General features: G+C 36.3%; 125 protein-coding genes and 1 other annotated feature (2 of these 126 running past the window's edge). Of the genes, 111 read left to right on the top strand and 14 right to left on the bottom strand.

All coding sequences use genetic code 11. The annotated features are described in order from the left end of the window. A protein-coding gene (locus FYJ79_RS01850; protein ID WP_154514268.1) for an ECF transporter S component crosses the window boundary here: on the bottom strand, window positions 1–517 show its 5' portion. The gene continues 95 nt to the left of window position 1, outside the view; the window shows 517 of its 612 coding nt (coding positions 1–517); its start codon is at window positions 515–517; its stop codon lies beyond the left edge, outside the window. 391 nt (window positions 518–908) lie between these two features. Between FYJ79_RS01850 and FYJ79_RS01855 the strand changes: the two genes are divergently transcribed. Both FYJ79_RS01855 and FYJ79_RS01860 read left to right on the top strand, forming a co-directional pair. Then, window positions 909–1,487 carry a CPBP family intramembrane glutamic endopeptidase gene (locus FYJ79_RS01855; RefSeq protein WP_154514269.1) on the top strand — a complete coding sequence of 193 codons (579 nt, stop codon included), beginning with the start codon at window positions 909–911 and terminating at the stop codon, window positions 1,485–1,487. 90 nt (window positions 1,488–1,577) lie between these two features. After that, window positions 1,578–2,984 carry an alanine/glycine:cation symporter family protein gene (locus FYJ79_RS01860; RefSeq protein ID WP_154514270.1) on the top strand — a complete coding sequence of 469 codons (1,407 nt, stop codon included), beginning with the start codon at window positions 1,578–1,580 and terminating at the stop codon, window positions 2,982–2,984. 21 nt (window positions 2,985–3,005) lie between these two features. On the opposite strand, the gene FYJ79_RS01865 is transcribed toward FYJ79_RS01860, so the two are convergent. Next, window positions 3,006–3,884, bottom strand: coding sequence for a MurR/RpiR family transcriptional regulator (locus FYJ79_RS01865; protein ID WP_154514271.1), 879 nt, complete (start codon window positions 3,882–3,884; stop codon window positions 3,006–3,008). A 154-nt stretch (window positions 3,885–4,038) separates the two neighbouring features. Between FYJ79_RS01865 and FYJ79_RS01870 the strand changes: the two genes are divergently transcribed. Next, a complete protein-coding gene (locus FYJ79_RS01870) occupies window positions 4,039–5,421 on the top strand; it encodes a glycoside hydrolase family 1 protein (protein WP_154514272.1) in 1,383 nt (460 codons plus the stop codon). Between the two features lie 29 nt (window positions 5,422–5,450). Here the strand turns inward: FYJ79_RS01870 and FYJ79_RS01875 are convergent, their stop codons facing one another. Beyond that, window positions 5,451–6,023 carry a ferritin family protein gene (locus FYJ79_RS01875; protein WP_154514273.1) on the bottom strand — a complete coding sequence of 191 codons (573 nt, stop codon included), beginning with the start codon at window positions 6,021–6,023 and terminating at the stop codon, window positions 5,451–5,453. A gap of 177 nt (window positions 6,024–6,200) precedes the next feature. Here FYJ79_RS01875 and FYJ79_RS01880 point away from each other — a divergent pair, with 177 nt between their 5' ends. After that, window positions 6,201–7,505, top strand: coding sequence for an alpha-amylase family glycosyl hydrolase (locus FYJ79_RS01880; protein ID WP_154514274.1), 1,305 nt, complete (start codon window positions 6,201–6,203; stop codon window positions 7,503–7,505). Window positions 7,506–7,529: 24 nt separating this feature from the next. On the opposite strand, the gene FYJ79_RS01885 is transcribed toward FYJ79_RS01880, so the two are convergent. Continuing rightward, on the bottom strand, window positions 7,530–9,113 hold the full coding sequence (locus FYJ79_RS01885) for an ABC1 kinase family protein (RefSeq protein ID WP_154514275.1): 1,584 nt from the start codon (window positions 9,111–9,113) through the stop codon (window positions 7,530–7,532). Window positions 9,114–9,116: 3 nt separating this feature from the next. After that, a complete protein-coding gene (locus FYJ79_RS01890) occupies window positions 9,117–9,413 on the bottom strand; it encodes a phasin family protein (protein WP_154514276.1) in 297 nt (98 codons plus the stop codon). Between the two features lie 248 nt (window positions 9,414–9,661). Between FYJ79_RS01890 and FYJ79_RS01895 the strand changes: the two genes are divergently transcribed. The 14 genes from FYJ79_RS01895 (at window position 9,662) to FYJ79_RS01960 (ending at window position 21,623) form a co-directional block, all read left to right on the top strand. Beyond that, window positions 9,662–10,303 carry a Crp/Fnr family transcriptional regulator gene (locus FYJ79_RS01895; RefSeq protein ID WP_154514277.1) on the top strand — a complete coding sequence of 214 codons (642 nt, stop codon included), beginning with the start codon at window positions 9,662–9,664 and terminating at the stop codon, window positions 10,301–10,303. A gap of 46 nt (window positions 10,304–10,349) precedes the next feature. After that, the gene (gene murI, locus FYJ79_RS01900; protein WP_154514278.1) at window positions 10,350–11,126 is read left to right on the top strand and encodes a glutamate racemase; all 777 of its coding nucleotides are present in this window, start codon (window positions 10,350–10,352) and stop codon (window positions 11,124–11,126) included. 83 nt (window positions 11,127–11,209) lie between these two features. Continuing rightward, window positions 11,210–12,115, top strand: coding sequence for a S1C family serine protease (locus FYJ79_RS01905; RefSeq protein WP_154514279.1), 906 nt, complete (start codon window positions 11,210–11,212; stop codon window positions 12,113–12,115). 88 nt (window positions 12,116–12,203) lie between these two features. Then, window positions 12,204–12,596: a hypothetical protein gene (locus FYJ79_RS01910; RefSeq protein ID WP_154514280.1), complete on the top strand. Its 393-nt coding sequence runs from the start codon at window positions 12,204–12,206 to the stop codon at window positions 12,594–12,596. 2 nt (window positions 12,597–12,598) lie between these two features. After that, window positions 12,599–13,432 carry a DUF5685 family protein gene (locus FYJ79_RS01915; protein ID WP_154514281.1) on the top strand — a complete coding sequence of 278 codons (834 nt, stop codon included), beginning with the start codon at window positions 12,599–12,601 and terminating at the stop codon, window positions 13,430–13,432. Next, window positions 13,419–14,024 carry a J domain-containing protein gene (locus FYJ79_RS01920; protein ID WP_154514282.1) on the top strand — a complete coding sequence of 202 codons (606 nt, stop codon included), beginning with the start codon at window positions 13,419–13,421 and terminating at the stop codon, window positions 14,022–14,024. Before FYJ79_RS01915 ends, FYJ79_RS01920 begins: the two co-directional genes overlap by 14 nt. Window positions 14,025–14,188: 164 nt before the next feature. After that, window positions 14,189–14,953 (top strand): prepilin peptidase, encoded by a 765-nt coding sequence (locus FYJ79_RS01925; RefSeq protein WP_154514283.1) that lies wholly within the window; start codon window positions 14,189–14,191, stop codon window positions 14,951–14,953. Between the two features lie 22 nt (window positions 14,954–14,975). After that, window positions 14,976–16,163 (top strand): type II secretion system F family protein, encoded by a 1,188-nt coding sequence (locus tag FYJ79_RS01930; RefSeq protein ID WP_154514284.1) that lies wholly within the window; start codon window positions 14,976–14,978, stop codon window positions 16,161–16,163. 10 nt (window positions 16,164–16,173) lie between these two features. Next, the gene (gene pilM / locus FYJ79_RS01935) at window positions 16,174–17,073 is read left to right on the top strand and encodes a type IV pilus biogenesis protein PilM (protein ID WP_154514285.1); all 900 of its coding nucleotides are present in this window, start codon (window positions 16,174–16,176) and stop codon (window positions 17,071–17,073) included. Between the two features lie 4 nt (window positions 17,074–17,077). Beyond that, on the top strand, window positions 17,078–17,719 hold the full coding sequence (locus tag FYJ79_RS01940; RefSeq protein ID WP_154514286.1) for a hypothetical protein: 642 nt from the start codon (window positions 17,078–17,080) through the stop codon (window positions 17,717–17,719). A 2-nt stretch (window positions 17,720–17,721) separates the two neighbouring features. Then, a complete protein-coding gene (gene gspM, locus FYJ79_RS01945) occupies window positions 17,722–18,345 on the top strand; it encodes a type II secretion system protein GspM (protein WP_154514287.1) in 624 nt (207 codons plus the stop codon). A 13-nt stretch (window positions 18,346–18,358) separates the two neighbouring features. Beyond that, a complete protein-coding gene (locus tag FYJ79_RS01950) occupies window positions 18,359–18,877 on the top strand; it encodes a hypothetical protein (RefSeq protein WP_154514288.1) in 519 nt (172 codons plus the stop codon). Window positions 18,878–18,888: 11 nt separating this feature from the next. Further along, window positions 18,889–20,568, top strand: a complete 1,680-nt coding sequence (locus FYJ79_RS01955; RefSeq protein ID WP_154514289.1) for a GspE/PulE family protein — start codon at window positions 18,889–18,891, stop codon at window positions 20,566–20,568. Window positions 20,569–20,576: 8 nt separating this feature from the next. Beyond that, window positions 20,577–21,623: a type IV pilus twitching motility protein PilT gene (locus tag FYJ79_RS01960; protein WP_154514290.1), complete on the top strand. Its 1,047-nt coding sequence runs from the start codon at window positions 20,577–20,579 to the stop codon at window positions 21,621–21,623. Window positions 21,624–21,682: 59 nt separating this feature from the next. On the opposite strand, the gene FYJ79_RS01965 is transcribed toward FYJ79_RS01960, so the two are convergent. Then, a complete protein-coding gene (locus FYJ79_RS01965; RefSeq protein WP_195836987.1) occupies window positions 21,683–21,970 on the bottom strand; it encodes an inositol-3-phosphate synthase in 288 nt (95 codons plus the stop codon). Window positions 21,971–22,066: 96 nt separating this feature from the next. Between FYJ79_RS01965 and FYJ79_RS01970 the strand changes: the two genes are divergently transcribed. Beyond that, window positions 22,067–22,870, top strand: a complete 804-nt coding sequence (locus FYJ79_RS01970) for a hypothetical protein (protein ID WP_154514292.1) — start codon at window positions 22,067–22,069, stop codon at window positions 22,868–22,870. Window positions 22,871–22,886: 16 nt separating this feature from the next. Then, complete coding sequence (locus tag FYJ79_RS01975) at window positions 22,887–24,362, top strand: NAD(P)H-hydrate dehydratase (protein WP_154514293.1); 1,476 nt, start codon at window positions 22,887–22,889, stop codon at window positions 24,360–24,362. 25 nt (window positions 24,363–24,387) lie between these two features. Here FYJ79_RS01975 and FYJ79_RS01980 read toward each other — a convergent pair whose 3' ends face one another. Then, a complete protein-coding gene (locus FYJ79_RS01980) occupies window positions 24,388–24,705 on the bottom strand; it encodes a hypothetical protein (protein WP_154514294.1) in 318 nt (105 codons plus the stop codon). A gap of 140 nt (window positions 24,706–24,845) precedes the next feature. Here FYJ79_RS01980 and FYJ79_RS01985 point away from each other — a divergent pair, with 140 nt between their 5' ends. Continuing rightward, complete coding sequence (locus tag FYJ79_RS01985) at window positions 24,846–25,766, top strand: GTP-binding protein (protein ID WP_154514295.1); 921 nt, start codon at window positions 24,846–24,848, stop codon at window positions 25,764–25,766. Window positions 25,767–25,815: 49 nt separating this feature from the next. Here FYJ79_RS01985 and pgeF read toward each other — a convergent pair whose 3' ends face one another. Both pgeF and FYJ79_RS01995 read right to left on the bottom strand, forming a co-directional pair. Beyond that, window positions 25,816–26,580, bottom strand: a complete 765-nt coding sequence (pgeF, locus tag FYJ79_RS01990) for a peptidoglycan editing factor PgeF (RefSeq protein WP_154514296.1) — start codon at window positions 26,578–26,580, stop codon at window positions 25,816–25,818. Between the two features lies 1 nt (window position 26,581). Continuing rightward, window positions 26,582–28,219, bottom strand: coding sequence for an Rqc2 family fibronectin-binding protein (locus FYJ79_RS01995; protein WP_154514297.1), 1,638 nt, complete (start codon window positions 28,217–28,219; stop codon window positions 26,582–26,584). A 142-nt stretch (window positions 28,220–28,361) separates the two neighbouring features. On the opposite strand from FYJ79_RS01995, the gene gmk reads away from it, so the two are divergent. From gmk to FYJ79_RS02440, 89 genes are all read left to right on the top strand, one after another. Further along, window positions 28,362–28,925: a guanylate kinase gene (gene gmk / locus FYJ79_RS02000; protein WP_154514298.1), complete on the top strand. Its 564-nt coding sequence runs from the start codon at window positions 28,362–28,364 to the stop codon at window positions 28,923–28,925. 83 nt (window positions 28,926–29,008) lie between these two features. Next, window positions 29,009–31,192 (top strand): replication restart helicase PriA, encoded by a 2,184-nt coding sequence (gene priA / locus FYJ79_RS02005; protein WP_154514299.1) that lies wholly within the window; start codon window positions 29,009–29,011, stop codon window positions 31,190–31,192. A 2-nt stretch (window positions 31,193–31,194) separates the two neighbouring features. Beyond that, the gene (gene rsmB, locus FYJ79_RS02010) at window positions 31,195–32,433 is read left to right on the top strand and encodes a 16S rRNA (cytosine(967)-C(5))-methyltransferase RsmB (RefSeq protein WP_154514300.1); all 1,239 of its coding nucleotides are present in this window, start codon (window positions 31,195–31,197) and stop codon (window positions 32,431–32,433) included. Beyond that, window positions 32,433–33,476: a 23S rRNA (adenine(2503)-C(2))-methyltransferase RlmN gene (gene rlmN / locus FYJ79_RS02015; RefSeq protein ID WP_154514301.1), complete on the top strand. Its 1,044-nt coding sequence runs from the start codon at window positions 32,433–32,435 to the stop codon at window positions 33,474–33,476. The genes rsmB and rlmN overlap by 1 nt, the downstream gene beginning before the upstream one ends. Further along, window positions 33,466–34,206, top strand: coding sequence for a Stp1/IreP family PP2C-type Ser/Thr phosphatase (locus FYJ79_RS02020; RefSeq protein WP_154514302.1), 741 nt, complete (start codon window positions 33,466–33,468; stop codon window positions 34,204–34,206). The genes rlmN and FYJ79_RS02020 overlap by 11 nt, the downstream gene beginning before the upstream one ends. Next, entirely contained in the window at window positions 34,199–36,142 is a 1,944-nt protein-coding gene (pknB, locus tag FYJ79_RS02025; protein WP_154514303.1) for a Stk1 family PASTA domain-containing Ser/Thr kinase, read from the top strand. The genes FYJ79_RS02020 and pknB overlap by 8 nt, the downstream gene beginning before the upstream one ends. Window positions 36,143–36,156: 14 nt before the next feature. Further along, the gene (gene rsgA, locus FYJ79_RS02030) at window positions 36,157–37,023 is read left to right on the top strand and encodes a ribosome small subunit-dependent GTPase A (RefSeq protein ID WP_154514304.1); all 867 of its coding nucleotides are present in this window, start codon (window positions 36,157–36,159) and stop codon (window positions 37,021–37,023) included. Continuing rightward, on the top strand, window positions 37,016–37,660 hold the full coding sequence (rpe, locus tag FYJ79_RS02035; protein ID WP_154514305.1) for a ribulose-phosphate 3-epimerase: 645 nt from the start codon (window positions 37,016–37,018) through the stop codon (window positions 37,658–37,660). Before rsgA ends, rpe begins: the two co-directional genes overlap by 8 nt. Beyond that, window positions 37,657–38,244: a thiamine diphosphokinase gene (locus FYJ79_RS02040; protein ID WP_154514306.1), complete on the top strand. Its 588-nt coding sequence runs from the start codon at window positions 37,657–37,659 to the stop codon at window positions 38,242–38,244. Before rpe ends, FYJ79_RS02040 begins: the two co-directional genes overlap by 4 nt. Before the next feature lie 77 nt (window positions 38,245–38,321). Beyond that, a complete protein-coding gene (locus tag FYJ79_RS02045; RefSeq protein ID WP_154514307.1) occupies window positions 38,322–39,089 on the top strand; it encodes a tRNA threonylcarbamoyladenosine dehydratase in 768 nt (255 codons plus the stop codon). 122 nt (window positions 39,090–39,211) lie between these two features. Further along, window positions 39,212–40,330, top strand: coding sequence for a 6-phosphofructokinase (locus tag FYJ79_RS02050; protein WP_154514308.1), 1,119 nt, complete (start codon window positions 39,212–39,214; stop codon window positions 40,328–40,330). A gap of 94 nt (window positions 40,331–40,424) precedes the next feature. Further along, entirely contained in the window at window positions 40,425–41,342 is a 918-nt protein-coding gene (locus FYJ79_RS02055; RefSeq protein WP_154514309.1) for a hypothetical protein, read from the top strand. A gap of 72 nt (window positions 41,343–41,414) precedes the next feature. Further along, window positions 41,415–42,704, top strand: coding sequence for a trigger factor (gene tig, locus FYJ79_RS02060; protein ID WP_154514310.1), 1,290 nt, complete (start codon window positions 41,415–41,417; stop codon window positions 42,702–42,704). Between the two features lie 57 nt (window positions 42,705–42,761). Further along, entirely contained in the window at window positions 42,762–45,083 is a 2,322-nt protein-coding gene (gene lon / locus FYJ79_RS02065) for an endopeptidase La (protein ID WP_154514311.1), read from the top strand. Further along, on the top strand, window positions 45,084–45,686 hold the full coding sequence (gene yihA, locus FYJ79_RS02070; RefSeq protein ID WP_154514312.1) for a ribosome biogenesis GTP-binding protein YihA/YsxC: 603 nt from the start codon (window positions 45,084–45,086) through the stop codon (window positions 45,684–45,686). It begins immediately after the preceding gene. 111 nt (window positions 45,687–45,797) lie between these two features. After that, a complete protein-coding gene (locus FYJ79_RS02075) occupies window positions 45,798–46,109 on the top strand; it encodes a PTS sugar transporter subunit IIB (protein ID WP_154514313.1) in 312 nt (103 codons plus the stop codon). A 39-nt stretch (window positions 46,110–46,148) separates the two neighbouring features. Then, window positions 46,149–46,351 (top strand) — a binding site (T-box leader). A 31-nt stretch (window positions 46,352–46,382) separates the two neighbouring features. Next, on the top strand, window positions 46,383–47,036 hold the full coding sequence (locus FYJ79_RS02080) for a DMP19 family protein (protein ID WP_195836988.1): 654 nt from the start codon (window positions 46,383–46,385) through the stop codon (window positions 47,034–47,036). Continuing rightward, window positions 47,017–49,638 carry a valine--tRNA ligase gene (locus FYJ79_RS02085; protein WP_154514315.1) on the top strand — a complete coding sequence of 874 codons (2,622 nt, stop codon included), beginning with the start codon at window positions 47,017–47,019 and terminating at the stop codon, window positions 49,636–49,638. The genes FYJ79_RS02080 and FYJ79_RS02085 overlap by 20 nt, the downstream gene beginning before the upstream one ends. A 134-nt stretch (window positions 49,639–49,772) precedes the next feature. Next, window positions 49,773–50,735 (top strand): hypothetical protein, encoded by a 963-nt coding sequence (locus FYJ79_RS02090; protein WP_154514316.1) that lies wholly within the window; start codon window positions 49,773–49,775, stop codon window positions 50,733–50,735. Window positions 50,736–50,826: 91 nt separating this feature from the next. Further along, on the top strand, window positions 50,827–50,985 hold the full coding sequence (locus tag FYJ79_RS02095; protein ID WP_154514317.1) for a class IIb bacteriocin, lactobin A/cerein 7B family: 159 nt from the start codon (window positions 50,827–50,829) through the stop codon (window positions 50,983–50,985). Window positions 50,986–51,035: 50 nt separating this feature from the next. After that, window positions 51,036–51,719: a RadC family protein gene (gene radC, locus FYJ79_RS02100; RefSeq protein ID WP_154514318.1), complete on the top strand. Its 684-nt coding sequence runs from the start codon at window positions 51,036–51,038 to the stop codon at window positions 51,717–51,719. 65 nt (window positions 51,720–51,784) lie between these two features. Then, the gene (gene mreC, locus FYJ79_RS02105) at window positions 51,785–52,630 is read left to right on the top strand and encodes a rod shape-determining protein MreC (RefSeq protein WP_154514319.1); all 846 of its coding nucleotides are present in this window, start codon (window positions 51,785–51,787) and stop codon (window positions 52,628–52,630) included. Then, window positions 52,627–53,172, top strand: a complete 546-nt coding sequence (locus FYJ79_RS02110) for a hypothetical protein (RefSeq protein WP_154514320.1) — start codon at window positions 52,627–52,629, stop codon at window positions 53,170–53,172. The genes mreC and FYJ79_RS02110 overlap by 4 nt, the downstream gene beginning before the upstream one ends. 211 nt (window positions 53,173–53,383) lie before the next feature. After that, on the top strand, window positions 53,384–54,235 hold the full coding sequence (gene rpsB, locus FYJ79_RS02115; RefSeq protein WP_154514321.1) for a 30S ribosomal protein S2: 852 nt from the start codon (window positions 53,384–53,386) through the stop codon (window positions 54,233–54,235). 57 nt (window positions 54,236–54,292) lie between these two features. Next, on the top strand, window positions 54,293–55,180 hold the full coding sequence (gene tsf, locus FYJ79_RS02120; RefSeq protein ID WP_154514322.1) for a translation elongation factor Ts: 888 nt from the start codon (window positions 54,293–54,295) through the stop codon (window positions 55,178–55,180). 46 nt (window positions 55,181–55,226) lie between these two features. Continuing rightward, window positions 55,227–55,760: an ECF transporter S component gene (locus tag FYJ79_RS02125; protein WP_229771287.1), complete on the top strand. Its 534-nt coding sequence runs from the start codon at window positions 55,227–55,229 to the stop codon at window positions 55,758–55,760. A 62-nt stretch (window positions 55,761–55,822) separates the two neighbouring features. After that, window positions 55,823–56,407: a hypothetical protein gene (locus FYJ79_RS02130; protein WP_154514323.1), complete on the top strand. Its 585-nt coding sequence runs from the start codon at window positions 55,823–55,825 to the stop codon at window positions 56,405–56,407. Window positions 56,408–56,524: 117 nt separating this feature from the next. Then, window positions 56,525–58,429, top strand: a complete 1,905-nt coding sequence (gene htpG / locus FYJ79_RS02135) for a molecular chaperone HtpG (RefSeq protein WP_154514324.1) — start codon at window positions 56,525–56,527, stop codon at window positions 58,427–58,429. A 93-nt stretch (window positions 58,430–58,522) separates the two neighbouring features. Beyond that, window positions 58,523–58,927: a hypothetical protein gene (locus FYJ79_RS02140; RefSeq protein ID WP_154514325.1), complete on the top strand. Its 405-nt coding sequence runs from the start codon at window positions 58,523–58,525 to the stop codon at window positions 58,925–58,927. A gap of 52 nt (window positions 58,928–58,979) precedes the next feature. Continuing rightward, on the top strand, window positions 58,980–59,513 hold the full coding sequence (locus FYJ79_RS02145; RefSeq protein WP_154514326.1) for a nitroreductase family protein: 534 nt from the start codon (window positions 58,980–58,982) through the stop codon (window positions 59,511–59,513). 15 nt (window positions 59,514–59,528) lie between these two features. Next, the gene (locus FYJ79_RS02150) at window positions 59,529–59,933 is read left to right on the top strand and encodes a hypothetical protein (protein WP_033161843.1); all 405 of its coding nucleotides are present in this window, start codon (window positions 59,529–59,531) and stop codon (window positions 59,931–59,933) included. A gap of 94 nt (window positions 59,934–60,027) precedes the next feature. Next, window positions 60,028–60,738: a UMP kinase gene (pyrH, locus tag FYJ79_RS02155; protein WP_033161842.1), complete on the top strand. Its 711-nt coding sequence runs from the start codon at window positions 60,028–60,030 to the stop codon at window positions 60,736–60,738. Window positions 60,739–60,749: 11 nt separating this feature from the next. Then, window positions 60,750–61,295, top strand: coding sequence for a ribosome recycling factor (gene frr / locus FYJ79_RS02160; RefSeq protein ID WP_074781486.1), 546 nt, complete (start codon window positions 60,750–60,752; stop codon window positions 61,293–61,295). Window positions 61,296–61,433: 138 nt separating this feature from the next. After that, window positions 61,434–61,751: a hypothetical protein gene (locus FYJ79_RS02165; protein WP_033161840.1), complete on the top strand. Its 318-nt coding sequence runs from the start codon at window positions 61,434–61,436 to the stop codon at window positions 61,749–61,751. 864 nt (window positions 61,752–62,615) lie between these two features. Next, window positions 62,616–62,786, top strand: coding sequence for a hypothetical protein (locus FYJ79_RS02170; protein ID WP_154514327.1), 171 nt, complete (start codon window positions 62,616–62,618; stop codon window positions 62,784–62,786). Window positions 62,787–63,391: 605 nt separating this feature from the next. Then, window positions 63,392–63,808: a hypothetical protein gene (locus FYJ79_RS02175; protein WP_154514328.1), complete on the top strand. Its 417-nt coding sequence runs from the start codon at window positions 63,392–63,394 to the stop codon at window positions 63,806–63,808. Between the two features lie 70 nt (window positions 63,809–63,878). After that, entirely contained in the window at window positions 63,879–64,745 is an 867-nt protein-coding gene (locus FYJ79_RS02180) for a hypothetical protein (protein WP_033161837.1), read from the top strand. Next, window positions 64,729–65,229 (top strand): hypothetical protein, encoded by a 501-nt coding sequence (locus FYJ79_RS02185; RefSeq protein WP_154514329.1) that lies wholly within the window; start codon window positions 64,729–64,731, stop codon window positions 65,227–65,229. Before FYJ79_RS02180 ends, FYJ79_RS02185 begins: the two co-directional genes overlap by 17 nt. 12 nt (window positions 65,230–65,241) lie before the next feature. Beyond that, entirely contained in the window at window positions 65,242–65,847 is a 606-nt protein-coding gene (locus tag FYJ79_RS02190; protein ID WP_033161835.1) for an ATP-binding cassette domain-containing protein, read from the top strand. Beyond that, the gene (locus FYJ79_RS02195; RefSeq protein ID WP_154514330.1) at window positions 65,844–66,335 is read left to right on the top strand and encodes a hypothetical protein; all 492 of its coding nucleotides are present in this window, start codon (window positions 65,844–65,846) and stop codon (window positions 66,333–66,335) included. The genes FYJ79_RS02190 and FYJ79_RS02195 overlap by 4 nt, the downstream gene beginning before the upstream one ends. A gap of 100 nt (window positions 66,336–66,435) precedes the next feature. After that, window positions 66,436–67,173 (top strand): isoprenyl transferase, encoded by a 738-nt coding sequence (locus FYJ79_RS02200; RefSeq protein ID WP_154514331.1) that lies wholly within the window; start codon window positions 66,436–66,438, stop codon window positions 67,171–67,173. Next, window positions 67,173–67,964, top strand: a complete 792-nt coding sequence (locus FYJ79_RS02205; protein ID WP_154514332.1) for a phosphatidate cytidylyltransferase — start codon at window positions 67,173–67,175, stop codon at window positions 67,962–67,964. The genes FYJ79_RS02200 and FYJ79_RS02205 overlap by 1 nt, the downstream gene beginning before the upstream one ends. 24 nt (window positions 67,965–67,988) lie before the next feature. Continuing rightward, the gene (dxr, locus tag FYJ79_RS02210; protein ID WP_154514333.1) at window positions 67,989–69,131 is read left to right on the top strand and encodes a 1-deoxy-D-xylulose-5-phosphate reductoisomerase; all 1,143 of its coding nucleotides are present in this window, start codon (window positions 67,989–67,991) and stop codon (window positions 69,129–69,131) included. An 8-nt stretch (window positions 69,132–69,139) separates the two neighbouring features. Further along, window positions 69,140–70,231 (top strand): M50 family metallopeptidase, encoded by a 1,092-nt coding sequence (locus FYJ79_RS02215; RefSeq protein ID WP_154514334.1) that lies wholly within the window; start codon window positions 69,140–69,142, stop codon window positions 70,229–70,231. 46 nt (window positions 70,232–70,277) lie between these two features. After that, window positions 70,278–74,600 carry a PolC-type DNA polymerase III gene (locus FYJ79_RS02220; RefSeq protein ID WP_154514335.1) on the top strand — a complete coding sequence of 1,441 codons (4,323 nt, stop codon included), beginning with the start codon at window positions 70,278–70,280 and terminating at the stop codon, window positions 74,598–74,600. An 86-nt stretch (window positions 74,601–74,686) separates the two neighbouring features. Further along, window positions 74,687–75,148 (top strand): ribosome maturation factor RimP, encoded by a 462-nt coding sequence (locus FYJ79_RS02225; RefSeq protein ID WP_154514336.1) that lies wholly within the window; start codon window positions 74,687–74,689, stop codon window positions 75,146–75,148. 11 nt (window positions 75,149–75,159) lie between these two features. Beyond that, window positions 75,160–76,581 (top strand): transcription termination factor NusA, encoded by a 1,422-nt coding sequence (gene nusA / locus FYJ79_RS02230; protein WP_154514337.1) that lies wholly within the window; start codon window positions 75,160–75,162, stop codon window positions 76,579–76,581. Between the two features lie 11 nt (window positions 76,582–76,592). Beyond that, window positions 76,593–76,850 (top strand): RNase P modulator RnpM, encoded by a 258-nt coding sequence (gene rnpM / locus FYJ79_RS02235; RefSeq protein WP_154514338.1) that lies wholly within the window; start codon window positions 76,593–76,595, stop codon window positions 76,848–76,850. After that, window positions 76,843–77,151, top strand: coding sequence for a L7Ae/L30e/S12e/Gadd45 family ribosomal protein (locus tag FYJ79_RS02240; RefSeq protein ID WP_154514339.1), 309 nt, complete (start codon window positions 76,843–76,845; stop codon window positions 77,149–77,151). Before rnpM ends, FYJ79_RS02240 begins: the two co-directional genes overlap by 8 nt. Further along, the gene (gene infB, locus FYJ79_RS02245) at window positions 77,144–79,021 is read left to right on the top strand and encodes a translation initiation factor IF-2 (RefSeq protein ID WP_154514340.1); all 1,878 of its coding nucleotides are present in this window, start codon (window positions 77,144–77,146) and stop codon (window positions 79,019–79,021) included. Before FYJ79_RS02240 ends, infB begins: the two co-directional genes overlap by 8 nt. Before the next feature lies 1 nt (window position 79,022). Then, entirely contained in the window at window positions 79,023–79,373 is a 351-nt protein-coding gene (gene rbfA / locus FYJ79_RS02250) for a 30S ribosome-binding factor RbfA (RefSeq protein WP_154514341.1), read from the top strand. A 71-nt stretch (window positions 79,374–79,444) separates the two neighbouring features. Continuing rightward, window positions 79,445–80,323, top strand: a complete 879-nt coding sequence (locus tag FYJ79_RS02255) for an aldose 1-epimerase family protein (RefSeq protein WP_154514342.1) — start codon at window positions 79,445–79,447, stop codon at window positions 80,321–80,323. Between the two features lie 61 nt (window positions 80,324–80,384). Beyond that, entirely contained in the window at window positions 80,385–80,858 is a 474-nt protein-coding gene (locus FYJ79_RS02260; RefSeq protein ID WP_154514343.1) for a hypothetical protein, read from the top strand. Beyond that, window positions 80,848–81,561 (top strand): pseudouridine synthase, encoded by a 714-nt coding sequence (locus tag FYJ79_RS02265; RefSeq protein WP_154514344.1) that lies wholly within the window; start codon window positions 80,848–80,850, stop codon window positions 81,559–81,561. Before FYJ79_RS02260 ends, FYJ79_RS02265 begins: the two co-directional genes overlap by 11 nt. A 25-nt stretch (window positions 81,562–81,586) precedes the next feature. Continuing rightward, window positions 81,587–82,246, top strand: coding sequence for a tRNA (guanosine(46)-N7)-methyltransferase TrmB (gene trmB, locus FYJ79_RS02270; protein WP_154514345.1), 660 nt, complete (start codon window positions 81,587–81,589; stop codon window positions 82,244–82,246). Beyond that, window positions 82,239–82,562: a thioredoxin family protein gene (locus tag FYJ79_RS02275; RefSeq protein ID WP_154514346.1), complete on the top strand. Its 324-nt coding sequence runs from the start codon at window positions 82,239–82,241 to the stop codon at window positions 82,560–82,562. The genes trmB and FYJ79_RS02275 overlap by 8 nt, the downstream gene beginning before the upstream one ends. A 3-nt stretch (window positions 82,563–82,565) precedes the next feature. Beyond that, window positions 82,566–83,342 (top strand): hypothetical protein, encoded by a 777-nt coding sequence (locus FYJ79_RS02280; RefSeq protein WP_154514347.1) that lies wholly within the window; start codon window positions 82,566–82,568, stop codon window positions 83,340–83,342. Continuing rightward, window positions 83,342–83,665 carry a holo-ACP synthase gene (gene acpS / locus FYJ79_RS02285; RefSeq protein ID WP_154514348.1) on the top strand — a complete coding sequence of 108 codons (324 nt, stop codon included), beginning with the start codon at window positions 83,342–83,344 and terminating at the stop codon, window positions 83,663–83,665. The genes FYJ79_RS02280 and acpS overlap by 1 nt, the downstream gene beginning before the upstream one ends. Before the next feature lie 108 nt (window positions 83,666–83,773). Then, the gene (locus FYJ79_RS02290) at window positions 83,774–84,085 is read left to right on the top strand and encodes a single stranded DNA-binding domain-containing protein (RefSeq protein WP_154514349.1); all 312 of its coding nucleotides are present in this window, start codon (window positions 83,774–83,776) and stop codon (window positions 84,083–84,085) included. A gap of 22 nt (window positions 84,086–84,107) precedes the next feature. Further along, complete coding sequence (gene lepA / locus FYJ79_RS02295) at window positions 84,108–85,907, top strand: translation elongation factor 4 (RefSeq protein ID WP_326803124.1); 1,800 nt, start codon at window positions 84,108–84,110, stop codon at window positions 85,905–85,907. Window positions 85,908–86,011: 104 nt separating this feature from the next. After that, window positions 86,012–88,081, top strand: coding sequence for a peptidoglycan D,D-transpeptidase FtsI family protein (locus tag FYJ79_RS02300; protein ID WP_154514351.1), 2,070 nt, complete (start codon window positions 86,012–86,014; stop codon window positions 88,079–88,081). A gap of 171 nt (window positions 88,082–88,252) precedes the next feature. Next, the gene (gene rpmG / locus FYJ79_RS02305) at window positions 88,253–88,402 is read left to right on the top strand and encodes a 50S ribosomal protein L33 (RefSeq protein ID WP_033161813.1); all 150 of its coding nucleotides are present in this window, start codon (window positions 88,253–88,255) and stop codon (window positions 88,400–88,402) included. Window positions 88,403–88,430: 28 nt separating this feature from the next. Continuing rightward, window positions 88,431–89,033 (top strand): MBL fold metallo-hydrolase, encoded by a 603-nt coding sequence (locus FYJ79_RS02310; RefSeq protein ID WP_154514352.1) that lies wholly within the window; start codon window positions 88,431–88,433, stop codon window positions 89,031–89,033. Between the two features lie 74 nt (window positions 89,034–89,107). Next, a complete protein-coding gene (gene rfbD / locus FYJ79_RS02315; RefSeq protein WP_154514353.1) occupies window positions 89,108–89,959 on the top strand; it encodes a dTDP-4-dehydrorhamnose reductase in 852 nt (283 codons plus the stop codon). Beyond that, window positions 89,956–91,251, top strand: coding sequence for a dicarboxylate/amino acid:cation symporter (locus FYJ79_RS02320; RefSeq protein WP_154514354.1), 1,296 nt, complete (start codon window positions 89,956–89,958; stop codon window positions 91,249–91,251). The genes rfbD and FYJ79_RS02320 overlap by 4 nt, the downstream gene beginning before the upstream one ends. Window positions 91,252–91,387: 136 nt before the next feature. Then, the gene (locus FYJ79_RS02325) at window positions 91,388–91,846 is read left to right on the top strand and encodes a hypothetical protein (RefSeq protein ID WP_154514355.1); all 459 of its coding nucleotides are present in this window, start codon (window positions 91,388–91,390) and stop codon (window positions 91,844–91,846) included. Beyond that, window positions 91,839–92,825: an ATPase, T2SS/T4P/T4SS family gene (locus FYJ79_RS02330; protein WP_154514356.1), complete on the top strand. Its 987-nt coding sequence runs from the start codon at window positions 91,839–91,841 to the stop codon at window positions 92,823–92,825. The genes FYJ79_RS02325 and FYJ79_RS02330 overlap by 8 nt, the downstream gene beginning before the upstream one ends. Next, window positions 92,818–93,816 carry a type II secretion system F family protein gene (locus tag FYJ79_RS02335; protein WP_154514357.1) on the top strand — a complete coding sequence of 333 codons (999 nt, stop codon included), beginning with the start codon at window positions 92,818–92,820 and terminating at the stop codon, window positions 93,814–93,816. The genes FYJ79_RS02330 and FYJ79_RS02335 overlap by 8 nt, the downstream gene beginning before the upstream one ends. A 1-nt stretch (window position 93,817) precedes the next feature. Further along, window positions 93,818–94,261, top strand: coding sequence for a hypothetical protein (locus FYJ79_RS02340; RefSeq protein WP_154514358.1), 444 nt, complete (start codon window positions 93,818–93,820; stop codon window positions 94,259–94,261). Further along, window positions 94,239–94,703, top strand: a complete 465-nt coding sequence (locus FYJ79_RS02345; RefSeq protein WP_154514359.1) for a hypothetical protein — start codon at window positions 94,239–94,241, stop codon at window positions 94,701–94,703. The genes FYJ79_RS02340 and FYJ79_RS02345 overlap by 23 nt, the downstream gene beginning before the upstream one ends. Further along, entirely contained in the window at window positions 94,675–94,980 is a 306-nt protein-coding gene (gene comGC, locus FYJ79_RS02350; RefSeq protein ID WP_154514360.1) for a competence type IV pilus major pilin ComGC, read from the top strand. Before FYJ79_RS02345 ends, comGC begins: the two co-directional genes overlap by 29 nt. Beyond that, on the top strand, window positions 94,967–95,368 hold the full coding sequence (comGD, locus tag FYJ79_RS02355; protein WP_195836989.1) for a competence type IV pilus minor pilin ComGD: 402 nt from the start codon (window positions 94,967–94,969) through the stop codon (window positions 95,366–95,368). Before comGC ends, comGD begins: the two co-directional genes overlap by 14 nt. Further along, window positions 95,358–95,567: a type IV pilus modification PilV family protein gene (locus FYJ79_RS02360; RefSeq protein WP_154514362.1), complete on the top strand. Its 210-nt coding sequence runs from the start codon at window positions 95,358–95,360 to the stop codon at window positions 95,565–95,567. The genes comGD and FYJ79_RS02360 overlap by 11 nt, the downstream gene beginning before the upstream one ends. 65 nt (window positions 95,568–95,632) lie before the next feature. Further along, window positions 95,633–95,977 carry a ComGF family competence protein gene (locus FYJ79_RS02365; RefSeq protein ID WP_229771288.1) on the top strand — a complete coding sequence of 115 codons (345 nt, stop codon included), beginning with the start codon at window positions 95,633–95,635 and terminating at the stop codon, window positions 95,975–95,977. Next, a complete protein-coding gene (locus tag FYJ79_RS02370) occupies window positions 95,925–96,341 on the top strand; it encodes a hypothetical protein (protein WP_154514363.1) in 417 nt (138 codons plus the stop codon). Before FYJ79_RS02365 ends, FYJ79_RS02370 begins: the two co-directional genes overlap by 53 nt. 86 nt (window positions 96,342–96,427) lie before the next feature. After that, window positions 96,428–96,985 (top strand): elongation factor P, encoded by a 558-nt coding sequence (gene efp, locus FYJ79_RS02375; protein ID WP_154514364.1) that lies wholly within the window; start codon window positions 96,428–96,430, stop codon window positions 96,983–96,985. Between the two features lie 92 nt (window positions 96,986–97,077). Beyond that, the gene (locus tag FYJ79_RS02380; protein ID WP_154514365.1) at window positions 97,078–97,422 is read left to right on the top strand and encodes an Asp23/Gls24 family envelope stress response protein; all 345 of its coding nucleotides are present in this window, start codon (window positions 97,078–97,080) and stop codon (window positions 97,420–97,422) included. 99 nt (window positions 97,423–97,521) lie between these two features. Next, on the top strand, window positions 97,522–97,926 hold the full coding sequence (gene nusB / locus FYJ79_RS02385) for a transcription antitermination factor NusB (protein ID WP_154514366.1): 405 nt from the start codon (window positions 97,522–97,524) through the stop codon (window positions 97,924–97,926). After that, entirely contained in the window at window positions 97,926–99,302 is a 1,377-nt protein-coding gene (xseA, locus tag FYJ79_RS02390; RefSeq protein WP_154514367.1) for an exodeoxyribonuclease VII large subunit, read from the top strand. Before nusB ends, xseA begins: the two co-directional genes overlap by 1 nt. An 8-nt stretch (window positions 99,303–99,310) precedes the next feature. Then, on the top strand, window positions 99,311–99,556 hold the full coding sequence (xseB, locus tag FYJ79_RS02395; protein WP_154514368.1) for an exodeoxyribonuclease VII small subunit: 246 nt from the start codon (window positions 99,311–99,313) through the stop codon (window positions 99,554–99,556). Then, window positions 99,528–100,373, top strand: coding sequence for a polyprenyl synthetase family protein (locus FYJ79_RS02400; protein ID WP_154514369.1), 846 nt, complete (start codon window positions 99,528–99,530; stop codon window positions 100,371–100,373). The genes xseB and FYJ79_RS02400 overlap by 29 nt, the downstream gene beginning before the upstream one ends. A gap of 1 nt (window position 100,374) precedes the next feature. Next, entirely contained in the window at window positions 100,375–102,234 is a 1,860-nt protein-coding gene (gene dxs, locus FYJ79_RS02405; protein ID WP_154514370.1) for a 1-deoxy-D-xylulose-5-phosphate synthase, read from the top strand. Further along, the gene (locus FYJ79_RS02410) at window positions 102,227–103,036 is read left to right on the top strand and encodes a TlyA family RNA methyltransferase (RefSeq protein ID WP_154514371.1); all 810 of its coding nucleotides are present in this window, start codon (window positions 102,227–102,229) and stop codon (window positions 103,034–103,036) included. The genes dxs and FYJ79_RS02410 overlap by 8 nt, the downstream gene beginning before the upstream one ends. A 3-nt stretch (window positions 103,037–103,039) precedes the next feature. Then, complete coding sequence (gene recN / locus FYJ79_RS02415) at window positions 103,040–104,683, top strand: DNA repair protein RecN (RefSeq protein ID WP_154514372.1); 1,644 nt, start codon at window positions 103,040–103,042, stop codon at window positions 104,681–104,683. A gap of 42 nt (window positions 104,684–104,725) precedes the next feature. Continuing rightward, complete coding sequence (gene dinB, locus FYJ79_RS02420; RefSeq protein ID WP_154514373.1) at window positions 104,726–105,898, top strand: DNA polymerase IV; 1,173 nt, start codon at window positions 104,726–104,728, stop codon at window positions 105,896–105,898. Window positions 105,899–105,954: 56 nt separating this feature from the next. Next, entirely contained in the window at window positions 105,955–106,842 is an 888-nt protein-coding gene (locus FYJ79_RS02425; protein WP_154514374.1) for a tyrosine recombinase, read from the top strand. A gap of 4 nt (window positions 106,843–106,846) precedes the next feature. Further along, window positions 106,847–108,046 (top strand): phosphopentomutase, encoded by a 1,200-nt coding sequence (locus FYJ79_RS02430; protein WP_154514375.1) that lies wholly within the window; start codon window positions 106,847–106,849, stop codon window positions 108,044–108,046. After that, the gene (locus tag FYJ79_RS02435) at window positions 108,046–108,324 is read left to right on the top strand and encodes a hypothetical protein (protein WP_154514376.1); all 279 of its coding nucleotides are present in this window, start codon (window positions 108,046–108,048) and stop codon (window positions 108,322–108,324) included. Before FYJ79_RS02430 ends, FYJ79_RS02435 begins: the two co-directional genes overlap by 1 nt. Before the next feature lie 223 nt (window positions 108,325–108,547). Next, on the top strand, window positions 108,548–109,282 hold the full coding sequence (locus FYJ79_RS02440) for a DUF3800 domain-containing protein (protein WP_195836990.1): 735 nt from the start codon (window positions 108,548–108,550) through the stop codon (window positions 109,280–109,282). A 94-nt stretch (window positions 109,283–109,376) separates the two neighbouring features. On the opposite strand, the gene purF is transcribed toward FYJ79_RS02440, so the two are convergent. The 5 genes from purF to FYJ79_RS02465 form a co-directional block, all read right to left on the bottom strand. Continuing rightward, window positions 109,377–110,789: an amidophosphoribosyltransferase gene (gene purF, locus FYJ79_RS02445; RefSeq protein WP_154514377.1), complete on the bottom strand. Its 1,413-nt coding sequence runs from the start codon at window positions 110,787–110,789 to the stop codon at window positions 109,377–109,379. A gap of 54 nt (window positions 110,790–110,843) precedes the next feature. Then, window positions 110,844–112,550: a GNAT family N-acetyltransferase gene (locus FYJ79_RS02450; RefSeq protein ID WP_154514378.1), complete on the bottom strand. Its 1,707-nt coding sequence runs from the start codon at window positions 112,548–112,550 to the stop codon at window positions 110,844–110,846. Window positions 112,551–112,663: 113 nt separating this feature from the next. Then, window positions 112,664–114,028: a PFL family protein gene (locus tag FYJ79_RS02455; RefSeq protein WP_154514379.1), complete on the bottom strand. Its 1,365-nt coding sequence runs from the start codon at window positions 114,026–114,028 to the stop codon at window positions 112,664–112,666. An 11-nt stretch (window positions 114,029–114,039) separates the two neighbouring features. Next, a complete protein-coding gene (locus tag FYJ79_RS02460; protein WP_154514380.1) occupies window positions 114,040–114,312 on the bottom strand; it encodes an ACT domain-containing protein in 273 nt (90 codons plus the stop codon). Between the two features lie 80 nt (window positions 114,313–114,392). After that, window positions 114,393–114,713, bottom strand: coding sequence for a PTS sugar transporter subunit IIB (locus FYJ79_RS02465; RefSeq protein ID WP_033161776.1), 321 nt, complete (start codon window positions 114,711–114,713; stop codon window positions 114,393–114,395). 149 nt (window positions 114,714–114,862) lie between these two features. On the opposite strand from FYJ79_RS02465, the gene FYJ79_RS02470 reads away from it, so the two are divergent. Next, window positions 114,863–115,343 carry the 5' portion of a metallophosphoesterase family protein gene (locus FYJ79_RS02470; RefSeq protein ID WP_154514381.1) on the top strand. It continues 65 nt past the right edge of the window, so only the first 481 of its 546 coding nucleotides appear in the window; its start codon is at window positions 114,863–114,865; the stop codon falls past the right edge of the window.

Below are 115,343 nucleotides of genomic sequence, written 5' to 3' on the forward strand. Positions count from 1 at the left end.
TTGTTGCAATAATGCCAAGTAAATAAGGCAATAATTCGCTAAAACTCTTACCTAAAGCTTTTGCATAGCTGGCGCCAAAAAGGACATAGATGCCTCCTAATACAAGGACGGTATTGGTTAAGGCACCAAGAAATGCACTTACAATCATGGCAATAAACTGATTCTTGTTTTTTAATGCCTGATAAATTGTACCAGCAACATAGCCAATAGCCATTCTTGGAAGAATAGCTTCAAAGAGTGATAGGATATTACCTGAGATAAATGGTGAGAAAATAAAAGATGTTGCTGTAGGCTGGATGGTATTAATGACTAACGAAAGTAAGCCAAAGACAAATCCAACAATAACACCTTGTTTTCTACCAAGAACAATGGCTGCAACGATAACTGGAATATGCATTGTTGTAGCACGTAATGGCCCGATGGGAATAAATCCTAAAAATGGCACAATAAAGAGCATGATTTCAATTGCAATAAACATTGCAAGCAGGACAAGATCCTTAGTTTTTGATTGATTCAATTGTAGTTCCTCCACTGTCGCTCATCAGATGCGACGCTTTCTTATAATTTATCGGCTAGAGAAGCTGTAGGTGCCATAGGGGTCACCACAAAAATGTTCTTTTACCGACAGAACTATTATATCAAACACAAGAGAAGATGTTAAGAATTGTGTTTTTTAGAAAATAGTGACCTGAATTGGAAAATTACATGCCAGTTTTGGATGGGGTGTTAGAAATTGAGTCTTACACTAAAAGTATGATAACGACTGGTAATTGAATGATAATCACTAAACAATAAAGCGTGATTATTTGAAAGAGCTTTCGTATAATGAAATTATGAATATATGAGCTTTGTTAGGGAAATTAAACATTACATATATATAATTCCTAACAGGTAGAAATGAGGAAATCATGGCTTTAAGTGAAAAGAAAAAGAAAATATGTACGTATCTATTTGTTGTTGTTCTATGGCAGTTTATAGCGCCAGTCTTCTTGTATTTGCTTTTTAGGGATATCCATATATCTGTTTTTGGTGATATTATTGTTGCACCTATTATTCTTTATATCTTTAGAAAGAATTACCAGAAGCTCTCATTAAAAGAAATATTAGAAGCTATTGTTATGGCGATAGGAGGATTTGTCATTGTTGCTGTCATTCTTTACTTCTTTCCGATGAAATCATTGAATCAACAAATGATTGAAGAAATCTTACAGACTTATCCTATTTTATCCTGTCTTTCAGCAATTCTATTTGCACCCATTGTGGAAGAGGCTATCTTTCGTATGATGATATTCACACTGATTAAGAATAGATGGGTTGCTTTAGCTACATCAACAATCTTATTTGCCTTTGCACATACAATTAATCTTGTGACAATCATTCCTTATCTTGTTGTAGGTTTCATCATGGGTATTGCATATATGCGCCATGGCCTAACAAGTGCGACACTTACTCATATGATCTATAATGCTTTAGGCATCTTTATTTAGCTTTTTTTCAAATCATGTAAACATCAGAAAAAGTTGGTATTCCTTTTGTCTTTTCGCTATACTGTTGAAATAGATGAAAGGAAGTGTTTTATGTTAGGAATACTTAAAGATATTGATAGTATTATGTATTATCCCATATTATTGGTGATATTAGGCTTTGCCGCATTATATTTTACAATGCGTACACGTTTTGTGCAGGTTCGACATTTCAAAGAATCATTACGTATTATTTTTGAAAAGCCAAGTGATGATCGTGCTGTTTCTTCATTCCAGGCTTTGATGGTTTCTACAGCATCACGAGTTGGAACAGGAAATATTGTCGGGGTGTCAACAGCCATCTGTTTAGGGGGACCTGGGGCAGTATTTTGGATGTGGCTTTTAGCTTTCTTTGGTGCTTCTTCTGCCTTTATGGAAAGTACGTTAGCTCAGATATATAAAAAGAAAAACAAAGAAACAGGGGAATACTTTGGTGGCCCTGCTTATTATATTGAACAAGCTCTTCATTCAAAGTTCTTCGCGGGAGCTTTTGTTGTCTTTTTGATATTAACTTATGGTGTTGGTTTCAATATGCTTTGTAGCTATAACTTGCAATCAACCTTTATCGAATATTCTTTTTACAATGTTAAAACAACACCTTATATTATTGGTGCTATTTTAGCACTTCTTGTAGCCGTTGTTCTATTTGGCGGTGGTAAACGTATTGTTCATATTACGGAAATTGTTGTTCCGGTGATGGGGATACTCTATGTGCTTGCTTCACTTATTGTTTTAATAGCCCATGCCTCAATTATTCCAGCAGTTGTTAAAATGGTCATTCATGATGCCTTTAATTTCAAGGCGATTTTTTCAGGGATGGCAGGCAGCTGTATGATCTATGGTATTAAACGCGGCCTTTATTCCAATGAAGCAGGTGTCGGATCTGCGCCAAATGCGAGTGCTTCAGCCGATGTTACACATCCTGTTAAGCAGGGTTTAGTACAGATGCTTTCTGTCTATATCGATACACTTTTACTTTGTTCAGCAACAGCTATCATGTGCTTATCATCAGGTATATTACCTTCAGTAAAGCTTTCTGGAGCACCTTATGTCCAAAATGCATTGGCAACAGTTTTTGGTGAATTTGGACCTATCTTTATTACGGTTGCCATGATTCTCTTTGCCTTTACAACATTAATTGGTAATCTTTATTATGTTGATAATGCTGTTGCTTACTTGAATAAGAAAAAAGTCCCAGGTAAAAGAACGATGAAGTTCATTCATGTCATTTGTGTATTTGTGATTTTTGCCGGTGCTATTATACCAATGGATGCAGCATGGGCCTTAGCTGACATTTCTATGGGGCTTATGACGCTCATTAATTTACCAGCATGTTTCTTATTAAGTTCAACAGTTATTAATGCACTTAAAGACTATGAAGAACAACGACAATATAGAGAACATCCGATCTTTAAAGCACAGGATATGGGCTTAGAAGGACTGGATTGTTGGAATGAATAAAACGAGGCATAAAGCCTCGTTTTATTCATTGTCATCTTTTAATAAATGGGCTGGACGCTTATCACTCATTTGGTCAAAACTAATCTTGCGTTCTAAATGCCCTTCATAGTCTTCCTGGAAATAACAGCTATAGATAACCGAAAGAATATATTCAAAAGAGAGAATACTTGAGAAAGGAGCAATTTTATTGAAAAGTTTTTCTCTTGTATCAATACGAATGATAATATCAGCATAACGAGAGAGATGGTTATCGCCTAAGCTTGTGATAGCTACTACAGGTGTATGTTTGCTTTTGAGAATTTGCACCCAACGAATCACTGTTTCTGTTTCCCCGCTATATGAAATAACAATAGCCAGATGATCAGGCGCGGATGCTGAAGCAAGAAAGGTCTGTGAGCCATCAAGTGAACGCATATCTACATTTTTGCCAATTCTTGTCATTTTGTTTTGAAAAAGTCCTGCCGCAAGCAAAGAATTCTCCGTTCCATATAAATCAATAGCTCTCGCTTTTTTCATGAGGGCGACTACTTTTCTTAAATCCTTTTCATCAAGAAGGGCCTGCGTATGTTCAATCGTCTGATTTGCAAGGACGGCGAGATTGTTCATGATATTCTCATAGCTATCTTCCTTTGTGAAGGGAAAATTGACATCAATCTCATTCTCTTGAACAGCTAATTTTTCAAGCTCTGCTGAATAACGGATACGGAAGTCATTATAGCCTTCTAAACCTATTTTCTTAGTCAGGCGGACAATGGTAGCAGGAGACGTATAAGTTTTTTCTGCTAGTATGGATATGGAGTCTTTGACTACTTCCTTACCATGAGCAAGAATGTAGCGTGCAATGCCTTTTTCGCTGTCAGTAAAATGTTCTTCTAATTCTAACTTTGTTCGTATGTTCATATTAAATCACCGTTCTTATTATAACATGAAAATCTTTTTCAAAAAATAGGATATGTATTGAAAAAGACTGAAACAAAATTGAAAGCCCTTTGTGTTATCTTTACTTCTTCTTTTAGATAAGCGTAAAATAGATTTATCTAAGGAGGATTTTAAAATGTCACAATTACCAAAACAATTTTATTGGGGAGGATCGGTCTCTTCATTTCAGACGGAAGGAGCTTGGAATGAAGGTGGAAAGGGGTTATCCATCTATGATGTTCGACCTACTCCTGAAGGTCATGCTGATTGGAAAGTAGCCATTGATGAATACCACCGTTATAAAGAAGATATTGCTTTAATGAAGCAAATGCATTTTAACTTTTATCGCTTTTCCATTGCCTGGAGTCGTATTATTCCTAATGGTGATGATGAAATTAATGAAGAAGGTGTTGATTTTTATAATCGGCTGATTGATGAACTTATTGCCAATGGCATTACACCTATGATTACACTTGTTCATTTTGATATGCCTTATAAGCTTGTCAAAGAATATAATGGCTTTGCTTCACGTCATGTTGTGGATTTATTTGAACGTTATGCAAGAGTATGCATGGAGCGATTTGGTGATCGTGTTAAGCATTGGATGAGTTTTAATGAACAGAATTTACATTCTATACGTCTTATTTATTCTAATGCAGAAGTTGTGCCTGAAGGAGTGAGTGAGCCAGCATTTCTCTATCAGGTTGCGCATAATGTCATGATTGCTCATTGTAAAGCTGTCAAGGCCTTAAGAGAACTTGTGCCAGATGCTAAATTTGGTGGCATGACAACAATTACAAGTTATTATCCTGCAACAACAACACCACAAAACAATCTCTTTGTCCAAAAAGCAAATAATCTTATGAATATGTGGGTAACACATGTGCATGCGAAAGGGAGCTATCCAAGTTACTATATGCAATATCTTAAAGAACGTGGATGGTTTCCACACTTTGAAGAAGGCGATGAAGAGCTTCTGAAGAATACATGTGATTATTTATGTTTCTCTTATTATCGCAGTAATACACTTACTGAAGGTGAGTTTGACATGACAACACCATTTGCTGAGATTGTAGAAAAGCATGTTGTGAAAAATCCTCATCTTGAAGCCACAGAATGGGGTTGGGAGAAAGATGCCAAAGGATTGCGTTATGTCATGAATGATCTCTATGAACGCTATGATATACCAATCTTCATTCTTGAAAATGGTATGGGTGCAAGAGAATCACTTGATAAAAATGGTGAAATAAATGATGATTATCGCATCAAGTATCATCGTGAACATATTGAAGAAATGAAAAAGGCCATCCTGGAAGATGGTGTGGAATGTCTTGGCTATATTACCTGGGGACCTATTGATATTCCATCAAGTAGCTGTGAGGTGGCTAAAAGATATGGCTTTGTCTATGTCAATCGTACGGATAGTGAACTGTTAGATTTAAGAAGAATTCCTAAGAAATCCTTCTACTGGATTGCTCAGGTATTTGGCAGTAATGGAGAAAATCTTAATAATAATTAAAAAGGTACCGGAATTCCGGTACCTGTCTTTTACTTACCAAAGTATCTCTTTAATAAACCTTCGAATGCTTTACCATGACGAGCTTCATCACGACCGATTTCATGAACAGTATCATGAATAGCATCTAAGTTTAATTGTTTAGCTTTGCTTGCTATATCCTGTCTTGCCTGAGTAGCACCATATTCAGCTTCAGCACGCATCTTTAAGTTTTCTTCAGTAGAATTAGTTAAAACTTCACCTAATAATTCTGCAAACTTAGCAGCATGTTCAGCTTCTTCCCAAGCAGCTTTTTCATAGAAAGCACCAATTTCAGGATAGCCTTCACGAATAGCTACACGGCTCATAGCTAAATACATACCAACTTCTGAGCATTCACCTTCGAAGCAAGCTCTTAAGTCATTTTTTAATTCTTCAGGAGCATCTTTTGCAACACCTAATACATGTTCACAAGCCCAAGTCTTATTTTCTTCATCTAGAGGAACAAATTTTGATTTTGGCTGATGACATGTTGGACAAGTCCAAGTATCAGGTAAATCAGCAAACTTTACGCCTTCTTTTTCTTCGTCATAGATATGACCGCAAACTGTACATCTGTATTTCATTTTTCTTCATCCTTTCTTAGAGGGGTTACCTCTCACACACTACCCACATTATTAACTAAATCATTTTTAATTGCAATTAATTTGCTTAAAAATAAATTTTTGATATTTTTAGAATATATTTCTCAAGCGTTTTTGAACAGTGTATAATAGTACACAAGATTAAAGGAGGAATGTGAGATGTGGTTCAATAAGAGTGTTTTCTATCAGATCTATACATTAAACTTTTGTGATGCACCTAGCTTCAATGATGGTGTAGTTGAAGAACATCGTATCTTGAGAGTGTTATCATTTAGTGATTATTTAAAAGAATTAGGAATTAAGGCTGTCTATTTCAATCCGATCTTTTCGAGTGATCACCATGGCTATGATACTCGTGATTATCGTCGCTTAGATGAACGCTTAGGCCATAATGAGGATTTTAAGAAGGTTGTGGATGATCTTCATAAGAAAGGTATGAAGGTTGTTCTTGATGGTGTTTTCAACCATGTGGGAAGAGGCTTCTTTGCTTTTGAAGATGTCAAAAGTCATCGTGAAAATAGTCGCTATAAAGACTGGTTCCATATAGATTTTCATGGTAATTCTGATTATGATGATGGCTTCTGGTATGAAGGATGGGAAGGACATTATGAATTAGTCAAACTTAATCTAGATAATCCGGAAGTTCAGAATTATCTTAAGGATTCAGTAAAATTCTGGATTGAATATTTCGATATTGATGGTATTCGTCTTGATGTTGCCTATTCATTACCACGTTGGTTCATGGCTATGCTTTCTGACTTTGGGCGTAGCTTCAAGCCTGATTTCTTCATGCTTGGAGAAGTACTTGGTGATAATGCGGGTTATATGTTTGATGAAGGACACCTGGATGCCATCACAGATTATCCTGGTTACAAAGGTATGTGGAGTAGTTTTAATTCATTAAATATGTTTGAAATTGCCCATACGTTAAAACGTAATATGTTTGATATGTATCGTGGTAAAAGCTTACTCACTTTCTTGGATAACCATGATGTTGATCGTATTGCAAGCAAGCTAACAGATAAAAAGAAATTGCCATTACTCTTTGCCTTGCAGCTGACATTGCCAGGTATTCCATGTATTTATTATGGATCAGAATGGGGAACTGAAGGCAAAAAAATTCCTGGGCAGAGCGATGATAGCTTGCGTCCAGCCTTCGAGAAACCAGAGCCAAATGAATTAACAGAATATATTGCCAAGCTGATTCATTTAAGAAATGAGCATCAAGCCCTTAATAGTGGACAGTTTAAAGAACTTCTTTTGACAAATAAACAATATGTGTTTGAAAGAGAAGCGGAAGGAGAAAGAATTATCGTTGCTTTAAATATTGATGATGCGCCATTTGTTGCACATTTCAATGCCAATAGTGGGACAGGTGAAGACTTACTGACACATGAAATGCATGACTTTGGAGCTGGCAGTACTTTAGCACCACTTTCTATTTCTATTTGGAAAACAGAATAAATGAAAAAGGCCCTTAGGGGCCTTTTAATCTTGATCATGTTCTAATCGCCAAAGCAGCATGACAACGAGAATTGTTCCTACAACATAACCAATAAAAGAAAGTAGGGGCATGCCAAAGACATTATGCTCTAATGGTGATAAAGTCAGTATACTTGCTGAAAGATAGAAAAAACCAGAAACAATAGCAATGACAATATGATTCCAGTTATGCTTTTCTAAACGCAAATCACGATCACTTTTATTTTCTTTAATATTCAATGTGATATGTCCATTCTTCGCAAGCTTAAGAAGATCATAAACGATTGATGGTGTGGCTATGCCTTTTTTGCTTGATGTATAGAGAGATTGGATAATATGCATTATCTGGGTTTTTAAATCAAGCTCTTTCTGCCATTTGATACGCATATGATTAGCGAGAATTTCAATGAGATTGCATGTCGGTGAGATTTCTCCCAAAGTCCCGTTAATAGTCAGCATTGCTCTTAAAAGCAATGTCAGATCAGCTGGTACAGCTATCTTGTTTGTTTTAACGATTTCAATACATCCTTCAATAAGTGGACCAAAGTCAAAATCCCCAAAATTACGTTGCTTATATTTCTCAACAATCATATTCAGCTGATAAATCAGTTGACCTTCATTTATTTTCTGTTCTGGCTTTGTCAGCATTAAGAAAGCTTCTTCTAAATCATAAATATCATCATCTAAAACGGCTTTGATACCTTTTGTGAGAATCTGTTGAGTTGATGGTGTTACAGTACCCATCATGCCAAAATCAATCCAGGCAATCTTGCTATCAGTAACATGAATGTTACCAGGGTGTGGATCTGCATGAAAAAAGCCATCATCAAGAATTTGTTTGACAAAGTTCTCGGCTGTCTTTTTCGCAATATCATCAATATCATAACCTAAATTCTTTAATTCATTAACATGGTCGATTTGTAGATTACCAACATCATTCATGACAATAAGGTGTCTTGTTGTATACTCATGATAGACATGAGGAACAAGAATGTAGTTGATATCCTGATTACATAGGGCAAAATGATCAATATTATCTGCTTCCTTGAAGAAGTCCATTTCTATCTGACTTGTTCGCCATAATTCCTCAATAACAGCTCGAAAATCAAGTAAATCACCTGTTCCTGTCGCTAATTTCAAAATCTTGCAGGCTTGTCTTAACAACTTTATATCTGCTTCCATTGTCTCATAGATATAAGGCCGTTGTACTTTGACAACGACCTTTTCACCACTTAGTAGAAAGGCTTCATGTACTTGAGCAATGGAGGCGGATCCTAAGGGTTCTTTATTAATTGAGGAAAAGACTTCTTGAATGGGCTGCTTTAACTCCTCTTCAATAATATGTTTGACTTCATCATAGGCCAAAGGAGTGACGTCTGTCCTCAGCTTTTCGAGTTCTTTACAGTATTCATGGGGAATCATATCGGAACGCATACTCATGATTTGCCCGAATTTGACATATGTTGGCCCAAGATCTTCAAGAATCTCTCTTAGCTTGACGGGTGTCAGACCAGTCAGAATATGATGTTTATTTAAGACAGAAATGATTTCACTTAATCTTCGAGAAGCATGTTTGTCTTCTCTTACCATAAACTAGTCTTCCTGTTTTTTTTCTTCTTCTTCTTCTTCGCTGTCCATTTCAGCAAGCTTTGCCTTTAAAGCTTCTCTTTCTTCTTTAGAAAGTTTTTCAACACGATTCAACATCGCATCACTTACCTTATTGCTTGCTTTGCGCTTAAGCTCTTCATTGAGGACTTTTCCCTGATCAACAGTGATTTCACCTTTCTTAACAAGATCATCAATAATATCTTTTGATTTTTCTGCAGTTGTAGCAGCTGCACCAATACCCAATAATAACAACTTCTTTACATTTTCAGTTAAATGATCCATAAAATTCACGCTCCTTTTAATATCTATATTGTATCACACAACAACACTTATCAAAAGGATTCTGATTTGTTTAGTATAAGAAAAAGTTTTTAACTAGCCAAAGCAATGTGATGAGGTTAGCTTTAATGAATCATAGACTTTATATAATCAATCAAATCAATCCTATTCTATCAATTGAAAAATACTCATAAAGGATATGATTTGAAATAGAAATGAAACTCATATAAAATAAGGCTAAGGAGAGTTGTATGAATATTGAATTACTTACAAAATTGCCTGTTTTTAAGGATATAGAAGCAAGAGAATTAGAAGACTTGCTAAAAAAAATAAGAAGTCGTGAAGCTTTCTTTGAAAGAGGGGAGCAGGTCTTTTCCCAAGGAGATATCATTCATGAGATTGGTGTTGTTTTAGCAGGGGAATTGAATGGAATTGGCGTAGATTTAGTTGGCCATGCGAATATTGTTGCTCATTTGAGTGCTCCGGATATTTTTGGTGAGGCTTATGCCAATATGCGTGAACCAATGCTTATTAGTATCGTAGCACAGACACCGGCTCATATTCTTTTTATCGATGTTGATGCGATGCGTAAAGTTAATCATGCTAAGCTAAATGAGAATATATTGATGCTTATTGCAATGAAAAACTTACAACTTTCACGTAAGATTTTAATGATAACTCCCAAAAGCATTAGCGAACGTATTCTTTCCTATCTCTCAACACAAGCGGCTTTGTGGCACAGTGATGAATTTGATATCCCTTTTGACAGACAACAGCTTGCTGATTATCTATTAGTTGATCGCTCGGCTTTATCTCACAGCTTATCCGTATTAAAAAGGGATGGTATTATTGATTATCACAAGAATCACTTTAAGGTGTTTGTGAGAGATTGATTTTATTGTTTAGTAAGACTAAGATGTGTTTGGAGGATTTGAAAAGATGAAAAAAGATTTAAAAGGATATATAGGTGTATTTGATTCAGGACTTGGAGGTATTTCTGTTTTAAAGGAAATGGTTAAGCTCCTGCCTCATGAAAAGTTCTATTTCTATGGTGATAGCGCCCGTGCTCCTTATGGTGAAAGAACACTTAAGGAAGTTCAGGATTATACTATGGAAACAATGAATAATATGGTTAATCATGGTGTCAAGGCTGTTGTTGTAGCTTGTAATACAGCAACAAGTGCAGCTATTGAAATGGTCAGAGATGTTTTTACTGATATTATCGTAATTGGGGTGGAACCAGCATTGAAGCCTGCTGCAGAAGCTCATGATGGTGAAATCTTAGTGATGGCTACTGAAAACACATTAAGACTTGATAAATATCATGAACTAGCGAAAACATATGGCAATCATGTCAATGTCAAAGAAGTTGCATGCAATGGGCTTGCTCAGGCAATTGAAAAGGGCGATGTTGATGGTGAAGAAGTACGTGTTGTTCTTCATAAACTTTTAGCGCCTTATAAAGGTGAAGTGAAGAGCGTTGTGCTTGGCTGTACGCATTATCCTTTTGTCAAGAAAGCTATTCGTGAGGTGCTAGGTGATGATATTAAGTTCTATGATGGAGCAGCAGGAACAGCACGCCAGTTAGCGAATAAATTAGAAGAAGCGGGAAAACTTAATACTGAAGGTGAAGGAGAAGTGATTTTTGAATCAAGTAAGAATGATCCAGAAGAAATTGCTCTTTATCAATCCTTCCTTAATAAATCCACTGATTAATTCCCATAGTTTCACAAAATATGTACATAGAATTCATGCAATACATGGATATACTAAAAGCATATTCGAAAGGAATGATAAATATGAATGAAAATGAAATGAATAATCAGGCAAAGAAAAGAAGTATTGGTTCAGCCTTTATCATTATTTTGCTTGTACTTGTTTTATGCTTTGGAGCAGGGGCTGGAGGCGCATATCTTGTCTTAAAGATAAATGGTGCTTCAGTCATCACAACAACAACTTCAACAGCAACGCAAACAACAACATCCAGCAAGAAAGATGCATCAGCCATTGCGAAAAAAATGACAGATTCTGTTGTAGCTATTACAACAGAAGCCATGACAACAAGTAATTTCTGGTTTGGTAGTCAGGTTGTCTCAGGAGCAGGTTCTGGTGTCATTATGAGCAGTGATGGCTATATCATCACAAATGCCCATGTTGTTAATGGGGCCAGCACTATTAAGGTCACAACAAGTGATGAAAAGACTTATACTGCAAAATTAGTGGGTAAATATACACAGGGTGATATTGCTGTTATCAAGATTAATGCCACGGGCTTAAGCGCTGCAACATTTGGCGATAGTGATAAGATTACACAGGGCCAAACTGCTTATGCCGTAGGTAATCCTGAAGGTACATTCTCTGGTTCTATTACTTCAGGTATAGTTTCAGCATTAAATCGAACAATCACTGTTTCCATTGATGACGATTCATCATCATCTAATAATGACAACAACCAATACTCTCAATATTTTGGCCGCACACAGAGTGCTTCAACAGCTGTCAAACTTAATGTCATTCAGACAGATGCAGCAGTTTCTCCTGGTAATTCAGGCGGTGGTTTATTTGACAGTAATGGTACATTAATTGGTATTGTTAATGCCAAGAGCTCTGATTCTAATTCTGAAGGCTTAGGGTTCGCAATTCCTGTCAATACAGCCTTAAAAATTGCTAAGAGCTTGATTTCAAAAGGAACTTATACAGCTTAAAAGAAGGACTTGTCCTTCTTTTTTGTGACGTAGTTCATGAAATGTTCATAGGAAAGCTTTAATCTTGTCAATATTTTAGGAGGAGAATATGCGAAATTTCTTATATCGATTGATGATGGGCCGTTATGGCAGTGATCGTCTGAATAAACATCTCTTAGTACTGTCCGTTGTTTTGACTTTATGTAATATCTTTGTACAAAGTGTTGTCATTTATATACTTGTCTATATACTTTTATTGTATGTCCTTTTCAGAATGCTTTCTAAGAATATCAATAAACGCTATCAGGAGAACCAAAAATATGAGCAGTTGATTGCACCTCTTTTAAAGCGTATAACACTTTTCAAGAAATCATCACAGGATAAGGATCACAAATATTTTATTTGTCCAAACTGTAAACAAATTGTAAGAGTACCAAAAGGCAAAGGACGTATTGATATTCGTTGTCCTCGCTGTGCTACTGTTTTTGAAAAGAGAACTTAGTTATGTTTGGTTATATCCAGTACAATAAAGAAGCGTTGAGTGAAGAGGAATATGCCATTTATCGTTCTTATTATTGCGGTTTATGCAAGTCCATCAAACAATTATATGGTATTAAGATGACACGTATCTTATCCAATGATTTAACCTTCATTCAAATTCTTTTAAGTGCTCTCAATGAACCCGATGAAGTTATTCATGAAGAAAAGTGTGCTGTTCATTATATGCGTAAGATTACAAGTCGGACGAATTGTTATGATGACTATGTCGCAAAGATGAATGTTGTTCTCGCTTATTTTAAGGCAGTTGATGATGTTCGTGATGAGGGTAGGAATAAGGGAATGTTAAAGACACTTAAGCAGCCTTTCTTAAATATTAAAGAAGAATATCCTCATAAAATTGCTTCTATTGAAAAAGCCCTGGATGCTATTCATCAATTGGAAGATGAAAAATGTGAGAATTTAGATCTTTTATGTAATACATTTGGCCAGGTGATGGGGGAGATTGTTTCTTTTGATGCCATTTTTGGTGAAGAACTCTATCAGCTTGGTTATCATTTAGGAAAATTTATATATTTGATGGATGCTTATGATGATATTGAAGAAGATATAAAGAAAGCAACTTTTAATCCGTTGAAAGAGAGATATCATGATGCACATTTTGATGATGATATGAAAATGATGCTTGAAGTCTTTATGGGTGATGCGTCGCTTGCTTTTGAGAGATTACCCATAATTACGCATGGCCAGATTTTAAGAAATATTCTCTATTCTGGTGTATGGGCAAAGTATAATCAAGTAAGAGAAAAAAGGGGAGAAAAGAAGAATGAATCCTTATGATATATTAGGTATTTCAAGTGATGCAAGTGATGAAGAAGTCAAGAAGGCCTATCGCAAGCTTTCTAAGAAATATCATCCAGATGCCAATATAGGTTCACCACATCAGGCTGAATATACAGAAAAATTCAAGGAAGTCCAAAATGCCTATAAAACCATTATGGATGCAAGAAAAAATGGTACACAGCCTCACTTTAATGGACAGTATGAGAATCAGACGGGGCAAGAAGCTTATGCTTATAATCAAGCAGCAATGTATATGCAGGCAAACCAGTTTGATGAAGCCTGGAAGATTCTTGATACAATTCGTGTACGCAATGATGTCTGGTTCTATTATTCTGCCATTTGTCAGAATGCCTTAGGCAATCGTTTACAGGCTATTGAATTTGCGAAAACAGCCTACAGCATGAATCCTAATAATCTAGAATACATCATTCTTTTACAATCATTACAATCCGGATCATCACAATATCAACAGACCTCTTCACAATATGGACGGGCGATGTCGCCAAGCCAATGTTGTTATGCCTATTTATTACTGCAATGTCTTTGCGGGGCATGCTTTGGTGGACGTTATGGTATCATTTGTTGTTAGACGCTTAGGCGTCTTTTTTGTATTTTCGAGCTTTTTTTAGAAAAATAGGGATGAAATCCATGGATATCGTCTATTTATCATTCAAATGCATGAATGGGTGTGGTATCATGACGTTAATATGTTGGTAATCATTATTTGCTTATGTGATAGAAGTGAGGTGTGCAATGGATTCAGTTCTTATATTTTGTTATCTCTATTGTTTTGTGTTTGGATGTTGTATTGCATCCTTTATGAATGTTGTGGTTTATCGTTTACCACGAGGTATTTCAATTGCTAAGGGGCGTAGTTTTTGTGGTTCTTGCCATCATATGCTTCATGCCATTGATCTTATTCCAATCTTGAGCTATGTCTTTTTAAAGGGACGTTGTCGTTATTGTCATGCTAAGATTTCTATACGTCATCCCCTTATTGAGTTGGTGGGTGGTCTGCTGGCGATGCTATCTTTTGCACATTATGGCTTTAGCCTTATGACCCCTCTTGTCTTTAGCTTGGCAATGGTATTGATGGCTATTACATTGATTGATATTGATACAATGACGATACCTGATCAGTTAAATATTGCGGTTGGGGTGATAGCAATTATTTCGCTTTTTGTCTATTCCATGCCTTTAGCTTCACGAATACTAGGAGCTGTTGTCTATAGTGGGGGAATGATTGCCATCAATTTCCTCAAAGAAGAGAGCTTTGGTGGGGGCGATATCAAGTTATGTATCCCCCTAGGCTTTATGCTTGGTATTGTGAATATGACAGTGGGAATGTTTTTGGCTATCTTAGTTGCTGGTATATATGCAATCATCTTGCTTTTAACACATAATACAAAACTCCAATCACATATGGCATTTGGTCCTTTTATTTGTGGAGGATGTTTGATTGGCTTGCTGTATGGTGGCCAGCTCGCTACTTCATATTTGCGTTTATTTGGGTTATAATAACTATAAGGATGTGAACAACATGGCAGTATATCGTTATCGTGCAATGGATATTTATTCCAAGAAATCTTCAGGAAAAATGGAAGCTGAAGATGAAAGTGCACTTAGAAAACAATTAAAAGAACAAGAACTTTTCCTGCTTGATGCAAAAGAAGTACAGGATAACAATATGCAGAAACGTATGTCGGACAAAGACTGTGCTGATTTATGCCGTCAGCTTGGTACAATGTTGAATTCAGGTATTTCCCTGATTTCCGCGATGTCGATCGTGACAAGACGTGAAAGCAATAAGCGTATACGCAAGATTTATCGTAATGTCTATATTAAGCTCCAGCAAGGTTATCCTATGAGCAGAGCATTAAGCGCACAAAAGGGTGTCTTCTCACCGTTGATGATTAATATGGTGCGTGCTGCTGAATCATCGGGTTCACTTGACAAGACTTTTCTCAAGCTATCAGATCAGTTTTCAAGAGATAATAAACTAAGCCAAAAGGTAAAAAGTGCAATGCTTTATCCTATTATTCTACTGATTGTCACGATTATTGTTATGCTTGTTGTCTTTACCGTAATCTTACCTAACTTCTTTAATGTCTTTAATGGTTATCATATTCCAACAATCACAAAAGTAATGTTTGGTATTTCTAAATTCTTTAAAAATTACTGGTATTGGGTTGTTGTCTTGATTCTATCGATTATTGCTGCAATAAGTTATTCATTACGTATTTCTAAGATACGTCTTGCCTGGGATCACTTTAAAGTCACTTGTCCAAAAGTGAAAGATCTCATCAGAGTAATCTATACAGCGCGTTTTGCTCGTTCCCTCTCTTCGCTCTATTCAGCAGGTATTTCAATGATTTCTGCTTTAACACTGGCAAGAAAAACTGTCAATAATACCTATATTGATGGTCAATTTGACAATGCAATTAAAGATATTCGTGATGGTTCATCACTTTCTCATGCGATGGATCAAATTGATGGTTTTGACCCCAAACTTTCAAGTTCCATCTATATTGGTGAGGAAACAGGGCGTCTTGATGATATGTTGGATAGCATTGCCCGTGATTTTGATTTTGATGCGGAAATAGCAACAGAAAAACTCATCACAGTCTTACAGCCATTGATGATTATTCTTCTTGGCTTTTTGATTGGACTTGTTATTTTATCAGTAATGTTGCCTCTTTATTCATTATATGGCAGCATTGGCGGTTAGGAGGAGCATAATGGCAAATATCATTTATCTTTCAGCAACAAATATAGAGGTTGTCTGTGGTACACGTAAGCGTGATGCCATCTCAGTAGATTTTCATAGACATATTCCATTAGAAGAGGGAGCACTGATCAACGGTGTCATTATTGATGAAGCACCTATTAAACAGCATCTCCTCACACTTAAGGGAGAGGGCATCAATGAAGCTGTTCTCATTATTGACAGCAATAAGATTCTTGCCAAGAGCTTATCAATTCCCAAAATGAACCATAAACAAATTCTTGCTTATGTGCAGGATGAATTATCATCTCTCTATGATGGTGATGATAAACTTATCTATGATTATGCTTATCTTGGTGATAATAGTGAAGTGAAAGGCTCATCACGTATCTTTGCGGTGGGCATTGAAAAGAGCTTTTTAGAGAATTATCTGCATTTATTTGAAGATGTGGGAATCACACTTACAGCTGTTGATTTCTCCATCAATGCTCTTATCAACCTTACTGATTGTTTGCCAGGATTAATGGATGAATCTTATGCCATTACATCCATCGATGGCAATAATCTCACAAGTGTTGTCTTTACCCATGGGGATTATGCATTAACAAGCAGAAATAGAATATTTACAACCGAAGAAGATCCAACAAGCTTTGTCACACAGGTCACTAATGTTATGAGTAATTTAACTCAGTTTGCTTCTTCAGCCCAAAACAATGCTTCATTTAAAGAAGTCTATTTTACAGGAATCAGTAAACCAACAAGTAAGATTCTTTTTGCAGCAATTGCGAATCAGTTGAATTTAAGAGCACGTTTCTTGCCTGATCTTAGAAATGTCTATGCTTCAAAGCCGGGACGTGATGAATTATCTCTTAATACATATTTATATACTTTAGGATATCTCATAGGGGAGTAGGACAATGAATAAATTAATGAATAAAAAACTAAATCTACTTGAAGCCTATGAGCAATCTTTCCTTGATCCTCATCGCTATGATCGTATCAAGAGACTTATTCCACTCATGGTCATTGCTTTAGTGCTTCTCGCTTTCTTTATTTCCATGACGTTATTAACAAGAAAGGTTGATAATGAATCAGAAGCAATCAATAGCCAGATTAAAACAGTTCAAAGAGCAATTAATCAAACAGATAAAGGTCCATATCAAAAGCTTGATAAAATGCAAAAGGCACTAAGTGCTATAAAGAGTGTTGATGATTCTATTAACAGCCTTATCAAGTTTGACAAAGCAACACTTACTGACCTCATCTCAACAGCAAGTCAACAAGGTGTGACTATTACGAGTATTACCTTTAACCAACAAGAAAATAAATTGACGATTGGCTGTTCAACAGCGACAGCGACAAAGGTCACAAGCTTTGTTAAATCATTACGTGAAGACACAAAGCACTATGACAATATTTCATATACAGGTTACTCTGAACAGGTGACACAAACAACATCAGCAGATCAAATCAATCAGAATGCACCAACACAACCAGTCACTCAGACAACAACAACCTATAATTTCCAAGTTTCTATGAAGCTTGTAAAGGAGGCTTAGGTATGAAGGAATTACTCACAACATTAACAGAAAGAGAAAAAAAGCTGATCTATATTCTTGTGCTCTTTCTTTTGGTTATTGGGGGCTGGTTTCTTGTCATTAAGCCTTCACTAAAAAATTATAACCAGGCAAAACTTAATAAAGCCAATCGTGCTGCTGAACTTACTAAGCTAAAAGATGAGCTGAAAGACTATCAGCAGGCTGATGGCCAGCTGGCTATTTTAGATCAGAATTATCAGGTGATTATTGATAAATATAATGGTGTTTATACAAATGATGAGATCGATGATCTCATCACCAAGCAAATCATGGCTTCTGGCTTAACACCTGCATCGCTTAATATAAGTGAGGGCAATACTGTTGAACAGAATTCTTCTAACAGCACGACAAATAAACAAAAAGAAGTATCAACAAAGACAACATCATCCAATATTATTACGAAAACAGTGACCACAACAGTACAAGGAAATCTGAATGGTGTTGGGAATTTATTGGATAAAGTGAAAACAATGAAAGGTGTTTCAGTGGCATCCATGAACTATAGTGATAAACAAGATTCATCTTCACAAAGCACAAATATCAATAGTTATGATATAACATTCTTAGTTTATATGATTGATAAATAATGGGAGGGATATGATGGAAAGGCAGCTCACTTTAGGAGATCTTTTTAAACAGCTTGCGTCTATCATTCTTATTATTGTCAGTGTGATTGCGATTGTGTTAGGCGTCAGGCAAACACTTCAGTATTCTAGAGACATGCGTGCTAAAAATGTTTTGATGAATAGTGTGAAAACATATGTTGAAGAAGAGCTGAAATATGCCTCTGATATACGTATAGCGCCAACACGACCTGGTGAGGATTATCATACGTTAAAGATAAAAAAAGGTTATCTTTATAAAGATAACAAAAGAGTACTCAAAAAGATAATGAATCATGACAATAAGCTATCAATTACTATTATGGCTTTTGATTTAACGCATTCACGCATTGATATTAACTATACACTTTATTTTCACAATGAGACCTACAAAGAGCGTGATACTTTAAAATTGCTTAATTTAAATGTTCCCCATGACTATGCCAATAAGCCAACGGATCGCTTTGTGCGTCTGTCGCTCGATGATCATGAACGAACACTATATTATAAAGAATAAGAGGGACGAATATGGCAAAGAATCTGAGAATAGGTGAAGTATTGCTTGAATCGGGAGCAATTACACAAGAACAACTTGATGAAGCCTTAAAAGCGCAAAAAGCTGACCGTAGTAAGAAGTTAGGACAGCATTTGATTGATTTAGGCTTTGTCAGTGAAGAAACAATGTTGATTGCATTATCCGAGAAGCTTGGATATCCTGTTATTTCTATTGAAACTTATCAGGTCAATGTAGATGCGGTTGCCAAGATACCGGTTGAACTGGCTAAAAAATACAGCATGATTGCGATTGATTTCAAGGATGATGGCAATACGCTTGTTGTTGCGACAAATGACCCATTGAATTTTTATGGCTTAGAAGATATCCGTTTAGTGACAAATCTTCATATTGAAATCAATCTGGCTCTTAAGAAAGACATTAGTCAGGCCATAGACTATTATTATTCACAGGTTTCAAGTAAAGAAGCAGCAGAAAATATTAATGAGAATGCGGATGATTTTGTCATCAATGATGAAGATATGTTCAATTCAGAAGATGATGATACACCGGTCGTTAAATTACTGAATTCATTGTTGCTTAGAGGTTATAATGAAGGGGCATCCGATATTCATATCGAACCCTTTGAAGATGAAATCTTTATTCGTATGCGTATTGATGGCATGCTTATTGATATGATGAAATTATCTATTAAGGTTCGTGATCCATTAACTGTGCGTGCAAAGATACTTGCAGGTATGGATATCACTGAAAAGCGTTTGCCTCAGGATGGTCATATTATTGTAACAATCAACAATATCAAAATGAATTTACGTGTCTCTGTTGTGCCAACAGTGCATGGCGAGAAGATTGTTATGCGTTATTTAAATACCAATACACCTATTGATAATGGTAATACTTTTGGGATGGATGATAAGGATTATAAGAAGGTTGTTGAGATGATGAACCAACCTAATGGTATCATCTATGTCACTGGACCAACTGGTTCAGGTAAAACAACAACGCTTTATTTAGTTATGCAGTCTCTTGCGAAAAGACGTATTAATATTGAAACAATTGAGGATCCAGTTGAACAACAATTGGATCGTATTAACCAGGTGCAGGTTAATAATCAGGCTGGGATGACTTTTGAAAGCGGACTAAGAGCTCTCTTGCGTCAGGATCCAGATATCATTATGGTTGGTGAAACCAGAGATGCACAGACGGCTTCTATCTCAGTAAGAGCGGCGATCACGGGTCACCTTGTTGTTTCTACATTACATACAAATGATGCCATTTCAACAGTTGTGCGTCTAGAAGATATGGGTATCGAGCCTTATCTTGTTGCCAATTCATTAGTGGGTGTTATTGCCCAGCGTCTTGTCCGTAAAGTCTGTCCATATTGTGGTGAACTCGTGGCAGCAAGCCCTGAAGATCAACGTATCGCAAAGAAAAAGATTGACTATGTAGTTAAGGCTAAGGGTTGTCATATGTGTAATAATACTGGCTATAAAGGACGTGTGGCGGTTCATGAAATTATTATGTTTGATCACCATTTGCGTAAAATGATTAATGATCGTGCTGATAATGGGGCAATGTTGTCCTATATTCAACAAAATCAGGACTTCCGTACACTCTTTGATGAAGCATTGGAACTTGTGGAAAATAAATTGACAACGATTGAAGAATTAAAACGCATTGTAACAACGGATTAGGTGATAATATGAGTAGATTAGATGAAGTCTTAGAAAATGCAAGAGCCATGCGCTATTCGGATGTTCATATTGACAGTAAAGGTCAGGTTCTCGTGCGCAACAATGGTATATTAGAGCACTATCCAGTGCAGTTTTCAGGCCAAGAGACAAATGCAATGCTTCAGGATTTGTGTGCTAATAGAGATCTCTCTTTGCTTGAACAGCGTCGTGATCTTGATTTTGTATATGTGGAAAATGGCAATCGTTATCGTGTGAATGTTTTTCGCCAGCAAGGTACACTTAGTGCAGCTTTACGTATTATCTTTGAACAAATTCGTTCACTTGATGAACTTGGCTTACCAACATCACTCTATAAACTCACTAAGGAGCCTAGAGGCTTAGTTCTTGTGACAGGTCCAACAGGTAGTGGTAAATCAACAACATTGGCTGCCATGATTGATGAGATCAATAAAGAGAGACATTGTCATATACTGACTATTGAAGATCCCGTTGAATATTTGTATCAGGAGAAACAAGCGCTCATTCATCAACGTGAGCTTGGTCAGGATGTTGATTCTTTTGATACAGCCTTACGTTCTGCTTTACGTGAAGACCCTGATGTCATTCTTGTCGGAGAAATGCGTGATTATGAAACTATTTCATCAGTTATTACATTAGCGGAAACTGGACATCTCGTATTCTCAACATTACATACTATAGGTGCTGCCAAAACCATTGACCGTATTGTGGATGTATTTCCATCCCATCGCCAAGACCAGGTTAGAACGCAGCTTGCAGGTGTACTAAAGGCTGTTGTCACACAGACATTGTTGCCAAGAAGCGATCAAACAGGCCGAGTGCCTGCTTTTGAAATCATGCTTGTAAATGATGCTATTGCGAATTTGATTCGTGAGGATAAAGTGCATCAAATTGGGACAATGATTCAGACAGGTACACATGAAGGCATGCAGACATTGAACTTCTCGCTGATGAAATTAGTTAGAGAAGGGAAAATATCGATGGATATCGCAAAAAGTTATTCGGATAATCCAAAAGAACTTATGCAGTATCTCTAATTGAAAAGACTTCCCATTGAATTGGGAAGTCTTTTCAATGATCATCCAAGAAGACATTATTATTGTGTTTTCAGTAAGCCATTCTGTCTTTTAAAGCTACGTAAGTCTTCACAAAGCTGTTGTAATTCTTCATAGCTATTTGTGTTCTTGACAATATGATCAATTGTTTGACGATTTTTATCCAATATTGCTATACCTTTTTCAATGATGGACTGATCATCAGTCAAAGACTCTATGATAGCTTTAAGCTGTTCATATAAATCATCATTATTAAGCTTGGCATAATTATAGAAATGTGTCACATCTAGTACATTCATTAAAGCTCTTGAAGTTAAATCTCTTTCCATTTTCATCACCCCATCCATTCTAACAAATTCTAAAAAAAGAAGAAAATCTTTTTTCGCTTTTCATCGTGGATTATAATAGATGGAGAAGGTGAAAACATGGAACTAGAATATATACTTCTGGCCTTAGCAGGAGGTGGCTTGGGTAGTCTTATTGGTGGTATACAGATTTTTATTATTACAGGATTTGTTGGCTTGGTGAGTATTTTTGCACATAATCAGTTCTTCTCTCAGCCACTACTTATTCCTGCTATTGTCTTTAATGGAGCTGTTGTTGCGACTGCTTATGCCTCAAAAAAATATCAAATCAATGGCTTTGATATCAGTCAGCCGCTTGTCACAACGGAAGATCCGCTTGTCTTTATCTTTGGAGCATTAGGTGGCTTTATTGGCTATTGTTTATTTCATCTCGCTTCCTTCTTCCAATTTCCTTTTGATCCTGGAGCTTTCAGTATTGTTGTTGTGGGTACATGTACAAGATGTATTTTAGGAAGCAAGCAGCTCTATAATCATCGTGGTCTTGTTTTCTTAGAAGAAGGTGACAAAAGATATTGGATATATCTTGTATTATTCGCCCTATCCATCTCCTATTTAACAGGCTATTTAACCCTAAAGACAAAAGATTATGCGCTTGGCTTTAGCCTTTCTGCTTTTTCTCTTGTTTTTTCCCTTCATGATGCCCATTTTCCAACAACACATCATATTACTTTGATTGCCGGCTATACTATGATATATACGCATGATATGTTATTGACTTTATTATTTGGAGTACTTGCCGAAACAATCTGTGATTTGTTTGCGAGAGTATTTAATACGGACTGTGGCACACATATTGATCCTCCTGCTGTTTCTATCTTGCTATGTTCATTCTTGTTGTTGATACTTTTTAAAGGATTGTATTAGATTGGAGTTGTTCGTTATGTATATTGGTAGTCAAAATCAGTTAAAAGCCTATGATCAATATTTAATGGATCATGGTTATTCTATTTATGAACTCATTGATAAGGCAAGTGATTGCCTGAAATCACATTTTAAGGTCTATGACCATATTGGCTTACTTGTGGGACCAGGCAATAATGGGGCTGATGCACTTTCTCTAGGCATCAAGCTGAGTAATATGGGAAAAGATGTCAAACTTTATTATGTTGGTGATCATCATAAGTTTTCACCAGGGAATCAGTTCTATTTTGATATGTGTGAGAATAATAATATTTCTCTTATACAGCTCAATGAAGGTTCGTTGGCTTCTTTTCAGGAAAGTCTTCAAGATTTTGAAGTTATCGGAGATGGTTTTTTTGGCTTTGGTTTAAATAGCGCCCCAAGAGGCCTATATGCCACCATTATTGCACTCATCAACAGTCATTTTGATGGTGATGTACTTGCTATTGATATTCCGACTGGATTAAATTGTAATACAGGTCAGCCATATGCCAATACGCTTTATGCCACAAAGACAATTGCTTTAAGTGCTTTAAAGGAAGGTTTCTTAAACCCTGATAGCACGACTTTTACTGGTGAAGTTATTGTTGAAGAACTGGCCATCGATAATCCTTTTGAGGAAGCTGGGTTACTTCGCTATTTCGCTATAGATGATGCAAAAAGAATGCTGAAGAAGAGAAAGTATGATGGCTATAAGAATTATTATGGTGTTGACTTGCTGGTGGCGGGAAGTGCGCAATATAAAGGAGCAGCACTATTGGCGGCAAAAGGTGCCATCGCTAGTGGAGCGGGCATTCTTCATGTGTCTACCGCTAAAGAGGTTGCTGATCTATTACCTCTTTATTTACCTGAAGCCATCAGTGAAGTAAGACCAAATAACTTGAGTCATGAAATGCTGAAGAAGTTTGATGCTATCTGTATTGGTCCTGGCTTAGGATTGGATATGGATGCTTATCATTGCTTCCTTGATGTTATTGAACATACTGACTGTCCACTTATTATTGATGCCGATGCCCTCACCATTCTCTCCAACAATATCGATTTACTCGATCGTCAAAAACGACCAGTCATTCTTACACCACATTTAGGAGAATTTAGAAGACTTTGTGCTTTTAGCAACGATGATGATTTAATGGAAGTTGCAGTTTCCTTTGCGAAAGAGCATCATTGTATTCTCGTTCTCAAGGGACCACATACAATAGTAACCGATGGTCAACATTCTTATCGCAATGCTTCAGGCAATAAAGCAATGGCTGTTGGTGGAATGGGGGATACTCTTGCGGGCATCATGACGGCTTTTTTAGGAAGTCACTATCAGGCAATAGAAGCAGCTATGCTTGCTGTCTTTGTCCATGGTTTTGCCGGTGATCTCGTGGCACAGGAAAACTATACAGTGTTGCCAGAAGCCTTATCAAAAGTGATTCCTCATGCTATGTATTTGATTGAAGAACAATAAAAAGGTGCTTGCGCACCTTTTTATGTTAAGCATTAAATTCTTTATGCATAAGAGTATAGAAATCAATATCTGTTTGAGCATCTTCAATTAAGTTATCGAAAGTTCTTATCTTCTTTACATCGGGAAGATAATCCATCTTTACATAATTCGCTCTTAATGTTTTAAGAACGTCTAATAAATCCTTTTTTGTTTCAATCTGAGAAGCTGCATATTCAGCAACATCAGCTTTTGTAAATTCCTTCTCATGTTTTACTTTGTGGAAAATAGCTGCTTCTTTCTGCAATTTTATATTATTTTTTAAAATCATGTCATATGACAATTTTGCTGTATCCTGTTCAGCCATTACAAACACCTCCGTTAGTCATATTGTACACTTATTTGAGAAGAATGAAAAGGCTATCCATGTTTTGTAGAGAAATATTTGAACACACGATTTGAATAGGATGAAGCTTGTTGATATAATGGCATCAAGAGGTATGAAAAATGATTCAAGTCGATTTAATTACAGGATTTTTAGGTTCTGGCAAAACAACATTTATAAAAAAATATGTTGATTATCTTTATCGACAACATTTACATGTTGCCGTTATTGAAAATGATTATGGAGCGATTAATGTTGATCGTATGTTATTATCGGAGGCGTTAGAAGGAAAAGCAGATGTCGAAATGGTCATTGGCGGTGATAAGGATTGCCGTATTCGTCGCTTCAAGACTAAACTTATTGCGATGGGCATGCAAGGGTATGATCGCGTCATTGTAGAGCCATCGGGTATTTATGATGTTGATGAATTCTTTGATGTCTTACATGAGGCGCCACTCGATCAGTGGTATGAAATTGGCAATGTTATTGCAGTTGTCAATAGTAAGCTTGAAGACTTATCGCCCCAAGCTGATTATGTGCTCGCAAGTGAGGCTGTTTACGCCGGAAAAGTGATATTAAGCCGTGTTGATGAGGCAACAGAAGAAGATATCCAGCACACGCTTAATCATCTACAAATGGCTTTAAAGGCACATCATAGTCAACGTGATATCAAGAAGGATGTGATGAAGAAACGCTGGGATGCTTATCGTGATGCAGACTTTGAAGAGATCATGCATAGTGGTTATCAGCTTGGCATATTCTACAAGCAATTTATTGATGATAACTATTTCCGTTCGCTTTTCTTCCTTAATATCCACTTTTCACTCGCAACGCTTCAAGAAAGAATAAAACAGATTTTCAATGATCATGAACTAGGTCGTGTAATGCGTATTAAAGGCTTTGTCTGTGAGAATCAACAATGGTATGAAGTCAATGCGACTGCTGATGATTTAAGTGTAGAAGCGATTCATGATGGGCAGGAAGTTATTATTGTCATTGGTGAACAGCTTGATGAAGAAAGAATTCATCATTATCTCAAATAGGTGGCAAGGCCACCTTTTTGGCTATAAGAAAAAGGTAGGCAAACCTACCTTAATCAAGCATATAGATAATGGACATATTGCGATCTTTTGTTTTTGTTTTGCGATAAGAGAAGAAACGTTCATCTTCAAAAGTACAGATAGGAGATTGTTCAATATGTTCTTCTTTAACACCAAGATTTAATAATTGCTGTTTAATAAGCCCCTTCGTATTTAGTGTATAATGCGTTTCATCTTTAATGCGATAAAAAGATGATGTATCAAAGCTCATAGCTTTCACAAGATCAATAATATCATCCATGGCTTCAAAGTTTCTTTGTTCTAGAGCGGGACCTGTATAGACAAGAAGATTTGTCGGATTGACATGTTCGTTGTCGATAAGATGTTTTGTCACTTTTCCCACAATTTCATGAACAGTTCCTTTCCATCCTGAATGAATAGCTGCAATCAAATGCTGATCGGGCGAGTACATTAAGACTGGGCAGCAGTCAGCATGACTGCTCCAGAGTACTAAGCCGGCATCGCGTGTATAAGTTGCATCTGTAGCAGGCAATGCAGTGTCAAGGGAATACATTCCTTTGCCTCCATCGGCAAGTGTGACTTTCGCAAAATTGACAGTATGTTCCTGATGGGGAAGAATCATATGGCTAAGAGGAATATGAAGCTGTGAAGCGAGGGCTTCTCTATTTTTCATTGTCTGAATGTCATCAATGCCATTAAGACCAAGATTGAAATTGTGGCCTTCTTCGTCAAAGGCAGGGACACTGTAGGCATGGACATGATTATTGTTGAATTTGGCACTAATAAGTTTCACCATGTTATTTCTTTGTAACCTCCGTTAAAAAAGTATCATCAGGATCAATATAGATTGTCTTGTAGTTTGAAAGCAAGACAAGTCCTGGTTTATTAGTATGTGGCTTTTTGAGTGTTCTTACTTGTGCATAGTTTACAGGAACACTGCTTGAAAGTCGACCTTTTGAATAATAAGCAGCAATTTTAGCTGCCAGTCTTATTGTATATTCATCAAGCTGCTGACTATGGACAATGACATGGGAGCCAGGCATGTCTTTGACATGGAACCACATGTCAAAGCGATTCGCTTTTTTAAAAGTAAGATAATCATTTTGTAGGTTGTTTTTCCCAACATATATCGCAATACCATCCTTAGTAATGAATGTTGTATAATGGGGTTCTTTTTTCTTCTTGTTGAGCTTTTTTACCTGTTTTTTCTTTAAATAGCCCAATCCTTCAAGCTCTTCCTTGATTTCTAAAGCATCATAGTAATCCGCCTGTTCAATAGATGTATTCAAAGCGTCAAAATAATCAATCTCTTCTTGTGTTAAGTGAATCTGTTCTTCAAGTACTTTAAGTGAATTTTTAGCTTTTTGATATTTGTTGTAATAACGATTGGCATTTGTTTTGCCATCAAAACGTACATCAAGAGGGATGGTCATCTTTGTCCCATCATAATAGTTATCAACAACAACTTCCTTCATGCCCTTATGAATCTGATCAAGTGAAGCATAGAGTAAATCTCCCTTAATGCGATAATCGTCACTATTTTGTGAGTCAAAGAGCGTTTTCTCTAGCTTATGAAGTTTATTGACATTTTTAGTGTATTCATTCTTGATATAACGCATTAAATCATTGGTTTGTTGTTTGATGCGATCACGTTGATCGAGAGAGTCATAGAATAAATCCAGCCCATCAAATAAAGCATGCGATTCAATATTTCCAGCAATGTTTGTAAGGGGAATGATATGATAGTAATCTTTTTTGGGAGTTCTTGTAATATAGAGTTCACGACTCTCTTTTATTTTCTCCATAATGGATGAGAAAGCTTCGCCCTTTTCAACACGATATTGTACTTCTACTGCAAGATCTTTTGAAAAGCCTTCATAGGTTTTAACGAGGTTGTCAGAAGGGAGATATTCTGTTGTAAAAGGGTTCTTCTTTTCAATTAATGGCGGTAAATGGTAGGTAATGCCAGGTTGTAAGAAACGCATTGACTCGCTAGGGGAAACACGTTTGAGACATTCAATGATACGATGATTTGCATCAGTTAATGTGAAATTAGAATGCTTACCCATGATTTCAATATAAAGATAAAGGGTCACTTGATCTTTGAATTCATTACGTCCTTTAAGGGTAATCTTTAATATACGATCCAAACCTATTTGTTCGATTTTCTCAATAAAACTACCTTCCATATGCTTACGCATAAGCATTGTCAAGGCATCAGGAAAATCCGGTGTTGGATAATCAAGCTGCGTTAGCTGGATGCGGGCATAGGTTGGATGGATAGAAACAAGGCATTTCTTGTTTTTATTATGAGCACGAATAATCATGAGAATTTCATATTGTGATATGGTATAGAGCTTAGAGATTCTCCCTGTTTCGATTTCTTCTTTTAATTGTTGTGTTACTGCATTAAGGACAATGCCATCAAATGCCATTTTCATCACCTCTAGGGCAGTATAACATAAATATGGCTTGCTCATGCAATAATGCATAAAGAAATTCAGAAGAGTTATATAAATAAGTTGTATTTACTTTCTTTTCTTTTTATAATGTCTTAAAAGATTGAGGAGGAAGTTCATGAAGAGAGGAATATTAATTATTCTTAGCGGTCCTAGTGGTGTTGGTAAAGGTACTGTGCGAGAACAATTATTTAAAATGAATGACTTAAATTTAGCTTATTCTATTTCGATGACAACACGCAAACCACGTCCAGGAGAAAAGAATGGTGTTGATTACTTTTTTGTTGATCAGGCAACATTTGATCAGAAGATTGCTGAAGATGGTTTCTTGGAATATGCACAATTTGTAAGTAATTCATATGGTACACCAAAAGATAAAGTCGAAGAGATGCTGAATGAAGGAAAAAATGTTGTTTTGGAAATTGAAGTTCAAGGCGCTCTTCAAGTGATGCATAAAGTTCCTGAAGCCCTTACTATTTTCTTAGTACCACCTTCAATGGAAGAACTTGAAAGAAGAATTCGTGGTCGCAGGACAGAAGATGAGAGCGTTATGCGTGAAAGACTTGCTAAAGCTGAACGTGAAATTAAGACAAAAGATAGCTATAAGCATGTTGTTGTCAATAATACAGTTGAACAGGCAGCCAAGGAAATAGCACAAATTATTCGAGATCATATTAACTAGGTGAAAACCTAGTTTTTCTTTGTGTCATATTTTTTAATCTGTTGGAAATATGATAGAATGAGAACAATAAGAAGAGGTGGGTTATGTATATTGTAAGTGTATTGATTGAACATGGAATAAATCGTTTATCACAGCCTTTTTCCTATCTTTCAAAAAAGGAAGTTGTCAAGGGAGTACGTGTACGCGTCATCTTTAATCACCAGAAGCTTATTGGCTATAGCTTGAAATGTCAGTATACATCTCTTTCAGCAAAAGAACTGGCCTTGAGAGATGGCTTTCGCTACAACTATATCCAGGAAGTCATTGATGAAAAGCCCCTTCTTAATGATGAGCTTGTGGCTTTATCGGAATCGATGAGCAAGCTTTATATTACAAGCCAGATTGTTTGTCTTCAGGCGATGCTGCCCAAAACGCTCAAGCCAAAGACAGTCAAAACGGTGACGATTAAATATCAGAAAGCTGCGCGTGTTATTCGCATTGGGGAAGGGAAGACGAAGACACAAAATGCTCTCTATCAATATCTTTCCACACCGGGGACGCATTTCATCAAAGATCTACCTTTTTCCTCATCACCCTTAAATGGGCTTGTTGAACAAGGTCTTGTTGAAATCTATGATCAGGAAATAAAACGTCAGCCACAAATCGCAAAAGTCAAACAAGACTGTGTTGTTTTGACTAAGTCACAACAAGATATCGTTAATCAAATATTAGAAAAAAAAGAACGTATTAGTCTTATTCATGGAGTTACAGGTTCGGGTAAAACCGAAATCTATTTAGCACTCACAAAGAATATGATTTCAAAAGGTAAGAATGTGATTATGCTTGTGCCTGAAATTGCTTTAACACCGATGATGGTGGCAATATTCAAGCAGCGTTTTGGCGATGATGTTGCCATTTTTCATTCTCGCTTGTCCGAGGGGGAGCGTTACGATGAATATCGACGTATAGCCAACGGGGAAGTGCATATTGTTGTTGGGGCGCGCTCAGCTATTTTTGCCCCTTTAAAGAATATTGGCTTAATCATTCTTGATGAAGAACATGATGCTTCCTATAAACAAGAGTCTGCGCCTCGTTATACAACACTGACCATTGCAAAAATGCGTGCTTTGTACCATCATGCTAATATTGTTCTTGGCAGTGCTACACCTAGTGTAGAAAGCTATGCTAGAGCTCTTAAAGGTGTCTATGATCTCTATGAGCTTCCAGAACGTATCAACAAGAAGCCATTACCAGCCTATACGATTGTAGATATGGCTAATGAAGCAAAGGCAAAGCATTATGGCTTAATGAGCCGTTTGATGGAAGAAAGATTAAAAACAACCTTGGCTAAAGGAGAACAGGCTATACTCTTGTTGAATAAACGAGGTTATGCTTCATTTGTGAAATGTGAAGATTGCGGGGAGGTTGTGAAATGTCCGCATTGTGATGTGACATTGACTTATCATAAGAATGATGATAGCCTGAAATGTCATTATTGTGGTTTTTCTATTCCGATGATAACGCAATGTCCACATTGTCATTCGACTATGCTTAAGAAGATAGGTATAGGTACTCAACGTATCGAGGAAGAATTGCAGAAGAAATTCAAAGATGCCAAGGTTATTCGTTATGACTATGATACAACAAGAAATAAGAATGATCATATGCGCTTGTTGGAGGCTTTTAAAAAACAAGAAGGGAATATTCTTCTTGGTACACAGATGATTGCGAAAGGATTGGATTTTGAAAATGTGACTTTTGTTGGTGTTCTTAATGCTGATCTCACTTTAGCCATTCCTGACTATCGTTCAAGTGAACGGACATTTCAATTATTGGCCCAGGTTGGTGGGCGTAGTGGTCGCGGGGAAAAGAGCGGAACGGTTGTGATTCAGACATATAATCCCACTCATTATGCGATTGTTGATGGGGCTAAGGCGGATTACCAGCACTTCTATAAAAAGGAAATGGAATTTAGGAAAATGGCCTATTATCCACCTTATTGCCATCTTGTTGCCTTAAGCATTCAAGGCAAGAATGACAAAAATGTAGAAAAAGCAGCAAATGATATAAGACAATATCTTGATGCACATTTACAACATGTTCGTATGTTGGGACCAGCAAAACTGACAATCTTTAAAATGCAGGATATCTATCGCATGCGTATTATTATAAAATACAGAAAGTCTGATGAACTCTATCAAGTGCTTAATCAGCTAGATCATTACTATAATCATAAAAATGGAAAGGTGACATTGGTATATGATTTTCATCCATATACCACAATATAAATATGGAACAAAAGATTGCTTATGAAGTTCTGCTAGCTTATTTTAAAGATGGCAGTTATTTAAATATTACGCTTAATAAAGCCCTCAAGGCAGATATGGATCGTCATATGAAGAATCGCATAACTCGAATTGTTTATGGCACTTTACAGAATGCACTGCTTTTAGAATTTCATCTCAAGAAGTTTGTGAAAAAAGTAAAAGTGAGTGAAAAAACAATATTATTGATGGGCTTATATGAACATTTTTTTATGAAAAGACCGGATTATGCTATTGTTGATGAGCTAGTGACACTGGCAAGACAAGAAAAAGGGGCTCGTACAGCTTCATTCATTAATGCGGTTTTACGACATGCTTTTTTGGAAGAAATCAATTTTGAAGGTTTAAGTGAAGATGAAGTGCTTGCTTTGCGTACATCCCATCCCCTCTGGCTTGTCAAGATGTTTAAGAAGCAATATGGTCAGGATGTAACTATTCAAATACTTGAAGCAGATAATGCCATACCGTTGAGAAGTGGTCGAGTCAATACGCTGGTGATCAGTCGTGATGAACTCATAAAGGAAGATCCTCGCTTTAAAAGAGGCTTTCTTTCTGAAGACGGTGTGTTATTTGAAGGCGGGAATATTGCTTCAACAGATGCATTTAAAGAAGGAAAGGTGACTGTTCAGGATGAAAGCAGCCAGCTCGTTGCAAGACTTCTATCGCCAGAAAAAGGCAGTGAAGTTTTAGATATGTGTGGGGCGCCGGGCAGTAAAACAACGCATTTGGCAGCACTGATGGAAAACACAGGACATATTGATGTCTATGACTTATATGCTCATAAAGAACAATTAATTCAAAGTAATCTTAAGCGTCTTCATGTCACGAATGTTACAACGCATACTGCTGATAGTACAAAACTCGCTAAAATGCTACAAAAACAATATGATGCGATTCTCTTGGATGGACCATGTTCAGGACTAGGCGTGCTAGCAAGAAAGCCGGAAATTAAATATCATGATTCAAGTGTAATGGATGAAATTATCCCAATACAGGCTAATTTACTGGAAAATGCGTACTATTTGTTGAAGAATGGTGGTAAGATGGTATATAGTACGTGTACTCTTAATAAGAAAGAAAATGAAAAACAGATAGAAAGATTTATTTGTCATCACGAAGATATGGAAAGAATTGAAGAACATACAATTTTACCATATCAATATCACAGTGATGGTTTCTATATGTGTTTGATGAGGAAGAAATAATGAAATCAATTTTTGACTTTACAGCAAAGAAGATGACGGAAGCTTTTGAAGAAATAGGTGAAAGACCTTTTCGTGCTAAGCAGGTTTATGAATGGCTCTATACAAAAGGGGTCAATGATTTTGATGAAATGACAAATCTGTCGAAAGACTTACGTACAAAATTAAAAGCTACATTTACATCTGATTACTTAGAAATTGTTGAAAAACAGGTTTCTAGAGACGGTACAACAAAATATTTATTACGCTTAGAAGATGGGGGACTTATAGAAACTGTTCTCATGATACATCCTTATGGAAAATCACTCTGTGTAACAAGTCAGCTTGGCTGTAATATGGCTTGTAAATTCTGTGCTTCTGGTTTATTAAAGAAACAACGTAATTTAACAAGCGGAGAAATGGTCAATCAGATCATGACAGTGACCCATGATCAAAAAGAACGTATCAGTCATGTTGTTATTATGGGAACGGGAGAACCATTTGATAATTATGATGAAGTGATGAACTTCATTTATACCATTAATGAACCCAAAGGGTTAGCTATCGGGGCTAGACATATCACGGTTTCAACATGTGGCCTCATTCCTGGCATCAACAAATTTGCGAATGAAGGCATACAGGTTAATCTAGCAATCTCATTACATGCTCCTAATGATGCAATCCGTAGCCGCTTAATGCCAATTAATGATGCTTATAATATGGATGACTTAAGAGTGGCTATCAGTAATTATATTGACAAGACGAATCGTCGTGTGACATTAGAATATATCTTGTTGAAAGGGATTAATGATGAACTGACCCATGCGAGAATGCTGGCTCATTATTTAAGAGGACTTAATGTTTATGTGAACTTGATTCCTTATAACACAGTGAGCGAGAATGGTTTGCAGAAAGCGACTGATGCGAAGATTCATGCTTTCAAGGATGAATTACTTCGTTTACATATTAACTGTACATTAAGAAAAGAGCATGGTGGTGACATTGATGGCGCTTGTGGTCAGCTTCGTGCGAAACGAGAAGGAGGAATAGCAGGAGATGAAAATTGATGCTGGTAGTGATATCGGTAGAGTTCGAGAAACGAATCAGGATTATGTCAATTATGTAATACTAAGTGAAAATGAGTTCTTCTGTGTTCTTTGTGATGGTATGGGCGGACATCGTGCGGGCGAAGTCGCTAGTATACTATGTGGTGATGATCTTATGAAAAACTTTCCCTATCATCCACATTTTGAAAGTGATAGAGACATTCAAGATTATTTTGCGTATATTCTTGAACATGCAAATCATTTAATTAAAAGTGAAGCTAATCAACATAGTGAATATGAAGGCATGGGAACAACTGCTGTTATTGCCTATATCAATCAAGATCATATCTATATTTCCCATGTTGGAGATAGTCGTGCCTATATCTATGCCCATCATCATCTTGTCCAGATAACGGAAGATGATACACTTGTGAATGATCTTATGAAAAAGGGGTATATTACACCTAGTCAGGCTAAGAATCATCCTAAAAAGAACATTCTCTCGCAGGCAGTTGGAGTCACAGCACCATTAGATATATCATTCCATAAATATATTGGAGCTTTTGATGCTTTATTGCTTTGTAGTGACGGTCTCTATAATTCCTTAAATGATGATGAGATAGTAGAAATACTTAATTTATCAATGAATGTCAATGAAAAGACAAGCACGATGTTGCAACAGGCAAGAATGCTTGGCGGTAATGATAACATCAGTGTTCTTCTTGTGGAAGGAGCTGAAGTCAATGAGTGAAGTTGAAAGAGTATTAGCAGGGCGTTACCATTTATTGCGTTTGATTGGTCAGGGTGGGATGGCTGATGTCTATTTAGCTGAAGATCAGATTCTCAAGAGAACGGTAGCTGTAAAGATATTGCGCTCATCGCTTACTGGGGATCCAATATATATTACACGTTTTCATCGTGAAGCAAGTGCGGCAGCAGCTTTAAGTCACCCTAATATTGTCGCCATATATGATGTGGGTGAGGAAGATGAACTCTATTATATTGTCATGGAATATGTCAGAGGACAGACATTAAAAAATTTAATTTATAAACGTGGGGCTTTGCATCATGTTGAAGCTATTGATATCATGAAGCAGGTTGTTGCAGGGACAGCGGATGCCCACCATCATGGCATTATTCATCGTGATCTCAAGCCACAAAATATCTTAGTGACGGATAGTGGAACTGTTAAGATTGCGGATTTTGGGATTGCTTCCATTTCATCACTTTCCCAGGTTACAGAAACGGATACTGTGATGGGGTCATTGCATTATTTGGCACCTGAAATAGCCCGTGGAGAAAAAGCAACAGCACAATCTGACATTTATGCCCTTGGCATTGTCTTTTATGAGCTCTTACGTGGTGAAGTGCCTTTCAATGGTGAATCACCAGTAAATATTGCTTTAAAGCATATGCGTGATGAGATTCCTTCTGTGCGTGAATTCAATCCAAGTATTCCTCAGTCCGTAGAAAATATCATCATTAAAGCAACCGCAAAGAATGTCAAAGATCGTTATGCGTCGGCTGATGATATGTTGGAGGATTTAGAGACATGCCTTTCTAGACCGGATGAGCCTAAATTGACTTTTGATGCTCCTGTCGATGAACCAACGATTATTGCTGGAGAGACACAGTTCTTCAAAAAGCCAGAATTGGAAGAAGAGGAAGAAGAGAAACCGGCAGAAATCGAGCCTAAAGAAACAAGAACAACAAGAGTTACAAGATTAAATGAGCAAAAGGCGAAGAAACAGATATCTCGTAAAAAGAAAATCATTCTTGCCAGCGTTATTGCCTTGCTTGCGATTGTTGCAGGTGTTGTCCTTTATTTCAACAGCAATCAAAGTCTTACAATGCCTAATGTTGTTGGCATGAAAAAGGCTGAGGCGATTGCTTTGTTGAAGGATAAAGGATATAAGATTGATAGTGATATTGAAGAAGAACTCAGTGATGATTATGCAAAAGGTTATGTCATTGAAACAGATCCTGCAGCCAACAAGAAAATCAAGAAGGGCAGTACAATTAGGCTGACAGTTTCTTCAGGTAAATATCTTGTGATGAAAGACTATACAGGCACGAAGCTTTCACAAGCACGTAAGGAGCTTGAAAAGCAGGGCTTCACAGTCAAGACCTATTATCAGACTGATGAAGAATTCAGTAAGGATGTTGTGATTGATCAGTCAATATCAAAGGGAGAAAAGATTGACCCAAATGAGGAAGATAAGACAATCACGCTCACTGTTTCTAAAGGCGTTATTATTACAGTTCCTAATCTTCGTGGCGAGAATATTGAAAGTGCCAAAAAGACGCTTCAGAAGCTTGGCTTTAAAGTAAATTTGTCTATCCTTGCTGAACCAACTGACCCAAATGTGATTAATACTATGTCTATTAATACTGTTGTTTCCCAGTCGATAGAACCTTATACACAGGTCAACAAGAAAGGTGTCGATATCACCCTCAGTTATTATAATCATAAACCTGAGATAACAAATCAGACGACAAATAATAACAACAATAACACTAATAACAATACAACGACTACCCCAAGCAACAATAACAATACAAATTCTGGTACAACAAATGGAACGACTGGAAATAATCAAAGTGGTAATACAAGTGGATCTTCCAATGGCGCAGCCAACTCTGGTGGGGAAACTCAACAAGATACATCGGGAAAGACGACAAATTAAGATGGAGAATAGATATGCTTCAAGGCAGAATTATTAAATCATTAGCTGGCTTTTATTATGTTGAAAGTCAGAATGTTCTTTATACATGTAAAGCACGTGGAAAATTTAGAAAAGAGAATATGAAGCCAGTTGTCGGTGATCTGTGTGATTTTGAGATTGATGATAATCAAGAAGGCTATATTAAGAAAATAGCCAAAAGAAAGAATTATCTCACGAGACCGCCAATCAGTAATATTGACCAGGCTTTACTTGTCTTTTCTATCACCCATCCTGATTTTGATAGCTTGTTGTTGGATCGCTTTTTAGCTAATGTGGAACATAAGGATGTTAAGCCTATCATCGTTATAACGAAAATAGATCTTGATTCGAGCAGGATGGAGAAAATCAAACAGGATTATCATGATTATCAGATTATTTTCGTATCCAGCAAAGAGCATATAGGTATTGATGAAGTCAAGGCGAATCTTAAAGACAAGGTGACCGTTGTCACAGGTCAGTCAGGGGTAGGAAAAAGCTCACTTCTTAATGCCTTGGATATTCAATTGCATATAGAGACAAATGAGATATCTGATGCGCTAGGCAGAGGCAAGCATACGACAAGACATGTTGAACTTATTAAAATGCATGGTGGTTATGTCGCCGATACGCCTGGTTTCTCATCCTTAGAGCTAGAGATGGAACCAAGAGAATTAGCTGTGAGCTATCATGATTTTAGACGCTTGTCCGAATCATGTAAGTTTAGAGGCTGTTTGCATGATAGTGAGCCTTATTGTGCTGTGAAGCAGGCGGTAGAAGATGGCGAGATTGCGAAAGATCGTTATCTACATTATTTAAGTTTTCTTAAAGAAGTTAAAGAAATAAAGGAGAAGAGATATGGTTGATATTGCCCCATCATTGTTATCGGCAGATTTTGCGGATTTAAAAAGTGAATTGAAATCGATTGAGGAGGCTGGTTGTACAGTACTTCATTATGATGTCATGGATGGCCATTTTGTCCCTAATATTTCTTTTGGGGCTGATATTCTTCATGATGTTCATCAGATTACCAATATGGAGCTTGATGTGCATTTGATGATCAGTGATCCAATGTTCTATGTTGATCGTTTTATTAAAGCAGGTGCTTCTTATATATCCTTTCATATCGAGGCTATGGAATCAGTTGAAAAGACGCATGAACTCATTAAGAAAATTAAAGAAGCAGGCGTTAAAGCTTCCATAGCAATCAATCCAGGTACTTCTTATGAAGCTGTCATTCCTTTTTTAGATGAAATTGATATGATTCTCGTCATGAGTGTACAGCCTGGCTTTGGCGGACAGAAATTTAATCCGGTTGCGATTGATAAAATTGCTGCCTTATCTAAGTACAAGAAAGAAAAGGGTTTTCTTATTGAAGTAGATGGCGGTATCAATGCAACAACAATTCAGGATGTAAGAAAGGCAGGCTGCGATTTGTTTGTGGCAGGTTCAGCTGTCTTTAATCAGAATGATCGCAAGAAAGCTGTTGAAGCATTGTTATGAAAATAGGGATGTATGGTGGCATTGACAATGGCTATGTAAGAGATCGCTCAATGGATTATATTGCGATTGATCAAGGTTTGACCTATCTTGCTCGAGAAGGCATAAAGCCTGTTATTGCCATTGGTGATTTTGACTCCCTCAATGATAAGCGTCTTTTAGAAGGGGTCCCCAATCTCAAATATCAACCAATCAAAGATGATACGGATACAGCCCTGGCAATCAAATGGGCGATTGCGAATGGCTATGATGAGATGGACATAACGGGTGTTATGCAGGGGAGGATGGATCATTTTCTCGCTGTACTCTGTTTGTTGGAACGTTATCGTGACTATCGCATAACGCTATATGACCAGAAAAATTGTATGCGTTTGTTGAAAGCGGGAAGTTATGATATAGATTGTCAGCAATATCATTATTTTTCAGTCTTTGCTATTCAAGATACCGTGCTTACTTTGCAGCATTGTGATTATGAACTTGATCACTATCTTCTCAAAAGACATGATCCCCTATGTGTCAGCAATCAGTGCAAGCACATCCTTCATTTAGAAACAACAGAGGATATTCTATTTATTCAGGCATCCTAGGATGCCTGATTTTCATTTTGCTTGCAAAGCGTAGGATTTCGTGTAAAATATTGACGATTAGACGAGGGGGTATATACATGCTTAATCAGTTTTCTAGAACAGCCCTCATCATTGGTGATGAAGCACTTAACAATTTACACAATAAACGTGTGGCTATTTTTGGGATTGGTGGTGTTGGCGGTTATGTTGCTGAAGGCTTAGCGAGAGCGGGCATTGGGGCGTTTGATTTATTCGATGATGACAAGGTTTGCTTAACGAATATTAATCGTCAGATTATTGCAACCATTCCTACTATTGGTCAATATAAGGCTGATGTCATGGCTAAGCGTATTCATGAAATTAATCCTAAAGCAACAATTCATGTTCATAAGATTTTTTACTTACCTGAAACTAAGGATCAATTTGATTTCAATGAATATGATTATGTCGTAGATGCTGTTGACACAGTGACAGCCAAACTCACTATCATCAGTGAAGCTAAGCGTACAAAGACGCCTGTAATCAGCTGCATGGGAATGGGAAACAAGATTGATCCAACCAAGATTAAGATTACAGATATCTCTAAAACGGAAATGGATCCATTAGCACGTACAATGCGTTATGAAATGAAAAAACGCCGTCTTGGCAAGCTGAAGGTTGCCTTTTCAACAGAGAAGCCAATCAAGCCATCAACTTCAGAAGCAAATTCTTGTGCTTTTCATTGTATTTGTCCGCCAGGCACTGAAAGAAAATGTACAGATCGTCGAGATATACCGGGATCTATTTCGTTCGTTCCAAGTGTTGCCGGATTGATGATTGCTGGTGAAGTTGTCAATGATTTTATTAAGAATGAGCAGAAAAAGTAAAAGCATTTGAGTATACTTAGGTATACTCTTTTTTTAGTTAATTACATTGAAATGAAAGCGTTTCACCTTGTAGCATTGTGAAATTTTTGATATAATCATGAAAGATATGGAGGTTATGAATTATGAGTGGTAATGTAAAGAGAATTGCCTTATTGTCTGGTGGGGGAGATTGTCCCGGCTTGAATGCCGTTATTCGCACAATCACAAAGACAGCAATTCAAAAATATGGCTGGGAAGTCATTGGTTATGTTTTTGGGTATCGAGGCTTATATAACAATGATTATATTGAATTGACTTTAGACAAGGTTGAAGATATCTATAAAGAGGGTGGCACAATTCTTTATTCTTCAAATAAGGATAACTTATTTGATTATCTTGTTGATGATGGTCATGGTGGTAAAGTCAAGAAGGATGTATCCGATGTTGGTGTAGCCAACTTAAAGAAAGATGGTGTTGATGTCCTTGTCGTACTTGGTGGTGATGGTACATTGACAAGTGCCCGTGACTTTTCACGTAAAGGTGTTAATGTTATTGGTGTGCCAAAAACAATGGATAACGATCTTGCAAGTACTGATGTCACTTATGGCTTTATGAGTGCGATGAGTGTAGGTACAGAATTCATTGATCGTTTACAGACGACAGCAAAGAGCCATCATCGTGTTATTCTTTGTGAATTAATGGGTCGTGATGCTGGATGGATTACTCTCTATGCTGGTTTAGCAGGTAATGCGGGTGTCTGCTTGATTCCGGAAATTCCATTTACTGTTGAAAATATTGCTAAGGCCGTTAAGAAACGTGATGAAGCAGGGTTACCATATACAGTTATTGCCTGTGCTGAAGGTGCTAAGTATGCTGATGGGACAAAGGTTATTGGTAAGATTGTTGAAGATTCGCCAGATCCAGTACGTCTTGGCGGTATTGCTAAACAGCTTGAAGCAGATCTTGAAAAAGTCATTCCTGATCATGAAGTGCGTTCTGTAAATCCAGGACATATTATTCGTGGTGGCGATATTAATGCTTATGACCGTATTTTATCCATTCGTTATGGGGTTGCTGCTGCTGATCTTATTCATGAGGGTAAGTTTGGCAATGTTGTAACAATCAATCATGGTGAAATGGGTTATACATCACTTGAAGAGGTGATTGGCGCTGCAAAAATTGGTCAACAGAAACATGTTGATCCAAATGGTGAACTTGTCAAAGCTGCGAAAGCTATTGGGGTTTCATTTGGTGATGAATAGAAAGAAAATGCCTTACAAATTGTAAGGTTTTTTTCATTTTATTTGTATGTTGGAGTTGTTTTTGTTAAGATACACAAGAAGGAGGGATCTCCGCTTGATTGAAGAGCTTATGCGTGAAGGGCAGTATCGTGCTGCACTTGAAAAATTGAATGATTTAAATGATGAACAAACACGCTATTTACGTCTCATTTGTTTGAATGCAATGGGAGAATATCGACAAAGCATGATGGAAGGGGCTAATGCGAAAGCAATGGCCAAAGATACTTATTATGATGTGCTTGTCGCTTATCTTGAAGCATTGAAAGAATGTGAAGAATATGAAAAAGCAATTGATATTCTTGTAGAGGAACTTGGCATGCCTTATATTCCCTATGAGTATGAATCACTCTTTAATGAGGTTTATGACCAAATTCTGCTTGAGAAACAAGAAATGAATGCCCAGCTTGATCGTCATCAGATTTTTTCTGTCGAAGAGCTAGAGAAGTTGCTAGATCGTAATGACGTGAATGATGACTTGCTTTATATGGCTTTGGATCAGCTGACACAGCTTAATGTGCGTATGCTTTCACCTGTGTTACATCGTTATCTAGCTGATGAGAGTAAGCCGGCTTTTGCGAAGACATTAATTATGGAAACCTTAATTCAGCAACAAATTGATGATGAATTCGAAGTCCATAAAAATGGCCATATTTATGATTTTAATCCCGCTATTAGCGCCCTTGTTTTAGAGAGGGAATGTTATCAGGGCATTGGCAAGCATCTTATTCGTGTTCTTGAGGATGATAATCCATCGTTGATGAATCAATGTTTAGATTATCTTGAATATTTTCTATATGCTACTTACCCGCAAGAAATATATGAGGATGAATATGCATTATATGCTGCAGGAATCCATTATTATGTGGCAACTATGCAGAATATTGAAGTTTCAGAAGAGGATCTTGAAGTAGACTATAATGTGAATATGGAGATGCTTGCGGAAGTGCTTTTAGCACTCAAAACTATTGAGTGATAAAGCTTGTTGCAATTGTTTAAAAACTGTGTATAATAAGCATGTAATATAATTTAAGGAGAAATGTATATAATGAAAACTGAAGTAAAGAAACTTGAAAAATCTCAGGTTGAAGTCAAAGCTGTATTTGACAAAGAAGAATGGAAGGCTGCTCAGGATAAAGCTCTTGATAAAGTAGCTGCTAAGGCTCAATTAGACGGCTTTAGAAAAGGTCATGCACCAAAGAACTTAATTAAAGCAAGAATTGGTGCAGCTGGATTACAGTCAGAAGCTGTTGAAGTCATCTTATCTGATAGCTACAGCAAGATTTTCCTTGATAATGGAATTACTCCTGTTGGTCAGCCATCAGTAGATATTGTTAAAATGACTGCTGATGAACTAGAATTGTCATTCACAGCACCTGTTGCTCCTGAATTCAAGTTAGGTGAATATAAAGGCTTAGATGTCAAGAAGAAGAGAGTCAGAGTTACTGAAAAAGAAATCAATGAAAGATTAGAAAAATATCAGAATGAATTCGCAGAATTAGTTATTAAGGAAGGCGAAGATGCTGTTGCTGAAAATGGTGATACAGTAACAATTGACTTTGAAGGCTTCAAAGATGGTGTTGCTTTTGAAGGCGGCAAGGGTGAAAACTATCCATTAGAATTAGGTTCAAATTCTTTCATTCCTGGCTTTGAAGATCAGGTTGTTGGTATGAAAGTTGGCGAAACTAAAGATATCAATGTGAAGTTCCCTGAAGATTATCAGGCTAAGGATTTAGCTGGTGCAGATGCAACATTCAAGGTAACTGTTCATGAAATCAAATCAAAAGTATTACCTGAATTAGATGATGAATTAGCTAAGGATGTAAATATTGATGGTGTTGAAGATTTAGAAGCTTTAAAGAAGCATATTAAAGATGAATTAAAGGCTTCTAAGGAAGCTGAAGCTGAAGAAACATTCAACGAAGAAATCATTGATAAGTTAATCGAAAACACACCATTCGAAGTACCAGATGCAATGGTTGAATCTGAAGTACAGAATATTATTTCAGAAATCAATGCAAACTTACAGCAGCAGGGCTTAACTCTTGAATTATATCAGCAGATGACAGGTCAGACTATGGATCAGTTAAAGGCTGACGTAAGAGAGAATGCTGAAAAGAGAGTAAAATATCAGTTAATTATTGCTGAAATTGTTAAGGCTGAAAATATTGAAGTTTCTGAAGAAGAACTTGCTGAAGAAATTAAGAATATTGCAACATATTATGGCCGTGATGAAGAAGAAGTTAAGAAGATCTTTGCTGGTCAGGAAGATCGTATTAAAGAAGATGTTGCAAGTAGAAAAGCAGTTGATTTAGTAAAAGAAAATGTTGCTAAATAATTGAAAGTCATTAAATAAGACGCGCAAGCGTCTTATTTCTTTAAAGGAGGTAACTACATGGATGAAGTGATGACAATTGATTTACCGGTTGTATGTACACGTGGTATGCTTGTTTTCCCTGGTCATGAGATGTCTATCGATGTTGGTCGTCCTTTCTCATTAGCTGCAGTGAATCAGGCTATTGATAATTACGACAATAATATTGTTTTTGTTTCGCAAATTCGACCAATTGAAGAAGAAACAAGTTTTGATGCTATTTATCATGTTGGAACACTCGCAAAAGTTGTTAGACGTGTCAAAAAAGATAATCATGGGACAATCAAATTGACTGTAAGTGGTGAAAAACGTGTAAAGCTTTATGATTTTTATGAACAAGATGGTGCTTACTTCGCAAAGGTTGAACTTCTTGAAGATGTTCAGGGTGATGAGATTGAAGAAACGGCTCTTGTACGTAAGATTCATTCACAAATGCAGTTTGTCAATCGTGGTGGAACAATTTTCCCAAGAGAATTATTTGCGAATATTACCCAAGGTGTTTCAGCAGGACAGCTTGCCGATACGATTGGGAATTACATGAATATTGATTTAAAGGAAAGACAACAGATTCTTGAAGAAACTGATGTTAATAAACGTTTGTTGTTATGTCTTGCATGTATGCAAAAAGAAAAGACAATCAATGAAGTAGAAGCTAATATCAATACCCGTGTTAAACAGTCTATTGATGAAAATCAGAAAGAATTCTATCTTCGTGAGAAGATGAAGGCTATTAAAGAAGAACTTGGTGATGTGCCTAATGGGGCAGATGATGTTGAGGCTATTCGTCAGAAGTTAGAAAAGAATCCCTATCCTGATAATATCAAAGCTAAAGTTAAAGAAGAACTTCAGCGCTATGAAATGATGACTGCTTCTTCTCCTGAAGCTAATGTTATTCGTACTTATATTGATTGGGTATTAAAGACTCCTTGGTATCAGGAAACAGCAGATAATCAGGATTTAAAGAATGTTCAGGAAATTCTTGATGGTGATCATTATGGTCTTGAAAAACCAAAAGAAAGAATTATGGAATATCTTGCTGTAAAGCAGATGACTAATTCTTTAAAAGCACCTATCATTTGTTTGGTGGGTCCACCAGGTGTTGGTAAGACTTCTATTGCGAAATCCATTGCTCATGCTTTAAATAGAAAGTTTGTTAAAGCTTCTTTAGGTGGGGTAACGGATGAATCTGAAATCAGAGGGCACCGTAGAACTTACTTAGGCTCTATGCCAGGAAGAATTATTCAGTCGATGAAGAAGGCTGGTGTCATTAATCCTGTATTCTTGCTTGATGAAATTGATAAGATGAGTTCGGATTATAAAGGTGATCCTACAAGTGCAATGCTGGAGGTCTTAGATCCAGAACAAAATGAATTCTTCTCTGATAACTATATTGAAGAACCATATGATTTATCGAAAGTCTTATTTATTGCGACAGCAAATGATTTAGGTGGTATCCCTGGACCATTAAGAGATCGTCTTGAAATTATTGAATTGTCTAGTTATACAGAACAAGAAAAGATGATGATTGCCAAGGAGCATTTGATTCGTAAAGAACGTGATGCCAATGGCTTAAAAGAAGATCAGCTGACAATTACAGATGATGCTCTCATGTATATTATTAGACATTATACAAGAGAAGCCGGTGTGCGTCAGTTAGAACGTCTCATTGCTGCAATTTGTCGTAAGGCTGTCTTAAAGATCTTAAGAGATGGTCAGACGCAAGTTACAGTTGAAGAAAAGGATTTAGAAGAGTTCTTAGGTAAAGCACGCTTTGATCATACAAAGAAACTTAAGAAACCAACTGTTGGGGTTGTGACAGGTCTTGCCTGGACACAATTCGGTGGCGATATCTTACCAATAGAAGTCAACCATTTCCCTGGTACTGGTCAGTTTATTGTAACCGGACAGCTTGGTGATGTGATGAAAGAATCTGCTTCTATTGCATTGGACTACTTGAAGGCTCATGAAAAGGAATATGGCCTGAAGCCTGAGGATTTCGAAAAGCAGGATATTCATATTCATGTCCCAGAAGGTGCGGTCAAGAAAGATGGCCCTAGTGCAGGTGTCACATTGACAACAGCCCTCTATTCAGCCTTTACTGGTAAGCCAGTCAGAGATGATATTGCTATGACTGGAGAGATCACACTAACTGGTGATGTCCTTCCAATTGGTGGCTTGAAAGAAAAGTCTATTTCAGCTAATCGTTCAGGTATCAAGACAATCATTATTCCAAAAGATAATGAAAAAGATATTGATGATATTCCTGAATCAGTACAAAAAGAACTTCACATTATCTTGGCAGACAATATTGATACAGTGCTTGAAAATGCACTCGTAAAATAGATGTATAAGATTAAGAAGGCAGAATATGTATTATCGGCAGCATGGACGAGTCAGTGGCCTGATGAATCAGTACCTGAAGTCGTTCTTGCCGGCCGTTCAAATGTTGGGAAGAGTTCTTTCATTAATACAATTACCAATGTGAGTGGTCTTGCGAAGGTTTCAGGAACACCAGGTAAAACGCGTACTTTAAATTTCTTTAATGTGAATGATGAACTTCGCTTAGTTGACGTGCCTGGATATGGCTATGCGAAAGTGCCTCAAAAGATGATAGAACAATTCGCAGAAATGATTGATGTTTATCTTACAAAACGGAATAATCTTAAGGGCATGGTCTTGCTTGTTGATTATCGTCATCCTCCTAAAGAAGATGATATCAATATGTATCAATATGCCAAATACTATGATATTCCTGTTATTGTTGTAGCAACAAAGATGGACAAACTTAAAATGAATGAACTAAAGCCTCATGAAGAACGTATTAAGCGAGATCTTGACTTTGATGAAAATGATTATTTTATTCGTTTTTCTTCATTAAAGAAAACCGGTGTTGATGAGACTTGGAATGCTATTTTGCAATTAACAGGAGTTAAGGAAAATGCCTAAAGCAATGCTTTAGGTTTTTTTATTTGTGGGTTTTGTTGGGAAAACTTTGACAATAACTTTTCTCAGGAATTCTCATGGCTTATAATAGAGCTAAGAAAAGAGGAATGTTTTATGGTTAATATTTTATTACTTTGTGCTTCAGGGATGTCCACTAGTCTGCTTGTAGAAAAGATGAAAGAAGTAGCTGATGATCGTCATCTTGAAGCGCATATCTGGGCTGCACCGGCTAAGGATATTGCAGTTGAAGCGAAGAAGGCAGATATAGTGCTGCTTGGTCCACAAGTGCTGTATATGCGCAATAAGATTGTTTTAGAAATTGGGCGTGATATTCCTGTCGTGATGGTGCCAATGAGAGAATATGGCATGATGGATGGAGCAGCGGTACTTGATTTGGCTTTTGAAAATTTAGAAAAGAAACAATAACGGGTCAAATTGACATTTGTGGATGCTTTTGGTATCATTATGCTATCGTTGATGGGGAGGAGTAAATAGGCTCGAGCTTTAAAGAGAATCCCGTATGCTGGAAAGGGAGAAGCAGAACTATTGAAGGTAGCCTCGGAGAAGATTTCATGAAATGAAGTAGTGAAGTCCGTATGACTGCGTTAAAGTCTTAAGGCATAGCAATATGTGAATTAAGGTGGTACCACGAGACATTCGTCCTTAGCGAATGTCTCTTTTTTTATGGAGGAGGATATTTTGAGTCAAAATACATTAGTGAATGTCATTGTATGGGGGGCATTTATTGCTATTATGCTGATCTTAGTGCCTTTTACTTTGAAACGTGTGCGTGAAAATCGTAAAAGCAAGGCGAAGCAAGAAGCACAATATCAAAGTGATCGTTTAGAGTATGCCCATCTAGATGAAAAGAAATTGAATGCACTTGAAGGGGAAAAGCTTGTTGAAGCTGTCATTTATCAATGTTTGCGTAAAGAAGATGAAGATGATCAGTATTTCGAACATTTAAGTGAGGCTGAAAAGACAATTTATGCCATCTATCAAGTCAATCAGACAGTCAGTGCAAATGCTGGATTAAGATCATTCTTTATTTCACCAGCAAGTGAACCGTTTTTAAAAGATCTTGTGTCTTATTATAAGAACATCGGGGCCTATGATGTTGCTGAAGTTGTGAGAAATGCTGAAATCTTAAATAAGATTATGGAAACGGATGATGATTCTTTGGAGAAAGAAATGTCACCGGAATATGTAACTTATAATTTTTCGGATCTAACACATGAATATATAACATTGGTTGTGGGGACAAACTTCACTACAAAGATGGCACAGTATGTTGAGGAACATAAAGAAGAATTTATTGAAAAAGGAGCAGAAGATGAAACAGTTAGCAGATAAGTATGACCATCATATGGTTGAAAAAGACAAATATAAACATTGGGTAGAAAAAGGTTATTTTGAAGCTGGAGATTTAAGCAAGAAACCTTACAGCATTGTTATTCCACCACCAAATGTAACAGGTAAGTTACATTTAGGACATGCCTGGGATACAACATTACAGGATATTATTATTCGTTATAAAAGAATGCAGGGCTTTGATGCTTTATGGCTTCCTGGTATGGACCATGCTGGTATTGCCACACAGGCAAAAGTTGAAGCAAGAATGCGTGAAGAAGGCATCAGCCGTTATGATATTGGTCGTGAAAAGTTCTTAGAAAAAGCCTGGAGTTGGAAGGAAGAATATGCTTCCATCATTCGTTCGCAATGGGCTAAGTTAGGTCTTGCTTTGGACTATTCAAAAGAAAGATTTACTTTGGATGAAGGCTTAAGTGATGCTGTAAAGACTGTCTTTGTGACATTGTACAATAAAGGTCTTATTTATCAGGGAGAAAGAATTATTAACTGGGATCCTGTACAGCGTACAGCTTTAAGTGATATTGAAGTTTATCATGAAGATATTAAAGGCTATATGTATTATTTCAAATATAAGATTGTTGGTAGTGATGATGAATTAGTTGTCGCTACAACTCGTCCAGAAACAATGTTTGGTGATACGGCTATCTTTGTGCATCCTGATGATGAAAGATATCAGAAATATGTTGGTATGAAAGCTATTAATCCAGCTAATGGGGATGCATTACCAATCATGGCTGATGACTATATTGAACTTGGTAAGGGTACTTCGGTCATGAAATGTACACCTGCTCATGATCCTAATGACTTTGCACTAGGAAAGAAATATGGTTTAGCTATGCCAATCTGTATGAATGATGATGGCACTATGAATGAGCTTTGTGGTAAGTATAATGGAATGGATCGTTTTGCCTGTCGTGATGCCTTGGTAAAAGACTTTGAAGCAGCTGGTGTTGTTGATCATATCGAAGAAATTGTGCATCCAGTAGGACATTCAGAAAGATCACATGCAATTGTTGAACCAAGACTTTCAAAGCAGTGGTTTGTTAAGATGAAGCCATTAGCACAGGCAGCGCTAGAAAATCAGAAGAATGAAGATAATCGTGTTAACTTTGTGCCTGAACGCTTTGAAAAAATCTTTACACAATGGATGGATAATATCGAAGACTGGTGTATTTCAAGACAGCTTTGGTGGGGCCATCAGATTCCTGCCTGGTACAATAAAACAACTGGTGAAGTCTATGTTGGTAAAGAAGCACCTGAAGATCTAGAAAACTGGAAGCAGGATGAAGATGTTCTCGATACATGGTTCTCTTCAGCACTTTGGCCATTTTCAACAATGGGCTGGCCTGATACTGATAACCCACTCTTTAAACGTTATTTCCCAACAGATACATTAGTAACAGGATATGATATCATCTTCTTCTGGGTAAGCAGAATGATCTTCCAGTCATTGGAATTCACTGGCAAAAGACCATTCAACCATGTTTTGATTCATGGCTTAATTCGTGATGAACAGGGTCGAAAAATGTCAAAGTCATTAGGCAATGGCGTTGATCCAATGGATGTCATTGATCAATATGGGGCTGATACATTACGTTTCTTCCTGACAAACAATACAGCACCTGGACAGGATATGCGTTATGTTCCATCTAAGCTAGAAGCCATCTCCCACTTTATTAATAAAATCTGGAATTCTGCACGTTTCGTAAAGATGAATATCGATGAAGATATGGAATGGGCTGATATTAAGCTAGAAAATCTTAATTTACCAGATCTCTGGATTTTAAATCGTTTAAATGAAGTTATTCGTGATGTCAATACGAATATGGATAAGTTTGAATTTGGTAACGTGGGTAGTGCATTATATGACTTTATCTGGAATGAATTCTGTAGCTGGTATATTGAATTGGCGAAGGAAACACTGAATGGTGATGATGCTCTCGCAAAGAAGGCAACACAGGATACTCTTGTTTATGTGCTCAATGCGATTGTACGCTTGCTGCATCCATTTATGCCATTTGTGACTGAAGAAATTTATCAGTCCATCCCACATGCAAGTGAATCCATTGTTATTGCAAGCTGGCCTGAAGTGAATGCTGACTTTGATAATGATAAGATTGATGATCAGTTTGCTTATTTGATGGATATTGTCAAAGGTATTCGTGAAATCAGACATCAGTATGTCATTAAGAATAATGTTGAAGTCGAATATACAATCACGACAAAAGTAGAAGGATTAGAAGAACTCTTAGCTGATATGGCACCATTTATTTCTAAGCTCGTTAATGCGAAAGTAGCTGGATATAATCTTGAAGTCGGCAAGAATGCAGCGAATATCATTATTAAGGGTGGTAATACTCTTTCTGTTGACCTTGGGCAGTATGTTGATATGGAAGCTGAAAAAGCAAAGGCTCAGAAAGAATTAGAAAAACTGGAAAAGGAATTGGAAAGAAGCAAGAAGATGCTTTCAAACCCTAACTTTGTTCAGAAAGCTCCAGCAAGCAAGGTGGAAGAAGAAAAGAAGAAACAAGCTGATTACCAGGCAAAATATGCCGCACTTAAAGAAAAGCTTGCTCATATGTAGTCAATAAGTCACTCCATTTGGGAGTGGCTTTTTTGATGGAGAAACTTTTAGGACATTATCTACAAAGCGTGAAAAGGCTTACATGAAAGACTATAATAGAATTGAAAAGAAAAGTTGAAAGGCAGGAAGTATTTATGATCATTTTAGAAAAACTCTCTTTGTTTGAAATGCTGGATCAGATTTATTCTTTGGAAGGTATTCAGAAATTAGCTAAAGTACGTGAGATACCTTATGAAGAAGGGGATACTAAGAAGAAAATCATGAAAGATATTGTTGATTGTTTGCTGGAAGAAGATTATTTTCGTCAGCATCTCTATGTCATCAGTGATCAACATATGAAATTGCTGAGAAAACTTTTGAAACAGCAAGAGCGTTTTATCCTTTCTAATCGCAATAAGGAAATTGAGGCTTTTGATGAATTAGATACGCTTGATTATGTTGATATAGATGAAGAAAGAGAAGATGTCTTTATACCGATGGATGTCAGAAATCTTATTGTGAAAATAGATGGTCCTGAATTTGAACAAATGCGTAAGAAAGTCTTCTGGCTTCATGCTATCTTGTATCATGCTTTCTTTCTCTATGGCGTTGTAAAAATGGATGAAGTACTGACAATGTATAATGCCCGTAAGGGATTTCAGGCAAGCAGCGAAGAGCTTGAACAGTATTTCTCATACATTCCTCTTGATTTTCAAAAGTTTGTTTATTTAGATGGACGCTTTATAGCATTTGATTTGATTGGTAAAGATTCTTTGGAATCAACAATCGATTTGCAGCAATACTATGAAATACAATATCCTCGTACCGATGAAATACTTGATCATTATAATGAAGGATATCCTATCTCATCCATTAACTACAACAAGATTGATCAATTCCTTCATACAAAATCAATGAGTGAACGTCAAGAAAAAAACTTTATGAAAAAGTTCTATGAGAGTGTTATTCAAGGTGAACAGTTAGCGGGCCTTTTAAATCAATTCGAAGGTTATCTGAGAGATGAGGATGAAGTGCTATTTGTGACAAGAACATTAAAGGAAATTATCAAGGAAACACCACAATATAAATATCATGGTAGAAATGCGTATGAGATATGATATTTTCAAATTATGAAAATAATAGTTTTAAGTGAGAAATCTCTCCTTTTATAGCAAATACATATATAGAGGGGCAGGAAGGAGAATATCTATGTATGAATTAACAGAAATGGAAATGCAAAGTATTAATGGAGGTTCGGCACTTATTTATTTAATCTATGTTATTCTTGGCGTAGGCGCTTATAAGCTTCTTAGATCTAAACGTGGACGTATGAGTCTTCCTAGATTAATACAAATTGAATGGGGCTAGAATGCATGAAGAGAGGCTTTAGGCCTCTCTTTTTTAAAAGGGGGTAAATCATGATTAAGAATCTACCAATAGAAGAGAATCCACGGGAGAAGGCACTGATTAATGGGATTGGTTCTTTAAGCAATATCGAACTACTAGCGTTACTTTTAAGAACGGGCAATAAGCAGCAGTCTGTTTTAGATCTATCTCGGGAGGTGATCAACAAAGCAGGTGGTATGCATCAAATGCGCTATTTGAATTATCAACAACTTACGGCCATCCGGGGAATCAAAAAGGCAAAAGCTATTGAATTGCTTGCTGCAATAGAACTTGGGAAACGTGCCATGAGTGAGGCGAAGCTTACTTTTACTGTGGAACATCCTGGTGATGTTTATCATTTTGTAAAAAGTGAATTAATGTTTGAAGAACAAGAGCATTTCATGATTTTAATACTGAATAGTCGTCATGAATTAATTAAGAAGCAGACATTATTTATTGGTACTGCAGATACTTCGCTTGTTTCATCTAGAGATATTTATAAGGCGACACTGAGTGTGAATGGTGTGGCTATTATTTGTGTTCATAATCACCCAAGTGGGAATGCCTCACCAAGTGAGCAGGATTATCGGATTACGAAAAATCTTGAAGAATCAAGTGCAATAATGCATATTGAATTTGTTGATCATATTATTGTGGGAATGCATGAGTATTTTAGTTTTAAGGCAAAGAAGGTGTATGTTGAGCAAGAAGGATAACCTTCGATAAATGTCAATTGCTTTTTGGCTAGCGTTTTATTATAATGCTTCTTGAGGTGGTACCTTTGTACAACAATGATAAGAAAAAACGAAGCAGAAAGATGATTGCTGTAACAATTATATTGGTTGTTGTTTCAGTCTTTTCACTCTTAGCCAATGCCGATATCCCAGGGGCATATATTGTCAAGGATAGTATGGCCAATATTGAATATTATATTATTAAGGCACCAATAAGTTATGTGCGTTCAGTGTTTCAGGAATATGTTGATTTAAAGGTCGTTTATCGTGAAAATAAGCGATTAAAGAAGTCACTGGATGGCTATGCAGGTGAGCTGGCTATGAATAATGTGCTTACGAACGAGCTTGAAGAAATGAAGAAACTCACAGGCATTAAGAATCTTTCAACGGATTATGAATTAAAATATACAAATATCATTGAACGTGATGCGAATAATTGGAGTAATGAAGTGACAATAAACATTGGAAGTAATTCTGATGTTACGAATGGGATGGCCGTTATTACAAGTAAAGGTATGATTGGCACAGTGACAAAAGTTACACCTGTTTCTTCGACCGTTACTTTATTAACGGATGAAAATGCGAAAAGTCAGCTACCGGTAATGATTACTGATGGATCAGCAACGTATTATGGGCTACTTAATAGCTATAATATTAAAAGTAAGACATTTAACGTCTCTATTCTTTCAACAGTCGATAAGATTGCTAAAGGTGCAAGTGTTACAACAAGTGGACTGGGTGGTAAGGGCAAAAGTCCTAAAGGACTGCTCGTCGGTACGGTGACATCATTCTCTAGTGGCGATAATGCGACAGGGAAAACAGTGACTGTTAAGCCGGCTGCTAATTTTGATGATTTGAATTATGTGGCTGTTGTCAAGAGGACGGATTCATGAGTAGTCAGAATAAACCATTGGTAAGAAATTTCTTGATTATGCTTGTATGTTTTATTATTGATAGCACAATTGCCTACTTCTTACCGCTTAATCTTGATAAATCTTCCATAACTATTGTACCTAGTATTGCTTTGATGATGTTTGTGCCTTTATCGATGACATTAGCGGATGTTCCAAGTCGTTTTTTCTTTGCGACGGTCTCAGGCGTTTTCTACACTTTGGTTTATGGTCGAGAATTGTCTATTTATGTCTTGATTTTCTTAGGGATTACATTTATCCGTAGTTACATTTATCATAGTGATAATTTATCTCTTGGTGAATTTATCTTTCTTTGTTTGCTGGCAATTGCGGCAAAAGAAACTATTGTTTATGTGATGATGCTTTCGGCTAACATTACGCATATGGCTATTTTCACGTTTGCCCTTAAGAGATTATTACCGACTATAGGTTTTAATATATTGTTATCACCAATAGTTTATATCGTCTTTAAATCTTTTCATATCAAAGTGGATATTAATCCTTATGATGATATTGAAAGCTAATCAGATCGGAAGATCTGATTTTTTTATTAACTTCATTCCTATGCAATATTATTGATTTAATCGATGCTTTTGTATTGTCAAAATAAATTTGATATGCTAATATACATGAGGTGTTTTAAATACACACACCATGGATTCAGCATTCTCGTGCCAAAATTTGGTGGATGTTGTTAGAAGTGGTGGAGGAAAAAACGAAAAGGAGGAAATTACAATGGCTGTAATTTCAATGAAGAAGTTATTGGAAGTTGGTGTTCATTTCGGACATCAGACAAAGAGATGGAACCCAAAGATGGCTCCATACATCTTTACATCAAGAAATGGTATCTACATTATTGATTTAAAGAAATCATCAGATAAGATTGATGAAGCTTATAAGGCAATGATGGATATCACTGCTAAGGGTGGTAAAGTATTATTCGTAGGTACTAAGAAACAGGCTACTGAAGCTGTTGCTGAAGAAGCTACACGTTCTGGTTCTTACTATGTTAATTCTCGTTGGTTAGGTGGTACATTAACAAACTTCAGAACAATCCAGAAGAGAATCAAGAGATTAATCGAATTAGAAAAGATGGAAGAAGATGGCTCTTTAGAAAACTACACTAAAAAAGAAGCTATCATCATGATGAAAGAAAAGGCTAAGTTAGAAAGAAACTTAGGCGGTATCAAGGAAATGAAGAAGCTTCCTGATGCAATCTTTGTTGTAGACCCTAAGGTTGAACACAATGCTGTTGCTGAAGCACATATCTTAAACATCCCAGTATTCGGTATCGTTGATACTAACTGTGATCCTGATGAAGTAGACTATGTTATCCCTGCAAATGATGATGCAATTCGTGCTGTTAAGTTAATCACTGCAGCTATGGCTGATGCAATCTGTGAAGCAAAGGGTGAACCTACTACAGTTGCTTATGCTAAAGATGAAGATGGTGACAAAGAAGTTACTATGAATGATGCAGTTGCTTCTGTAGAAGAATCTCGTAATAGAGGTCCTCGTTATAAGAATAATTATAGAAATAGAAATAACGGCAAGAACTTCAAAAACAACAACAATAAGAATGCTTAATAGAATAGGGAAGTCGTTACTTCCCTTTTCTTAAATAAAATAATGGAGGAAGAAAAAATGGCAATTAGTGCTAAGTTAGTCAAAGAACTACGTGAAAAGACAGGCGCAGGCATGATGGACTGCAAAAAAGCTTTAGATGCTACTAATGGTGATCTCGAAGCAGCATTTGACTGGTTAAGAGAAAAGGGTATCGCTAAGGCAGCTAAGAAAGCTGACAGAATCGCTGCAGAAGGTTTAGCAGCATTCGCTATTGAAGGCGATAAAGCTGCTTTAGTAGAAGTTAACTCTGAAACTGATTTCGTTGCTAAGAATGAAGAATTCAAAGAATTAGTTAACATGATTGCTAAGGCTGTAGCTGAAGCTCAGGTTAATACTGTTGAAGAAACATTAAAATTAGTTGTAGATGGTCAGGATTTAGATACAATTATCAAAGAAAAGACTGGTAAGATTGGTGAAAAGCTTTCTTTAAGAAGAGTTGTTGCCATGAGCAAGTCTGAAGGCGAAACATTCGGTGCTTATTCACATATGGGTGGTACAGTAGCTGCTTTAGTTAAGGTTGCTAATGCTGATGATGAAAAGGCAAGAGATGTTGCTATGCATGTTGCTGCATCTGCACCACAGTATATTTCAGAAGATGAAATTCCTGAAGATGTAATAGAAAGAGAATTAACAGTTTTAAAGACTCAGGCTTTAGAAGAAAATGCTAAGGCTGCTAAGCCAAAGCCAGAAAATATCTTACATAAGATTGTTGAAGGTCGTTTAAAGAAGAACTTCAAAGAAGTATGTTTAAACGATCAGGCATTTATCAAGAATCCAGATCAGACAGTTGCTCAGTACTTAGGTAATGGTAAAGTTGAAATGATGGCTCGTTTCAAAGTTGGCGAAGGTATCGAAAAGAAAGAAGAAAACTTTGCTGCTGAAGTAGCTGCACAGATGAATGCTTAATTGACACAAAAGCGATGGAAACATCGCTTTTTATCTTGGTAAAGCAATGATGACGAAAACAAAAAGGCTCGTTACAGGGGCATTCATGCTTGCTTTAGGGATGGTGCTGCCTTTCGTGACAATGCAAATTCCTCTTCTAGGCGTTATGCTTTCGCCTATGCATATTCCAGCCTTACTCACGGGATTCTTGTGTGGTCCAGTTTTAGGATTGTTGATAGGTTTTCTTATGCCTTTACTTCGCTCTGTTCTTTTTGGTATGCCTGTATTCTATCCTAATGCTGTCAGTATGGCTTTCGAGCTCGCTACTTACGGCTTTGTTTCAGGATTTATTTATCATCGTTATAAAAGCCAAAATATCAAAAAAGTTTATATTACACTTCTTCTAAGTATGTTACTGGGGCGAATTGTCTGGGGAGTAACAAGAGTTATCATGCTTAATGTCGCTCATACACCTTTCTCCTGGCAGATCTTCATTACTGATGGGTTTATCAGAGCTGTTCCAGCAATTCTTCTTCAGCTTATTCTTATTCCTCTTATTCTTGATCGTCTTGACCAGGCCCATATTCTTCCTTATAGGTAAGGCTATTTTCAGTGTTGTTTATTCTACAAAGTGCCTTTATAATGAAGAGGTGAGGTCGGATTATGAAATATCATGTTTCAACAAAGAGAAGATTAAAATATATGCGTCATATGAATAAACTACGTTATCTTGAAAATGGATATTTCCATTTTATCCATATGCTTCAGTTTTTTATTCCTATTGTCGTAGCTATTATGTTTGCCGTATATGATATACGCTTCTATATTCGTAATCAGGTGACATTTTTGTTGGTTGGTGGGGAATTGCTAATTGTTGCTGCTTTATGGGCTTTGATGCGTTATCTATCCATTGTATCTACTGGGGAAAGTTATAATATGAAGGAAGAGGCACTGGAGTTTTATAAGGGTGGTTTTATTTATAGCTATCTTGATCATAATGATAAGAAGGAACGAAATATTGTTTCTTTAAGTGTTCGCTATAAAGATATAAAGTATTTTGCGTATGATGATTATACGGGTTTTATAAGAATTGTGGGTATTTTTTCTTACACATATTATGTGAATGGTCATATAAGTGAAAAGAGTGTAAAGAATGAAATTCATATGATTAATGATTTTGAAAAGGACTTTGTGAAAGTGTGTTCAAAGAATGGTGTGAATATACACTATAGTACACATGAGGACTAGTCCTTTTTTTGTAGAAAATTCGTAATATTTAGCACTCATGTATTGACTGTGCCAGTAAGTTCGCTATAATAGTCATTAGCAGTTAACTAAGAAGATTGCTAAAAGGAGAGTGTAAACATGAGTGATAAAAAACAGTTTAAAACAGAATCAAAAAGATTGCTTGATTTAATGATCAATAGCATCTATTCTCATAAAGAAATTTTCTTGCGTGAACTTATTTCTAATGCTTCTGATGCTTCTGATAAGCTTTATTATAAAGCTTTACAAGAGAATATTCAGGGTATCAGTCGTGAAGATATGGCTATTTATTTAAAGGCTGATAAAGAAAAGAGAACATTGACGATTGAAGATTATGGTATTGGTATGAGCAAGGATGAATTGGATTCTTTGCTTGGTACAATTGCGCATAGTGGTTCGGATGAATTCAAGAAGGCTTTGGAAAAAGGCGTTGATAATGTTGATATTATTGGACAGTTTGGTGTTGGCTTTTATTCAGCCTTCATGGTAGCTGATAAGGTTGAAGTCTTCTCTAAGAAATATGGTGAGGATCAGGCCTATGTCTGGGTCAGTGATACAAGTGATGGTTATGAAATAAATGAAGCAAGCTTAGATCATCATGGTACAATGATTGTTCTTCATATGAAACCTAATACAGAAGATGAAGATTATGACCAGTATCTTGAACAGTATCGTATTGAAGCTTTAGTCAAGAAATATTCTGATTATATTAGATATCCTATTAAGATGGATGTAACGGTTTCTAAGAAAAAGGAAGGCACTGAGGATGAATATGAAGATGTGACTGAAACACGTGTTCTTAACTCAATGGTTCCGTTATGGAAGAGAAACAAGAAGGACATTACAAAAGAAGAATATGATAATTTCTATAAAGCAAAATTCAATGACTTTGAAGATCCACAGCGTGTTATGCATAACCGTGTTGAAGGGAATGTCACATATGATTCATTGCTTTTCATTCCAAGTCATACACCACAGAATTATTATTCTACAGACTATGAGAAAGGCTTGCAGCTTTATAGCAGAGGCGTCTTCATTATGGATAAATGCAAGGACCTTGTTCCAGAACATTTCCGTTTTGTCCGTGGCTTAGTTGATTCAGAAGACTTAAATCTTAATATTTCAAGAGAAATGCTTCAACATGACCGTTCATTAAAAGTGATTGCTGATCGTATTGAAAAACGTATTTCTTCTGAACTTGAAAAGATGCTGAAGAATGAACGTGAAGAATATGTGAAATTCTTTAATAACTTTGGTATGCAGCTTAAGTTTGGTATCTATAATTCATATGGCATGCTGAAGGATAAATTACAGGATTTATTGATGTTCTATTCTGCTAATAAGAAAGAATTGATTACTTTAAGAGAATATGTAGATCACATGGCTGATGGACAGACTGAAATCTATTTTGCGAGTGGTGAAACAACAAACAAGATTGATTTATTGCCACAGGTAGAAGCTGTTAAAGATAAAGGCTATGATATTCTTTATCTGACTGACAATGTTGATGAATTCTGCTTACAGATGATGCATGATTATGATTCAAAGACATTCAAGAATGTGACTCAGGGTGATTTAAATATTGAAACGGAAGAAGAAAAGAAGAACCTTGAAGAACAGACAAATGACAATAAAGAAATGATTGATGCTATCAAGGAAGCACTTGGTGATAAAGTACAGGATGTTAAACTGACAGCACGTTTAAAGAATCATCCAGTCTGCCTAACTAGTGGGGAAGGCTTATCATTTGAGATGGAAAAAGTACTGAAAGCTATGCCAGATGCACAGGCTCAGGAACTCAAGGCTGGTCGTATTCTTGAAATCAATCCTAATCATGAACTCTTTAGCTCATTAAAGAAAGTGTATGAAAAGAATCATGATGCTTTGAAAGATTATGCTTCTATTCTGTTTGATCAGGCATTGTTGATTGAAGGCTTTACGATTGAAGATCCTGTTGATTTCTCTAATAAGATTACAAAACTTATGATTGAAGCAAGTAAATAATAGAAGTCCTAGCATCGTCTAGGACTTTTTGTATACCATCTTGTCTTTTCGCTCTAATAATGGTAGTATAGCGTGCAATGGAGGGCTCTATGTATGAATGATTTCATTAATGCCATAATCAATGTTTATAATGCTATTACTGGTTTTATACAAAGCATTTCAGAAACCATTTCCAGCCTACAATTACAATTTTCACACTTTAAATATATCTCTTTATTAAGACTAAAGAATTTCTTGATCCTTGTGGTATTGCTTTCGATACTTATACTTGTTGTCTTTGTTGTGAGAAAGATTCTTTTTATGCTTGTTGATGAGCATTATGGTGATCAAGAAAAACCAAGGAAACGTAGAATGAAAAGAAAACAGGCAACTCCTTCTCAAGATATGAAGGAAGATGATGATGTCTATCAGGATGAGGATTTCTTCCAACAATTTGATGATAGTGATGACGATTTATGGTATGTGAATTCTAAATATCGTAAAAGAAGTGGTCGCTAAGAGATAGAAACTTTCAAAGAGATGTTGTAAAATGGATGTGGAGGAAATCAACATGGAATTAAAAGACGCATTAGAAAAGAGAAGAAGTATCCGTTTTTATAAAAACCAGCCAGTTGATAAGCAGACAGTTCTTGAAATCATTGCCACAAGTCAGCAGGCACCAAGCTGGAAGAATTCACAAACGGCACGTTATTATATTGCTTATAGCGACGAAGCTAAGAAGAAAGTGATGGAAAGCTTACCTGAAGGCAATCAGAAGAAGGTGGAAAATGCTCCTGTTCTTATTGTTGCTTCATTTAAAAAAGACCGTTCTGGTTTCACTAAAGAGGGTGTTGCGGAGAATGATGCAGGCAATGGCTGGGGTTATTATGATAACGGACTTGCCCATATGTGCTTGATGCTTGCAGCCGTTGAGAAAGGTCTCAATACACTTGTGATGGGTATTCGTGATGCTGATATCTTGCGTGAAAACTTCAACATCCCAGAAGATGAACTGATTACTTCTGTGATTGCTTTAGGCTATCAGGATATTGAACCAACAATGCCTAAACGTAAGGATGTGGAAGATATTGTAAAGATTCTATAATAAGTAGGTGGGGAAATGGCTATAAGGAAACTTAAACTTTATTCCAATATTGAAAAAACAAATGAAGATTTAGATGCTAATATGGAGATTGAACAAAGACTGACAATCAGTAATAATGGCAAAGTTGTCTTTTCTAGTTCACTCTATGGTGATGGCTATGGTCATTATCATAAAGGACGTAAGGAAGAAGTGACAATTTCACAGGAAGCAGTTGAACAGATTTTTCATACGGTAGAAGAATTCTTTGCTTCACAGCCAAAATATAATATGCTTGCCGGATTTGGTATGTTTGATTTATCCATTCTTGGTGAAAAGAACCAGAATCATGAGTATTTTGCCTCAACTTCAGGCATTCATCATGAACTTACTCAATATGTTCAAAGACGCATACCTATTGATCATTTGATTCTCTTTGGCTAGGCCACTTTTGTGGCTTTTTTTGTGAAACATGTTTTCGTTGACGATATTTTCGTTTCATTATAAAATTAAAGTAAATGTAAAGGAGCAATAAAAAATGAGCTATAAAAGAGTTTTACTTAAAATAAGTGGGGAAGCCCTTGCTGGTGACCAGGGATTTGGTATCAATCCTGATGTTGCATTACAAATTGCGAAACAGATTAAAGAAGCACATGATGCTGGAACACAGATTGCAGTTGTATGTGGTGGTGGTAACATCTTTAGAGGTTTAGGCAATAACTTAAAGATGGAAAGAGCTCAAGGTGATTATATGGGCATGCTTGCAACAGTCATGAATGGTCTTGCTTTACAGGGTACACTTGAATCAATTGGTGTTGATACACGAGTAATGACTGCGATTGCCATGAATGAAGTGGCTGAGCCTTATATTAGAAGAAGAGCCATTCGTCATTTAGAAAAAGGGCGTATTGTGATCTTCTCAGCCGGTACTGGTAATCCATATTTCACAACAGATACAACAGCTGCTCTTCGTGCTGCTGAAATTGGTGCTGATGTCATCTTGATGGCTAAAAATGGTGTTGATGGTGTCTATAGTGCCGATCCAAAACTTGATAAGAATGCGAAAAAATATGATCATCTTACATATTTAGACGTTCTCAATAAAGACTTGAAGGTTATGGATCAGACAGCAATTACTTTATGTAAGGATAATAATATTGATCTCTGTGTCTTCAATATGCAGGAAGAAAATAATATTGTGAAGGCATGTGCTGGCCAGGTTAATGGTACAGTGATTTCAAAAGCGTAGGAGGGGAAATGATGGATAATGAATTAATTCTTTTAGAATGCGAAGAAAAAATGGAAAAAACAATTGAAGCATTCACACGTAATCTCGCAAATATCAGAACAGGTAGAGCAACACCTGCAATGCTGGACAAGGTTATGGTGGAATATTATGGATCACCAACACCACTTAATCAGGTTGCTGGTGTCTCTGTACAGGAAGGTCGTCAGCTTGTCATCAAGGCTTATGATAAGAGTGCGATGAAAGAGATCGAAAGAGGTATCTATGAAGCAGACTTAGGCTTAACACCTCAGAATGATGGTACAGTCATTCGTATTAACGTACCACCACTTACTGAAGATCGTCGTCGTGAACTTGTAAAACAGGTTAAGAAGGCTGCCGAAGATGCCAAAGTTGCCTTACGTAATGAAAGACGTAGAGCCATCGATCAGATTTCTAAGGATAGCGATGAAGATGCAGTAAAAGACGGCAAAAATGATGTCCAGAAACTCATCGACAAATATACAAAGAAAATCGAAGAAGTTGCTAAAGCAAAAGAAGACGATTTAATGACAGTTTAGTCATGATCACACTGAAGGTAGAAGATACTTTCAGTGTTTTTCTTTGCTTTAAAAGATTTTTCAAAAATGTGATATATATATTATGTGATTAACTAAAAGAGGGAGATGATTATTTATTGTGTAGAAAGTGAGAGAGATATGTTTTATTTGAAACAGTTTTGCTGCTTATTAAAAGCAAAGCGAAAGCTATTGATCTTGTTCTTGTATTATGCACTCATTGTGGCATGCATATTCTTCTATTATCATAAAGAATATGGAGCTATTGATGTGAAGGAATTAGAGGTAATAAAGACTGATCCAGTTCTTGGCCTGAACTTCTTCTATACGTTGCAACAACCAGGCATGACACTCATCAAATTCCTGCTAACCTGTCTCCTGGTTCCCAATATCATCAGTGCCGATTTCTTGGTTCTTAAACATAATCAATTTGTAAATGTCAATAAAGTTAATGCATGATAAGCTAGACAATTCTCTTAGTAAATTGTAGTTTTCTGTTTTTTGTTGAAGTAGCTCATATTTGAAACCATTTATCACGATGTTAATAAACATATATATAAGATATATATAATGTGTTTAAAATATCAAATAACCACAATATAAATCACTTTATTTAAGATAGATATTGAAAAAATGTATAAAATATGTTTTATTATTTATGAGAACAAAACATAATTTGATAAGGAAAAATTACCATTAATATTGAAAATCCCGTCTTTCTATACAATAAAGGCATAATTTCTTAGGAGAATTATACTATCATAAGCATACTGAAATCTAATAGGGAACAACTCTCAGTAAGTAATTTTTAAAGTTTCGAAATATAATCCTGTATATGGGATTTAAACGATTCTTCTGGGTGACCTCTTTCTTGAATCAAGGCTACAATAATCTCATATAACGAAGGAAGGACGCTACAATGAAGAAAAGATTCCACCAGTACGCAAAAACCAAGCCTGGTAAGGACTCACTAGTTGACTTCACCAGAAGATTTTTTTGATGAAAATAAGAAGGTGGATTTCTTCATGTCAGTAAAGTTACCTGAATGATTCGTATATAACAAATGTGAATGCCAAGTGCATCATCTCATCAATAGAAGTGACATCAAGAATAGTTACATCCTTCAGTGCAAGAAAGTTGGGAAGCAGCAGACTTGCTTCGTTGACACTATCCTTGATAATTCAAATCAAACACTTGTCCAGATCATTCCTCAGCTTTATCTCTTCTTCACTAGTAACAGAGTCCCTAGAACGGCTGATTCTGCCAATAACATCGATGTCTTAGTAAAGACAAGGAGGATGCCTTAGAAAATTAAGGAGTCTAATGGCCGAAAGCAATAATGAGAAGAACCTGAAATCAATGTTCCATGAAGCTGATATCATTGAACTTAATGGGAGAGATCAAGGCTATAAGCGAGGAAAAGGCTCAGAGAACAAGCAGCAATTGTTGGTAGTTCTTTCTGCTGGTGAAGACAACAAGTATCCCGGTACATGAAGCTTTATGTCCATCTAGGCGATTAATCTTGCTATATTAGAAACTTCGTGTTTAAGTAGGTCGTCATGGACAATCACTGTAAGGTATCCACTGATAGCGATACATGCTTCATGTGTATGAAGGACTATATAGAACTATTGTAGCAAGTAACTTTGAGAACAATATCTAGAACATCTACAGGGGTATCTGCAAGAGATACCTTCCGCTGCTGCTAGCTGAATAGGAGTCCAGTTTTAACCTTAGATATATGGGAAGACACTTTATGGAGAAGATAAAGAAGTATATCAGGAAGTCCGTGCCTATGACTAATTAGTCCGTTGGCAATGGTGAATTGTAAGATTTAATGTTTTTTCGTTCTTATGTAGAAAAAATTGCGATAAGTCCTTATTAGAAAAAATTGAAAAACTATTTAATGAAATATCTTCAAACTAAAAGAACATAAAATAAAAAAATGTAGCAAGCAAATTACAATCAATAGATTACAAAATTATTTAAGACAGTTAGGAAAGGATGGTGAAAATATATGATGATAATGAATGGCTTTTATGCTATTCAATATCATATTAATAGTCTTATTTATTAATATAAACAGAAAGGAAAAAAGTATGAGAAAAATTTATTTTAGCTTTTTATGTGTGATTGCGATAATAACCATTGCAATGGTATCTGTTAATGCTGATATAAAAAATGGAACTTCATGGCAAATTGCTGAGTATGTCGATGTATCTCCACATGGTGGAACAAAATATAATTTAGCGCAGGGTTCAAAGAAAACAACAACAAGTGATTACGGATCAATGAAAGCATCTTTTGGTGCTATCTTGTCTCCTTATGGTCGTTTTATTACTAAAGGTAAAGCAAATCGCTCAGAAGCAATTTCACTTTCTTCATCAGTCAAACATCCTAAACTTTATAATACAGCTGATAAGGGTGATGTTTTATATACAAAGATATCAACTAATTCATTAGACCCTGGTTATATTGAAGTATCATTGAAATTCTCTTCTGACTATTTAAGTTAGTATTTTAAAGAAAGAATAGTCTATGATTAGACTATTCTTTCCTCCTGTTTTTTATTATTTAGGAGGGTATATGTTCTATAATAAAAATTTTTGCTTCTTAATAAAAACGAAGCGAAAGCTATTGATCTTGTTGTTGTATTATGCACTCATTGTGGCATGCATATTCTTCTATTATCATAAAGAATATGGAGCTATTGATGTGAAAGAATTAGAGGTGATAAAGAATGATCCAGTACTTGGCCTGAACTTCTTCTATACTTTGCAACAGCCAGGCATGACACTTATCAAATTCCTGCTTACATGTCTCCTGATTCCCAATATCATAAGTGCCGATTTTTTAGTTCTTAAACATAATCATTTTACTGATTTCATCAAAACACGTATTTCTACAAAATCCTATTTTCAAGCCGCAAAGTTCATCAATTTTATCAGCACATTCTTGATCACATTATTGATGCATCTTGTAACATTACTTGTCATTCATCTCTTTTTCTTCAAAATCACATTTCATCAAGTGAACATACCAGTAGAAAGCATATTAAATATGTTTTCTTCCAACATCTTGATGAATCTGATGATCTATATACTCTTATCATCTCTTGGTTTTGCGGTTTTTTCGCATTTCGTTTATGCACTCCAGGCATTCATCAAGAATACTTATCTCTATCGAACAATGGGTTTGATGAGTGCCTTAATACTATATACGGGATCATTTTTATTAGTGAAGTTGGCATTTGATCTTCATCTAGGCATTGTTGTTAGGATAATACTCTACATGACTTGTATTCCTAATATTCTTGTTCCAGGTATGGAAGAGAGTGTTTATATTGGCCAGTATCGTCTTGTTCATTATCTAGGTACGCTTGTGCTGTATTTGATTGTTTCAAATATTCTTTTTACACTAAGAGAGCGGTGGGAATATGCGTCTGGTAGGTAAGTTGTTGCGTCTTGTCAGAAAGAGAGAAATAGTTTTACTTATAATATTATTAGCCTTTTTTCCTGTTGTTGTTGGTAAGCGGGATCTCAGGAATTTCATGGCTGTTTCACTCTATTTCAATTATCCAACCTTGATCATCAATAATATCTTTCTCGTAATCTTGTATAAAAAGATGCAAGTGCTCAACCGTATGCAGTATATGCTTATTACACGTGTTGGATTAAAAAGAAGTAAGCTTGCTGTCCATGGCTTCGTGTCATTAGCTACGTTTGTGTTGATGATGGTGCTTTATGGCTTGCTTATGCTGTTGTATGGCACACAGGAAATAACAGCTCATCTCGTTATGTTGTTTTTGATTGAAAGTGTTCTTTATTTCTTAGAAGCAAATATTATAGCCTTGCAGTTTCATCGTCAAAAACAGGTCTTGTTTGTCATTATCGCCATTATTATAAATCTGGGATTTCATTATATCTTTGTGCTTTGAGGAGGGAGAGAAATGTATTTATTGAAGTGTGAAGGGATCTCTAAAAGCTTTAAGTCATTACATGTTCTTGATGATATCAATCTTACAGTAAATCCAGGGGATTGCCTCTATATTCATGGTAAGAATGGCTGTGGGAAATCCACATTGTTTAAGATTATTTGTGATATTCTTCAGGCTGATCAGGGACAGATCGTTAAGTCAGAGGATTTATCGATTGGTGCGCTTATTGAAAATCCTGGTTTTATTGAAGAGGAGAGCCTGCATTATAACTTAGCTTTTCTAGCTGATCTTAAAAACCATTATGATGAACAACGTATAAGGGAGTTGTGTGCGCTATTTCAACTAGATTATGACAATCGTTCACCAATGAAAAGCTATTCAGTAGGGATGAGACAGAAGGCTGGCATTATTCAGGCTGTTATGGAAAATCAGAACTGCATTTTATTTGATGAACCAACAAGAGGGCTGGACAAAGAAGCAATTGAACAATTTGAACATCTTATCAATGATCTTATAGAGAAGGGCTGCTGTGTCATTATTGCCTCCCACGATTATTTGCCCAATGTCCATTATACAAAAACATACTTATTAGAAAGTGGGAAGTTGATGGCAGAATGAAAAGGTTAGGAAAAGATTTCTTGGCAATCTCTTTGCTGCTGATTATTTGTAAGTATGCTTTAAAGATTGATGCTCAGGATTATGCCTTGATTAGATATTTCTTTCCCAAACGTGTCATCCATATAGCTATTGCTATCATTCTCAATTATTTCTATCTCAAGATTGTCTTTGATTGCATGCGGGATGATATTGAGATGGAGACATTCATTAGCATCAGGCTAGGAAGAAAAGAGCTCTTGAAGAGGCTTTTGAAGAGTGTTGGCTTGTATACTGTTAGCTTCCTTGCTGTTTCTCTTGTTCTTGATGGCTTGCTTTATCAAAAAGTATATGTCTCCGGTTTAGTATTTATGCTTATCTTAGAGCTAGCTGCTGGCGCTATGTTAGCTTTAGGCTATCGGAGTCTCAAAAGCTATACTTTTATGAGTGTACTTGTAGTTGTTGTAATCGTAAGATTGGTGATGTCTGCTATTTATCTTTCGTTGAGATGATGAAATATGGAGATAAAGTCTTTGAGTATGGGCTCAAGGGCTTTTTTGTTTTGAAAGAGGGTCTAACTATGGTATACTTGCTTAAGTAGAGGTGAACATTATGGCATTAGAAAATGAAGATTATCAACTCGATATGAATAATATTCCTAAACATATCGCTTTTATCATGGATGGTAATCGTACCTGGGCGAGAGCACATCATAAGCCTAAATATTTTGGCCATCATGAAGGTACAAAAGCTATTCGTAGGGTGGCTTTAGAAGCAAATAAGTTAGGCGTTCAGGCCATGACAGTCTATGCTTTTTCAACGGAGAACTTTAAAAGGGAAGCTAATGAAGTCAACTATATCTTTAAATTGCCTGAAGAATTCTTCAGCAAGTATATCAAGGAGCTCATTGATAATAATGTGCAAATATTGACAATTGGACATCTTGAGATGGCTCCTGAAAGCACTCAAAAAATTATTCAAAGAGCAATTGATGATACGAAAAATAATACTGGCTTAAAGCTTGTCTTTGCCTTTATTTATGGTGGACGTGATGAGATTGTCTATGCGACAAAGCAAATTGCTCAGGAAGTCAAAGAAGGTAAGCTCGCTATTGATGATATCAATGAAGATGTCTTTGAAAGTCATCTTATGACAGCCAATCTTCCTCCTGTTGATCTTATGATCAGAAGCTCAGGAGAAGTGCGCTTGTCCAACTTCCTCTTATGGCAGCTGAGTTATGCGGAATTTATCTTTGATGATACGTTGTGGCCTGATTTTGATGAAAATGTCTTACATCGTGATATTTATCTTTATCAACAGCGCAGTCGTCGCTTTGGAGGAGGCAAATAATGAAACAACGAATTATTACTGCCATCGTTTTGTTGGCAATTTTTGTACCATGTGTTGTCATAGGTGGTTATCTATGGCAGGCCATCATGGTCTTTGTTGGGGCTATGGCTGGATTTGAACTGCTTTCCATCTGTGATGGACCTAAGGCAAAGATATATCTCTATCCATTACTGATTTTCTATATTCTCTATTCTATCTTCATGCCTCATGAATTATTAATTCCGGTACGTTATATTACATTGTTCTTGATGGCATTACTTGTTGCGGGCATCTTTGATTATGGCATGCCTTTGTTGCGTTTATCTTATTATTTCATGTCAGCGACACTTGTTGCCTTAGGTTTGCATATGATTTATTTCATGCGTGCAGAACTAGGCTTGAACTATATTCTTTTCCTCGCCTTTGCGACACTTGGGGCAGATACAGGAGCTTATTTTGTTGGGCGTAAATTTGGCAAGCATAAGCTCAATCCACGTTTATCACCCAAGAAGACGATTGAAGGCTCCATTGGTGGAACTGTTGTTGGCACTATTCTTGCCTGCCTATTTGCTTATCTTTCAAAGATGAATCTACCTCTTGCTGCTACTATTATTATGGCCTTAGTATTATCGACAACAGGACAAATTGGGGATTTATCATTTTCATCTATTAAACGTACTTTTGAAGTCAAGGACTATTCACAGATCTTCCCAGGTCATGGTGGGGTATTGGATCGTTTTGATTCGATTATCTTTAATGCCATGGTTCTTGGCTTATTAATGCAGTATCTTACAATGTTCCATATCTTATAGGAGGCATAATATAGGAGGCATAATATGAAGAAATTAACTGTATTAGGTGTCACAGGATCAATTGGGACACAGACAGTGGATGTTGTCTTACATCATCAGGACCAGTTTGAAATAGTTGCCATGAGTGCTGGGCATAATATCAACAAGCTCGAAGAGATTATGGCTAAGCTTCCAGTCGAGCATATTTGTGTGCTTGAAGAAAAGGATCAGGCTTATCTTGAAAAGAAATATCCTGATCGTCATTTCTATTGTGGGCAGGAAGGCATGATTGCGATTGCAACACTTAAAGAAGCTGATATTGTCTTGAATGCGGTGGTTGGCTTTGCTGGGTTATTGCCTACAATTCAGGCCATTGAAAGCCATAAGGATATTGCCATTGCTAATAAGGAAACACTTGTTGTAGCTGGCCATATTATTATGCCTCTTGCTAAGAAAAATGGCATTAAACTCTTGCCTGTTGATAGCGAACATTCAGCTATTTTCCAGTCATTGCAGGGTGCACATCATGATGAAATCCGCAAGATTCTCTTAACTTGTTCGGGTGGCTCTTTTAGAGACTATAGCTTTGAAGATTTAAAAGATGTAACTGTCGCTCAGGCACTCAATCATCCAAACTGGTCAATGGGGGCGAAGATTACCATTGATAGTGCCACGCTCTTTAATAAAGGCTTAGAAGTCATTGAAGCACATTGGCTTTTTGATGTAGATTATGATCAGATTGAAGTGCTTATTCACCCTGAATCTGTTCTCCATTCGGCAATTGAATATGTAGATGGAGCAGTTATTGGTCAAATGGGTACACCGGATATGCGCTTGCCTATCCAGTATGCCTTAACATATCCTGATCGTTTGCCAATTGGTGACAGCCATCCATTTGATTTAACAGCACTTGCATCATTGCATTTCACAAAGCCGGATACAATACGTTTCCCAGCTTTGAAACTTGCCATTCAAGCAGGCAAGACAGGTGGCAGCATGCCTTGTGTCTTAAATGCAGCTAATGAAGTGGCCAACAAGGCTTTCAGAGATGGCAAGATTCGTTTCTTAGATATTTATCGTCTTGTAGAAGAGGCGATGAAACAACATCAACCTATTGAAAATCCAACGCTTGACGAACTTCTTGAAATCGATCAGAAAACAAGAACCTTTGTCATGCAGAAAGTATGAGGATATACATGTCATTCATCCTAAATTTAATCGTTTTCTTTCTCATTATAGGTGTTATAATCACACTACATGAATTTGGGCATTTTATTGCTGCCAAGTTCTTTAATGTTTATTGTGGTTCCTTCTCGATTGGCATGGGACCAAAACTGTATGAACATAAGGGCAAGGAAACAAAATTTGAACTTCGTGCTCTTCCTATTGGTGGCTTTGTCACGATGGCTGGAGAAGCTGATCAGGAAGATAATGAAGAATTCAAGAATGTTCCATTGGAAAGGACATTAAAAGGGAAAAGAACTTATCAGAAAGTGATTATCTTTTTAGCTGGCGTATTTATGAATTTTGTGCTTGCTCTTGTCATTATGCTTAGCCTTAACTTTACTGTTGGCCGTTTGCCTGTCAATGAGGCGAGAGTCGGCTCTCTTGTTAAGGGCGAAGCCGCAGCCAAGGCGGGTATGAAGAAAGATGACGTCATCATTAACATTGAATCACCAGTATCCAATAAATCTTCTTTAATTTCAAGTTATGAGGACATGAATGCGGCATTAACGAAAAAAGAACTGGGTGTTGATGGTGACACTGCTAATATCAATGTAACTGTTAATCGTAAGAGTGAAAGTGTTGTCATTAATATGAATGTCAAGTTTGATGAGAATCAAAATAAATATGTTTTAGGTATTACTGAAGCAACACGTCGAATGAACTTTACAGAAAGTATTCGTAATGCTTTTTCAACACTGGGGGCAATGAGTGTTGCCATCTTTGAAGCTCTAGAAGCACTTATCTTAAACTTTACAAAAACAGTCAAGCAGATGAGTGGACCTGTAGGTATCTATCAGGTGACAGCCCAGGTGACAAAAACGGGCAGTATTGCCAATATCTTTTACTTGATGGCTTTACTTTCAGTGAATATTGGAATATTTAATTTATTGCCTATTCCTGGACTTGATGGGGCTCAAACACTCTTTGCGATTATTGAAGGCATTATTCATCGTGAATTACCAGTTAATGTGAAATACACTTTACAAATTATTGGTTTAAGTCTAATCTTGTTATTGATGGTTATTGTGACATATCAGGACATTACAAAATTATTACGCTAGAAAAGAGGAACTTTATGGTTCCTCTTTGGCATGAGGAGGAAAAGTTATGGATTATATGAAAATATTGTTACAGCAATTAGCAGTAGAGGAATTTCAGGAACTACATGATGCTAAGCTTGCCAAAGTAGAAGTCAGCAGGAATGGACACTATACATTTGATGTTGAATCTCATACACTACTTCCTCTAGATGCCGTCATGGCATTACTGAAGGCCAAAGATCATTTTCCTTATCCATGTGATTTCCACTTCCAGCCTCAACTTTGTGAATCGCAAGATATCTTAACTTATGCCCGTTATGTCTTTGAAAGTCTTTCAGCAACCTATCCTGAAATCAATAGTATGAATCTTGAGGAATTACAGCTAGATCAACATACACTTGTATTAAAGGCATGCAATGCGCTTCATAAGACACAATTAGAAAGCTTGGAAGATATTTTATTGCAACGTTTTCATAGTTTAGGCATTGATCTTCATATTGTTGTAGAAATTTCATCCAATAATAAAGACTATGAAAAGATTTCTCATGAAATGCAGAAAGCAAATGTCGTGCAGGTTGACAAGAAGGTTATTGAAGCTATTCAGCACGCTCCAAGCAACACTCAGCCAAGCTTTACACCAAAAGGTAATGGCTCTTACAAGAAAGAATATACATATACACATCTTAAGGATCTTGATGCGACAATGCGCGATGTAGCTATTCAAGGCTATGTCTTTAGAAGTGAGACGATTACGACTAGAAATGGACGTCAGATTCAGACCCTCTATGTCACTGATTATACAGATTCCATTCTTGTCAAGCGCTTTGAAGATAAGAACAAGAATGCCCCAGAAGAACTCGCAAAACTGGCTAAGGGCGGTAAATGGGTGAAACTTAAGGGTACTCTTGAATTCGATACTTATGCTAAGGAACTTGCGATTATTACACGTGATATTGATATTATTGATGAACCGGCAAGTGAAAATAGCATGGATAATGCCAAAGTAAAACGTGTTGAATTGCATCTTCATTCCAATATGTCCAACTTAGATGGTATCAATAAGATTGAAGACTATATTGCCCAAGCTGTACGCTGGGGACATAAGGCCATTACCGTCACTGATCATGGTAATGTTCAGGCCTTCCCTGATGCTCAGGCAGCAGTGAAAGGCAAAGACATTAAAATGATCTATGGTGTCGAACTAAATATGGTTGATACAGATTTTACAAGTGCCTTCAATGTCACTTCCATGCCTCTTGATGATCTGACCTATGTATCCTTCGACTTAGAAACGACAGGTTTATCACAGATCGATGACTATATTACTGAATTTGGTGCAGTTAAGATTAAAAATGGTATGGAGATAGATCGAATGGATACTTTCATCAAATCACCCAAGCCTATTTCTGCCAAAATCAGTGAACTCACCAACATTACGAATGCAGACTTAAAGAATGCGCCAACAATTAGAGAAATCATGCCACAGATCAAGGCTTTTTTTGGCGATCATCTATTGGTGGCTCATAATGGTCGATTTGATATTGGTATGTTGAATATGGCCTGTCGTCAAATCGGAGACGAAGAAATTCATAATCCATGGGTTGACTCATTGCCCCTAGCAAGACATCTCTTGCCACTTATGCGTTCTTATCGACTAGGGGCAGTATGTAATTACTATAAAATTCCTTATAATGCCGAAGAAGCCCACCGTGCTGATTATGATGCTGATGTGCTTGGTCAGGCTTTTAATGCGATGATTGAAGATCTTAAAAAGCGTGATGTCGTTAATGTAGATCAGCTTAATAGTCTGCCCATGGAAGATGATTACAAGCATGCATTTGGCTATCATTTAACAGCCTTGGCTAAAAATCATGATGGACTCAAGAATATGTTTAAGATTGTCTCTGAGGCCAATACCAAATATTTTTACCGCAGTGACCGCATTCCTCGTACTAGACTGGAATATTATCATGATGGCTTGCTTTATGGCTCATCTTGTCTGAATTCACGCGTTTTTGATGTTGCGGCAACACGTAATGAAGAAGAATTACGTCAGGAAATAGAATTCTATGATTATATTGAAATACAGCCATTGATTGATGCACAGTATTTAGTTGAGCGCGGTAAGTTTGAATCGCTTGATGATATTGAGCGTATCTACAAACGTATTATTAAGGTGGCTAAGGAAGCAGGCAAAATTATTGTTGCGACTGGGGATGTGCATTTTCTTCATAAGCGTGATAAGGTCTTTAGAGAAATCTTTACATCTAATGAAAAGCTTCAAATAGGTGGGCGTCCTCATCCACTCCTTGTAAGAGGGAATCCAAAAGCTTTAACGCCTGATTGTTATTTAAGAACGACAGAAGAAATGCTGAAACTCTTCCCTTATCTTAGTGCTGAGGACACTTATGAATATGTTGTCACAAATACGAATCGTATTGCTGATATGATTGATGATCATATTCAGGTTGTAAAAGATAAACTTTATCCTCCACATATTGAGAACGTTGACCAGAAATTTAAGGATCTTTGTTATAATACAGCCCATGCAACCTATGGCGATCCTTTGCCACAAATTGTTCAGGAACGTTTGGATTTCGAAGTCGAGAATATTATCAAGCATGGTTATGCTGTTATTTATTATATTTCTGCCTTACTCGTTCATGCTTCAAATGATGATGGTTACTTGGTCGGTTCACGAGGTTCAGTCGGTTCTTCCTTTGCAGCAACAATGTCAGGTATTTCTGAAGTCAATCCTTTGCCACCACATTATCATTGTCCAAACTGCCAGCATACTGAGTTTACTGATGAAGTGGCTAATGGCTTTGACTTGCCAGATAAGGTCTGCCCAGTGTGTGGGGCTCATATGAAAGGTGATGGACACAATATTCCATTCCAGACTTTCTTAGGCTTTAATGGCGATAAGGTTCCTGATATCGACTTAAACTTCTCAGGTGAATATCAGCCAAAAGCACATGAATTCGTCAGAAAGATGTTTGGTAGCGACCATGCTTTTAGAGCAGGAACGATTGCCACTGTTGCTGATAAGACGGCCTATGGTTATGCTTTGTCCTATGCCGAAAGATTAGGCAAAGAGGACAGTATGCGTGGGGCGGAAATTCAGCGTTTAGCTGATGGATGTACAGGCGTTAAACGTACGACTGGACAGCATCCTGCAGGTATTATCGTTATTCCTGATGATATGGAAGTCTTTGACTTTACCCCATATCAGTATCCGGCTGATGATGTCAATGCAACATGGCTGACAACTCACTTTGACTTCCATAAGATTCATGATAACGTTCTGAAGTTTGATATCTTAGGACATGTCGATCCAACAGTGACACGTAAATTACAGGACTTGACAGGGGTTGACCCTATGACTATTCCTACCAATGATCCCTATGTCATGAGTCTCTTCCGTTCATCAGAAGCACTTGGCATAGATTTATCTTACTTGAATTGCAAGAGCGGGGCGATTGGCTTACCGGAGTTTGGTACGCGCTTTGTCCGTTCAATGCTTGATGCAACACAGCCAAAGTCATTCAGCGATTTGGTTATTATCTCTGGATTGTCCCATGGTACTGATGTTTATCTTGGTAATGCAGAAACCTTAATTAAGACAGGGACATGTACGCTTTCTAATGTTATTGGATGTCGTGATGATATTATGGTTTATTTAATTGAAAAAGGCTTGCCTAACAAGGACGCCTTTGACATCATGGAGACAACCAGAAAAGGGAAAGCACCAAAAGTCTTTCCACAAAAGGGCTATGTTGAGCTGATGAAGAAATACAATGTGCCACAGTGGTATATTGATTCATGTTTGAAAATCAAGTATATGTTCCCAAAAGCACATGCAGCTGCCTATGTTTATTCAGCCTTGCGCATTGCTTGGTGGAAACTTTATTTCCCACGTGAATACTATACAGTTTATTTCTCTCATCGTTGTGATTATTATGATATTGAAACATTGATTGCTGGCAAAGAGGCAACCTGGGCAGCCTATGAAGCTATCCAGAAAGCCAAGCAGGAAGGCAATGCCTCCAACAAGGATGAAGGTTTATCAACAATCTTTGAGGTGGCTATGGAAATGTTTGATCGTGGCTATCATTTTTCCAATATCTCCCTTGATAAGAGTGATGGAACAACATTCACACTTGATGAAGATGATGAGTTTGCGATTGTACCACCATTCACAGCTATTGATGGCTTGGGTGATGCCGTTGGCATTAGTGTCAAACAAGCCCGTGATGAACACCCATTTACATCACTTGAAGATGTTAAGAAACGAACACGCTTGACCAACACACATATTGAAACATTAAAGCGCATGGGTGTATTTGATGAACTCTCTGAAAGTAATCAACTCTCAATATTTGACTTATAATAGTATGTGTGCTATAGTGCAATTAGTTAATAGTTTTAAGTTAACGAGAGGGGCAACCCTCTCGTTATTTATTGAATGGAGGAAGCATGTTAGAGAAGATCAAAGAAGCTATTTTACCTATTATTGCAGCTCATGATTGTTACCTGGATGATTTGGTTTATGAACAGGAAAAAGGTGAGATGTATTTACGTGTTTTCATCGAGAAGAATGAAGGCTTGCTGGACATGGATACTTGTGTAGCTGTGAGTGAAGCTGTGAGTGAGAAACTTGATGAAATTGATGTGATTAAGGATGAGTATTATTTAGAAGTATCTTCTCCTGGGATTGAAAAGCCTTTAAGAGATTTCAATGCGGTCTTGAATAATGTTGGCGAATATGTTCATGTGGAATTGAAAGAAGCTGTTAAAGGATTTGATACGTTTGAAGGTACGCTTGTAAGTGTTGAAGATCAGTCATTAACTTTCCAGTTCTTTGCGAAAGGAGCAAAGAAGAAGATTGTGACTGATTATGATAATATTGAGTTTATAAGACTAGCCGTTAAATTTTAAGGAGGTAAAAGATGGCTACTAAGAAAAGTAAAACACCTAATTTTATTGATGCATTGAATTTATTAGAACAGGAACGTGGAATCGATAAGATGACAGTTCTTGATGCGCTTAAAGAAGCTTTAGAAAAGGCTTATAAAAAGAATTATGCAGGAAGTGAATCTATTATTCGCTGTACTATTGATGGCGAAACTGGTCGTATTAGATTGTTTGATATTAAGCAGGTTGTTGATGATGTCATGGATGAAGACTACCAGCTTTCTGAAGAAGAAGCACAGGAAATCAATCCAAAATACAAAGTTGGTGATGAAGTTGTGACAGAAATCTCACCAGAAGTATTTGGCCGTTTAGCTGCTATTCAGACAAAACAGCTCTTAAGACAGAAAATTAGAGAAGCAGAAAAAGAAGCACTCTATCAGGAATATGTTGATAAGCAGGATGAAATTATCAATGGTCTTGTTGAACGTGTTGAACCAAAGTTTGCGATTGTCAATATTGGTAAAACAGGTGCTCTTCTTCCTTTAAATGCACAGATTCCTGGCGAACATCTTGTAGAAGGACAGCATTTGAAAGTCTATGTTTCAGTTGTTGAAAGAGGTACAAAGGGTACACATATTGGTGTATCAAGAACTGATCCAGGATTAGTGAAACGTTTATTTGAGATGAACGTCCCTGAAATCTATGATGGTACAGTTGTGATTCATTCTGTTTCAAGAGAACCTGGTGAAAGAAGCAAGATTTCTGTAAGCACAGAAAATCCAGATATCGATCCAATTGGTTCATGTGTTGGTCCTAAGGGAACACGTGTACGTAATGTCGTAACAGAATTAAATGGAGAACAGATTGATATTATTGAATATAGTGATGATCCAATCACATATATTTCAAATGCTTTATCACCTGCTCGTGTTGACAAGGTAAAGCTTAATGAGAAGGATACTTCGGCATTAGTCATCGTTCCTGATGATCAGCTTTCTCTTGCCATTGGTAAGAAAGGCCAGAATGCGCGTTTAGCTGTACGTTTAACAGGCTGGAAGATTGATATCAAGAGTGAAACTGAAGCTAATGAAGCAGGTATTAACTTTGATATTGATGACGACTTCAATGAAGAATTCTTAGAAGCTATGGAAGCTAGCGATGAAACAAGTAAGAATGAAGAAGTTGTCGCTAATGAAGAAGAAACAAAGAAACCAGAAGAAAAAGAAGTAAAAAAAGTAAAGAAGAGTGCGCCAGTTAAACATGAATCACATGATAGTGAAGCTGCTGAAGCTTTAAAAGAAAAGCTTGAACAGGCTAATGATGATGGTGATCAGGATTATGTTAAGATTTTATCTGAAGATGAAGATTTAGATGAAGATGATGATGAACCTGATTATGATCCAAAATATGATGAAGACATCGACTATGATGCTTTTGATGAATATTATGATGATTAGTGAGGTGGCTTATGAAGAAAGTACCTTTAAGAAGATGTGTAGTTACGAATGAACGCCTTCCTAAGAAGGAACTCATGCGTATCGTAAAAAACAAGGAAGGCGAAGTCTTCGTAGACCCTACAGGAAAAGCTAATGGTCGTGGTGCCTATATTAAGAAATCAAATGAAGCAATTGATTTGGCAATCAAGAAAAAAGTCCTTAATCGTGTGTTGGAAACCGAAATACCAGATGAGCTATATGATGAGTTGAGAGGGTATGTGAATGAATAACATCTATAATTTTTTAGGATTAGCATTTCGTGCTAATAAGGTTATCACTGGTGAAAGTGTCCTCAAGGGTATTCGTTCAAAAAGAGTCGACTTGGTGATTATTGCAAGTGATGCAAGCGAAAATACAAAAAAGAAATTTATCGATAAATGCCAATTCTATCATGTGGATTATCTTATTCTCGAAGATAGCACTCATCTCTCTAACGCTATTGGGAAGTCAAATCGAATGGTCTTTGGCATTACTGATCGAGGTTTTAGCAATACGTTAAAAGACAAAGTAAGGAGGTTAACGAATGGCTAAGAAGAACACAAATAATACGAATAAAAATAAGAATAACGGGAATAATAAAAAACGTAATAACAATCGTAATCATAAAAACAATAATTTTAAGCCAAGAAAAGAAGAAACTAAAATTCTTAATGATGGCATATGTGAATATGAAGAAGGTATTACGGTTGATGAATTAGCCCAGAAAATCAATCATACACCTGCTGAAGTCATTAAAGTTCTCTTTATGCTTGGAACGATGGTGACAATCAATACGGCATTAAATGATGAACAGGTTGAATTGATTTGTCTTGAATATGGTTATGAACCTAAGAAGATTGCAACAGTTGATGAAACAAACTTTGAAGATTTAATTGAGCCAGATAAAGAAGAAGATCTTGTTCCAAGACCACCAGTTGTTACAATCATGGGGCATGTTGACCACGGGAAAACAACATTGTTGGACTATATCAGAAAGTCACATGTTGCAGAAGGCGAAAGTGGTGGTATTACCCAGCATATTGGTGCCTACCAGGTTGATGTCAATGGCAAGAAAGTAACCTTCTTAGATACACCAGGTCATGAAGCTTTTACAGCAATGCGTGCACGTGGGGCTCAGGTTACTGATATTGTTATTATTGTGGTTGCTGCAGATGATGGTGTCATGCCTCAGACAAGGGAAGCTATTGACCATGCAAAGGCTGCGGGCGTACCAATTATTGTTGCTGTCAACAAGATTGATAAGCCAGGTGCTTCACCAGATCGTATCCGTACGGAAATGTCTGAATTTGGCTTAATGCCTGAAGAATGGGGCGGAGATGTTGTTTATCAGGACATTTCAGCAAAGAAAGGTACTGGCGTTCAGGATTTACTTGAAGCCATTACCGTTGTTGCAGAAATGGCAGAACTTAAGGCTAATCCAAATAGAGCTGCTTATGGTACTGTTGTTGAAGCACGTCTTGATAAGGGCAGAGGTCCAGTTGCAACATTGCTTGTAGAGAATGGCACATTGCATCCTGGTGATCCTATTGTTGTTGGTACAACATATGGTCGTGTACGTCAAATGACCGGTGACAATGGTCGTACGCTTAAGAAAGCTACACCAGCTACACCAGTTGCGATTACAGGACTTAATGAAGTACCAGAAGCTGGCGATAAATTCATGGTCTTCGATAGCGATAAGACAGCTCGTCATATTGGTGAAGCTAGAGCAGAAAAGAAGAAAGAAGAAGAAAGAAATACGACTAGTGCAATGAGTCTTGATGACCTTTATAATCAGATCAAGGAAGGTCAGCTTGCACAGTTAAATGTCATTGTTAAAGCGGATGTTGATGGTACTGCTGAAGCTGTCAAGGCAACACTTGAAAAAATCAATATTGAAGGTGCTAAAGTAAATGTCATCCGTTCAACTGTAGGCGCTATTACAGAATCAGATGTCTTACTTGCTAGTGCATCTAAGGCCATTATCTATGGTTTCAATGTACGTCCTACGGCTGCAGTAAGACGCAAGGCTGAAGAAGAAGGCGTGGAAATTCGATTACATAACGTTATCTATAAGATGGTTGAAGAAATCGAAGCAGCCATGAAGGGTATGCTTGCTCCTGAATTAGAAGAAGTTGTGACAGGTCAGGCAGAAATTCGTGAAATCTATAAAGTTTCTAAGATTGGTAATATTGCTGGCTGTATGGTAACCGATGGATGTATTAAGCGTGACTGTGGTGTACGTTTAATTCGTGATGGTGTTGTTGTTTATGAAGGTAAGCTTGCTTCCTTAAGACGTTTTAAGGATGATGTAAAGCAGGTTAACCAGGGTTATGATTGTGGTCTGACAATTGAAAACTTCAATGATATCAAGATTGGTGATATTGTTGAAGGATTCGTAATGGAAGAAGTAGAGGCATAATATGTCACAATTAAAAAAAGAACGTCTAGAAGCAACAATGCAGAAAGAACTTTCACTTATTCTACGTGATGAAGTAAAGGATCCTGCATTACGTATGTGTACTGTGACTTCAGTGACTGTAACAAATGATTTATCAATTGCGAAGATTTATGTGTCTTTTATGGAACATGAAAAGAGAGGCATGGATGCTTTAGAACGAAGCAAGGGTTTCATTAGAAGCAAGCTTGCACATGTTTTGAAGATTAGAAAGTGTCCTGAACTTCATTTCGTTGTTGATGATTCATTAGAATACGGTAATCATATCGAAGAGCTTATTAGAAAATTACATAAAGCAGAAGAGGAGAAGCAATAAAGGCTTCTTCTTTTTCTTTAGCGTGCTATAATATCCATGTTAGGGTTTACAGCCTATTGATGGAGGGAATTATGATAAAATTAAAGAATGCATATTTAGAGGTTGAATTAGAGCCAAAAGGAGCAGAAATTTCAAAGATTATTGGCTTGAAAGATGGCTTAAATTATATGTGGAAACAGGATCCTGAATTATGGGGTCATTCTGCACCTATTCTTTTTCCCATTGTTGGAGCTTTGCATAATGGACAGACTGTTATTGAAGGTAAGACTTATAAAATGAATCAGCATGGCTTTTCACGTAATATGAATTATGATGTTGTTGAGAATGATGATCATCATGTTATATTCCATCTACACGAGAATGAAGAAACAAAAACAATGTATCCCTATGACTTTGATTTATATGTTACATATACATTAAAGGATACTATGCTTGAAGCAGTATTAAGGGTTGAGAATAAGAGAGAAGATCACATCTATTTCCAGATTGGCGGTCATCCAGCTTTTGCATGTCCATTTGAAGAGGGCGAAGATGCGAATGATTACTATCTTGAATTTGAGAAAAAAGAAAATCTTTCTACAAAAGTTATTTATCCAGCAAGAGGTGGAATGAGTCATGAAACCAAAGCTTTTCTAGAAAATGAAAGACATTTCTTTGTTAGACAAGCATTATTTAATAGTGATGCGATTGTTGTAGGCAACTTTAAAAGTGAATATATTGCATTAAAGTCCTTATCAAATCACAAATCTCTTGTTTTCCATATGCATAATTTTGACCATCTAGGAATCTGGTCAAGCAAACATACCGGTGGACTTCTTGCTATTGAACCATGGGTAGGTCATACGGATTATGTAGACTTTGCAGGGGAGTTCAAGGATAAAGAAGGTGTTCGAAAGCTTAACAAAAATGAAAGCTTCGAATGTTCCTTCGCAATTGAGATCAATCAGTAAAAAAGGCTATTTATGATAGCCTTTTTTTACGTCTATGTTATAATAGAAGTGGTGATGTTTAGTGAAAAAGATACTGATATTTCTAATTTGTCTAATATTAGCTGGCTGTAGTTCACAAAGCAGCGAACATGGTCAAAAAAGAAAAGAATTATCGGAATATAAGAAAATTGTACAAAAAGTAAAAACAAGTAAGCCACAGGAGAATCCTCCTTTTGACTATCGGCTTGTCTATTCAAAAGTAGATGATGGATATCGCTATGATCTCATTATAAATAATCCTTCCATAACAATGTTGCATATTAAAGCGTTATCCTACAGTTCTTCACTTAATGACAAATACTATCCAACGCTAGGGCTTTTTGAAGAAGCGCAATATAGTTTGAAAAAGGATTATGTGAATAAGAAAGAAGGTTACTATAAAGGATTTGCTTTGAGTGGAAAAGTGAAAGAGAAAGATGAACTCAAGCTTTATATTTCTTATGAAAATAAAAGTAAGAGAGTAGGAGAGGTCTATAGAATTCATTATGAGAATTGATAAATACTTAGCGCATGCGGGAGTAGGCAGTCGTAAGGAAGTTAAGAAGTTTATTAAAGACAAACGTGTCACTCTTAATGGCACTTTTGTAAGAAGTGATAAAGTGCATATTACTGATGGTGACGTTGTCTGTGTTGATGGCGAAGAGGTGCGCTATCAGGAATATGTCTATTATATGTTGAACAAGCCGGCTGGCTATGTTTCGGCAACTGAAGATAACTTTGATCCGACTGTAATGGAACTGATTGATGATTATCATAAAGATCTTTTTCCAGTTGGACGTCTTGACAAGGACACTGAAGGTTTACTTCTTATAACAAACGATGGCCAGCTTGCCCACCGCTTGCTTTCACCTAAACATCATGTTGATAAAACTTATTATGCGTTGATAGATGGTATTGTTGATCAAAGTGATATTGAAGCTTTTGATGATGGTATTGAGCTAGATGAGTTTAAAACGAAGCCGGCAGGGCTCAAGATATTAGCAGTAAAAGATGGCCAAAGTGAAATAGAAGTGACAATTCAGGAAGGAAAGTTTCATCAGGTTAAAAGAATGTTTATTGCAAGAGGCAAGAAAGTGCAATATCTCCAGCGTATAGCCATGGGACCACTTGTTCTTGATTCTAAGTTGCCATTAAAAGGTTATCGTCCATTAACGGATGACGAAATGAATAGCTTAATGAACCACGATATGATAAAATAGATAAGAAAAAATTCTGGAGGAAAAAATGAGATTAAGAAATAATCCTGAAGCTTTAGATCACCTTAAAGATCATGATGATATTGTATATATTAATCCTGTAGGTATGAAAGGGAAGTGGCGTACATGTTTTAGTGACCAGGCTGCTCCTCTCTATATCGAAATTGGAATGGGTAAAGGAGACTTTATTATTGAAAATGCCCGTCGCTATCCTGATATTAATTTTATAGGTATGGAGAAATATACGACGGTACTTGATAAAGCACTGAAAAAGGCTTTAAGAGAAGGAATGCCTAAGAACCTGATATTCTTAAAAGATGATGCTGTGAGATTGCCTGAATTATTTGAAACGGGAGAGCTAGATAGAATCTATCTGAATTTTTCAGATCCTTGGCCAAAGAGCAGACATGCGAAGAGACGTCTGACACACCCGAGCTTTTTAGAACTCTACAAGAGTGCATTAAAGAAGCAAGGTAAAATGATTTTTAAGACGGATAATCGCAATCTTTTTGAATATTCCTTAGTTACTTTTGCGAATAATGGATTTGTTTTTGAAGATGTATGTCTTGATTTACATCATCAAGAAGGTTATGAAGATAATATTCAGACAGAGTATGAAAGAAAGTTTTCAAAGAATGGTCCAATCTATCGCTTAGAAGTGAGTGTGAAAGGGGAAGAAAATGGATAAATTAATAGAAATATTAAGCGTTGAAGATTATCAAAAAGCTATTGAAAATAAAAGCATTATTGTTTTTTCTACATCTTGGTGTCCTGATTGTCATTTTATGAAGACTTATATTGGTGATGTTGTTGATCAAAATCCTGAATATAAGTTCTATTATATTGATCGTGATCGATTAATTGATTTATGTATTCACTTAGAGATTCTCGGCATTCCTTCTTTTGTTGCCTATGATCAGGGTAAAGAGATTGGAAGATTTGTCTCAAAATTAAGAAAAACTCAGGCTGAAGTACAAAGCTTTATTGATGGATTGGGGGAATAGCACATGGGTTGGCGTAGTTGGTTATTTGGTGAAGATGATGACGATGTTGTGGAAGAAAAGCATGATGTTGTTGATCCAATGGTTGAAGAACGTCTCAAAGAGAAGTTCTCTTCACCATTAATATATGATGATTTTGAAGAGAAAAAAGAAGAAGTCAAAAAAGACAAGAAAAAAGAAACGAAGAGTACAAATACTGTTAAGCCAGTGACAACAAAGAGTGAACCCTATATCATGCATGATATTATTTCACCTATTTATGGCGTGCAGCAACAGAAACCAGTAAAGAAGACAGTTTCTAAAACACCTGGAAAAAAGAAGGTCATTAAGAAAAGTGATGAACTTGTACAAGTCATGTCACCATTCTTCGGTCCGGCAAATGAAGAGGATAAAAAGAAGACAAAATTCTCTGAAAAAATTAAGGAGACTATTCATAAAGAAGAAAATCTAGAAGCCCAACCTCAAGAGGAGGTCGTTGAAACAAAAACTGCTCAACCTCCGGTTGTGGAAAAACAAGAAGAAGTCAAAAAAGAGAAAACACCTGAAAAGAAGCTGGAGAAGGACATCGATAGTGCTCAGGTTATTGATTCAGTAGAAAACAGATTGCGTAATATTGCTAGCTTGACTGAACAGACGGATGATGACTTGAAAATTGTAGAAGAAAGAACGGGTAAGTTTAAATTAGATTTCAAGAAAAAAGATGATTCACTGATTGATGAAATTGATGATAATATGTCGCTTGATGAACTTATGAATCTTTATGAAAAGAAGTTTAAAGACTGATGAAGGGGATTGGTGTGGATCTGGTGGATTTAAGAAGACTGGATCTAGAAAATGAGACATTTATTAAGCATGTTCTCTCCAATCGAGAATATGCTTGTTTTATCAAAATGAACGATGCACGAAAAAGGGAATACCTCGGTGGTCGTTTTGCGGCCAAGGAAGCTTATTTAAAAGCTAATGGTCTGGGACTGGGGGGTATGCGTTTTCGTGAGATTGAAGTCTTGAATGATCAAAGCGGTGCACCGTATCTCAACGACCCTCATGCAAAAATTTCGATTTCCCATGAAAAAGACTATGTTGTTGCATTTGTTGTTATTGAATAGTGCTTTAAGGAAAAAAACGGCCGAAAAAGGCCTCTTTCAATGAAAAATGAGAAGATCATACATATGTATGGTAAAGTTGGACTATCTATTGAATAGGAGGAACTTTTTATGTCATCATTTGTATTCATTGAAGGAAGAGTGGCTACAATGCCAGATTTTAAAGTACTTAAGTCAGTTCATGACGATGCTCTTATGCATATCAAAGTCAGAAGGCCATTTGATGATATGCCTGGCAGACGTGACTATGATTTGATTCCTGTCACGATGTGGAATGGCATGGGGTGTGAAATTCGTGATCGTTTTGAAGTTGGTGATCGCATCAAGATTACTGGCCGTTTATTAAATATTGATAAACAACCGCTTTATCAACATTATCATGTGATGATTGTAAGAGCACATGAATATGAAAAACTAGAATGATAGGAAAGGTGTGAGTTATTTGATTGATCAATCACTAATTAGAAATTTCTCAATCATAGCCCATATTGATCATGGCAAATCAACACTAGCCGACCGTATACTGCAGTTGACAGGTACGGTTGCCGATCGTGATATGAGAAACCAGATACTTGATGATATGGACCTTGAAAGAGAGAGAGGTATAACGATTAAGCTGAATGCTGTTCAGCTTACTTATAAAGCGAAGGATGGTAAGACATATCTTTTACATTTAATTGATACACCTGGTCATGTCGATTTCTCTTACGAAGTATCACGTTCGCTTGCTGCATGTGATGGGGCTGTCTTAGTTGTTGATGCCACACAGGGCGTTGAAGCGCAAACACTTGCTAATGTCTATCTTGCTTTAGATAACAATCTGGAAATATTACCAGTTATCAACAAGATTGATTTACCAAGTGCAGATGTTGAACGTGTGAAGGAAGAAATTGAAGATGTAATTGGACTGGATGCGCAAAATGCACCATGTATATCTGCTAAAACGGGCTTGAATGTTGAGGAAGTGTTAGAAGATATTGTCAAGCATGTACCTGCCCCAACTGGATCAATCAATAACCCAACACAAGCTTTAATATTTGATAGCTTCTATGATAGTTATCGTGGTGTCATTGTTATTGTGGCCATCAAGGATGGCTCTATTAAAGTGGGTGATCATATTCACTTTATGGCAACTGATGCTACTTATGAAGTTACTGAAGTCGGTGTAAGAACACCACGTGAAGTGACAAAAGAGGAACTTGTTACTGGTGAAGTAGGCTGGATTGCGGCAAGCGTAAAGGATATTAAGGATGTTCATGTCGGTGATACGATTACAACATTAGAAAATCCTGCAACCGTTGCATTACCTGGTTATCGTCGTATGAATCCAATGGTTTATTGTGGTCTTTATCCGGTTGACAATGCACGTTATAAAGATTTACGTGATGCCTTAGAAAAGATTGCACTTTCAGACTCTGCTCTCACATATGAGCCTGAAACATCACAGGCATTAGGTTTTGGTTTCCGTTGTGGCTTCTTAGGCTTGTTGCATATGGATGTTATTCAGGAAAGACTGGAACGTGAATTTGATTTAGATCTTATCGCAACGGCACCTTCTGTTATATACCGCGTTGTGAAGCGTGATGGATCTTATATATCTATTGATAATCCGGCAAGTATGCCTGATCCAGGGACGTTTGATCATATCGAAGAACCATATGTTAAGGTTTCTATTATGACACCAGATGATTTCATTGGTGCCATTATGGATTTATGTCAAAATAAACGTGGCGAATATGTGAATATTGAATATTTAGATGATAGTCGCCGTGAAGTTATTTATAACATGCCTTTATCAGAAATTATCTTTGATTTCTTTGATAAATTAAAATCAAGTACAAAGGGTTATGCTTCATATGACTATGAGCTTATTGGCTATCGTGAGAGTGATTTATTAAAGATGGATATCTTGCTGAATGGTGAGGTTGTTGATGCCTTGTCGACGATTGTTTATCGCCAGTTTGCAAGAACAAGAGGCAATGCCATTTGCGTCAAGCTTAAGGATCTTATTCCAAAACAGCAATTTGAAATTCCTATTCAGGCTGCGCTTCAAGGCAGGATTATTGCACGTACAAACATTAAGGCTGTTCGTAAGAACGTTCTTGCTAAATGTTATGGTGGCGATATTTCACGTAAGAAAAAACTTCTTGAAAAGCAAAAAGAAGGAAAAAAACGAATGAAAGCTGTTGGCTCTGTAGAAATCCCACAGGAAGCCTTTATGGCGATCTTGTCCGTAGATGAATGATTACTCATTCATCTTTTCTTTATAAACAGATGTAATTGTGTGAAAGCTTAGTCATAATTTACATTCTAAGATATTTCCTATATAATACATTGCGAGGTGAGAGTATGCCTAAGAGACCTAGAATACGTTTTAGAGGTCAGAAGGAAGCAAATCAGGAAGTTGGTAACATTCTTGGAAATGTTATTAAGCGAAGATATTATATTGTTATGGGCTTTGTGCTAGTGATTGCAGTTATCTTTGCAGTGCGTCTATTTGTCTTGCAGATCTCTAAGAAAGATTTTTATAATGCGAAATTAGAACAGTATCAGACAAACACCTTCCAAGTTGATGCACTTCGTGGAGAAATCGTTGATCGTAATTATACAAAGCTTGCATATAATGAAAATGTTGTCTGTGCTACATATTATTCTGTTAATAATATGAAAGATAAAGAGATTGATGCTATTGTTAAATTTCTTATGTCCCATGTTAATGTTGATATTTCTGATGTGACAAAGCGTGAAAAGAAAGATTATCTGATTATGAAAGATAAGGACTTTGCAGCATCACTAATAACAGATAAAGAACGTAAGGCGTTAGCAAAAGATGAGAATGGTGATAAAAAAATCTATAATTTGCAGATTAAGCGCATGACGGATGATATTGTAAATCAGCATTTATCAGATAATGATATTAAGTATTATAAGTTGTTCTATGCAATTAAACGTTGTACGTCTGGTTCGACAATTCTGCTAGAGGGCATTAGTGTTGAAGAGGCAAGTGTTATTGGTGAAAATTCTGATTTATTGCGTGGTGTGCGTGTTACAAGCGACTGGAAAAGAAATTATGCTTTTGGAACGAACTTTAAGCAGGTGCTTGGCAATGTAACAACGAAGAAACAAGGTCTTCCTGCTACGACAAAAACGGAGCTTCTTGCCTTAGATTATAACAATGACTCGCGTGTTGGTACCTCTGGACTTGAAACAGAATATGAGAATATTCTTTCTGGTGATTCTTCGACATATCAGTTGTCTTACAATAAAGATGGTTCACCTATTATTAAGAAAAAGGCGGCAGGATCTAATGGCTTGAATTTACAGCTTACCATTGATAGTGAATTACAGGAAAAAGTGGGTCAGTATATTGAAAATGAATTAAAATCCCATGCAGGAGAACATTGGAATAATCATATATACTGTATTCTGATGCGTCCTAAAACGGGTGAAGTAATTGCCATGGCAGGAAAAGAACGACAAAAAGATGGGCAAATTATTGATTATGCAGCAGGTAATTATCTTAATGCCTATGCTGTTGGTTCTTCATTTAAGCCAGCAACGCTTTATACATGTTTTAAAAATCATGTCATTAATGCTAATCATTATGAAGTCGATGATTCTAATGGTTTGAAAGTAAAAGGTACACCAACAAAATATTCTCACAATAAAGTTGGTTGGGGGAGCATTAATGAAGTGACGGCATTGGCTTATTCTTCAAATGTCTACATGATGAAGATTATTATTAAGCTTGGTGGTGCTAATTATGTCTATAATGGTCCTTTGAGACTGAAAAAAGATGCTTATAAATTGCTTAGAAACGGTGCTGGAGAATTAGGATTAGGTGTTAAGAGTGGTATCGATATTCCTAATGAATCCTTAGGCTATCGTGGTAAAGGGACTACCCCAGGTAATATTCTTGACTTCTCAATTGGCCAGTATGATACCTATACAAATATGCAGTTGGCAACATATACTTCAACACTCGCTAACATGGGTGTGAAAGTCCGTCCACATCTTCTTAAATCAACATATACAGTTGATAGTGAAGGCAACAATATCACACAGGATAAAGTCAAGACAACGGTGATTGATGATGTCTCAAGTGAAAAAACGGCTTTTGAACAAATTAAGAAAGGTATGCAGGCTGTTACGAGCTGGGGAACAATGAAGAGTGTCTTTGCAGGCTTGCCATATGATATGGCTGGTAAATCTGGTACGGCTCAGGTTTTTGTCAGTCAGACACGATCTGTCCCTAACCATATGATTATTACTTATGGTCCAACAAGTAACCCGCAAATTGTTTGTACAGTCATTGTTGAACAGCAGGACAATAACAATTCAGCACCAGGTCTAGCCCGTTTTGCGGTTGATGAATATTTTAAGAAATATGGCTATGGTGATAGTGCAAAAGTTGATTAGATAGGAGATGAGGTTTGAGGAAAACTTCATCTCTTCTTGAGAAGTAGGATGTAAAGTTCTCTTTGAGAAGGGGAGAAAAGGTAAGGGATTTTTAATAGCCTTGAAATAATGCTAGCTTTTTTGAATGCACTATGCTATTATAGTTAAGCAAACTTATGGAGGTACAATCTAATGAGAGAAAATATCATTTATAAATGTACTGAATGTGGTGAAGAAAACTACATTGGTACTAAAAACAAAAGAACTCATCCTGGAAGAGTTGAAATTAAGAAATACTGTCCAAGATGTAATAAGAAAACAGTTCATAGAGAAAAGAAATAAGCCATTATAGGCTTATTTTTATTTGCTTATGAAAATTGAACGTCTTGTCTTAGGGGCAATTCAAGAGAACTGTTATATTGTTCATCTTGATGAAGGATGTGTGATTGTTGATCCAGGGACAACTGATGTCCTTCAATATTGCTTAGAAAAACAATTAAAAGTTACAGATATTTTGTTGACGCATGGACATTATGATCATATTGGTGGTGTTGATGCACTTGTTAAAGAATACGGCGCACATGTCTATGCGACAAGGGATACGATGCATGTTGTGAAGGATGAAGTGTTAAATCTATCCTTTAGACATCAGCCCATTACTTTAAAATCGCCTATTCATGATGTTGGAGATGGAATTCATATCGGGAGTGAAATAATCGATGTTTACGAGACTCCAGGACATGTCATAGGAAGTTGTTGTTATCTTTTTGAAAAGGGAAAAATCATGTTCACTGGTGATACGCTTTTTGCAGGAAGTGTTGGCCGCGTTGATTTTCCAGGCTCTTCTATGCAGGAGATGCAGCAATCCATCACATTTCTGAAGAATCTTCAAATAGATTGTGTTGTTGCTCCAGGACATGGTGAAACGACGACATTAGAAGAGGAAAAGGTAAATAATCCTTACTTTCAATAGTAGGGATATCATCTCTTTTTCTTTTATCTTGGCGTATTTTATGCTAAACTACGAAAGAATAAAGGAGGAGACCTATGAGTCTACAAACACGTATTTGGATTACAGGAGCAGAGGGACGCTTAGGTTCGGCACTTGTAAAACATTTTGAGCACAATACTGACTATGAAATTCTGACAAGCGATAAGGATGTGCCAGTAGAAGACGATAAACAAATTATTCGTTTTGCTAATTTGAATCATCCTGATGTGATTATCAATTGTGCCGCAATATCAGATGTTGATTATTGTGAAAAAAATCCAGATGAAGCATATAAAATTAATGCTATTGGAGCAAGAAATGTAGCTGTTGCTGCACGTATGATTAATGCCAAATTAATTCACATTTCTACTGATGATGTATTCAATGGTGTTAATGAGGAAGCACACAATGAATTTGATACACCAAAGCCAATTTCAGTCTATGGAAAAAGTAAACTTGCTGGTGAATCTCTTGTGGAAAGATTGACAGATAAGCATGTTATTGTTAGAAGTAGCTGGTTATATGGTAAAAACTATGATTTAGTAGAACAGGCAATTTTGAAGGCTAAAAAGGGCGAAGATATTGTCATTCCTAAACAGGAATATTCAACACCTACTTCTACAAGAAGTTTAGTGGATTTCCTTACAACACTTATAACATCACATGAATATGGTCTCTTTCATGCATCAGATAGAGGAAGCTGTTCAAGAAAGGAATTCTTTGAGACTGTTATAAAAAAAGCAAATTTGCATGCTCAAGTGAAAGTAGCAAGAGATCAGGAGTCAAGACCTGCTTACTCAGCACTTGACAATATGATGTTAAGAATCACAGGTATCTACAAGATGCCTGAATGGGAAGATGATCTTGATGCCTATCTCGATCGTTTAAGAGAAAGAGGTGTTCTATGAAAAAACAAAAGAAATTAGGACTGACAACAATGATATTCATTGCTCTGATTCTAGGGGCAATTACGGGTGTTATTATTAATTTGTCGTTGTCTTCTCAGAAATTTGTGATGGACTATATCGTTAATGGAGCCTTTTATATTGTTGGTCAGGGATTTATTCGTGGCATGCAGATGCTCGTTGTTCCACTTGTCTTCTGTTCAATTGTTTGTGGTGCTGCGGCCATTGGAGATACGAAGACACTGGGCAAAGTTGGTCTTAAAACAGTCATGTTCTACATGGCAACAACAGTATTAGCTGTTACGTTGGCACTTGGAGTAGCAAGTGTTGTGAATCCAGGTAAAGGTGCAAATCTTGCAAAAATGATGACAGCTGCTAAAGCGGCTGGTTCAACTGTTGGTAAAACAACGACTTCAACAAGTGCTGTTGATACAATTTTGAATATTATTCCTACAAATCCTATCCAAGCTCTTGCGAATGGGGATATGCTCGCTATTATCTTTTTTGCTTTATTAATTGGCATAATTTTAGCAAAGCTTGGTGAAAGAGTACAATTAATGACAAATTTCTTCTCACAAGGCAATGATATTATGATGGAAATGACTATGATGGTTATGAAAGTTGCTCCAATTGCTGTCTATTGTCTTATTGCAAGAACTTTTTCATCAATGGGATTCTCAGTAATCATATATATGTTAAAGTATGTTGTAGCTGTTTTGATTGCATTATTATTGCAGGGATTTGGGGTTTATCAGATTCTCTTGTTCATCTTTACAAGACTGAATCCATTGAAATTTATTAAAAAGTTTTTCCCGGTTATGGCTTTTGCATTCTCTACAGCGACTTCCAATGCAACAATTCCATTATCGATTGAGACACTAGAAGAAAAACTAGGTGTTAGCCGTAAGATTTCATCCTTTACGATTCCGTTAGGAGCAACGGTCAATATGGATGGGACATCCATTATGCAGGGCGTTGCCGTTGTGTTTGTGGCACAAGCTTATGGTATTACGTTAACACCAATGAATATGCTAACAGTTATTGCGACGGCTACACTTGCCTCTATTGGTACAGCAGGTGTTCCATCTGTTGGCTTAATTACATTGACAATGGTCTTTAACTCTGTCGGCCTTCCAGCTGCCGGTATTACATTAATTATGGGTATTGATAGAATACTTGATATGGCTAGAACAGCTATTAATATCACTGGTGATGCGATCTGTACAACGATTGTTGCTTATCAAAATAATGAACTTGATAAAGCGTTGTATAATAAACCCATACCTAATGATTAAAAAATGATAAATACACTTGTATGAGATACGGATTCTTATGAATCCGTATTTTTTTTGAAAAAATGCATTTTTAGGTGAGAAAAATCTCTTTTTTTAGCGAATACATATATAGAGGGTAGAAAAGGGAGGATGACTCATGAAACAGCTCTTGAAAATAGAATTGAATGAAAATGTTGTTGTAAAGAAAGAAGGTATGATTGATGAACAAAAATTGATGCAGCTTATAGCAATGGGTGTTACGGATTTGTTGAATCATCAAAAGACGGATTATACAAATGTAGAAAGTATTTTAGAACAGTATTTAGAATTAGAAGCTATTGGTCATTTAGCTCTTTATTTGCGCTATCATGATCATTTGCAGGAATGCTATCTTTTAAAGGCATATGATTTAGAGATTAAGCCAATGACAATTATTCTCTATCAAGATAAAGAACACTATCGTATAAAAACAGACTATCAGGAATCTAGTCTGAAATTAGCTATTTTCATTTATGCCATTATAATTGCGAGAGGGCTCTCTTCAAAGAATCAACATTTATTGCTTTTCTCACTTTATTGTCTATTCTTTGAACAAGGTGGGGATGACAATGGATGAACTTTTTGAGAAAATTATATATCACGCCCTTTCTCATCATGCGACTGATATTCATATGAAGCTTGATCAAAAACTGGAAATACAATTTAGAGTACTTGGAAAGCTTGAGCACTATATTTGTTATGATTTTGATATTGGGCAGAAAATGATCAATTATATCAAGTATAAGTCTTTTATCAATGTCAACTACAAGCTTGTCCCACAAACAGGAGCTTTTCATTACTTTATTGATAATCATATTTATTTCTTACGTGTTTCATTGTTACCGGGTGAACATTTTGAATCCATTGTGATACGTATTCTTAATAATCATGAGAAACTCACCATTAATGAATTATCTCTTGTGAAAGAATTCAGTGTTTTTCTTGCTTCTATATGCCGTCAGACATCGGGCTTGTTTCTTGTCTCGGGGGCTACTGGGAGTGGTAAAAGTACAACACTATATGCTATGCTCGATCGTCTTATTGAAATGGGTGGAAAGAACATTGTAACGCTTGAGGATCCTATTGAAATGATTAAAGAGCACTGTCTCCAAATAGAAATGAATGAGGATCTTGGAATTAATTATCATGATTCACTTCGACAAATATTACGACATGATCCAGATGTCATTATGATTGGAGAAATACGTGATGAGAAGACGGCTGCCTTAGCTATTACATGCGCATTAACAGGACATTTGGTTTTAAGTACCATTCATGCATCAACTGCTTTGCTTGTGATTAAGCGCATGCTTAATCTAGGTGTAAACGAGACGGATTTAGAAGATGTCCTGATTGGCATTGTCTCTCAAAAAATCAAATATGATCTTAAAAGAAAAAGAGTCATCATCCTGCCTGAAATGATGAGTCGCGAAGCTATTACCCAGTATTTACATCATAATGACTATACTTATCAGACTTTTAAGCAATCAGCTTTAAATTTGATTGCTGAGAAAAAATGTGATTCATATATCCTAAAGGATGAGATTAATGAATAAGGATTATCTTTTCTTAGAAAATCTCTATCAGCTTCTTGAACAGGGCTATGGTATAGAGGAGACTTTACTTTTATGTAAAGAGATTACGCATCATCCTAGTGCTGATCAAATTAACATAATGTTAAAAGAGGGCGTTGATTTGAAGAAAGCTATTCTTGAATCAGATTTTCCTAAACAGTTTATTGAATTCTTTGAATTCTTCTCAATGCGTTTGACCATCAGTGCAGCGATTCGTAATGCTTTACAAATTACTCAGCATTTAGAAAAGACAAAAAAGGATTTGATCAGCAAGTTGACGTACCCTCTTGTATTGATGAGCTTTCTTGTCATGTTCTGCTTCTTTGCTTCTTTTGTGCTATTTCCTCAAGTGAATGCTTTATTTACTTCATTTTCTATTCAAAAAAGTATTCTCTTTACAATACTCATAGGTTTAATGCAGCTTATTCCCATACTGTTTATCTGCGTTATTGGAATCATCGTTGTTCTGTTTCTTCGTTTCATGAGAGCGTTAAAGAGCAAGAATTATCGTATTATTGAACAGTATTTGCATGTCAAGATGCTCAAACATATCATTCAGAAATATTTCACGCTTAAATTCGCTATTTATTTTAATGAAATCATGAAAGACCACCTTGATGCTAATACAATTATTGTTTTATTGAATGAGACGATGGTTAGAAGTGACATTAAAATCATGATCTATGAGATTTATTGTCGTATTGAAGAAGGGGAAGCTTTTGAAGATATTATTGAAAACTTTGAATACTTTGATCAGCTCTTTGTCATCATGTACAGGATGTATTTACAGGCACCTAAAGAGATTGGAGATTTATCGGGTTATATTGATGTTGTGAAACGTGAAATGGATATGGCTTTGAATAAGTTTATAAAGTATTTGATACCTGCTGTTTACTCGTTTGTGGCTTTTTTTGTGATTGTTGTCTATATTGCTATTATTTTGCCAATGATGAATGTGATAGGAGAGATTTAATATGATTGAAGTTGTTAAGGTTGTTTGTGATGATATTGGAGGATTTTGTATTTCTGATATTCAAAATAATCAAGATTTAAAGGTGTGCTTTTTGAAACAGTATAAGCAACTTACAAGTATTATTGATGATGTGCATCAATATGCGACACTCTTTCGCCATTTGTTTCAAATGATTCTTTATGCCGAGGTTTATCGATGTGAAGGAAAGCTCATTGATTATCAAGGTATTTTTCAAGATCATCATGTTATTTTTGTGGATCTGATGAAAGATGATAGTTTGTTGCAGTTGAAAGAAGAGCAGATATGTTTTCTAGGCGGCCTACTTCTTGGGTCAATGCCGATAAGTGTTCAGAATGCCATTGTTTTTGAACTACATTGCTATTATGTAAAAGCGATGGAAGAGAGTTTGGAGTGTGAGGATAATGCAGTCTTTAATTTATGTTAGTGTTGATGAGAAGGAGGTTTGTATCGGTAAGAATCCAGACTTAGATGATTTAGATCCTGTGAAAATGACCATTTTATGTGTTGATCGGCTTTTGAGGCGAATGGATGATTCTGCTTATGTAGATATGTTGATGAATGCATTTTCTTTAGGGCGATGGCTTAAGTGCCATTGTCATTATCAACAGCATTATCTTTTTCAAGAAGGAGAATTGGGTGTAACAAATGGAGAGATAGAAGTGCGCTATAATGGAAAAAATATTGCTCTTAAAGGACACCTCGATACAAAACAAGAAAAGAGCTTTCTTGTTATTGCAGCAGCAAGTCTTGTGGCCACAGCTTTGAGTGAGGGACAAACATATGTTGCGCAAAGTTATCTGATGCATCTGTATGCAAAAAAGAAAGGAATGATGAATAATGAAGAACAAGGGGTTTACACTCATTGAAATGATTTTTTGTATTTCTGTCATACTTGTCATATTATTGCTCGTTATCCCATATGTTACCAACAAGAATAGAGTAGTGAAAGATAAAGGCTGTCAAGCACAAATAGAAGTGGTGAATTCACAAATCATCCTCTATGAAATAGAACATGAACAGCTGCCAACTAGCATCTCACAACTTACAAGCGGATCATCGCCATATTTGACAGAAAAGCAAGCCGTGTGTCCAAATGGTAAAAGCATCTATATAAGTGATGGACAGGCTTATGTTAGCAAGTAAGAAAGGCTTTACGCTTATTGAAATGATTTTTGTTTTGTCAATCACATTGATCATTTCATCAATAACACTATTCTTTCGTAAACCTCATGCCAATGTCCAGACGCAAATTACACAAGTGTCTCAGGCGTTTCATCTTGCAAGAAGTACAGCAATGATTAAACATGAAACAGTGAGCGTAGTATGTCAGAGAAATCGTGTGGATATCAATAGCAATCATTACCACAAGGAAGTTATCCTTGATTCCAATTATCAATTTACAAACAACTACCAATTCACTTTTAATGCTTCTGGTCATATAAAGATTGCCCGTTCGGTTAAGTTAAGAACACCCTTTAAAGTTTATGAATTTGTTTTCCAGTTAGGAAGTGGGACGTTTTATGTCAAATAAAGGCAGTACACTTATTGAAGCACTCTTTGCATTCATGATTTTTTGTTCAGTGCTTGTGGGATTGATATCATTACAAGCGACGCTCAATCGTTCGTATACAAAGATCCAGCATGACCAGGCTTCACTCAATGAAGTTGAGACTGTTCGGGAATATGGGGGTGATTTGCCATATATAATAGAAAAGGTTTTACGCTCGTAGAAATGTTGTTAGCTCTATCTATCACAGTGTTAGTCACGTCTACAGCCTATAGTATGATCAGGGCTTTGAAAATTCCTAAAGTACAGTTAGATAGCGATGTATCTGTAGGCGTTAAACAATTATCTGACTATTTGATGACAGGTGTGGTAGAGAGCCATAATGTAGAATTGGTCTACAAGGATCGGGAGAATCAAGAGTTTCGTGTATTTTTAAATGATCATAGGCTTGTTAAGACACCGGGATATGAAACCCTAATTATGAATATTGATGAGATTTCTTTCTTTGAAGAAAATGATTTTCTGTTTATAAGAATAAAACGTGGACATAGAGAATTTGAGTATCTTATAGGTGATTTATATGAAAAGAATTCAAGAGAGATTGAAGAAGAGCACGAAGAAGAAATTCCATAGCAATAATAAGGGAAGTGCGCTGAATGTTGTCTTGATGATTTTTGTGGTTGTTGTTTTAAGCTTGTTGTCAACAAGCCGTTTATATACAGATCTCTTTGCGTTTCATGGAAATGGACGAAAACTTGATAAAGAGCGTCAAATGGAAATTTATTTAAAGCGCTATTTTCGTGAAACAATGGATACTGATTTATTGTTAAGCAATGATTTTACTGTTGAAAACACACGAGTTCATTATACTGTTGATGATATGTGGGATTATTATCTGATTGTATGTGATATCAGTGATGAACAGGATAAGTATCGTTTTGAAATGCATATTAAGACAAAGGATTTAAATGTCTCGAAATTTCACTATATGGCTTGATATGAGGAATTTCGCAAATCATTTTTGTTTTACAAGTGAGCGTGGTTTTGTTATAATTGATACGATTTTGAGAAAGGAGCAATAAAATGATTAGTGTTGGTGATTTAAGACCAGGAACTACGTTCCAGTATGATGGAAATCTTTATATTGTATTGGATTACTCACATAATAAAACTGCTCGTGCAGCTGCTAATATTCGTGTAAAAATGAAGAACTTGAGAACAGGTTCTACAACTGAAATTACTTTTGGTGGTAATGCGAAAGTTGAAAGAGCAACAATTGAAAAACGTAAAATGCAATATCTCTATGATAATGGTGGCATGCTTGTTTTCATGGATAATGAAACATATGATCAGATTGAAATTCCAGCTGATCGTCTAGAATGGGAACAAAACTTTATGAAACCAAGTGATGAAGTTGAAGTGACTTCGTACGAAGGTGAAGTGCTTGGCGTAGCTTTACCTGTCAATGTTCCATTTAAGGTTATTGAAACAGAACCTGCAGTGAGAGGCGATACTGCTCAAGGGGCAACAAAGTTTGCGAAGATTGAAACAGGTTTCGAAATCAAAGTACCGCTCTTCATTGAAGCGGGTGAAACAGTTATTGTTAATACTGTTGATGGAACTTATGGTGGAAGAGCATAGAATGAGAATCAGTCAAAAGGCTGATTCTTTTTTACCTTGTATTATGGATGTATTTCTTATACAATAGAAGGGTAAAAGAAAGAGGTAGAGTTATGGCACATAATGAATACTATACATACAAAGAAAGTCCAATAAATGGTGATATCATGATGAGTATCCAGGTCTTCGATATTATCGCAAAAGAAGTTGTGAGCGAAGACAAAGATGTAAGCCTAGATACTTCAAAAGGTTTTTCAATTAATGGATCTAAGCATCTTGTTAATGCACGTATTGATGATAATAATGTAACAATTACTTTGCATATCAAGGTGAAATATGGTGTGAAAGTAACACATAAAGTTAAAGAACTGCAAAAAGCTATTGCGACAGCGGTTAAGGATATGTGTAATGTTGATGTGAAATCAATTGATATTAATGTAGAAAGTATTGAGTTCTAGAAGCAAGATGTGATTCTCTTGCTTTTCTTTTTATGTATTTTTATGACTTTTAGTTGCTAATATGGTATTATAGGGAATGAAATTTGGAGGTTTTTGAAAATGGAAAAAACGATCAGACAGTATGCAAGACAAAAGGCAATATTTTGTGTTTATCAGAATTTATTAATTAATGCTTCATTAGAAGAATTGTTGCATTTTATTGATTTGGATCCTGAATTAAAAGATGGTTATTCAGCAAAGAAGTTTGCCATTCGTTTAGTGAAAACAGTCTTAGAAAATAAGGACAATTATATTGTTCTTATCAGTAAGGAACTTAAGAAAGGCTGGACTTTTAATCGATTATCTTATATGGAACAGGCTATTTTACTTGTAGCAACTTGTGAATTAGCAGATAGTGAACTTGATAAACGCATTATCATTAACGAAGCTGTTATTAATGCAAAAGAATTCTGTGATGAAGAATCTTATAAATTTATCAATGGGGTCTTAAATGAGGTTATCTAATGAAACCAATTAGTGTTCATGCTCTCAATGGCTATGTAAAGGCATTGTTTGATCGTGATTTTCATCTACAAGATGTAACAGTTCGTGGGGAAATCTCAAACTATCGTCCACACCCAAGTGGGCATATGTACTTTACTTTGAAAGATGAACAAGCTGCAGTAAGTGCAATAATGTTTGCCTCTTATGCAAAGAATTTATCTTTTCGAGCAGAAAATGGGATGAAGGTTATTGCCCATTGCCATGTTTCTGTCTATGAGAAGACAGGGGTCTATCAGCTCTATGTTGATCACATGCAAAAAGACGGGATTGGTGATTTAGCGATTCAGTATGAAAAGCTAAAACAAAAACTTTTAAAAGAAGGCTTATTTGATGAGGCTCATAAAAAGCCTATTCCGACTTTCCCTAAAAATATAGCTGTTCTTTCAGCTAAACAGTCGGCAGCTTTACAGGATGTCCTAAGGACCATTAAGCAGCGTTTTGAAAGTGTGCCCATTTATATCTTTCCCATCCCTGTTCAAGGAAAGGATGCCTATAAGCATATCATTGCGACTCTTCGTGCAGTGGATAAAGCACGACCTTCTACAATCTTGCTTTGTCGAGGCGGAGGTTCTATTGAAGATTTATGGAATTTCAATGAAGAAGAGCTTGTGCGTTGTATTTATCAATTAAACACACCCATTATAACAGGGGTCGGGCATGAGACAGATACGACATTGGTGGATTTTGTGAGCGATTTACGTGCGGCCACACCAACTGCTGCAGCTGTTGCGGCTGTACCTGATGCTCATGAATTAAGAGATAATGTTTATGTCAAAGCCAATCGTTTACATACCTTAATGAACTATCAATTAGAAAATCAAAAGACAGCATTACATCATATTCTTGATGCCTATGTATTTAAAAATCCTCAGCATCTTTATGAAAATGAAATGCTTCACTTAACACATAATAGAGATGCATTGGATCACTTAGGCCAACAATTCTTGACACATGAACAGGAGGGCCTACAAAAAAGAAAACAAAAACTGACTCAGCTTTCTCATCGTTTCATAAGTTCAAATAATAAGATTGTGCAAGATAAAAAAGCTTCTTTGCACTTACAAATAACTAAACAAATCAGTTATGAAGAGGGAAGGGTCTTAAGAAATCGGCATGAACTCGATACGCTTATACAGGATTCTCTTAAAGAACAGAAACATGTCTTTGCTTCCTGTGTGACAAAACTAGATCTCGTTAGCCCACTTAAAATTCTTACGAGGGGATATAGTATTGTCTTAAAGGATCATCAAGCCATTGACAAGGCTAGCATGTTGTCTGCCGGTGATCATGTTGAATTGGAGTTTGCGGATGGTAAAAAGAAAGCTGTAATTGAATAGAGGTTATTATGGATAAAAAGATGACATATGAAGAAGCTATGAATCGTCTTGATGAAATCATAGCAGTTCTTGAAGAAAATAAAGCAACATTGGATGAAAGTATTAAACTGTATGAAGAAGGGGTAGAGCTTGCTAAATTCTGTGACAGCAAGTTAAAAAGTATCGAAGATCGTGTTGTAAAAATCTATGAAAATGGCTCAATGCAAACATATGAAGGTGATCATAATGGAACAAATGATTCAGGAAATCAATAAACGTCTTGAAGAACTTCTCAGTCAGCCTCAATCAGGGGCTGTCAAAGAAGCAATGAAGTACTCTGTTTTAGCTGGGGGCAAGCGTTTAAGACCGGTCTTATTACTCACTGCACTCAAAGCCTATGGTTATGACTATCATCAGTATCTTGATGTGGCCTGTGCCATTGAGATGATTCATACATATTCACTTATTCATGATGATCTGCCTGCGATGGATAATGATGACTTAAGAAGAGGACGTCCCACTTGCCACAAACAGTTTGACGAAGCAACAGCCATACTAGCTGGTGATGGACTTCTTAATCAGGCGATGAATGTTATGATGAATACAGCCATCGATGATCATATGAAGGTCATGTTAACATCTGTTCTATTTAAAGCATCAGGTGTTTCTGGTATGATTTATGGACAGCAACAAGATATGTATTATGAAAGTCATCAAGCAACACTAGAAGAGTTAGAAGATATTCATCATTATAAAACAGGATGCTTGATTTCTGCACCATTAGAAATGGCAGGAATCATTATTGGTAAAGAACAAAAAGAACTTAGAAATTTAGGATTTCATTTAGGCCTAGCATTTCAAATTCAGGATGATATCCTTGATGTCACAAGCGATAGTCAGACTTTAGGAAAAAATGTAGGCAGTGATGAAGAAAATGGTAAGACAACCTATGTATCATTGCTTGGATTAGAAAAGTCAAAAGCCTATGCTGATGATTTGTTTAAAAAATGCCTAGAAGATATTTATGGGTTGACATGTAATCATGGTATTATGATTGCACTACTTGAAAAAGTCATAAGAAGGGTGAATTAATTTGAATATTGAAGAGATAGAAAATTCAAAATTTTTAAAATCAATGACAACAGAAGAACTGAGTGATCTATCTCAGGATATTCGCTCGTTCATTATGCATTCTGTTGCCAGAACAGGAGGGCACTTTTCAAGCAATTTAGGAATTGTAGAACTGACTGTTGCATTGCATTATGTTTTCGATTTTCCAAGAGATAAAATAGCTTTTGACGTAGGACATCAGTCTTATGTACATAAAGTGCTTTCGGGCAGAGCTAAAGAATTAAAAAACATTCGTCAATACGGTGGCATTTCAGGCTTTCAAAAAAGAAAAGAGAGCCCCTATGATTGCTGGGAAGCCGGCCATTCTTCAACAGCTATTTCTGGTTCTATCGGTATAGCGACAGCGCGTGACCTTAATAAAGAAGATTATCAGGTTATAGCTGTGGTTGGTGATGCGGCCATAATGTCTGGTGAATCTTTTGAAGCCTTAAATTATCTTGGAACATGTAAGCATAAAGTTATTGTTATCCTTAATGATAACAATATGTCTATTACAAAAAATGTTGGTGGTCTTTCTAATATGCTTTCGGAGATTCGTGTTTCTGAAAAATATAAAAATGCACGTGATAACTATGTTACTTTTCTGAAGAAAAGTAAAACAGGAGAACGTGTCTACCAAGTCACAAAAAAGATGAAGGATGTTGTTAAGGATCATATTCTTGATGAATCTGTTTTTACTAAGCTTGGCTTGGATTATTTAGGACCAATTGATGGTCATAATATGGAAGACTTGATTTCTGCTCTTAATACCGCAAAAGATTATGATCATAGTGTTATTGTTCACGTGGAAACGGTTAAAGGCAAAGGCTATGAAAAGGCAGAAAAGGATAAAATCGGTCTTTATCACGGTGTGAAACCTTTTGATTTGAATCGTGGCATTGTACCTGCCTTGCATACTAAGCATCAAAGCTGGTCTGAAGCCATTGCAAATCATGTAGAATTTCTAATGGGCAAGCACCAGGATATTTGTGTTATAACACCTGCCATGATAACAGGAAGTAGTCTGAATCATATTTTTAAGCATTATCCCGATAGAAGCTTTGATGTCGGTATTGCCGAAGAACATGCGATGACTTTTGCGGCAGGCTTAGCTATAAGTGGAAAGTTTCCTTTCCTCTCCATCTATTCATCATTCTCCCAACGTGCATATGATCAGCTTAATCATGATATTGCAAGAATGGATTTGCCTTGTTTGATTGGAATTGATCGTGCTGGACTTGTTGGGGAGGATGGACCTACGCACCATGGTGTCTTTGATATCGGCTATATGATGCCTATTCCCAATCTCATTATTATGGCACCACACAATCAAAAAGAAGCTGAACTAATGATGAATACCGCCTATAAGAATCATGATCATCCCTATATCATACGTTATAGCAAGAATATGATTCATAAACATAAAGATCATCAACAAGATGTTTTAAATGTAGGTAGCTGGAAAATAAAATTCTTTGATCATGCACATTTGGTTAGTGTCATTACATATGGTGATCAAGTAAAAAATGTAGAAAATCTGATTAGGGAGTATGATTTGCCTGTTAATTTGATTAATGCACGTTTTCTTAAACCAATGGATGAACAGATGCTTGATAAAGTTGCCCATACAAAAATCATTGTTTTTGAAACAGATATGTTGATAGGTGGACTTGGTGAAGCAATCAGTTTTTACTATAGTCAGCATCATACACCAGTAGAGTTACATGCCATGGGTATAGGTGATCACTATGTAACACATGGCAGTGTGAAAGAATTATTGAAAAGAGAAGGATTAACTATGGATGATCTTCTGATCAAAATAAGGGAGTGTCTGAATGGCTAAGGAACGAGTGGATATATTATGTGTTGAACAAGGTCTTTTTGAATCTCGTGAAAAGGCTAAAAGAGCAATCATGGCTGGAATAGTCCATGATGACCATCAAAAACTTGATAAACCAGGCATGAAGATTCCAACAGATACTGTACTATCTGTAAAAGGAGAAAAGCTTAAGTATGTCTCTCGTGGAGGCTTGAAGCTTGAAAAAGCTATTAATATGTTTCATCTCGATTTGCATAATAAAATCATGTTGGACATTGGCTCATCAACGGGCGGATTTACGGATTGTGCACTGCAAAATGGTGCATTAAAGGTTTATGCACTTGATGTAGGGACAAACCAGCTTGTCTGGAAGCTAAGAAATGATGCGCGTGTGATTGTCATGGAACAAACGAATTTCCGTTATTGCACACCTGCAAATTTTCAAGAAGGTCAGCCTGAGGTGGCATCCATCGATGTTTCGTTCATTTCACTCTCTCACATTTTTTCAACGCTTAAAAACATCTTGGTGGCAGGCGGTGATGTGGCCGCTCTGATTAAGCCACAGTTTGAAGCGGGACGTGAGCAAGTTGGCAAACATGGTATTGTAAAGGATGCAAAAGTACATGAAGAAGTCATTAAAAAAGTGCTGACGTATGCGCAAGAGAATGGTTTCTCTATTAAAGCTTTAACATATTCACCTATTACAGGTGGTGAAGGTAATATCGAATTTCTCGGACATTTTGTGTTAGCAGAAGAAGAAAGCATGCCTATTGATATTGCTGATGTTGTAAAAGAAGCACATAATCATTTTGAAAGAGGTGAATAATATATGTTGAAAAGTCTCTATATTTCTTCCTTCATCATTATTGATGAAATGCAAGTCGATTTTCATGAAGGTATGAGTGTACTCACTGGTGAAACTGGTGCGGGCAAGTCCATCATTATTGATGCGATAGGTCAGTTATGTGGACAGCGTTCGAGTGCTCAGCTTGTCAGACAAGGCCAGGAAAAGGCAATTATTGAAGGAATCTTTGAAATAGATGAAAATGACGAAGTTGTAAAAGCTTTTGAAGAAATAGGACTGGACTTTGATAACGATATTATTATCCATAAAGAAATTCATGCAAACGGGAAGTCAAATATTAAGGTCAATTATCATCCTGTAACTAATTCAGCACTCAATATTATTGCGCCTTATTTAATTCATATCCATTCACAGTTTGAAACACAGACCATTTTCTCTATCAAGAATCATCTCACCATCCTTGATCGTTATATTGCAGATGATTATTTAAAAGATGATTATCTGCAATACTATAGGAAGTATCGGGAAATTCTTAAAAAGATTAAGGATATTAATGAGGTTGATATGAGTGATGAACGTATTGAATACTATCAATCTCAGTATGATGAACTTAAAGATTTGGAATATACGGATGAAGATATTGAAAATCTCGAACATGAAGTAGAGATTATGAAGAACTATGAGAAATTAAATGCTCATATTAGACAATTTGATCATCTTGTCAATGATAATCATGGTGTTTTGGAACAGTTACAAAGTGCTATTGATGAATTAAATAGTGTTAAAGAGTATGATGATTTTAAAGAGGATTATAATCAACTCTATAATACTTTTTATTCTCTTTCGGATATTGTTGGGTCCATCATGCAAAGTTATGAAGGAATTGATTTTGATGAATATCGTTTCAATGAAATCAATGAAGAGCTCTTTCAGATTCAAAGATTGCAGCGTAAGTATGGCTATAGCATGAAGGCTATTTATAAGGCACGTGATGAGCTGAAAGAGAAAATTGACGCAAGCTTGCATCGTGATGAAATGCTTGAAGAACTCGAAAGAGAAAAAGAAAAGTATTATAAGCTTGCTTATGATGCAGCGACATCATGGCATCAGAAACGTCAGGAGTGTGCTCTTGAATTTGAAAAGCGTATACAGCAACAGCTCACAGACCTCTACTTGGATAAAGCAAGATTTCATATTGCTTTTGAAGAAACAGAACTTAGCAAAGATGGTATGGATAAGGTCGTATTTACTGTTTCAATGAATGCTGGACAAGCCTTTACACCGTTGAATGAATCAGCTTCTGGTGGTGAAATTTCGCGTGTCATGTTAGCAATAAAGATCATTACACTTAATCAAATGAGTGTTGATACTGTTATTTTTGATGAAGTTGATACTGGTGTGAGTGGCAAGGTTGCAGATGCAATTGGTCAAAAGATGAAGATGCTTTCGGCTGATAAGCAGGTGATCTGTATTACACATCTACCACAGGTTGCCGTACATGCAACTCACCATTATGCTTTACATAAAGAGAGCGAAGATAATGAAACTTATACAAGTATTCAAGAAGTCAAGGGCGAAGAACGTGTCAGTGAGATAGCTAAAATGTTGTCTGGTGACTCTATTACTGAAGAGGCACTTAATAATGCACGAAGTTTATTGAACCATTAAAGCATATCGATGTATATGCTTTTTTTCGAGAGGGGATTTGTTATGCACGTTATATTTCATGTTGATCTTAATGCATTTTATGTTTCATGTGAGTTGATAAGACATCCTGAATTAAGAGGGAGGCCTGTTGTCATTGCTCATGATTCAAAGCGTTCAGTTGTCTCAACAGCAAGTTATGAGGCAAGAAAGCTCGGTATTCATTCTGCCATGCCACTTTATATGGCAAAAAATAAATGTGCGGATCTCATCATCATTGAACCACATTTTGATTATTACCACGAGCTATCTTCTCGCTTTTTCGAAATCTTAAAGAAATATAGTCCTTATCTTGAAGTCGCTTCTATTGATGAAGGCTATCTTGATTTATCTGAACGCATTACAAGCACACATGAACAGCCCTATGGCATAGCAGAAGCTATCCAAAGGGAAGTTTACCAGACGCTTGGCTTAACATGTTCTATTGGTATTTCACCAAATAAATTTCTTTCTAAAATGGCGAGTGACATGAAAAAACCAATGGGTATCACAATCCTCACACAAAGTAACATAAAACAACTTTTATGGCCTATGGATGTTGGTGAGATGTTTGGCATTGGTAAAAAAACAGCACTGAAATTGAAAAAAGCTGGAATCATGACAATTGGAGATATTGCTCAGCGTGAAAACTACACAATATTGAAGCAGGTATTAGGGAATAGTGCCCTTGTCTTTTACCATCAAGCTAATGGAAAGGATAATCGTAAAGTTCAATATGAAGCAAGACAGGCAAAAAGCGTGAGTAATTCTGAAACATTTGAAAATGATTTAGAAGGTATTGATGAAATTGCGGAAGCTTTTAAACCTATTGCTGATCATCTATCTGATCGTGCAAAGAAAGAATCGCTTGTCGCCAATAGCATTGCGATTACATTGAAGTTTGATTTAACCCATTCAATAACAAGACAAATGCCTTTAGAGTATTATACGAATAATTCTGAAGAGATTTATTCTGCTGCTCTTATGTTATTAAGAAATGTTTATAATGGGGAAAAAGTGAGACTGATTGGTATTGGCTTGAATGATGTGAAGTCAGTGAATGATGTTAAAGAGCAATTATCGATATTTGATCGTATAGAAACACCAAAAGAAGATAATGTTGATCAGATCATCAAAATCTTTAATAAAGAAAATCTGGGATTGATGAAAGCTAGTGATTTATTGGATAAGAATTCTTAATACCTCTTTGGTATTCTTTTAGAAAAATTGATATAATATTCTTGGTGAGTAAATGTATGCAACAAAAGGACTATATTCAAGAATTTGAGACTTATCTCTTATTGGAAAAAGGATTGAGCGAGAATACAACAATCAATTATATCCGCGATCTTCAACAATTCTTTACTTATATGAAGAAGGATATAGGAGAGATAGAAGAGCAAGATATTATTCATTATCTAAAATACTTAAATGAACACTATGCGACATCTTCAATTGTTCGCAAGATGGTCACACTAAGACAGTTTTTTCTTTATCTGAAGAAAAATAAAATGATTGAGCATAATATTATGGCTAATATTGATATGCCTAAAAGTCAAAAACATTTGCCACAAACAGTAAGTCTTGAATCTGTCACGAAGGTTCTTCATACAATTGATCAATCTTCTCCTGCAGGCAAGCGTGATTATCTCATGCTGCTCTTGAGTGTAGCAAGTGGCGTACGTGTAAGTGAGCTCATTCATCTTACAACTAATGATTTTAATTATAAGGCTAAACGTATTCGTGTAGTGGGAAAAGGCAACAAGGAACGACTTGTTCCTTTAGATGCTAAAACATGCGATCTTTTAGAGGATTATATTCACCATGAACGTCAAGTCTATGACAAGCTAGGCAATAAAGAAATCTTTCTTAACCATTTTGGAAAGATGATAAGCCGTGAGGAATTCTACAATATCTTACAAAAATATGCCTGTGAAGCTGGTATTAGTGAACATCTAAGTCCACATAAGTTGCGGCATACTTTTGCGACAACATTACTTGATGGTGATGCGGATTTACGAAGTATTCAGGAATTACTTGGCCATAGTGATATAGCAACAACAACAATCTATACACATGTCGCAAATGAAAAGATTGTTGAAGATTATAAACGTTTCTTTCATAGAAACAAGAAGGAAGGATAAAAAGATGAGTTATAAAGATTATAAACGTGTTTTTCTTATTGTATGTGATTCAATGGGAATTGGTGGAGCAGAAGATGCTGCAAAATTTGGTGATGAAGGAGCCAATACAATTGGACATATTGCAGAAGTGAAAAATGGACTTTATGTTGAAAATATGGAAGGTTTAGGACTGGGAAATTTAGGTGATTTCAAAGGCATTCATAAAGTTCCACATCAGTTAGGAACAACGGCTGCACTACGTGAAGTATCTAATGGAAAAGATACGATGACAGGTCATTGGGAAATGATGGGGCTGAAGATTGATAAACCTTTCCAGACATTTACAGATACAGGATTCCCTGATGAGTTTATTAAACTTTTTGAGGAAAAAACAGGACGTAAGTGTGTTGGTAATTATGCTGAAAGTGGTACAGTTATTCTTGATCAATTTGGTGAACATCAGCTTGAAACTGGAGATTGGATTGTTTATACTTCAGCAGATTCTGTATTCCAAATTGCTGCAAATGAAGAAATTATCCCTTTAGAAGAACTCTATAGAGCCTGTGAGATTGCAAGAGAACTCTTAATGAAGGATGAATGGAAAGTTGGACGCGTTATTGCGAGACCTTATGTTGGACGCAAGAAAGGGGAGTTCAAGCGTACTCCACATCGACATGACTATGCGCTAAAACCTTTTGGAAGAACTGTACTGAACAGCTTAAAGGATCATGGTCTTGATGTCATTGGTGTCGGTAAGATTCCAGATATCTTTGTGAACGAAGGTATTACTGAAGGTATCCATACGGATGATAATACAGATGGCATGATGAAAACAATTACGCTTGCAACAAAAGAACAAGAAGGATTAATCTTTGTGAATCTCGTAGATTTTGATGCGGTTTATGGTCATCGTCGTAATGCTGTTGGCTATGGTGATGCTATTGAATTATTTGATAAGCAGCTAGAAGAATTAATGCGAAATATGAATGAGGATGATTTACTCATGATTACGGCTGATCATGGCAATGACCCAACATGGAAAGGAACTGATCATACACGTGAGCATGTCCCACTTCTTATGTACAGCAAATCACTTGCTCATCCAACAAACCTTGGCGTTCTTGATAGCTATGCCGTAATTGGTGCAACTATTGCCGATAATTTTAACGTGGAAAATCCAGGAATTGGATACTCCTTACTAGATAAGGTGGCTCGTACAAAATAATGGATGAACATAAAATAAGAAAGGTTGTTATTCTCTCGCTGGCTTCTACATTACTGGCATTGCTCTTTTTCATTTTTGGGAGAACACTTTCAAAAGGCAATATTTTACTTGATCTCGTTTATTATATCTTATCTATAGCAATGTTATTGATAAGTGTATTAGCCCTTTATAACAATAACAAAATACAGAAAAATAGATTGTTTCAATATCTCATCTTGGTCAATGTTTTATTTATGGCTTTATTGACATTATATATGGCTATCAATCATTTGGCTTAAAGAAAAGATATCATTATACCATTTATTCATTTTTGCTTTTTTACTTATTTAGACTTGATACTTTTAAAAATTATGTTATATTATATTTGCAGGCAGTAATGCGCTGTATACTTGCGGAAACCGAATTAACGTTTAAGCGTATGTTAAGTACGCCGGACGCAAGGCCATCGAAAGATGGCTTTTTTTATTTAAAATTTCATAGAAATAACAGGAGAAATAACAAATGGAAATATTTGTATACTCTGATGAATCAGGCGTCTTCGACAAAGTTCATAATGAACTCTTCGTGTTTGGAGGTCTGATTTTTTTAGGTAAAAACAATAAAGATATAGCTTCAAGAAAATATATTAAAGCTGAAGGAGTCATTAGAGATAAGCATCAATACAAAAAAGATAAAGAACTCAAAGCATGTTTGATAAATAAGTCTGATAAATTGAAACTATTTCGATCATTAAATAATTGTTTTAAATTTGGCACTGTCATATATCAGAATGAAGTCATGGATCAAGTGTTTGCGGACAAAAAAGACAAGCAGAGATATTTAGATTATGCTTATAAGATTGCTGTAAAAAGAGCCTTAGAAAGGCTAATAGAACTTTCTGTTTTCAATCCTGCTGATATATCGGCAATTCATTTTTATACGGATGAACATTCAACTGCAACAAATGGGAGATATGAATTGCGTGAAGCACTTTATGGTGAATTGATAAAGGGGACATTTAATTATAACTATCACTGTTATTATGCGCCCATCTTAAGTCCATCGACACATTTAGATCTTCATTATTGTGATTCAAAAAGAATAACATTGGTAAGAGCAGCAGACATTGTTGCTAATCGGTTGTTGTTTCTTTCTACAAAAGATGATTGGGTAAAAATGAGAGCTATTAAGAATTTTCATATTATTACACTTCCTAATGAAGATAAGAATCACGCTTTATATAGTGATTTAATTTAAGTTGGTACAGAATTTTCTATTTAAAAATGACATAATATGCATTATGCGAAGTAATGCATTATAAGAAAAAGAAAGAGGTTGCCCCCCTTCATTTCTACTTTTCATCTTTATTTGCATTCTTATAAGAATCATATAATGGTGTAACGTAATGTCCGCTAAAGCATGATAAGCATAGGCCTGTGCATGTATCAGTGACTGCTGTTGTCTTCTGTAATCCTTCTTCAGATAAAAATGCTAATGAATCTGCTTCAATATAATCTCTTAATTCTTCAACATCCATTCTATTGGAAATGAGTTCTTCAATTGTTGAAGTATCAACACCATAGAAACATGGATATTTAATTGCTGGTGAAGCTATTCTGACATGCACTTCTTTAGCTCCAGCTTCTTTTAAGAGACGCACAATACGTTTACTTGTAGTACCACGGACAATTGAATCATCAATCATAATAACTCTCTTATCGCGGACAATGGAGCTTACGGCGGAAAGCTTCATTCTTACACCCTGTTCTCTGAGTGCCTGAGTTGGCTGTATGAATGTACGGCCAACATATTTATTCTTTACTAAGCCCATTTCATAAGGAATACCTGATTCTTCAGCATAACCAATAGCAGCTGATATTGATGAATCTGGCACACCTATGACAAGATCAGCATCAACTGGTGATTCATGATAAAGCATGCGTCCTGCATTTTTTCTTGCTGTATGCACATTAATGCCTTCAATTGTACTATCAGGTCTTGAGAAATAGATATATTCCATTGCACAAATCTTATCAACAATTTGATCTGTTGGTAAATAGAATTTGGACTTAAGTTCTCCATCTTTCACACGGACAACTTCTCCTGGCATTAAATCTCTTAGATAACGTGCACCTACGATATCTAAAGCACATGTCTCACTAGCAAAGACATAACCACCATTAGGCAGCTGACCAATCGATAATGGTCTTAATCCATATTTATCTCTTGCAGCATATAAAGCATTCTCACATAAAATAAGAAAGGCAAATGCTCCATCCAATTCTCTTAAGCTCTTACAAATACGATCAATAAAGCGTCCAGTATGACGTTTAATAAGATGTCCTAAAATCTCAGTATCACTTGTCGAATTAAAGATAGCCCCTTCTTCTTCAAGCTGAGCTTTCAGAATATTGGCATTAACAATATTGCCATTATGGCATACACCTAATGAACCCTTCATTGTTCTAAATAAGAATGGCTGAACATTGGCAATACCACCACCACCGGCAGTAGAATAACGCACATGACCAATAGCAGCATTGCCTGGTAATTGTTTTAGGCGTTCTTTATCAAAGACTTCAGTGACAAGACCTTCGCCTTTATGGAGATGTAGTTTGTTATGTCTGACACAGATACCAGCCCCCTCTTGGCCTCTGTGTTGTAACGCATGCAAACCATAATAAGTTAAACGCGCTGCATCTTCAGCCTCATAAACACCAAATACACCACATTCTTCATGTAATTCGCGATCATCAATAACCATTTATGACTTTACCCCCTGAATCCGTATTAATGATACATGATATTTAATAAAAAGTTAATAAATTTCGTTAATAAATCTTATCTCTTCATTGCTAGAAGATGGCTGATTACACATCATCGTAATAACTTCCTGAACTTTTCCTTCTATTTTCGCTTGCATATCAGTTTCAATAATAATTCGTTTATCATATTTCTGACATAAAGCGACAACAATATCTTTTAATAGCTCCTGATTATAAATGAATTCACTTATTCTAAGTTCTTCTTCATCTTCATGAGCAATCATATAGCCTACAGGCTGACCATTATTTATGAAGGTCATGATTTTATCTCCAAATGCCTGATTACGCTCATTAATATAACAATAATAAGATTTATCTCTGATTAAATATTCTTGAAAGCGCTGGGTATATTGATTATACATGGCTTGATAGTCATAGTTGTTGTTGGAAATGAAGATAGAACTTGTGTCATCTTTGTAAAAATGTTTATTGACTTTAATCACTTGATGTTTATGTGATGGCTGAAAGCCAAAAGGAATATAGATTTCTGGATGATAGGCTTGAAGATAGATACGTTGTCCTTTATAGCGTTCTAAGACATAGCGCATCAGCTTTTTCATGATTCCTTGATGCTCATACTTTATATCTGTAGAAACGCCTAGAATAAAGCTGCTATGCTCATATCCTGATACCTGGAATGGATGGATTTGTAAAGCGCAAATAACATGATGATCAAAGCGAGTGACATATGTATATTGCTCATGATAGAGTTTGTCAAAATAGAATCTTGCTGTCTTTTCATCTTCATCTTCAAAACGAGATAGCCATAATTTCTTGATGTCTTCTTTGTCTTGGCTACATGCTTGGCGAATATAGGAATCGTTGATGAAGACACGGCATTTTTCGACCATATGGCAAGGATGCAATTGTAGTTTGCTTTTACGTAAGCCTTCTAGCCCCATATCTTCTTCACGATTGACATATTGAAAGTCAGGAAATTCATGTTCAAGAAACTCTTTTTGTATTGCAGGATAAAGTCCACGAATATCTTTATCAGCTTTTTCAACATGAATTTGAATAGTGGAATGATTAAGTGGAGAAGCAATAATAAAGGCCTTGAGTTCATCATTAATGTAAATACCACCAAGCTTAATATCAAGAAGGTAATTACTTGAAAGTAAGAAAAGAATGCCATAAACTTCACTGGCAAGTGACTCGCTTGCTTCCTTGTTGCCTTCCCAACGCTCTAAACAGGAAAGAATTGTATCAAAATCTCGATTAATATCAAGACTTCGATATTCATGCTGAGGATATTCTTTGACGAAGTTATTGTAGTGGTTGCGTCGTTTCTGCATCTTTTTTCCACTTAGATTCATCAGCATATCTTTCTCATACACATAATCATCCTGGTCTCTTTCGCGTTCAAAGATAAATTGATTGCCATAGATTTCCTTTACGTCTTCGATAAAGCTTTTAACTGCAAATTCAATCATGAAAGGAAACTTTTCTTTTCTTGCATATTCCATCATGTAATCCATTGCTTCCTTAAGATACTCTTTTGAACAATAAGGCATGGCAAAGTATCTTGTTCCTTTATAGTTATGAACCATCACAAGAAAGTGATCATGAATTTCATATTCAACATGATATTCATGATTCCACATCATCATCGTGACAAAATTAGAATTATAGCCTTCATAATTAGCGGCATCTAAATAAGGTTTTATTTTTTCAAAATCAGTTAATTGTAATTGTTGCATAATTGTGACAAAAAGTCTAAACTCCCTTCTATTACAACAATATTATAAATTCTCTTGATGAATTATCAATCTATGTGCAACGAAAAAAATCAGAAGCTAAAACTTCTGATTGATTAATTCTTAAAACTATGAATTGGAGCAGGAATACGTCCACCACGATCAATGAATGCATCACAGCCAAATGTATTGACTGGCATAATAGGAGCGTAACCTAGTAAGCCACCAAATTCTACAGTATCACCAACATCTTTGCCAATAACAGGAATGACTCTGACAGCTGTAGTTTTCTGGTTAATCATACCAATAGCCATTTCATCAGCTATAATACCAGAAATCGTTTTAGCACTTGTCTTGCCAGGAATAGCAATCATATCAAGTCCAACTGAGCATACACAAGTCATTGCTTCAAGTTTTTCTAGAGTGAGTGAACCAGCTTCAACTGCATCAATCATTCCCTGGTCTTCTGATACAGGAATGAAAGCACCGGATAGACCGCCAACATAACTGCTTGCCATAACGCCACCTTTTTTTACCTGATCATTCAAGATAGCCAAAGCAGCTGTTGTCCCAGGAGCCCCTACTCTTTCCAAGCCCATTGCCTGCAGACAGTCAGCAATACTATCACCAATTGCTGGTGTTGGTGCTAAAGAAAGGTCAATAATGCCAAAAGGAATACCAAGCGCTTCACTTGCTTCATTGGCAACCATCTGACCTACGCGGGTAATCTTGAAAGCTGTTTTCTTGATTGTTTCACAAAGTTCACCAAAATCTTGTCCTTTAGCTTTCTTAATAGCTTCATGCATAACACCTGGACCAGATACACCTACATTAATGACAGCATCACCTTCTGTTATACCATGGAAGGCCCCGGCCATAAATGGGTTGTCATCTGGAGCATTACAGAAAATAACAAGCTTAGCACAACCAATAGAATCATTTTCTTTTGTGAGATTGGCAGTTTCTTTGACAATTTCCCCTACCAGCTTGACTGCATCCATGTTAATACCGGTTTTAGTAGAACCGACATTGACACTTGCACAAACAAGTTCACTTTCCTTCATCGCTTCAGGAATGGATTGAATAAGCAGTTTTTCAGCATTTGTCATGTTTTTAGATACGATGGCACTATAGCCCCCAATGAAGTTAACCCCAACTTCATGTGCACAACGATCTAAAGTCTTAGCAATCTTGACAAAGTCATCAGTTGTTTTGCAACATGATGCGCCAATTGTACCAATAGGTGTAACTGAAATACGCTTATTGACAATAGGAATGCCATATTTCTTTTCAATATCCTGGCCTGTTTTAACAAGGTCCTTGGCAATAGTTGTAATCTTCTTATAAATATTTGAACAAACCTGATCGACATTATTGTCCATGCAATCTAATAGAGAAATCCCTATTGTGATTGTACGCACATCGAGATTTTCCTCTTCAATCATACGGTTTGTTTCAGCAACTTCAAATATATTGATCATTATATGTCCCCTTATAAACGATGCATTTTATCAAAGATATTTTCATGTTGTAATTTGATTCTTACACCAATATCATCACCTAGATTTTTCATTTCTTCAGTCAATGTATTAAATGGTGCAGAGGCATGAGTCGCATCAACTATCATCATCATATTAAAATATCCATCAAGAATAGTCTGTGAGATATCAAGAATATTGACATCATGCTCAGCCAAATATGTACATACTTTGGCGATAATACCAACTGAATCCTTACCTACAACAGTGATAATTCCTTTTTCCATAATTCACTTTCTCCTTTTCTTTGTAACGATTATAACAAACATCGTTATATAAAAAAAGGAGCATAAGCCCCTTTTTCTTATTATTTATCACCTAACATTGTCAAAGCTTTATCTAAAACAGCCTTACCATTCATTGTGCCATAGTCTCTCATATCAATGACATCAACAGGAATTGGACCAGCTTTTCTTGAAGCAGCTAATTTTTCAATAGAAGCTTTCTGGAATCTAACCTGTGGACCAAGCAAGATACAATCTACTTCTTCCAATACTCTTGGTGCATCAGAGAATGGTAAAGCAAAAATCTTTGTTTCAACTCCCTGTTCTTTAGCTGCAGCTTCCATCTTAGTTACCAATAAAGATGTTGACATGCCTGCAGAACATACTAATAAAATAGTTCTCATTTCATCATTACTCCTTTGTTTTTAAATTCTAAGTATATTTTACACGCTTTCATAGCGATTGTAAACACTTTCGCTATAATTGATAAGGGGAATGTAGTATTGTAGGAGTATATTTTAGTGTTATAATATTCATAGGAATGGTGCTAATAATGAGATATTTAGTTGTAAGTGATACACATATGTATAATGATATATTTGAAAGAATTACTAAGAATTTTCATGAGCAGGTTGATGTGATGATTCATTGTGGGGATTCATCTTTAACCCCTGATGATCAATTATTAACAGGGTATCATGTTGTTAGAGGGAATCATGATACATCAGATTTTCCTGACAAAATCATTCTAGGTAACATACTCATAATACATGGGCATCTGTTTCATGTCTATCATGGCTATAAGGAATTATTGGATTTCTGTCACGAGTATCATATTCAATACTGCTTTCATGGCCATACTCATGTGCCGACGCATCAATTCATTGAAGGCGTACATTTTATTAATCCAGGAAGTACGATGATGAATCGTGGAAGCTATGGCTTTGGGACTTTCGCTCTGGCTTCTATTGAAAATGATAAGATTGATGTACATTTTTATCACCATCAAACTTTTGAACAGGTGGATGAGATGG

Origin of the sequence: Sharpea porci, from assembly GCF_009695655.1 — a bacterium.
GTDB classification, from domain to species: Bacteria; Bacillota_I; Bacilli_A; order Erysipelotrichales; family Coprobacillaceae; genus Sharpea; species Sharpea porci.

What these genes read in the sequence shown, in the direction of transcription:
- FYJ79_RS01855 (WP_154514269.1), top strand. Translation starts at nt 909, where the DNA reads ATGGCTTTAAGTGAAAAGAAAAAGAAAATATGTACGTATCTATTTGTT.
- FYJ79_RS01860 (WP_154514270.1), top strand. Translation starts at nt 1,578, where the DNA reads ATGTTAGGAATACTTAAAGATATTGATAGTATTATGTATTATCCCATA.
- FYJ79_RS01865 (WP_154514271.1), bottom strand. Translation starts at nt 3,884, where the DNA reads ATGAACATACGAACAAAGTTAGAATTAGAAGAACATTTTACTGACAGC.
- FYJ79_RS01870 (WP_154514272.1), top strand. Translation starts at nt 4,039, where the DNA reads ATGTCACAATTACCAAAACAATTTTATTGGGGAGGATCGGTCTCTTCA.
- FYJ79_RS01875 (WP_154514273.1), bottom strand. Translation starts at nt 6,023, where the DNA reads ATGAAATACAGATGTACAGTTTGCGGTCATATCTATGACGAAGAAAAA.
- FYJ79_RS01880 (WP_154514274.1), top strand. Translation starts at nt 6,201, where the DNA reads ATGTGGTTCAATAAGAGTGTTTTCTATCAGATCTATACATTAAACTTT.
- FYJ79_RS01885 (WP_154514275.1), bottom strand. Translation starts at nt 9,113, where the DNA reads ATGGTAAGAGAAGACAAACATGCTTCTCGAAGATTAAGTGAAATCATT.
- FYJ79_RS01890 (WP_154514276.1), bottom strand. Translation starts at nt 9,413, where the DNA reads ATGGATCATTTAACTGAAAATGTAAAGAAGTTGTTATTATTGGGTATT.
- FYJ79_RS01895 (WP_154514277.1), top strand. Translation starts at nt 9,662, where the DNA reads ATGAATATTGAATTACTTACAAAATTGCCTGTTTTTAAGGATATAGAA.
- murI (WP_154514278.1), top strand. Translation starts at nt 10,350, where the DNA reads ATGAAAAAAGATTTAAAAGGATATATAGGTGTATTTGATTCAGGACTT.
- FYJ79_RS01905 (WP_154514279.1), top strand. Translation starts at nt 11,210, where the DNA reads ATGAATGAAAATGAAATGAATAATCAGGCAAAGAAAAGAAGTATTGGT.
- FYJ79_RS01910 (WP_154514280.1), top strand. Translation starts at nt 12,204, where the DNA reads ATGCGAAATTTCTTATATCGATTGATGATGGGCCGTTATGGCAGTGAT.
- FYJ79_RS01915 (WP_154514281.1), top strand. Translation starts at nt 12,599, where the DNA reads ATGTTTGGTTATATCCAGTACAATAAAGAAGCGTTGAGTGAAGAGGAA.
- FYJ79_RS01920 (WP_154514282.1), top strand. Translation starts at nt 13,419, where the DNA reads ATGAATCCTTATGATATATTAGGTATTTCAAGTGATGCAAGTGATGAA.
- FYJ79_RS01925 (WP_154514283.1), top strand. Translation starts at nt 14,189, where the DNA reads ATGGATTCAGTTCTTATATTTTGTTATCTCTATTGTTTTGTGTTTGGA.
- FYJ79_RS01930 (WP_154514284.1), top strand. Translation starts at nt 14,976, where the DNA reads ATGGCAGTATATCGTTATCGTGCAATGGATATTTATTCCAAGAAATCT.
- pilM (WP_154514285.1), top strand. Translation starts at nt 16,174, where the DNA reads ATGGCAAATATCATTTATCTTTCAGCAACAAATATAGAGGTTGTCTGT.
- FYJ79_RS01940 (WP_154514286.1), top strand. Translation starts at nt 17,078, where the DNA reads ATGAATAAATTAATGAATAAAAAACTAAATCTACTTGAAGCCTATGAG.
- gspM (WP_154514287.1), top strand. Translation starts at nt 17,722, where the DNA reads ATGAAGGAATTACTCACAACATTAACAGAAAGAGAAAAAAAGCTGATC.
- FYJ79_RS01950 (WP_154514288.1), top strand. Translation starts at nt 18,359, where the DNA reads ATGGAAAGGCAGCTCACTTTAGGAGATCTTTTTAAACAGCTTGCGTCT.
- FYJ79_RS01955 (WP_154514289.1), top strand. Translation starts at nt 18,889, where the DNA reads ATGGCAAAGAATCTGAGAATAGGTGAAGTATTGCTTGAATCGGGAGCA.
- FYJ79_RS01960 (WP_154514290.1), top strand. Translation starts at nt 20,577, where the DNA reads ATGAGTAGATTAGATGAAGTCTTAGAAAATGCAAGAGCCATGCGCTAT.
- FYJ79_RS01965 (WP_195836987.1), bottom strand. Translation starts at nt 21,970, where the DNA reads ATGGAAAGAGATTTAACTTCAAGAGCTTTAATGAATGTACTAGATGTG.
- FYJ79_RS01970 (WP_154514292.1), top strand. Translation starts at nt 22,067, where the DNA reads ATGGAACTAGAATATATACTTCTGGCCTTAGCAGGAGGTGGCTTGGGT.
- FYJ79_RS01975 (WP_154514293.1), top strand. Translation starts at nt 22,887, where the DNA reads ATGTATATTGGTAGTCAAAATCAGTTAAAAGCCTATGATCAATATTTA.
- FYJ79_RS01980 (WP_154514294.1), bottom strand. Translation starts at nt 24,705, where the DNA reads ATGGCTGAACAGGATACAGCAAAATTGTCATATGACATGATTTTAAAA.
- FYJ79_RS01985 (WP_154514295.1), top strand. Translation starts at nt 24,846, where the DNA reads ATGATTCAAGTCGATTTAATTACAGGATTTTTAGGTTCTGGCAAAACA.
- pgeF (WP_154514296.1), bottom strand. Translation starts at nt 26,580, where the DNA reads ATGGTGAAACTTATTAGTGCCAAATTCAACAATAATCATGTCCATGCC.
- FYJ79_RS01995 (WP_154514297.1), bottom strand. Translation starts at nt 28,219, where the DNA reads ATGGCATTTGATGGCATTGTCCTTAATGCAGTAACACAACAATTAAAA.
- gmk (WP_154514298.1), top strand. Translation starts at nt 28,362, where the DNA reads ATGAAGAGAGGAATATTAATTATTCTTAGCGGTCCTAGTGGTGTTGGT.
- priA (WP_154514299.1), top strand. Translation starts at nt 29,009, where the DNA reads ATGTATATTGTAAGTGTATTGATTGAACATGGAATAAATCGTTTATCA.
- rsmB (WP_154514300.1), top strand. Translation starts at nt 31,195, where the DNA reads ATGGAACAAAAGATTGCTTATGAAGTTCTGCTAGCTTATTTTAAAGAT.
- rlmN (WP_154514301.1), top strand. Translation starts at nt 32,433, where the DNA reads ATGAAATCAATTTTTGACTTTACAGCAAAGAAGATGACGGAAGCTTTT.
- FYJ79_RS02020 (WP_154514302.1), top strand. Translation starts at nt 33,466, where the DNA reads ATGAAAATTGATGCTGGTAGTGATATCGGTAGAGTTCGAGAAACGAAT.
- pknB (WP_154514303.1), top strand. Translation starts at nt 34,199, where the DNA reads ATGAGTGAAGTTGAAAGAGTATTAGCAGGGCGTTACCATTTATTGCGT.
- rsgA (WP_154514304.1), top strand. Translation starts at nt 36,157, where the DNA reads ATGCTTCAAGGCAGAATTATTAAATCATTAGCTGGCTTTTATTATGTT.
- rpe (WP_154514305.1), top strand. Translation starts at nt 37,016, where the DNA reads ATGGTTGATATTGCCCCATCATTGTTATCGGCAGATTTTGCGGATTTA.
- FYJ79_RS02040 (WP_154514306.1), top strand. Translation starts at nt 37,657, where the DNA reads ATGAAAATAGGGATGTATGGTGGCATTGACAATGGCTATGTAAGAGAT.
- FYJ79_RS02045 (WP_154514307.1), top strand. Translation starts at nt 38,322, where the DNA reads ATGCTTAATCAGTTTTCTAGAACAGCCCTCATCATTGGTGATGAAGCA.
- FYJ79_RS02050 (WP_154514308.1), top strand. Translation starts at nt 39,212, where the DNA reads ATGAGTGGTAATGTAAAGAGAATTGCCTTATTGTCTGGTGGGGGAGAT.
- tig (WP_154514310.1), top strand. Translation starts at nt 41,415, where the DNA reads ATGAAAACTGAAGTAAAGAAACTTGAAAAATCTCAGGTTGAAGTCAAA.
- lon (WP_154514311.1), top strand. Translation starts at nt 42,762, where the DNA reads ATGGATGAAGTGATGACAATTGATTTACCGGTTGTATGTACACGTGGT.
- yihA (WP_154514312.1), top strand. Translation starts at nt 45,084, where the DNA reads ATGTATAAGATTAAGAAGGCAGAATATGTATTATCGGCAGCATGGACG.
- FYJ79_RS02075 (WP_154514313.1), top strand. Translation starts at nt 45,798, where the DNA reads ATGGTTAATATTTTATTACTTTGTGCTTCAGGGATGTCCACTAGTCTG.
- FYJ79_RS02085 (WP_154514315.1), top strand. Translation starts at nt 47,017, where the DNA reads ATGAAACAGTTAGCAGATAAGTATGACCATCATATGGTTGAAAAAGAC.
- FYJ79_RS02090 (WP_154514316.1), top strand. Translation starts at nt 49,773, where the DNA reads ATGATCATTTTAGAAAAACTCTCTTTGTTTGAAATGCTGGATCAGATT.
- FYJ79_RS02095 (WP_154514317.1), top strand. Translation starts at nt 50,827, where the DNA reads ATGTATGAATTAACAGAAATGGAAATGCAAAGTATTAATGGAGGTTCG.
- radC (WP_154514318.1), top strand. Translation starts at nt 51,036, where the DNA reads ATGATTAAGAATCTACCAATAGAAGAGAATCCACGGGAGAAGGCACTG.
- FYJ79_RS02110 (WP_154514320.1), top strand. Translation starts at nt 52,627, where the DNA reads ATGAGTAGTCAGAATAAACCATTGGTAAGAAATTTCTTGATTATGCTT.
- rpsB (WP_154514321.1), top strand. Translation starts at nt 53,384, where the DNA reads ATGGCTGTAATTTCAATGAAGAAGTTATTGGAAGTTGGTGTTCATTTC.
- tsf (WP_154514322.1), top strand. Translation starts at nt 54,293, where the DNA reads ATGGCAATTAGTGCTAAGTTAGTCAAAGAACTACGTGAAAAGACAGGC.
- FYJ79_RS02125 (WP_229771287.1), top strand. Translation starts at nt 55,227, where the DNA reads ATGATGACGAAAACAAAAAGGCTCGTTACAGGGGCATTCATGCTTGCT.
- FYJ79_RS02130 (WP_154514323.1), top strand. Translation starts at nt 55,823, where the DNA reads ATGAAATATCATGTTTCAACAAAGAGAAGATTAAAATATATGCGTCAT.
- htpG (WP_154514324.1), top strand. Translation starts at nt 56,525, where the DNA reads ATGAGTGATAAAAAACAGTTTAAAACAGAATCAAAAAGATTGCTTGAT.
- FYJ79_RS02140 (WP_154514325.1), top strand. Translation starts at nt 58,523, where the DNA reads ATGAATGATTTCATTAATGCCATAATCAATGTTTATAATGCTATTACT.
- FYJ79_RS02145 (WP_154514326.1), top strand. Translation starts at nt 58,980, where the DNA reads ATGGAATTAAAAGACGCATTAGAAAAGAGAAGAAGTATCCGTTTTTAT.
- FYJ79_RS02150 (WP_033161843.1), top strand. Translation starts at nt 59,529, where the DNA reads ATGGCTATAAGGAAACTTAAACTTTATTCCAATATTGAAAAAACAAAT.
- pyrH (WP_033161842.1), top strand. Translation starts at nt 60,028, where the DNA reads ATGAGCTATAAAAGAGTTTTACTTAAAATAAGTGGGGAAGCCCTTGCT.
- frr (WP_074781486.1), top strand. Translation starts at nt 60,750, where the DNA reads ATGGATAATGAATTAATTCTTTTAGAATGCGAAGAAAAAATGGAAAAA.
- FYJ79_RS02165 (WP_033161840.1), top strand. Translation starts at nt 61,434, where the DNA reads ATGTTTTATTTGAAACAGTTTTGCTGCTTATTAAAAGCAAAGCGAAAG.
- FYJ79_RS02170 (WP_154514327.1), top strand. Translation starts at nt 62,616, where the DNA reads ATGGCCGAAAGCAATAATGAGAAGAACCTGAAATCAATGTTCCATGAA.
- FYJ79_RS02175 (WP_154514328.1), top strand. Translation starts at nt 63,392, where the DNA reads ATGAGAAAAATTTATTTTAGCTTTTTATGTGTGATTGCGATAATAACC.
- FYJ79_RS02180 (WP_033161837.1), top strand. Translation starts at nt 63,879, where the DNA reads ATGTTCTATAATAAAAATTTTTGCTTCTTAATAAAAACGAAGCGAAAG.
- FYJ79_RS02185 (WP_154514329.1), top strand. Translation starts at nt 64,729, where the DNA reads ATGCGTCTGGTAGGTAAGTTGTTGCGTCTTGTCAGAAAGAGAGAAATA.
- FYJ79_RS02190 (WP_033161835.1), top strand. Translation starts at nt 65,242, where the DNA reads ATGTATTTATTGAAGTGTGAAGGGATCTCTAAAAGCTTTAAGTCATTA.
- FYJ79_RS02195 (WP_154514330.1), top strand. Translation starts at nt 65,844, where the DNA reads ATGAAAAGGTTAGGAAAAGATTTCTTGGCAATCTCTTTGCTGCTGATT.
- FYJ79_RS02200 (WP_154514331.1), top strand. Translation starts at nt 66,436, where the DNA reads ATGGCATTAGAAAATGAAGATTATCAACTCGATATGAATAATATTCCT.
- FYJ79_RS02205 (WP_154514332.1), top strand. Translation starts at nt 67,173, where the DNA reads ATGAAACAACGAATTATTACTGCCATCGTTTTGTTGGCAATTTTTGTA.
- dxr (WP_154514333.1), top strand. Translation starts at nt 67,989, where the DNA reads ATGAAGAAATTAACTGTATTAGGTGTCACAGGATCAATTGGGACACAG.
- FYJ79_RS02215 (WP_154514334.1), top strand. Translation starts at nt 69,140, where the DNA reads ATGTCATTCATCCTAAATTTAATCGTTTTCTTTCTCATTATAGGTGTT.
- FYJ79_RS02220 (WP_154514335.1), top strand. Translation starts at nt 70,278, where the DNA reads ATGGATTATATGAAAATATTGTTACAGCAATTAGCAGTAGAGGAATTT.
- FYJ79_RS02225 (WP_154514336.1), top strand. Translation starts at nt 74,687, where the DNA reads ATGTTAGAGAAGATCAAAGAAGCTATTTTACCTATTATTGCAGCTCAT.
- nusA (WP_154514337.1), top strand. Translation starts at nt 75,160, where the DNA reads ATGGCTACTAAGAAAAGTAAAACACCTAATTTTATTGATGCATTGAAT.
- rnpM (WP_154514338.1), top strand. Translation starts at nt 76,593, where the DNA reads ATGAAGAAAGTACCTTTAAGAAGATGTGTAGTTACGAATGAACGCCTT.
- FYJ79_RS02240 (WP_154514339.1), top strand. Translation starts at nt 76,843, where the DNA reads ATGAATAACATCTATAATTTTTTAGGATTAGCATTTCGTGCTAATAAG.
- infB (WP_154514340.1), top strand. Translation starts at nt 77,144, where the DNA reads ATGGCTAAGAAGAACACAAATAATACGAATAAAAATAAGAATAACGGG.
- rbfA (WP_154514341.1), top strand. Translation starts at nt 79,023, where the DNA reads ATGTCACAATTAAAAAAAGAACGTCTAGAAGCAACAATGCAGAAAGAA.
- FYJ79_RS02255 (WP_154514342.1), top strand. Translation starts at nt 79,445, where the DNA reads ATGATAAAATTAAAGAATGCATATTTAGAGGTTGAATTAGAGCCAAAA.
- FYJ79_RS02265 (WP_154514344.1), top strand. Translation starts at nt 80,848, where the DNA reads ATGAGAATTGATAAATACTTAGCGCATGCGGGAGTAGGCAGTCGTAAG.
- trmB (WP_154514345.1), top strand. Translation starts at nt 81,587, where the DNA reads ATGAGATTAAGAAATAATCCTGAAGCTTTAGATCACCTTAAAGATCAT.
- FYJ79_RS02275 (WP_154514346.1), top strand. Translation starts at nt 82,239, where the DNA reads ATGGATAAATTAATAGAAATATTAAGCGTTGAAGATTATCAAAAAGCT.
- FYJ79_RS02280 (WP_154514347.1), top strand. Translation starts at nt 82,566, where the DNA reads ATGGGTTGGCGTAGTTGGTTATTTGGTGAAGATGATGACGATGTTGTG.
- acpS (WP_154514348.1), top strand. Translation starts at nt 83,342, where the DNA reads ATGAAGGGGATTGGTGTGGATCTGGTGGATTTAAGAAGACTGGATCTA.
- FYJ79_RS02290 (WP_154514349.1), top strand. Translation starts at nt 83,774, where the DNA reads ATGTCATCATTTGTATTCATTGAAGGAAGAGTGGCTACAATGCCAGAT.
- FYJ79_RS02300 (WP_154514351.1), top strand. Translation starts at nt 86,012, where the DNA reads ATGCCTAAGAGACCTAGAATACGTTTTAGAGGTCAGAAGGAAGCAAAT.
- rpmG (WP_033161813.1), top strand. Translation starts at nt 88,253, where the DNA reads ATGAGAGAAAATATCATTTATAAATGTACTGAATGTGGTGAAGAAAAC.
- FYJ79_RS02310 (WP_154514352.1), top strand. Translation starts at nt 88,431, where the DNA reads ATGAAAATTGAACGTCTTGTCTTAGGGGCAATTCAAGAGAACTGTTAT.
- rfbD (WP_154514353.1), top strand. Translation starts at nt 89,108, where the DNA reads ATGAGTCTACAAACACGTATTTGGATTACAGGAGCAGAGGGACGCTTA.
- FYJ79_RS02320 (WP_154514354.1), top strand. Translation starts at nt 89,956, where the DNA reads ATGAAAAAACAAAAGAAATTAGGACTGACAACAATGATATTCATTGCT.
- FYJ79_RS02325 (WP_154514355.1), top strand. Translation starts at nt 91,388, where the DNA reads ATGAAACAGCTCTTGAAAATAGAATTGAATGAAAATGTTGTTGTAAAG.
- FYJ79_RS02330 (WP_154514356.1), top strand. Translation starts at nt 91,839, where the DNA reads ATGGATGAACTTTTTGAGAAAATTATATATCACGCCCTTTCTCATCAT.
- FYJ79_RS02335 (WP_154514357.1), top strand. Translation starts at nt 92,818, where the DNA reads ATGAATAAGGATTATCTTTTCTTAGAAAATCTCTATCAGCTTCTTGAA.
- FYJ79_RS02340 (WP_154514358.1), top strand. Translation starts at nt 93,818, where the DNA reads ATGATTGAAGTTGTTAAGGTTGTTTGTGATGATATTGGAGGATTTTGT.
- FYJ79_RS02345 (WP_154514359.1), top strand. Translation starts at nt 94,239, where the DNA reads ATGCAGTCTTTAATTTATGTTAGTGTTGATGAGAAGGAGGTTTGTATC.
- comGC (WP_154514360.1), top strand. Translation starts at nt 94,675, where the DNA reads ATGAAGAACAAGGGGTTTACACTCATTGAAATGATTTTTTGTATTTCT.
- comGD (WP_195836989.1), top strand. Translation starts at nt 94,967, where the DNA reads ATGTTAGCAAGTAAGAAAGGCTTTACGCTTATTGAAATGATTTTTGTT.
- FYJ79_RS02360 (WP_154514362.1), top strand. Translation starts at nt 95,358, where the DNA reads ATGTCAAATAAAGGCAGTACACTTATTGAAGCACTCTTTGCATTCATG.
- FYJ79_RS02370 (WP_154514363.1), top strand. Translation starts at nt 95,925, where the DNA reads ATGAAAAGAATTCAAGAGAGATTGAAGAAGAGCACGAAGAAGAAATTC.
- efp (WP_154514364.1), top strand. Translation starts at nt 96,428, where the DNA reads ATGATTAGTGTTGGTGATTTAAGACCAGGAACTACGTTCCAGTATGAT.
- FYJ79_RS02380 (WP_154514365.1), top strand. Translation starts at nt 97,078, where the DNA reads ATGGCACATAATGAATACTATACATACAAAGAAAGTCCAATAAATGGT.
- nusB (WP_154514366.1), top strand. Translation starts at nt 97,522, where the DNA reads ATGGAAAAAACGATCAGACAGTATGCAAGACAAAAGGCAATATTTTGT.
- xseA (WP_154514367.1), top strand. Translation starts at nt 97,926, where the DNA reads ATGAAACCAATTAGTGTTCATGCTCTCAATGGCTATGTAAAGGCATTG.
- xseB (WP_154514368.1), top strand. Translation starts at nt 99,311, where the DNA reads ATGGATAAAAAGATGACATATGAAGAAGCTATGAATCGTCTTGATGAA.
- FYJ79_RS02400 (WP_154514369.1), top strand. Translation starts at nt 99,528, where the DNA reads ATGGAACAAATGATTCAGGAAATCAATAAACGTCTTGAAGAACTTCTC.
- FYJ79_RS02410 (WP_154514371.1), top strand. Translation starts at nt 102,227, where the DNA reads ATGGCTAAGGAACGAGTGGATATATTATGTGTTGAACAAGGTCTTTTT.
- recN (WP_154514372.1), top strand. Translation starts at nt 103,040, where the DNA reads ATGTTGAAAAGTCTCTATATTTCTTCCTTCATCATTATTGATGAAATG.
- dinB (WP_154514373.1), top strand. Translation starts at nt 104,726, where the DNA reads ATGCACGTTATATTTCATGTTGATCTTAATGCATTTTATGTTTCATGT.
- FYJ79_RS02425 (WP_154514374.1), top strand. Translation starts at nt 105,955, where the DNA reads ATGCAACAAAAGGACTATATTCAAGAATTTGAGACTTATCTCTTATTG.
- FYJ79_RS02430 (WP_154514375.1), top strand. Translation starts at nt 106,847, where the DNA reads ATGAGTTATAAAGATTATAAACGTGTTTTTCTTATTGTATGTGATTCA.
- FYJ79_RS02435 (WP_154514376.1), top strand. Translation starts at nt 108,046, where the DNA reads ATGGATGAACATAAAATAAGAAAGGTTGTTATTCTCTCGCTGGCTTCT.
- FYJ79_RS02440 (WP_195836990.1), top strand. Translation starts at nt 108,548, where the DNA reads ATGGAAATATTTGTATACTCTGATGAATCAGGCGTCTTCGACAAAGTT.
- purF (WP_154514377.1), bottom strand. Translation starts at nt 110,789, where the DNA reads ATGGTTATTGATGATCGCGAATTACATGAAGAATGTGGTGTATTTGGT.
- FYJ79_RS02450 (WP_154514378.1), bottom strand. Translation starts at nt 112,550, where the DNA reads ATGCAACAATTACAATTAACTGATTTTGAAAAAATAAAACCTTATTTA.
- FYJ79_RS02455 (WP_154514379.1), bottom strand. Translation starts at nt 114,028, where the DNA reads ATGATCAATATATTTGAAGTTGCTGAAACAAACCGTATGATTGAAGAG.
- FYJ79_RS02460 (WP_154514380.1), bottom strand. Translation starts at nt 114,312, where the DNA reads ATGGAAAAAGGAATTATCACTGTTGTAGGTAAGGATTCAGTTGGTATT.
- FYJ79_RS02465 (WP_033161776.1), bottom strand. Translation starts at nt 114,713, where the DNA reads ATGAGAACTATTTTATTAGTATGTTCTGCAGGCATGTCAACATCTTTA.